Origin of the sequence: Nereida ignava (assembly GCF_001049735.1) — a bacterium.
GTDB classification, from domain to species: Bacteria; Pseudomonadota; Alphaproteobacteria; order Rhodobacterales; family Rhodobacteraceae; genus Nereida; species Nereida ignava.
In genome coordinates, this window is sequence record NZ_CVPC01000006.1 from 54,316 (window position 1) to 168,601 (window position 114,286).

Sequence of the window (114,286 nt, forward strand, 5' to 3'; positions counted from 1 at the left end):
GACAACTGATACCAGCGGCACGCGTAGCTGAAGGCATTTTTGAGTTGAGCGCGCGATTGCCTCGCTTTGCCCGCGTTCTTCAGCGCCTTTGCCGGGGTAGGCGCCGGGGGTGTCCACAAGCGTGATAACAGGCAGGCCAAATCGATCTGCCATATCCATCAACCGAACCGCCTTACGGTAGCCTTCAGGGCGCGCCATGCCGAAATTACGCTCGAGCCGCGTTTTGGTGTCATAGCCCTTTTCGTGGCCGATCACGACAACTGGCGCGTCGTTGAAACGTGCAAGGCCGCCCATAACGGCATCGTCTTCGCCAAATGCACGGTCACCAGCAAGCGGGGTGTATTCTGTAAAAAGCGCCTCAATGTAATCTTTACAGTGGGGCCGCTCTGGGTGACGCGCGATCTGGCATTTGCGCCACGGCGTCAGGTTGTTTTTGTAAAGATCGACCAGCATATCTGCTGCTTTTTTATCCAGCGCAGCGGCCTCTTTAGAGATGTCCATTTCCTCATTGCCACGTGCCATCGCGCGAAGCTCTTCAGCTTTTCCCTCAATCTCGGCGAGGGGTTTTTCAAAATCGAGGTAATGTGTCATGGTCTACCGCTTTATCTGCCTGTTGCTTGGTTATATGGCGTCAAGGCGCGCATGATGCAACTGCGGATCAGAAAACAGCACAATAGAAACGGGGGCCATCGCGGCCCGCCGTTTAGGTTTTCTCAATGTCGTGGGCGCGCTTATGCGCCGCTGATCATCTCGGATTGCTTTACGATGACTTCGGCTTGTTTGATCGAGGCGATATCGACCAGCCGACCTTTATAGACTGTGGCACCTTCACCGTTGGCTTTGGCTTGTTCCATCGCTGCCAGAATTTCGCGTGCTTCCGCGACTGCCTCGTCTGAGGGGGTGAACACTTGGTTGGCCAGTGCGATTTGCTTGGGGTGGATGGCCCATTTGCCAACCATACCCAAAGTTGCGCTGCGTTTGGCTTGTGCAATATAGCCTGCGTCATCGCTGAAATCGCCAAAAGGGCCGTCCACGGGCAGAACACCGTGCGTGCGGCATGCCGCAACAATCGCTGCTTGCGCCCAGTGCCAAGGGTCTGACCAATGCTGTGTTTCGCCGCGCAACATGTAATAGTTTTCTTGGGTGCCGCCGATGCCAGTTGTTTGCATTCCCATGCTTGCCGCAAAATCAGCCGCACCAAGGCTCATCGCTTCGAGACGGGGGGAGGCGGCAGCGATTTCTTCGACATGTGCAATGCCTGCCGCACTTTCGATGATGACTTCCAATGCGATCCGCTTACTGCGGCCTTTCGCGGCCTCCACTGCTGTGACAAGCGCATCAACTGCGTAGATATCAGCCGCGCAGCCAACTTTTGGGATCATGATTTGGTCAAGGCGGTCGCCGGCTTGTTCAAGCAGATCAACTACATCGCGGTACCAATAAGGGGTATCGAGTGAGTTAATTCGAACGCTCAGTGTCTTTGTGTTCCAATCCACTTCATTGATCGCTTCGATGACGTTTTTGCGGGCAACATCTTTGTCCGTTGGGGCGACTGAGTCCTCAAGATCAAGGTTGATCACGTCTGCTGCAGAGGCCGCCATTTTTTCAAACAGCTTGGTGTTTGAGCCGGGTCCAAACAATTGGCAGCGGTTCGGGCGGGCGGCAGGGCTGGGTTGCAGGGTGAAAGACATATGTCGGCCTCGTGCGTAATGAAGTTGCGTATAATTATCGCAATTCGATACATTGTTGCCTGCGCGTCTGCAAGGACTGTTTTGCATGTGCAGCATTTTCACATTTTTGGGAATTCTTCGAATATTCTTGCGCATTAATGCGGAAATTCGTCGATTTAGGGAGAATATCTTGCGCCAAACCGTGGATATGTGAGGAAAATGGAGATTCTAAAATGATTCAGACACCTTACCTTCTGTTCCTCGGCGATGCCCCTGATCAACTTGCAGCAAAAGTGGCGCGCGGCATTGCTGATTGGCGCCCTGAAAACTCGGTTGGCCAGTTCCGTATGGAAGGCTGCGGTGCGGATGTCGGTCTGCCTGACATGACACTTGAAGAAGGTTTGGCTGCTGGTGCGAAAACACTCGTGATTGGTGTGGCCAACCGTGGCGGTGTGATTTCTGACGCGTGGAAAGAGATCCTCGTGAAAGCGCTGCAGCTTGGCTATGACATCGCGTCTGGCCTGCATAATTTGCTGCGTGACGAAGACGAGTTGATGGCCGCTGCCCGCGTGAATGGCCGCACGTTGTTCGACGTACGTATCCCGTCTGTTGCTTACCCGATTGCTAACGGCAAAAAGCGCACAGGTAAGCGTTGTCTGGCTGTCGGCACAGATTGCTCTGTGGGCAAGATGTACACTGGTCTGTGCATGGATGCGGAAATGCGCAAGCGTGGTATGAAGTCGACGTTCCGCCCCACAGGTCAGACGGGTATTCTGATCACCGGTGGTGGCGTGCCGCTTGATGCTGTGGTTGCTGATTTCATGGCCGGCTCTGTTGAATACCTGACCCCTGACAACGATGCAGATCACTGGGATCACATCGAAGGGCAGGGCAGCTTGTTCCACGTTTCTTATTCCGGCGTGACGATGGCCTTGATCCACGGTGGTCAGCCTGATGCGATTGTGTTGGCCCATGAACCAACACGCGATCACATGCGCGGTTTACCCGAGTATCAGCAGCCCACCCTTGAGGAGCTACGCGACATGGCGTTGCCACTGGCCCGCGTTGCCAACCCCGCGTGTCAGGTCATCGGTGTGTCTGTGAACACCCAGCACATGGGCGAAGATGAAGCCAAAGCGTATCTTGCTAACATTGAAAGCCGCATGGGTTTGCCAGCCACAGATCCGTACCGTTTTGGTGCTGAAAAGTTGGTCGATGCGCTGGAAGCGCTATGATCGAAGTCCACGCTGATACGTTCAAGTTAGCGCAGGTTTTTACCATTAGCCGCGGTTCAAGGACCGCGGCCGAAGTGCTTACGGTCAAGGTGACGCGCAACGGTGTTACCGGTTGGGGTGAATGTGTGCCCTATGCCCGTTATGATGAAACGCTGCAGTCGGTGACCGATCAGATCAATAGCCTTCCCGCAGACATTGACCGTACTGCGCTGCAGTCAGCGCTACCTGCCGGCGCTGCGCGGAACGCGGTTGATTGTGCGTTATGGGACCTTGAGGCAAAGACGAAAGGCCTGCGGGTTTGGGACTTGATCGGCGTCGCCGCGCCTAAGCCCGAGATTACGGCCTACACGCTGTCGCTTGATACACCTGAAAATATGCGTGCGCAGGCCGCCAAAAATGCCGCGCGCCCGCTTTTGAAGATCAAACTTGGGACACCTGATGACATGCCGCGTCTTGAAGCGGTGCGCGCCGGTGCGCCTGATACGCCGATCATCATTGATGCCAACGAAGGCTGGTCTGCCGAGGTATATTCAGAGCTTGCACCGCATTTGATCCGTTTGGGCGTAAAGATGGTTGAGCAGCCACTTCCCGCGGGTGCCGATGACATGTTGGGCGAGATTGACCGCCCGTTGCCGGTGTGTGCGGATGAGGCGTGCCATGACCGCGCCAGCTTGCCAAAATTGGTTGGAAAATACGATATGGTGAACATCAAGCTGGATAAAACCGGTGGTTTAACCGAGGCGCTAGCCCTGAACGCCGCAGCGCGTGAGGCGGGCTTTCAAGTGATGGTTGGCTGCATGGTCGGATCTTCACTTGCGATGGCACCTGCGACAATTGTTGCCCAGGGTGCAGAGTTCACAGACCTTGACGGGCCGCTTTTGTTGGCGGAAGACCGCGATACACCACTGTTATTCGATGCGGCGGGCGTGCACGCTCCTGCAGCACCCCTCTGGGGCTAAGAAAAAAGAGAGAAACTGATATGACACGCACTGTATATGTGAACGGCCAATATCTGCCGGAAAACGAAGCTACTGTTTCGATCTTTGATCGCGGCTTCTTGTTTGCTGATGGGGTCTATGAGGTCACTTCTGTCATTGGCGGCAAGCTGCTTGATTTTGATGGCCACGCTGTGCGTCTTGAGCGGTCACTGAACGAGCTTGAGATGGCGCATCCGGTCACCAAAGACGAGCTGCTGGAAATTCACCGCCAATTGGTTGAGCGCAACGAGATCACAGATGGTTTAGTATATCTTCAGATTACACGCGGTGCAGCCGATCGCGATTTTGCCTATCCAAAAGATGCAGAGCCTACCATTGTTTTGTTCACGCAAAACAAGCCCGGCCTTGCGCAAAGCCCTGTTGCTGACAAAGGCATGAAAGTGATCTCAATCGAGGATCAACGCTGGGGCCGTCGTGACATCAAGACTGTTCAGCTGCTTTATCCTTCAATGGGCAAGATGGCTGCAAAAGCGCAGGGTGCTGATGATGCATGGATGGTAGAAGATGGTTTCGTAACCGAAGGCACCTCAAACAACGCGTATATTATCAAAGACAACGTTCTGATTACGCGTCATTTGGGAAATGAAATTCTTCATGGGATTACACGCAAAGCCGTACTTGAGTTTGCGCGCGTTGCACAAATCACCGTCGAGGAACGTTCATTCACGATGGAAGAAGCTAAGGCGGCGGACGAAGCGTTCATTACGTCTGCGACCACTTTCGTGATGCCCGTGGTGCAAATTGATGACACGCCAATCGGGTCGGGTCAGCCAGGTCCGTTGACCAAGCGCCTTCGTGAGATTTACCTCGAAGAAAGCATCAAAGCCGCAATCTAATGCGCCTCTAGATGTAACGGAAAAGGCAGGCCTAGCGTGGCCTGCCTTTTTTTTAGTTACAAATTGATTGTCGCGTTCAGCCGTGGCTGTCTTTGAATGCCTCTTTGGCGGCATCGCTGGCGTCTGTTTGGTATTTTTCTTTCCACTCCGAGAAGGGCATGCCGTAGAAGCTTTCACGCGCCTTGTCTTTGCTGAGCTCAATGCCTTTCTCTGCAGCAGCTTCTTGGTACCAGCGGCTCAGGCAGTTGCGGCAAAAACCGGCTAAATTCATCATGTCGATGTTTTGAACGTCTTTGCGGTCTTCCATCAGGTGTTTCTGAAGGCGGCGAAAGGCGGCTGCTTCAAGTTCGATTTGTGTCTGTGCGTCCATTATTGGGATCCTTTTGGGAAGGGGGGGCTTCGTGGCTAGGGTTTATTTCAGACTTGGGCATCTGAAAGAGCGGCTTCAAGAATTGGGGCTAAGCGTTGCGCCCATTCTTTTTGCTGTGCATCAGTTTCAATCAGATCATTGCGAATTTCGATCAGCACGTTAGGGCGACCGTGCTGAAGTGCATGAGTATCAATAGCATCACCGCGTAAGTGTCCTGCGTATGGCTCGTTATCGCCAACGCATAGGCCAGCGTTTCGCAAATGGGTGAGCGTGGGCGCGGACAGGCGCGTGTCGCTTGCATAGAGTACACCAACCTCCCACGGGCGTTTTGGCCTGCCGTTAAGTTGCGGTGTGAAACTGTGAATGGCGCAGATCACCGTGTCCTCGCGCCGCGCTGCCAGTTCTGCATATTTGGCGTGGTAGGGGGTATAGCACAGCTCCATCCGCTCGGCTGTATTGGCATCGCGGTTTGCTGGGATCAACGTGCCGTCATAGAGTTTCATCACCAACGTTGGATCATCTGCGCCACGATTTGGATCAATTACCAGCCGCGAAAAGTCGGACCATATCACTGGGCTATCAAGATATTCCCCAAGCGCGCGGCTGACCCCAAGTGCGCCGATATCATATGCGATGTGGCGTTCCATATCTGCGGGCGCCAAGCCTAACGTGCCGCCCTCGATGAGCGGTGGAATTTGGTTGGTTGCGTGATCGCAGGTAACAAGCCAGCGGCCTGCGCGCGTTGCACCTTCGGAATGAACAGGGCTGTAGGGGGTTGATTGTGACATGCGTGTGAAACTCCTTGGCAACCCTCATACGGCAGTTGTGATAGTTTGGGAATTGGGTCATATAGACATCAACTGATAGCGGTAACAGGTCACGACGGCCACCGCGCGCCGAACGAAGGATAACGATATGCGACGTATGCGAAACGTAAAAATTGTAGCGACCCTTGGGCCTGCATCGAATGACTATGAAATGATCCGCAAGCTGCACGAGGCGGGCGCAGACGTGTTCCGCTTGAACATGAGCCACGGCGATCATGATGAAATCCGCGCACGCCACGAGATCATTCGTCAGGTTGAAAAAGACCTCGATAGCCCGATTGCGATTCTGGCTGATCTTCAGGGGCCAAAGTTGCGTGTCGGAACGTTTGCTAATCCAGAAGGCGAAGACCTTGTCGAGGGCGCTCAGTTCCGTCTTGATCTTGACGAGGCTGAGGGTGACGCAAAACGCGTCCGCCTGCCGCACCCAGAGATTTTTGAGGCGCTGCAAGCTGGTGCGCATTTGCTGGTCAATGACGGTAAAATTAAGCTTCGCGTTGATGCGTGTGGCAAAGACTTTGCTGACTGCACCGTGCTTGCGGGCGGTGTGATTTCGAACCGCAAAGGCGTGAACGTACCCGATGTGGTGTTGCCGCTGAAGGCGCTGTCGGAAAAAGACCGCGCTGATCTTGAGTTTGTTTGCCAGCTTGGTGTGGATTGGCTTGCGCTGTCTTTCGTTCAGCGCCCCGAGGATGTGTACGAGGCGCGCGCGCTGGCCAACGGTCGTGCAGCTGTGTTGTCGAAGATTGAAAAACCTGCGGCAGTACAGGCGTTTGATGAAATTTTGCGCGTCAGTGACGGTATCATGGTGGCCCGTGGTGATTTGGGTGTTGAGCTGCCTGTACAGAACGTGCCGCCAATTCAAAAACAGTTGGTGCGTAAGTGCCGTGCAGCGGCCAAGCCGGTTATTGTTGCAACTCAGATGCTTGAGTCGATGATCGAGAGCCCGATGCCCACGCGTGCCGAGGTTAGTGATGTCGCAACGGCAATTTATGAAGGCACTGATGCGATCATGCTGTCAGCGGAATCCGCGGCGGGTAACTTTCCGATCGAAGCGGTGACCACCATGAATAACGTGGCAGTCGAGGTCGAAAATGATCCGACCTACACAGATATTATTGAAAACACGCGTTCAGCTAAACGTACTACTGTGGCTGATGGTATTGTTGCGGCGGCTCGTGAAATTGCAGAGACGACTGATGTGAAAGCGATTTGCTGTTTTACGCAATCCGGCACCACAGCGCTTTTGACAGCCCGTGAGCGCCCGCGCGTGCCGATCATCGCATTGACATCTCAGCGTGAAACAGCGCGGCGTTTGTCGCTTTCATGGGGAACGAACTGCACTATGACGCCGGATGTTGAGCGCTTCAAAATGGCTGTGGTTGCTGCTGCGCGCGCGGCGCGCAAACTGGGTATGGCAACTGAAACGGACCAGATTGTTGTCACCGCAGGCGTGCCTTTCAACCAAGCAGGTACAACCAACATCCTGCGCGTCGCCCCATGTGAAGAAAGGTTGATTTTCCGCACTGACCCTGAATGATACCAAGTGTATTTATTTAAGGGGTAGGGTGTGCAAACCGACTTTTATTTTGTGCTGGGACTGGTGTTTGCGGTTCTGGCCGTTCCGTCGATATTTTCCGCTTATGCAGAGGGGCGCAGTCCGCGCCTTTCTGCTCTTCTTGTTCTGATTTCGGGCGGCCTGTTGGCCTATGCGGTTACCACAAAGCCAGGTGGCTACGAAGTTGCGGAAATTCCGTCTGTGGTGATTGCGGTGATTGGTCAGCTTCTTCCCTAGTTTGCAGGACTTTTGTCTTGCACTTTTTGCCGCCGCAGCCTAATGCAGCGGTTCCACCGACGACAGCGGGCTCATTGGCATGCCTGAGTCGTTTTGAAAACTCTACGATTAGGAGATGAAAATGCCTAAGATGAAGACCAAGTCGAGCTGCAAAAAACGGTTCAAGGTCACGGCTAAAGGCCGTGTCAAAGCAGGTCAGGCCGGCAAACGCCACGGTATGATCAAACGTACAAACAAATTCCTCCGCGATGCTCGCGGGACCACAACGCTCTCGGCACCTGATGAGAAAATCATCAAGTCGATGATGCCCTATTCGCGCTAAGGAGGTCCTGATCAATGGCACGCGTTAAAGGTGGGACCACAACCCACGCCCGTCACAAAAAAGTCACTGATGCAGCGAAAGGCTACTACGGCCGTCGCAAAAATACCTTCAAGGTAGCGCGTCAAGCAGTCGACAAAGCTAACCAATATGCAACACGCGACCGTAAGAACCGTAAGCGCCAATTCCGCGCGCTTTGGATCCAACGGATTAATGCTGCAGTTCGTTTGAACGATGAAGCGCTGACATACAGCAAGTTCATCAACGGTCTGTCCCTTGCGGGTATCGAAGTGGACCGTAAAGTTCTGGCCGATCTGGCCGTGAACGAACCACAAGCGTTTACAGCCATCGTTGAAAAAGCGAAGGCGGCGCTCGCATAAATCACTCCCTTTGGGATTGAGCATTTTAAAGCCGTGCGCCTTTTGGGCGTGCGGCTTTTCTTATTCTAAAGCGGACGACTGACGTGATTGCGCCCTTTTATCTTCACAGGCGCAAAAGCGACATGGTGGCTTAATCTGCTCTACGCGGTTGAAACGAAACTCTTACGCCGCTAACGAATTGAAAACGACGCAACGCATTGCAAACGGAGTATCTCTTGACCGATCTACGTACCAAATACCTTAGCCTGATCGCGGAGGCGCAGGATGCTGCGGTTCTGGAAGATTTGCGTGTGCAAGCCGTTGGCAAAAAAGGCGAAATCAGCCTTCAGATGCGTGAATTGGGTAAAATGACACCGGAGCAGCGGCAAGAAGCTGGACCGATGTTGAACGCACTGAAAAACGAAATTAATTCTGCGTTGGCTGCCAAAAAAGAAGCGCTTGAAGATGCGGTTCTTAATGAACGTTTGCGTACCGAGTGGCTGGACGTGACATTGCCGTCGCGTGGACGTCCTGCAGGTACGTTGCACCCGATCAGTCAGGTCTGGGAAGAAGTCACCGCAATTTTCGCCGACATGGGCTTTTCCGTTGCAGAAGGCCCCCAGATCGAGAGCGATTGGTACAACTTTGATGCGCTCAATATCCCGGGGCACCACCCTGCGCGCGCCGAGATGGACACTTTTTACACTCACCGTGCCGAGGGCGATGATCGCCCGCCGCACGTGTTGCGTACCCACACCAGCCCGGTGCAAATTCGTAGCATGGAAGCCAATGGTGCACCGATCCGCGTAATCTGTCCGGGTCGTGTTTACCGCGCTGATTATGACCAAACCCATACGCCCATGTTCCACCAAGTCGAAGGTTTGGCGCTTGATAAGAACATCTCAATGGCCAACCTCAAGTGGGTTCTTGAAGAGTTCGTGAAGGCATTCTTTGAGGTCGACGACGTTGAGCTTCGGTTCCGCGCGTCCCACTTCCCGTTCACAGAGCCATCCGCAGAAGTGGACATTCGCTGCTCATGGGAGGGTGGCACGCTTAAAGTGGGTGAAGGGGATGATTGGCTCGAAATCCTTGGTTCAGGCATGGTGCACCCCAAGGTAATTGCTGCGGGTGGCATTGATCCGGACGTGTACCAAGGCTTTGCGTTTGGTGTTGGTATAGACCGCATCGCGATGCTGAAATACGGCATTCCAGACCTGCGTGCGTTCTTTGACAGTGATCTGCGTTGGTTGCGTCACTACGGATTTGCATCGCTCGATCAACCAAATCTTGCAGGAGGGCTGACACGATGAAATTCACTCTGTCATGGCTGAAATCGCACCTTCAAACTGACGCGTCTGTTGATGAGATTGCAGATGCGCTGACCGATCTTGGTCTTGAGGTTGAGGGTATTGAGAACCCGATCGAAAAGCTACGCCCCTTTACCATTGGCTACGTCAACTCTGCGGTGAAGCACCCGGATGCAGACAAACTGCGTGTGTGTCAGGTGCAAACCGATGAGGGTGAAAAGCAAATCATTTGTGGTGCGCCAAATGCGCGAGAAGGCATTACCGTCGTCGTGGCCAAACCCGGCGTTTACGTGCCTGGCATTGATACTACTATTGGCGTTGGCAAAATCCGTGGCATCGAAAGCTTCGGCATGATGGCGTCCGAGCGTGAGATGGAACTGTCCGACGAGCACGATGGTATCATTGAATTGCCATCCGGTGAAATTGGCCAGAGTTTTGCGGATTATCTTGCTGAGCATGATCCAGCCAAAGTGGATCCGGTCATCGAAATTGCGATCACACCAAACCGTCCGGACGCATTGGGCGTACGCGGCATTGCGCGTGATTTGGCGGCGCGCGGTCTTGGCACGTTGAAGGCTCGCGATGTCACTGCCGTTCCAGAAAATGGTGCAAGCGCGATTGGTGTGAGTATCGATGACGATACGCTAGATGGGTGCCCTGTGTTCTGTGGTCGCTTGATTAAAGGCGTCAAAAATGGTCCGTCCCCGCAATGGCTACAAGATCAGCTGCGTGCGATTGGCCTGCGCCCGATCAGTTTCTTGGTCGATGTGACCAACTGGTTTACGTATGATCTGAACCGCCCGCTGCACGTTTTTGATGCTGATAAAGTCGCGGGAAATCTACGGGTGCACCGCGCTGTAGGCGGTGAAGAGATCGTTGCCCTTGATGATAAGACCTACACGCTTTCCGCTGGTCAAATGGCAATTTCCGATGACAACGGTGTGCAAAGCATCGCCGGTATCATGGGCGGGCTTGAGACAGGCTGTACGGATGAAACCGTTAACGTCTTTGTCGAAAGCGCTTACTGGAACCCTGTACAAATCGCTTACGCGGGCCGTGCGCTTAAAATCAATTCTGATGCGCGCTACCGGTTTGAGCGTGGCATTGATCCTGCCTTTACACCCGAAGGTCTCGAGCACGCTGTGCGTATGATCGTTGATCATGCAGGCGGTGAAGCGAGCGAAGTTGTAACCGCGGGTGCTGTGCCTGACACGGCGCGTGCCTATAAGCTGGACACTGATCGTGTGGTGTCTCTTGTTGGGATGGAAATTCCAGCGCAGACACAGCGTCAAACCCTAACTGATCTGGGATTTGTGTTGGACGGTGATCAAGCCAATGTGCCGTCATGGCGTCCTGACGTTCAGGGTGAGGCGGATCTAGTCGAGGAAGTTGCGCGGATTGCGTCGCTGACAAAGCTTGTCGGTAAGCCGCTTCCGCGTATGGCGGGCATTGCAAAGCCTGTACTGACACCGATGCAAAAGCGTCTGACAACAGCGCGCCGCACTACCGCTGCTTTGGGGTACAACGAGGCTGTTACCTATAGCTTCATCGACCAAAAGGCGGCTGAGCTTTTTGGTGGTGGTACGGATGCGACAATGCTTGCAAACCCGATCAGCTCTGAAATGAGCCATATGCGTCCCAACTTGCTGCCTGGTCTTCTGCAGGCTGCAGCCCGTAACCAAGCGCGTGGGTTTATGGACGTAAGCCTTTTTGAGGCGGGCCCTGCATGGCACGGTGGTGAGCCGGGCGAGCAGCACGATCAGGTGGCAGGTATTCTTGTTGGGCGAACCGGTCCAAAAGATGTCCACGGTGAAATGCACCCTGTCGATGTTTATGACGTAAAAGCGGATATTGAGGCGGTTCTGGCCTCTATGGGGGCTCCGGCCAAAGTGCAAATCATGCGCGGTGGCTCTGATTGGTGGCACCCTGGGCGGCATGGCCAAATCTGTCTTGGTCCAAAGAAGGTGCTTGGCGTTTTTGGTGAGCTACACCCCAAAATTCTGGCGGCGATGGGCATTAAGGGTCCGGCGATGGCCTTCACGATTTTCCCCGCCGAAATCCCGCTTCCGCGTAAATCATCTGCCACGCGTCCTGCTCTGAAGGCGACAGACTTGCAGGCTGTTGAACGCGATTTTGCGTTTGTCGTGGATGCGGATGTTGAGGCGTTGACCTTGGTAAATGCGGCAGCGGGTGCTGACAAAGCACTGATTTCCGATGTGCGCGTCTTTGACGAGTTTATTGGCGGCAGCCTTGGTGAGGGGCGCAAAAGCCTTGCGATCACTGTCCGCTTACAGCCGAGCGATGCCACGTTGACTGAAAAAGATATTGAAGCCGTGGGCGCCAAGATCATCGAAAAAGTAAGCAAAGCAACAGGTGGTGAGCTGCGGGGTTAAGACTGCTTTGCTTAGAAATGAAAGGCCGCCCTGAACCGCGTCACGGGTCAGAAAGCGATCCAAATATGCTGAAACATTCTTGAAGCCATCAAAACCTAGCAGTTCTTTGGTGCCATAAAAATCAAGTGCCCGAAGCCAAGGCGCAATCGCCATATCGGCGGTTGAGTAATCACCAGCTACCCAATCGCGTCCTTCAAGATGCCCGTCCAAGACAGTTAACAATCGCTTACTTTCATCTAGGTAGCGTTGCTTGGGGCGTGGGTCTTCAATCTCAGAGCCTGCAAATTTGTGGAAAAAACCCATCTGTCCAAACATCGGGCCAAGGCCACCCATTTGCCACATAAGCCACGTCATCACTTCTGCGCGCTCAGCTGCGTTCGTTCCGATAAACTGTCCTGTCTTATCCGCAAGATACACTAGGATCGCACCGCTTTCGAACATCCCAATCGGGCCATCAGGTGCGGTTGGGTCGATAATGGCTGGAATTTTGTTGTTAGGATTTAAAGACAAAAACTCAGGGCTGCGCACATCTGCATCGGCCAAAGTCACTGTGTGCGCCTCGTATGGGATGCCCATTTCTTCCAGCGCGATCGACACTTTAACGCCGTTTGGTGTCGGAAACGAATAAAGCTGCAACACACTTGGGTCTTTGGCGGGCCATTTCTCATTAATCTTGAAATCATCTGGAAACGTCATGGCGTGATCCTTTCATCGCGTTAACCTGTTTTGAACATAGGCGCTAAGTCTGCGGAAAAAAGGAATAGTATTGTGTTCATCACGCGTTAACACTGTGCGTAGGCGCGCCAAGTAGTGTTTGCGGCGTGTGTGTAAGTAACGAGGGAACCAAAATATGTTAAAAGAATTCAAAGACTTCATCGCCAAGGGCAACGTCATGGATATGGCCGTCGGCATCATCATTGGTGCGGCCTTTACGGCCATTGTGGGCAGTCTTGTGTCAGATTTGATCAACCCAATTATCAGCTTGTTTATGGGCGGCGTTGATTTCAGCGGCATGTACGCGTTGCTTGGCGAAGGCGAGTACGCGTCCATGGCTGAGGCGGAAGAGGCAGGTGCGGCGGTCTTCGCTTATGGCCGTTTTATCATGGCGATCATCAATTTCCTGATCATCGCTTTTGTCGTGTTCATGCTGGTTAAATCTGTAAACTCGATGAAAAAGAAAGAAGCACCAGCAGCCCCTCCTGCGCCCAAAGGGCCGACCCAAGAAGAGCTGCTGATGGAAATTCGTGACGCGTTGAAAAAGTAAATTGATTACGCGCCATCGTGTAGTGTGGGGAGGGCCCGCCGGCTTATTGGCGGGCCTTCCTTTTACTTCAGGATGACGGATGTTGACGTGACATCAATGCCAAGAGCCTTGCCCACAGCAAAATAGGTTAGCTTGCCGTCATGTACATTTAGCCCGTTTGCAAGGTGCGGATCATCAATGCAGGCCTGCTTCCACCCCTTGTCCGCAAGTGCCAGTATGAAGGGCATTGTCGCGTTACCAAGGGCAATGGTCGACGTGCGCGCAACAGCGCCAGGCATGTTCGCAACGCAATAGTGCATGATCCCATCCACATCATAGATTGGATCTTGGTGTGTGGTGGCTTTGGATGTTTCAAAACATCCACCTTGGTCAATGGCCACATCCACAAGGGCCGCCCCCGGCTTCATTTCAGAAAGCTGCGCACGGCTGACCAGTTTCGGAGCAGCCGCACCGGGAATTAGGACTGCACCAATGACCATGTCCGCTTGTTGTACCAATTCTGCAGTGTTGCCCGCACTGGCATAGCCGTTTTTGAAGCTGCCGCCAAAGACGTCATCCAAATAACGCAAACGAGGCAGAGAACGGTCCAGAACGGTCACATCTGCGCCCATTCCAGCGGCAATTTTTGCCGCATGTGTGCCGACGACACCGCCGCCAATGACAACTACTTTTGCAGGGCCAACGCCAGGTACGCCGCCCATAAGCACACCGCGCCCACCGTTTGCTTTTTGCAGTGTCCATGCACCTACTTGCGGGGCCAAGCGGCCTGCGACTTCGGACATCGGGGCCAGCAAAGGAAGGCCGCCACGGTCATCTGTTACCGTTTCGTACGCGATGCAGGTCGCGCCGGACGCCAGCAAATCTTTGGTCTGCTCGGGATCGGGCGCAAGGTGCAAGTAAGTGAACAGCAACTGTCCTTCACGCAGCATTTTGCGCTCTGCGGCTTGGGGCTCTTTCACTTTCACGATCATGTCGGCAGTGGCAAAAATCTCTGCCGCGGTGTCCAGCATGGTAGCACCAGCTGTTTCGTAATCGCTGTCGGCAAAGCCTGCACCAAGGCCCGCGCCTTTTTCGATGACAACGCTATGGCCGCGCAAGACCGCTTCGGCGGCGGCATTGGGGGTCATCCCAACGCGGAACTCTTGTGGCTTAATTTCTTTTGGACATCCCAGTTTCATGATGTTCCCTCCTGTTAACTATTTGAAGGGACGTTCGCCTAGAATACGCGCATTTTCTCACTTAATTGACTGGTTGATATGGCGCTTAACGCAAGAATATTCTACTAATTTCAAATTACTGCGGAGGATATTCGAATTGACGCCACTTGATGACACCGATTGCCGTATTCTGAAGGTGCTACAGAAGTCTGGGCGCATGTCCAACGCTGAATTGTCTGATGCGGTGAACCTGTCAGCATCTGCGTGCCATAGGCGTGTGCAACGCTTAGAGAATGACGGCTTTATTCGCAATTACGTAGCGATGGTTGATCCCCGTAAAATCGGTTTGCCGACGACTGTTTTCGTCGAGATTACTCTGTCGACCCAAGCGGATGAGGTGCTTGATGGCTTCGAAAAGGCTGTGGCGCGTATTCCCAATGTTCTTGAGTGTCATTTGATGGCTGGTAGCGCGGATTACCTGCTTAAGGTCGTGGCGTCTGATACGGATGATTTTGCAGCCATTCACCGCCGCTACCTTGCGCGTTTGCCAGGTGTGCAAACCATGCAATCAAGCTTTGCGCTACGCACAGTTTTCAAAACAACAGCGCTTCCCGTTTAACCTGTTTGCGGAATGAGGGCCGTGGTCCTTTCGGGCTGTGCCATACTACGCACGCTGTGGAAATCACCTAAAATAAAACCCCCGCAAATTACTTTGCGAGGGCTTAATTCTTTTGCGTTGCGTGCTGAGCAGCTCTTAGAGCATACCTTCGCGCTGTGCTTTCTTACGTGCCAATTTACGGGCACGACGGATAGCTTCATCATTCTCGCGCGCTTTTTTCACGGAAGGTTTTTCGAAATGTTGCTTTAGCTTCATTTCACGAAAAACACCTTCACGCTGGAGCTTCTTTTTCAGAGCTCGGAGGGCTTGTTCAACATTGTTGTCGCGAACACTAACCTGCATGTGGTTTTCACCACCTTTCTAGTTTGAAGTTGCATGGAATTGCAGGAATTGGCCGTATAGCAACCGGCGCCCTATGTGTCTAGTATACCCCTATTGAGAAGGAGAAGCCTGATGCCTGCCGCCCCTTATGACATTGCAAAGCAAGAACTTCTTGAAGCTGCATTGATGCATGTTGCTTTTGATGGGTGGTCCGATGCCACTTTCAAAGCGGCTGTGCGCGATTCGGGCATGGACATTGGTTTGGCCAAATCTGTGTGTCCACGCGGGGCGATTGATCTGGCGATTGCGTTTCACAAACGCGGTGACGAGGCGATGATCGCAGCCGTCAAAGCAGCAGATCTGACTGAGATGAAGTTCCGCCAGAAAGTCGCGTTTGCGCTGCGTACCCGATTTGAATTGATTATGGATAAAGAGGCGGTACAGCGGGGCACGACTCTTTTTGCACTGCCACATCTGGCCGCTGATGGTGCCAAGTTGATCTGGGGTACTGCAGATGCGATTTGGACTGTGTTGGGTGATACCTCTGAGGACGTAAATTGGTATACAAAGCGGGCGACCTTGTCCGGTGTTTATGCCTCGACGGTGTTGTATTGGCTGGGTGATGACAGCACCGACACGCAGGCCACTTGGGATTTCATCGATCGTCGTATTGAAAACGTGATGCAGTTTGAAAAAGTCAAAGCGCAGATGAACTCAAACCCTGCTTTGTCCAAACTCATGGCGGGGCCGAACTGGTTGATGAGCCAAATCAAAGCGCCAACACAATTCGCCCCGCCTACCGATTTACCGGGTATGTGGCGCGGCGATCAAAGCTAAGCCACAGACAGAACAAATGGATGCGCGGATGATGAAGGCAGTTGAGATTACCCAAGCGGGTGGCCCAGAAGTGTTGCAGCTATGCGAGCGTCCTATGCCGCGCGCGGGGCACGGTGAGGTAGTGATCAAAGTTGCCTATGCGGGGGTAAACCGGCCTGATGCGCTGCAGCGTGCGGGGTCTTATGCGCCACCAAAAGGTGCTAGCGATCTGCCAGGCCTTGAAGCGTCTGGCGAGGTTGTTGAGGTTGGTGCCGGCGTTGTGTGGCCTGCCGTTGGTGAGATGGTCTGCGCTTTGCTGCCCGGTGGTGGCTATGCAGAATTTGTGGCGACACCCGCGGCGCACTGTTTGCCTGTTCCTGCCTGTACTGAGTTAATGCAGGCGGCCTGTCTGCCAGAAAACTACTTTACCGTTTGGTCCAATATGTTCATGCGCGGCGGGCTTAAGGCGGGTGAGCGGGTGCTTGTTCATGGTGGGTCAAGTGGCATTGGTACGACGGCCATTCAGCTTGCCAATGCCGCGGGTGCGCGGGTTTTTGCAACTGCTGGAACGGCCGAAAAATGCGCCGTGTGCGAAGGTCTCGGGGCCGAGCGAGCGATCAATTACCGCGACGAAGACTTCGTGGCCATTCTTAAAGAAAACGGCCGTGCGAATATGATCCTTGATATGGTTGGTGGTGATTACATCCCGCGCAATATCAGTGCCTTGGCAGATGATGGGCGGCTTATTCAGATTGCTTTTTTGCAGGGCCCAAAAGTGGCTCTGAACTTTGCTCACGTGATGATGCGGCGGCTGTCGATCACGGGATCAACGCTGCGCCCACAGTCTGATTTGGCTAAGGCGCAGATCGCAACAGAGCTGTGTGATACGGTGTGGCCCATGCTTGAAGCAGGCCGTGTCAAAGTGGTGATGGACAGTGAGTTCGCACTTGCAGACGCGGCCAAGGCCCACGCACGTATGGAAAGCAGCGAACACATTGGTAAAATTGTTCTGAAAGTGAGTGGCTAGGCCAGCCTTTTGGGTGGCGAGAGCCCCAAGTGTCCGTATCGCGCCCGCAATGGCTTAACGGATTGGGTCCAAAAGGGCATCGTCCAATGTACAGTCACGCCGCACGTCTGAACCGCACGTGACTGGCGTCAGATCCTTTGACAGGCAAACGCGCACTTCTTGGATGCGCGTAGATTTGCAGGTGACTGTGATCATATCGGGCGCCAACGTTGGGTTCGTCTTTATGAAAGCCTCTTCGATCACTTGTGTGGGGACCCCAACAGCACGGTCTAGTTTGCGGAAAACTTCGGGCCGGTTGATCTGCCCGTAGGCTGTACGGGCGGTACCAAAATAGCGCGCCGCAGACAGCCCTGAACAGGTGCCGTGTTTCTTCCATTGATGCCAAGCGGAACCCGCTGTGCCCATGATATCAGCCATTTCGGCAGTTTGCGCGCGGGATGCGGCACGTTCTGGGGTGGGGCAGTAAGACGGCCAGCCTTTGTTGTATTGCGGCCAGAGCCCGTGCAGAACCCACCCAAAATTTGCGTTATCTGCGCATTGCGCTGAGCCTCGCGCGTCACCCTCAAGCGCGCACCACGTAGGCGACCATGACAAGGCCAGCACGTAGTAATTAAAATCACCAGATTTCTCGCCCGCCGCTTGGGCGATTGAGCTTGATATCAGTAGAGCAAATAACCAACGCATGTTTACACTTCCCAAACCGTACTGGTGTCCTTATACGGTCATGCAAGTTCCCCGACAATGTGAACCCGCCCGAACGAGGGCAGACCGATTTAAGGTCGCGGGGAAGGCACGTTTAATGAAAGGAGACATCTTATGTCTGGCAAACCGATTATGGCAAAAGCAACAGCTGTTTGGCTGTGTGACAACACCACGATGACCTTCAAGCAGATCGCAGATTTCTGTGGCCTGCATGAGTTGGAAGTCCAAGGTATTGCTGATGGGGATGTTGCGGCTGGCGTGAAGGGGTTTGACCCCGTCGCCAATAACCAGCTGACAGCCGAAGAGATTGAAGCAGCGGAAAAGAATCCGCTACACTCACTCAAGCTGAAGTTCTATCAGGCTGCTGTGGGTGAAGAAAAGCGCCGCGGCCCGCGCTACACACCACTGTCAAAGCGTCAGGACCGTCCTGCGTCGATCTACTGGTTGGTTAAGTTCCACCCAGAGCTGTCTGATGGTCAGATCGGCAAACTGGTCGGCACAACCAAGCCAACGATCCAAGCTATCCGTGAGCGCACCCACTGGAACATCCAAAACATTCAGCCGATTGATCCAGTAGCGCTTGGTCTGTGTAAGCAGTCTGAATTGGACACAGCTGTTCAAAAGGCAAATGCGAAAAAGGCCAAAGAAGGCGGTGTCATGTCTGATGATGAGCGCCGTAAGTTGGTAAGCACAGAGCAGTCTTTGGGTGTCGAAGAGCCCAAGATGCCAAGCTCTATTGCTGGTCTTGAGGCCTTCACGCTTGGTGACAGCACGCCTGAGCCCGAAGAAGCAGAGCCGCAGTATGACGCAGAGAGTTTGTTCAAGTCACCAGCACCTGATGCAGAAGCTGATGCTGACGAGGACGACAACGCGTAATATACGAGTTTGCTCAGAAGAAATGAAAAACGGCGGCGCCTTGAGGAAAGGCGCCGCCGTTTTTCATTTGTGTCTACCTTAGGGCTTCAGAAAGATTTGCGGGCGTTGAGCGCCGCGCTGATCGTGCCGTCATCCAGATAGTCCAACTCACCGCCAATCGGCACACCTTGGGCCAATGAAGTGACCTCAAGATCAGGCAATTGATCAGCGATATAATGCGCCGTCGTTTGCCCGTCGATTGTGGCGTTCAGGGCCAGAATAACTTCGCTGATTTCTTCGGTTCGGATACGGTCAAGCAAGCGTGGAATGCGCAACTCATCGGGCCCAATGGCGTCAAGCGCGCTGAGTGTGCCGCCCAACACGTGATAGCGGCCTTTAAAAACCCGCGAGCGTTCCATGGCCCACAAATCTGCTACGTCCTCTACCACGCAAATCTGGCCGTTTGCGCGTTTTTCACTCTCGCAAATCTCACACAGATCCGTCGTCCCGACGTTTCCGCAGTTCAGACATTCCCGCGCAGTTGCAGCGACCGTTTGCATGACATCCGCCAGCGGGCTGAGCAGCAGAGACTTCTTCTTGATCATATGCAGAACAGCACGGCGCGCAGAGCGCGGGCCCAACCCCGGAAGTTTGGCCATCATATCGATGAGTGTTTCAAGATCCGCGGAATGGGTCATAGCGGGGTTTAGAACGGCAGCTTCATGTCTGCGGGCAGGCCTAGGCCTTCTGTCAGTTTGCCCATTTCTTCTTGGGACTTCTGCGCGGCTTTTGCCTGTGCGTCTTTGATGGCTGCAAGGATCAGGTCCTCAACCACTTCTTTTTCATCCGGGTGAAAGATGGATGGATCAATGTCGAGGCCTGTCAAAATGCCTTTGGCAGTTGCGGTCGCTTTGACCAAACCCGCACCGCTTTCGCCCGTTACAGTGACGTTTTCAAGGTCGTCTTGCATCTCGGCCATTTTGGATTGCATATCTTTGGCGGCCTTCATCATTTTGGCCATATCGCCCATGCCTTTGAACATCTTTATTTCTCCGTGGTTGGGGGATTTTTGGCCCCGCGTGTTGTGTAAAGGATCGTCGCGACACATAGCGCGATGACCGTGGTGATAAACAGAGAAGAGCTGCCAATGCAGCCTTCCGCCATGGCTTGTAGCGTCAGTGGTGCGGGCGTGCCGAGCGTGAGCGTCGACATCCAAACAGTCCACGCCAACACAACAACCAGTGCGCCCCACTGGTGACGCAACCTGACCACCAATGCTGTCGCCACAAGCAAGATAAGCGAAGGGGGCGTGGACATAAGGGCTACCAACTCATCCACTGCGGTGGCCGTGGTGCCCGCGTCCCAGTTGGGTCGCAAACTGCTGCACACGCTGGTCTGGGCGTAAGCGGCCAGAGGTGCTGTCCCGAGTAAGATTGCAGTGCTGATCAGTCCTCGTCGAAGGGGTCCCATTCGTCCTCAACTTCTGCCAGTGCTTCACCGGCGACGGTGGTTTCGAGATCTTTCATGGTTTTGATGTTAACGATTTTCGCGTCTGGGAATGCATCAAAAACCGCTTGGACAAGCGGGTGCGCTGAGGCTTCTGCTTTCAGTGCAAGGTCCGCAGCGTCACGCTTTTCAGCGATTGTTTCCGTGCCGCCCTCTGCCTCGATTGAGATGGCCCATCTGTTGCCGGTCCACGCCTGCAAACGGCTGCCGAGTTTTTGGGCCAGATCTGTGGGTGCGTTCGGAGTGGGCGCAAAGGTGATGCGCCCCGGTTGATATGAGATCAGGCGCACGCCATTTTCCACATCCACCAGCAACTTAACATCGCGGTGGGTCCGGATCAGTTCAACCACGGTTTCAAACGTCGCAAACCGTGCAAGACCTTGATCAACGGCCAATGCTGTTGCGCCTGCGGTGGTGCCGCCCATTTGTGCGGCCGAGGATGTAGCGTGGCTAACCGCCGATGTATTTGCTCCGCCCGACATCTGCGCACCGCCGCTAGCTGGTCCGTTGCCGCCGCTTTGGGGGGCTGCAGATGGGGGCGTCATATCTTTTAGTTTGCGTACCAAGTCATCCGGCGCCGGAAGGTCTGCCACGTGTGTCAGGCGAATGATTGCCATTTCTGCCGCCATCATCGCGTTTGGCGCCTGCGAAACTTCTTCGATTGCTTTCAGCAGCATCTGCCACATCCGCGTAAGCACCCGCATCGGTAAGGCCGCTGCCATTGCTTGGCCGCGCGCACGCTCATCTGGGCCGATCGTGGGGTCCTCTGCAGCGTCTGGTGTGATCTTAACAACGCTCGTCCAGTGGGTGATTTCCGCTAAATCGCGTAAAACCGCCATGGGGTCTGCGCCGTCTGCGTATTGTGATGAAATTTCGGATAAGGCACCCGCCGCATCACCTTTGAGGATCATGTCAAACAAGTCTAAAACGCGCCCACGGTCCGCAAGGCCAAGCATCGCGCGCACTTGATCGGCGGTGGTTTCGCCGGCGCCGTGGCTGATGGCTTGGTCCAATAGTGATGTGGCGTCCCGTGCAGAGCCTTCAGCCGCCCGGGTGATCAGGGCCAGCGCATCATCGGTAATTTCAGCGCCTTCGCCAGTGGCGATTTTGCGCAGCAGGGCAATTTGCACTTCGGGCTCAATGCGGCGCAGGTCAAACCGCTGGCACCGTGACAACACCGTGACTGGGACTTTGCGGATCTCCGTCGTGGCAAAGATAAATTTGACATGTGCAGGCGGTTCTTCGAGCGTTTTCAGCAGGGCGTTGAACGCTGAGGTACTAAGCATGTGCACCTCATCGATGATGTATATTTTGTAGCGCGCAGAAGCGGCGCGATAGGCGACAGATTCGATGATTTCACGGATGTCATTGACGCCAGTACGTGAGGCGGCGTCCATCTCCATGACGTCAACGTGGCGGCCCTCCATGATCGCTGTGCAGTGCTCGCAAACGCCGCATGGCTCGGTTGTGGGGCCGCTGGTGCCATCAGTGCCGATGCAGTTCATGCCCTTGGCGATAATCCGTGCGGTGGTGGTTTTCCCCGTGCCGCGAATACCCGTCATCACGAAGGCCTGAGCGATCCTGTCAGCCTCAAACGCGTTTTTGAGCGTGCGCACCATCGCGTCTTGGCCAACAAGGTCGGCAAAGGTTTCGGGGCGGTATTTGCGCGCAAGCACCTGATAGGCGGGTTTGTCAGTCATCAAAGCCTCATAGATAGACTGCTTCAGACTAGTGGTGTGGGCTGGCAACGTCCACAGGGGAATCCGCATCATTTGGCCTAAGCCATCAGGGACCAATGCGCAGTGTGAAGGGGATCAGGTGAGAGGTTGGACATCGACCCAAGTGGGGCTCGTTGTGGCTGCTTCCTTCCGGACCTGACCAGGTTGGCGAGACACTTGCCCGCGCCAACCTCTCAAGGCCGATATAGGGGGCAGGGCGATTTTGTGCAAGTGGTGCTTAGAACATCATCTCAAGAGTGGTGAGTTGGGGGTGTGTCCGGCTTTGACAGGCCGTAGGACGGATGTTCGCGGGCAAGGGCGTGTCACGTGGTGCGTTGAACGTGGCGTTTGATCCCTTAGCGGCTTCTAAATGCCATGCCTCAGGCCGCAGAGCGTCGTGCGATGCTTGCGTAGGTGTGGTGTGCGTCAGGTATGCCTCAAGCGTTTGTCTCAACGACATCTCAGGCCCTTCACAAACTGTTCCCGTGATTTGGCCTGTCTGTACGCGGTAGTCATCGGTTGCCACCAAAAGTGGCGTATCATTTGCAAGCGTGATGCCTTGGATTTTGAGCGGGCTCACACGGTTGGTTGCATCTGGCGCGGCATCAAGGTGAATTTGGTAGGTAGCTCCGTGAACAATGTTAGCCGTGAACCGTGGAACGTCTGTGTTGAACAACTGCGTTTGCTGGGTCAGATCGCCGTAGATGCGCGCGCCTTTTCGCAAATCATCGCGCAGGGCTTGCGCGGTTGTCTGCACTAATTGAAGGCTGCTTTGGAACGGATAAGCGGCGATAAGATCGCGCCTGCGCAAAGTGCCTGCTGCGATATGGGTGTAGTTCAGCGCGTTCGTACGACCGCCGGTTCGCAGCATTGGCACTGTTGCTAAAACCGGAAAACCTTTGCCAAATGGTGCCGCAGCAGCGATCAACGCATCCCCCAACAGATTACTAAGCGGTGTGGGCATGGTCAGCGCGAGGGCGCTGTTAAAGCTGATCTCGCTCTGTCCGATGGGTTCATCCAGCCAGTCTTGGGCCTGTTGTCGCGCACTGTTTAGTGCAGGCGTTATGAGCTTTTGCGGCTGCGCTGCTGCGGGTAGGGTCGCGGCGCCTGTCTTACCCACCTGCCAGCTCTTCCCGTCATGGCTCAGATCAAGGGTCAGCTTACCCAGTTCAGCACCGTGGGCAGCAGGTAGTACAGCGGGAATTTTGGCGTTTGCATCTGTTTTGAACGACACATGGGTGTGGCCCAAAATGACAGCATCAAGGGAACTCATCGATAGCACTTCAAAGGTAGTGTCGTTCTTGTTGATGTGTGACCCGTCGGGTCGAACGCAGGGTGTGTCGTCTGCAGTGATACCAATGTGTGCAAGACATATCACTACATCTGCACCGGCGGTGCGCAGTTCTGTGCAACTTCGCTCCAAGGCTGGCATAATCGGTGTGAACTGAACTGTTTCCGGTAGGCGTGCGGCGTTCCATTGGGCGGTTTCCGGTGGGCAAACTCCTGTGATGCCAATGCGTAGTTCCTCGGTCTTACCGCTTGGCAATGTCACATCGCGCTTAAGGATCGTCCAAGGCACAACTTGATCAACACCGGCAATATTGCATGAAACTACCGGCTGCGTGGCCTCACCGATACGCTGGCTTAGTGCGGTCATGCCGTAATCAAACTCGTGGTTGCCAAGGGTGATCGCATCGTATTTCAGCTCGGCAAAAGCGGCTATGACAGGATGCTTGGCACGCAAGCCATCGGGGGTGGCGCACCAATCCATCACATCGCTGCCCTGCAATGCATCGCCATTATCAAGCAATAAAACTTGATCGTCCGATACCGCTACTTTGGCCCGCTCGTATGCAATTACCGATGACAGGTTTGCTAAGCTGCCTTGCGCGCTATCCTTTGGCGTGAGGGCGCCGTGGAGGTCGGACGTTGCAAGGACAACAAGCGTTGTCGAATTTGAGGCTCTGGCGCTCACGATGGCTTCCCATTGGGCGATGTGTGTAGACTAATATGATGTCAGGGTAGGCCAGTCCGGGGACTGACGTAACCTACTATTTTTGGGGAGGGCAGGCCATGCGCCATGCTGAGACAGTGACATTTGGCGGTGGTGGGCTTGAACGGCGCGCAGAATTGCGCCGCAATGCCGAAGTGCTTTCCGAGGCGTTTCAGCAAAGTAATCATGTGCTTTTGATTTGGCGGGGAAAGCCGCTTTTGGGGCCTGAGGGCATTGCTTGGGTAAGTGCTGAGCATCCGTTAATTGCGCTGCAACGCGAAGCGCCGGTTTTTCTTGGGCAAGGTGCTGAGGGTGAGATGTTGTTTGCGGCTGATGTCTCGGGCTGGGAGCCGGAGGATGCGGATTTGAGCACGCTCAACCAGTTTGTTGACCCGTCAGAACAAGTCCCGCCCAACGCGCCAGAGGGTGCCGCATTTTGCGAGTTGCGTGGTGCGATGTTGCGACTATCACCGCTGGATGCTGAGATTACGGCAACTGCACGGGCAGTATTTACGTGGCACGCTTCCCATCAGTTTTGTGCCAAATGCGGACATGCATCCGTGATGGCTTCGGGCGGTTGGCAGCGTAATTGTGACGCTTGCCAAGCGCATCATTTTCCGCGCACCGATCCGGTGGTCATTATGTTGATTACGCGTGGTAACTCGGTACTGCTTGGCCGCTCGCCCCATTGGCCTGAACGAATGTATTCTTTGTTGGCGGGTTTCGTTGAACCCGGTGAAACACTGGAGGCGGCCGTGCGCCGTGAGGTTTTTGAGGAATCTGGGGTTCGCGTTGGTGAGGTTGAGTATTTAGCGTCCCAGCCTTGGCCCTTTCCTGCGTCTTTGATGTTTGGCGCACAGGGCAAAGCAACAAGCATAGACATTACGATTGATCCGGTTGAGATTGAGGCCGCACGTTGGGTGACCCGTGAAGAGATGGCTGAGGTCTTTGCGGGCCGTCACGCTGATATTGACCCCGCGCGCAAAGGGGCAATTGCGCATTTTTTGCTGGAGAATTGGCTGGCGGATACATTAGACTGAGTGCACGAATTGTTAATCAGGCGGTGGCACAAAACACTGCCTGATGATGCTTAAAGAGTAAGGTTTGCGGTGATGTTGAGCACACAAGAAGATATATCTGCGCCCGCGTCTTTTGTATTTGCGCGGCTTACGGATTACGACAATCTTGAGCGGCTCGCCTTACGCCGTGGGGCGAAAGTGACGCGCAGTGGTCAGATCGGCGTTGGCACCACGTGGTCTGCTGAATTTCGTTTGCGGGGCAAAGACCGCAAGCTGAAGGGTACGTTGGTTGAGTATGTGACTGACGAAAAGTTGGGCTATGAAGCGCGCATCAAAGGCATGGAATTTAGCTTCAGTGTGGAGTTGGTCGCGCTGTCACGCAGCCGCACGCGGATGGTGGTCAGCGCAAATGCTAAGGCAAAGACTCTGACCGCCCGGGTTTTGCTGCAATCGTTCAAACTTGCCAGACAGCGGGCGCAAAAGCGGTTTGCCAATCGGGTTTCTGACTGGGCAGAAACCATCGAAGACGCCTACTCTGGTAGCTAAGCCTGCGCTTAGCTGTTGCGGCGGGCGTCGGCGGGATAGACACCAAGTAAGGTGATTTGATCGGTGAAGTGGCCCAACTCATCCATCGCCAGTTGGACGTTCTGATCATCTGGATGGCCTTCAATGTCGGCGTAAAACTGGGTTGCGGTAAATTCGCCGTTTACCATGTAGCTTTCCAGTTTGGTCATGTTGATGCCGTTCGTCGCAAACCCGCCCATGGCTTTGTATAGGGCCGCGGGGATGTTGCGAACGCGGAAAACAAAGCTGGTCATCATAACGCCGTCGCCGCGCCGGCTTTGATCCATCTCGCGGGACATGATCAAAAAGCGGGTCGTGTTTGTGTCTTCGTCCTCAATATCGCGGGCCAGCACGGTAAGGTCATATTGTTCAGCGGCCAGCTCTGATGCCAAAGCACCGATGCCTTGCTCTGGGTTGCGCGCCAGATCAGCCGCCGCACCTGCACTGTCTACTGCGGTTTCATCTGCGATGCCGTTCTGCATAAGAAAAGTGCGACATTGTGGGATCAAAACAGGGTGCGCACGGACAAGTTTGATATCGCTTAGCACGGTGCCCTTTGGGGCCATAAGCGCGATCCGAACGCGCACAAATGCCTCGTCAATGATGTGCAGGCCCGATGCGGGCAGAAGCCGGTGCATGTCTGCAACGCGCCCGTAGGTGGTGTTTTCAACTGGCAGCATCGCCAGATCCGCGCGCCCCTCACGGACAGCTTTGATCACATCCTCAAACGTACGACAGGGAAGTGGGGTATGGTCGGGGCGGGCAACTGCGCAGGCTTCATGAGAGTAGGCGCCCAGTTCTCCCTGAAAGGCGATAATTTTGGGCTTTTGACTGCTCATTTCGCGAAGTCCTTGGTGTAATCCGTAAAAAAGGGCGTTTCGTCGCGGTTGCTACACCTTGCTCTTTTTGCAGGGAAGGGCATATAGGGACCAATTGTAAAGCCAAATGACGGACGCGACAAAATGGACACGATGACATTTACGAAAGTATTGGGCGGGCTGTGCGGCTCCCTATTGGTTTTTTTGCTTGGCTCTTGGGTGGCTGAGGAAATGTACCACACCGGTGGTAAGCACGGCGATGAGCAGCAGGCTTACGCGATTGAAGTCGAATCAGACGAAGCAGAAGTTGAAGTTGTAGAAGTCTCCTTTGACGAAGCATTCGCAGCAGCGGACATCGACAAGGGTAAGAAATTGTGGCGTCAGTGTAGCGCGTGTCACAAGCAAGTAGACGGTGCCAACGGTACTGGCCCGCATTTGTATAATGTAGTTGGTCGCGACAAAGGCTCTGTAGATGGTTTCGGCTACTCAGGCGTATTGGCCAGCATGGAAGGCGACTGGACGCCAGAGAACTTGAGCGGCTTCCTGGAAAGCCCCAAGAACTATGCACCCGGCACAATCATGGGCTATCGCGGTATGTCAAAAATCGAAGACCGCGCATCTTTGATCGCCTACTTGCAGACGAACGGCGAGTAACGCGCCTTCAATCAAGTTTAACAGATACAAAGCGGCGTAGGGATGAACTCTGCGCCGTTTTTATTTATGCGAACGAAACCTCACATATCCGCTAGCTGCGGCATAATTCCCTTGAACATTGGACAAATGCGACCTTAGCTTCACATCTAACCTAAGACGATGATCAGTTTTGAGGGACCCATGGAAACCACATCAAGCCGTAGCCGCGCGATTGCCGTGAACCGTCCGAACCGATTTGCCCAGTTTGTAGCGATATCGGTGCTGAGCGTGGGAACCTTGATAGCTTGTGTGGGAGCGCTTCGGGCCGATGACAACGTTATTGTTGCGCAGACATTCACCACGCTTGGTAGCCCCAAGTATCCCGCTGATTTTGCGCATTTTGATTACGTGAACCCTGATGCGCCAAAGGGCGGTGAAATCTCGTTCGCGGCGGTGGGCACGTTCAACAGTCTGATGCCTTTTTCGCGCAAAGGTGATCCGGCGTCCCTTTCATCGGTAATGGTTGAGCGTTTCATGGAAACGTCGCTTGATGACCCAAACACAGATTACGGCTTGCTCGCGGAGCGGTTGGAATATCCGGAAAGCCAAGACTGGGTGATATTCCACATCCGCCCCGAGGCGCGGTTTTCTGACGGTGAGCCCGTGACAGCGGATGATGCGGTATTTACGTGGAATTTACTAATGGAGCAGGCGTTTCCATCTTACCGCGATGCGCTTGCCCGCATGGTGAGCAGCGTTGAGAAAGTAGGCCCCTTGTCTGTGAAGTATACCTTCAACCCAGAGGTGCCGCGCGAGGGGCTGATCAGTCAAATGGGTACCAACGCCGTGCTACCGCAACATTATTTTGAAGCGGAGAATCTACGGATTGATGAAAGCACGATGACCCCCATTCTGGGCAGCGGTCCCTATATGTTTGAGAGTGCTGACGCCCCGCGCCAAGTGACTTATGTGCGCAATCCTGATTATTGGGGCAACGATCTGCCGCTCAATAAAGGCCGCCACAATTTTGACCGCATCCGTATTGAATATTTCGGTGACGCGGCCGCCGCGTTTGAAGGCTTTAAGTCAGGGGCATTTTCGTTCCGCCAAGAGACCAGCTCAAAAAACTGGGGTACGTCTTATGACTTTCCGGCGCTTGATAAAAACTGGGTTGTAAAAAAGGAACTTCCGAACACGGCGCTGCCGACATCGTCCGGTTTCGTATTTAACCTCGGCAAAGACGCCTTCCAAGACAAGCGTGTACGTCAGGCGATTGCGCTGATGTACAACTTCACCTGGACCAATGAGACGCTGCRATACGGGCTTTTTGCACAGCGCGAGAGCTTTTGGCAAAATACCGATATGGCCGCACGTGGTCTTCCTGAGGGGCGTGAGCTTGAGGTGTTGCAATCACTTGGTGATCTGATTGATCCGTCACTTCTGACAACGCCCGCCTTCCTACCGCACACGTCCAGCGAGCGGCAGCTTGATCGTCGCAACCTCAGAGCGGCATCACAGCTGATGGAGGAGGCGGGTTATACCGTGGATGATAGTGGCATGTTGGTCAAAGACGGCGAGCGTTTGTCCCTCACACTGCTGGAAGGAAATCCCAGCTTTGATCGCATCATGCTGCCCTTCATCGAAAACCTGAAGCGGCTCGGCGTCGATGCTAATTACGAGCGCGTTGACCCTGCACAATTTACGGCGCGCCGTCGTGATCGCGACTATGACATGATCTACGGCAGTTATGCCACGGGCTATGGCCCGGGGTTGGGTTACACTCAGCGTTTTGGGTCCGAAGATGCGGCGGTAAGCCTGTTCAACCCTGCGGGCTTTGCCAATGAGGCGGCTGACGCGATCATGGAGAAGATGTTACTCAGCAAAACCCAAGAGGAATTTGTAGCCACCGCACGTGCCCTTGACCGTGTCATGCGCGATGAATTGTTCATCATTCCTACTTGGTACAACGACAAACATTGGGTGGCTTATTACGATATGTTCGAGCATCCGCCAGAGGATATTTTACCCCCGCTGGCGCTTGGTCATCTGGACTTCTGGTGGTTCAACGCCGAACGTGCGGCGGAACTGGAAGCCGTCGGCGCGTTTCAGAACTAAGACGAAAGCAGACGCAGCAGCATGGGCGCATATATCCTAAGACGATTGCTTTTGATCATCCCCACGTTACTGGGGGTGATGGTGATCAACTTTGCGTTGGTGCAGTTTGTGCCCGGCGGCCCTGTGGAACAAATCATCGCCGAAATTGAAGGTGAGGGGGATGTTCTGGGTGGCATTACTGGTGCCGGTGGCGATAGCGGTGCCTCCGTTGAGGCAGATGACACCTACCAAGGCGCACGGGGCCTTGACCCCAAATTCATCGCGGAGCTGGAGCAGCAGTTTGGCCTAGATAAGCCGCCCGTTGAGCGTTTCATGATCATGATGTGGAACTACATGCGGCTTGATTTTGGCGAGAGTTTCTTCCGATCAATTGGCGTTTTTGAATTGGTGATGGAAAAGCTGCCGGTGTCGATAACCCTTGGGCTTTGGTCAACGCTGATCGCTTATGTAGTCTCGATCCCGTTGGGTATTCGCAAGGCGGTCCGCGACGGAACGCCGTTTGATACATGGACTTCGGGCGCGATCATTGTGGCCTATTCCATCCCCGGCTTTTTATTTGCGATTTTGCTGCTGGTCTTGTTCGCAGGTGGCTCGTACTACCGCATTTTCCCTCTGCGGGGCCTGACTTCCGAAGGGTTTGCCGACATGACGTTGCTGGAGCAAATCAAAGATTACCTATGGCATATCACCTTGCCAGTGATCGCCACCACAATTGCAAGTTTCGCGACCCTGACACTGTTGACCAAAAACAGCTTTATGGATGAGATCAACAAGCAATATGTCACCACTGCAAAAGCCAAAGGTTTGTCAGAGGCGCGCGTCCTTTACGGCCATGTGTTCCGTAATGCGATGCTTATTGTGATCGCAGGTTTCCCCGCTGCGTTCATCAGTATTTTCTTTGGCTCTTCACTTATCATCGAGGTCATTTTCTCGCTCGATGGGCTTGGTCGATTGGGGTTTGAGGCCGCTGTTGCGCGAGACTATCCAGTGATTTTCGGCACGTTGTTTGTCTTTGGTCTTGTGGGCCTTTTGATGGGTATCATTTCGGATTTGATGTATGTGCTTGTTGACCCGCGCATCGATTTTGAAAGCCGCAAGACATGAGCCCGCTGAACAAACGCCGCTGGCGCAATTTCCGTAACAACAGGCGCGCCTTTTATTCGTTAGTTATTTTTACGGTGCTGTTCGTGCTGTCGCTGTTTGCTGAATTCTTTGCAAATGATAAGCCGATTTTGGTTAATTACCGTGGTGATTATTACACGCCCGTTTTCAACTTTTATCCCGAAACCCAGTTTGGTGGGGACTTCAAAACCGAAGCTATTTACCGCGACGATGAGGTGAAATGCCTCATTATTTCTGGTGGCGTCATCGACTGTTTCGACGCGCCAGTTGAGATTATGTCAGAGATTGAAAACGGTACATTCTCTGATCCTGATTTTGAGAAAGGCTGGATGATCTGGCCGGTTATTCCCTACAGCTATGACACGCCAAACACGCTTGACGGCCCTGCGCCGTCTGCCCCTGATGCCAACCATTGGTTGGGCACCGACGAGGGAACCAGAGACGTTCTAGCGCGCACGATCTATGGGTTCCGCCTGTCTATTTTGTTCACAATCGCCGTGGTTAGTGTGGCAAGCGCGATCGGCATTATTGCTGGTGCCGTGCAGGGTTTCTTTGGCGGGTGGCTTGATCTGACATTCCAGCGTGTGCTTGAGATTTGGGGCGCTGCGCCATCGCTTTACGTCATTATTATTATGTTCGCTATTTTTGGCCGCAGCATTGGAATGCTGATTTTCTTGGTAATTTTGTTTGGCTGGCCTGCACTTGTTGGGCTGGTGCGTGCCGAGTTTTTGCGCGCGCGCAACTTTGAATATGTCCGCGCGGCGCAAGCCTTGGGTGTGTCGAACTGGACCATCATGTTCCGGCACATGCTTCCCAACGCGATGATCGCAACGCTCACTATGATGCCTTTTATTATCACAGGCACGATCGGTGGTTTGGCAACGCTCGACTTTTTGGGGTACGGGTTGCCAGCGTCTGCGCCGTCATTGGGCGAGATGACACTGCAGGCAAAGCGTAATCTCTTTGCACCGTGGCTCGCGTTTACCAACTTTTTCACCTTCGCCATCATGTTGTCGTTGCTGGTGTTCATTTTTGAGGGTGTCCGCGATGCCTTCGATCCCAGAAAGACTTTTGCATGAGCGTTTTGAGCGTAGAAAACCTTCGGGTGTCCTTTCAGCAGGATGGTAAATCTGCGCTTGCGGTGCGCGGTGTCAGCTTTGCTGTTGGTAAAGGCGAGACCGTCGCATTGGTGGGGGAATCCGGGTCTGGGAAATCGGTCACGGCGCTTTCTACTGTGAACCTACTCGGGCGCAACGCGCACATCGAAGGCTCCGTTACGTATAACGGTCAGCAAATGGTGGGGGCTGATGAAAAGGCCCTGCGTAAAGTGCGTGGCAATGATATCAGCTTCATTTTTCAAGAGCCGATGACATCGCTAAACCCACTTCATACGCTTGAAAAACAGCTGACGGAGTCAATTGAGCTCCACCAAGGCCTGCGGGGCGTTGCAGCGCGCGCCCGCGTGGTTGAACTGCTGGAGCGTGTTGGTATCCACGACGCGGAAAGCCGATTGTCGAGCTATCCTCACCAATTGTCCGGTGGGCAACGTCAGCGTGTAATGATCGCAATGGCGCTGGCAAATGGGCCGGAGCTTTTGATCGCGGATGAGCCGACCACGGCCCTTGATGTAACGATCCAAGCGCAGGTTCTTGAGCTGTTAGCCGAGCTGAAGCGGGATCTTGGCATGTCGATGCTTTTCATCACGCATGATCTGTCAATTGTGCGGAAATTTGCAGACCGTGTCTGTGTGATGAAAGACGGTGAAATCGTTGAGCATGGGCTGACCGCAGATATTTTTGACGCCCCGCGGCATCCCTATACGCAAACACTACTTAGTGCCGAATCCGTTGGCGTACCTGATCCCGTACCCGCAGATGCGCCAGTGGTTGCGACAACGGACAACCTCAAGATTTGGTTTCCAATCGAACGCGGTTTGCTTCGGCGAACCGTGGGGCATGTCAAAGCTGTGAACGCTGCAACCCTATCGGTTCGCGCAGGCGAGACGGTTGGAATTGTTGGCGAGTCTGGTTCTGGAAAAACGACATTGGCGTTGGCGATGATGCGGCTGATCAAGTCAGAGGGGCGTATCGCCATTTTGGGCCGCGAGATTTCAAAACTACAAAAGCGTCAGCTGCGCGCACTGCGCCGCGATATGCAGATTGTCTTTCAAGACCCCTATGGAAGTTTGAGTCCACGGATGTCTGTTGAACAGATCATCGCGGAGGGCCTTGGGGTTCACGGTGTCGAAGCAGGTCGCAACAAGCGCGACATGGTCGCCGAAATCATGACTGAGGTCGGGCTGGATCCGGCAACCATGGACAGATACCCCCATGAGTTTTCGGGCGGCCAACGCCAGCGAATTGCCATTGCGCGGGCGATGATTTTACGTCCCAAACTTGTTATTCTGGACGAGCCTACATCTGCGCTTGATATGACTGTGCAGGTGCAAATCGTTGAGCTTCTGCGCGGCCTGCAAGCCAAATACGGCTTGGCCTACATCTTCATTTCTCATGATTTGAAAGTTGTGCGTGCGCTATCGCATCAGGTGATGGTCATGAAGCGCGGTGACGTGGTTGAGGCGGGGCCGCGCGATCAGATTTTTGATGACCCACAATCAGAATATACCAAGGCACTTATGGCTGCTGCGTTTGATCTTGAGGCCGCTGCAGGCGCGGGGGTCTAAATCCGCCGCTTTATTCGGTCAGCTTGGGCCGACAATTTCGCAATCTACATTGCGCGCTCTTAGGCGCCGACAGGCAAGTGCCGCGGTTTGTTGGTTAAGCCCGAGGAAATTTGCATCAAACCCATTGCTGCGGCGGATCACTTTGCGCAGAGAGCCGTCAAGCGTGTTCATTTCCATCAACGCGGTGCGCAACAACACTTGTTCCGCTTTGTATTTGGTGCCGAACTTACCGACATTGATGCCGTAGTCACGCGTGCCGCCCGAATTGGAAATGCGCGTCACAACACTCGGCTGTGCCACTGTGGGTCTGACACGCGGTTTGGGTGAGGTCGCAGTCGCCAACAATATGGGCTGTGAGGTTTGCACGTTTACGCTGGCGCTGGTGTCGACGGCTTGGGCAACTGCTTGCTCAACGGTGGTTGCTAAGGCCAGCAACATCTCTTGATCGGGCTTAGCTCCGCCTTTGCGCGCAACGGGACGCAGGCTTTTCTTAACCGCCGTGTGCAGGCGGATCGTCTTGCCCTTTAGCTCCGCGTCATCGTCAGTGAGGCTCGCCACGTAGTTTGGCAGCGCGGGCTTTCGAACAGGCGCATTGGTGGGTGCGCGGCGAAAGCCCATATCCAGCAATTCGGCGACGCGTGCGTTCCGCGTTGCGGTTGAGCGACCGCCAAACACAGTTGCGATGATCCGCTCGTTGCCACGTTCAGCACTTGCCACCAAGTTGAAGCCTGCCGCGCGTGTATAGCCGGTTTTGATGCCATCTGCACCGCGGTAGTTGCCAAGTAGGCGACGGTTGGTGTTTGAGACTTTGCGAATACCAGCGTCTGTCGTGATGCGTGAGAAGAGGTTGTAGTACTGCGGATAGTCATAAAACAGTCGCCGGCCCATTGTGGTCATATCTCGCGCCGTCGACATGTGACCGCTTTCGGTCAACCCGTGCGCGTTTTTGAATGTGGTTTTCGACATGCCCAAGGCTTTGGCTGTGCGTGTCATGCGGCGCGCAAATGCAGCTTCCGAGCCTGAGATAGCCTCGCCGATTGCAGTGGCAGCGTCATTGGCTGACTTTACGGCTGCCGCGCGGATCAGGTAGCGGAATTGAATGCGCTGACCAGACTTAAGGCCGATCTTTGAGGGGGGCTCTGCGGCGGCTTTGCGCGATATTTTTACGCGTGTATCAAGGCTAATCTCACCTTTGCGGACAGCTTCGAACGCCACATAAAGCGTCATCATTTTTGTAAGAGATGCAGGATGAAGGCGGGTGTCAGCGTTGCGGGAGTGGAGGACTTCACCGGACCGTGCGTCAATGACCATTGCCGCATAAGGGGCTGTTACGCCCATTCCGGGGGTTAACATCACACATACCAACGCAAGTGTGAAAGCGAACATACGCGAAATGCGCCCAAAGGTGTAAAACACTGGGAACCTGCCTTGCCAAACTCTGCCTCTGATCGCCGGTTTTCCGACTGATCTTTTTATTATTAACTGGTTACCATTTTTTGGCGAATCCGAAAACCCCCTTATTTTCAATAGGTTTTGCTATCTTTCGATAGGTGGTTCTCAATATTTGGTAGTGTGTTTGACTGCACCGCCTACATGAGCCTTTTGCATGTAGGTCTATTTTGATGGGCAAATTATTGTATATGCCCTGTGCTTTGGATTGCCCCCTTTTCATACGGCGCAGTGGCTTTATATAGTGTGTCGCACCACGGCCCATGGGATTTCAAAGTAATGATGGCGAATTGGCACCTTTCAAACGACGAACCTGACAGCCCTGATAGCGACATCGGGTTGGCAACGAAGCCGCGTGAAAAGACAAAGCGGCCACCGATGTACAAAGTGATGATCCTCAATGATGACTTCACACCAATGGAATTTGTTGTGCACGTGCTTGAACGGTTTTTTGGTCTTAACCACGCACAGGCGTTTGAATTGATGTTGACCGTCCACAAAAAAGGGCTGGCTGTTGTGGGTGTTTTCAGTCACGAGGTGGCGGAAACAAAAGTGACGCATGTGATGGAATTCGCGCAGCGTTACCAACACCCGCTGCAATGCACAATGGAAAAGGAATAGGCTCCGGCCGCACTCTTGATGTCACGACTTTCACTTGCCATAGACGCGGGCTTCGTACCGCTGCCCGATGAGGGCACAATCGCGGTTTGGGGCCCATCCGCGGATGCAGACTTAACTGCGCTGCCTCAGGACCGCGTTTTCATTATTCAGCCGTTCAAGCCCGACCATGATGCTTGGGCTACGCGCGGATACATCGTTAGCCCTCTGCCTGAGGGCAGGTTTGCCCACAGCATTGTATTTCTGCCGCGCGCCAAAGACGCGATCCGCGCGCGGCTCGCCGATGCGGCCGCACGAACTGACGGGGCAGTCAGCGTTGATGGCCTGAAAGTTGAGGGCGTTGAGAGCGTTTTTCGCGATCTTCGCAAGATGTGTGATGTGACGTCGGCATTTTCCAAGCAGCACGGCAAAGCTTTCACAATTTCAGCGGGTGCAGACCTAAGCGCGTGGGCAATAGATGATCCGATGCAGGATGGGCCTGATGGCTTTAAAACCAGTGTCGGTGTATTTTCTGCAGGCGCGGTTGATAAAGGCAGTGCAGCACTTGCCGCAGCTTTACCTGCGAAATTGCCTGCTAAAATTATAGACATGGGTTCTGGCTGGGGGTGGTTGTCGGCGCAGATTTTGAAGCGTGATAACGTTGCCCACCTTGATATGGTTGAGGCAGACCACGCGGCACATTTATGCGCCGCTCATAATGTTACTGATGAGCGCGCGCATTTGCATTGGGCGGATGCAACGCGGTTTAAGCCAGAAAAAGCGCTGTACGATGCAGTTATTTCCAACCCACCGTTTCATACATCACGCACTGCAGATCCGGCAATCGGTCGCGCATTTCTCGCGGCAGGAGCATCGGTGTTGCACCCCGGTGGGCAAATGTGGATCGTTGCGAACAGGCATCTGCCCTATGAAGGGACGCTGTCTGAGCTGTTTGCGGACGTCAAAGAAATTGCAGGCGACGCAAGCTTCAAAGTGCTACACGCCCGCAAGCCGCGCCGCCGCCGGTAAACCAAGTTAGGAAGCATCTGATGTCTTTTTCCATTGCGGGCAAAACTGCTATTGTGACCGGTGCTGCCAACGGGGTTGGCCTTGCGATTGGTCGCCACTTTCTGTCCATGGGCGCTAATGTCGTATTCGCGGATATGAACGAGGAAAAGCTGGTTGCCGAGGTTGGGGCGGACGATAGCGCGGAGCCGAAGTTTATCACGTTCTCGGGTGATCTGCGCGAAAAGCTGACAATTGCGAACCTGTTGTCTGCTACGTTGGATCATTTCGATCAGGTCGATATTTTGGTGAACGGCTCACGTCAGGTCCTTGAGTCTGATCCGTTTGACCCCGCAGCCGATCAAGTTGAAACACTGTTGCAGCAAAACCTGATGACGTCGCTTCGCCTCACGCAGGCTATTTCGAAACGCATGATGAAACAGGCCGAAACTGCGGCGGAAGATGCGCCTGCGGGCTCCATCGTAAACCTAAGCTCAATTGCGGCAAATCGCACCCAGCCCGAATTGCTTGCCTATTCCGTGAGTTCTGCAGCGTTGAACCAAATGACGCGTTCTATGGCGGTTGCATTGGCGCCGCACCGCATTCGCGTTAATGCAGTTGCTTTCGGTTCAGTTATGTCGGCTAGCCTCAAAGACACGCTGAAAGACAATGAAGAATACCGCGAAGACATCAAAGAACACACACCCCTACACCGGATTGCCGGGCCGTCCGAGGTGGCTGACGCGGTGCAATATTTGGCCTCAGATGCTTCAAGCTTTGTGACGGGTGAAGTGATTACGGTTGACGGTGGCCGGTCGCTTGTTGATGCAGCGCGCGCGCCAGCCCACTAGTTTTGCCAAACATATCATAAAACGATGTTGCGAAGAGCGGCCCAAATCTAGGCAAGTCGCAAAACACATGCTAGTAAAGTGTCAACTAAAGAGGACAGTTTGCATGACCGAAGATTTTGACAGCCGCAAGGCGCTCGCCGCAGCGTGGTTTCGTGAGTTACGTGATCAAATCGTTGCAGCGTTTGAAGACCTTGAGGCGTCACACACAACAGGGCCGTTCTCAGATATGGCGCCCGGTTCGTTTGAAGTAACGGAAACAACACGGGCATCCGATGACGGTTCTGATGCAGGTGGCGGCCTGATGAGCGTTATGCGCGGTGGGCGCGTATTTGAAAAAGTGGGCGTCAACGTCAGTACGGTTTTCGGCACGTTGGCTCCACGTGCACAGGCCGCGATGGCTGCGCGCAAAGGTATTCCGGGTATGGCGGATGATCCGCGGTTCTGGGCCAGCGGGATTAGCCTTGTGGCACACATGCGCAACCCCCAAGCACCCGCAGTTCACATGAACACACGGATGTTTTGGACGCCTCATGCGTGGTGGTTTGGGGGCGGGTCTGACCTGAACCCTTGTCTTGAGTTTGATGAAGATACGGCGCATTTTCACGCAACCCAAGAACAGCATTTGGCCCCACATGGTGCGGATTTATATCCGCGCCTAAAGGAGTGGGCTGATGAGTATTTCTACATCCCGCACCGTCATCGTGCCCGCGGCGTTGGCGGCATTTTCATGGATGATCACAACACTGGTGATTGGGAGGCAGATTTTGCTTTGACCCAAGACATCGGTCGTGCCTTTTTGCCCGCTTATGTGCCGCTTGTTGAAAAGCGCCGTACAGCAGATTTTAATGAGGCCGATAAAGACGCGCAACTCATTCACCGTGGACTCTATGCGGAGTACAATCTTGTGTATGATCGCGGCACTAAGTTTGGTCTTGAGACAGGTCACGACGCCAACGCGGTGTTGATGTCCCTGCCGCCTTTGGCGAAGTGGGTCTAGACGTCGGTCCACCGCTTGTAAGTTCACAAAATACAAAAGGCCGCGCAAATGAATGCGCGGCCTTTTTAGTTAATCTGATGAAACTGGTTAGCTGCGTTTTTCGCGAACTGTGTCGATCATCAGTTGTACGTTTTCGGGATCAGCATCCGGTGTGATGCCGTGACCAAGATTGAAAACATGTGGCCCGCCTTTGAAGGCATCAACGATGGCGCGTGTTTCATCAACAAGTGCTTGGCCGCCGGTGACCATATGGCTTGAGGCGAGGTTACCCTGAACGCAGCCATCAATTTGAACATTGCGCGCGGCCCACTCGGCGCTGACGGAGTTGTCGAGGGCGACACAGTCTGCGCCCGTTGCTTTTGCAAAGCCGATGTACCCATCACCTGCTTCGCGAGGGAAGGCGATGATCGGTGTGGTGGGGTGTTTTGCCTTGAGTGCTGTGATGATCTTGATTGCGGGGGCAAGGGCGTACTTCTGGAAGTCGTCACCCTTAAGCGAGCCTGCCCAGCTGTCGAACAGTTTCACGACTTCTGCGCCGGCTTCGATTTGCATCGACAGATACGCGATGGTTGCGTCCGTCAGACGGTCAATCAGCGCTTCAAACAGCGGGCGGTTCTCAGCAATCAGCTGATGTGCTGGCCCTTGGTCAGGAGTGCCGCGACCTGCGATCATATATGTGGCAACGGTCCAAGGTGCGCCCGCAAAGCCGATCAGTGCAGTCTCTTCTGGTAGTTCACGTGCAAGAATCTTTACGGTCTCGTAAATTGGCGCAAGGTGATCGTGAACATCATCTGCGCTTTTGATTTTGGCAAAGTCCGCGTCGGTTGTGATGGTGGAAAGGCGGGGGCCTTCGCCGGTGACAAACCAAAGATCAGCTCCAAGTGCTTCGGGGATTAGCAAAATGTCGGCGAAAAGAATCGCAGCATCAAAGCCGTAACGGCGGATTGGCTGAAGCGTTACTTCCGCGGCCAATTCCGGATTGTAGCAAAGTGATAGAAAATCACCGGCCTGTGCACGGGTGGCGCGATACTCTGGCAGGTAGCGCCCTGCTTGGCGCATCATCCAGATCGGAGGCGTCTCAAGCGTTTCGCCCGCAAGGCTTTGCAGCAATTTCTTTGGCTTTGTCATGGTGATGCTGTCCTTCATCGGAATTTCCTTGCTTCGGGCGCGCCGAACTAGACGCTTGGTATCACGGGACTTTTCTTGCGAAAAGATATTTTGCTTTTTGAATGTGGCCAGTTAAGGTTCTCGGGGTTGAGGAATGGCCACTCAACTTATAGACACCTATTGTGTCAACAAAAGTGGACAATGTAAATTATGACTCTACCTTCTCTCGATGCACCGCTGAAAATCGGCACTCGTGGTTCGCCGCTGGCACTCGCGCAGGCTTATGAAACTCGGCAAAGGTTGATGACGGCCTTTGATCTGCCTGAGGGTGCTTTTGAGATTGTTGTGATCAAAACAACCGGTGACCGCATTTTGGACCGGCCTTTGAAAGAAATCGGCGGTAAGGGTCTTTTTACCCGCGAGATTGAAGACGATCTGCTGTCTGGCGCGATTGATATTGCAGTCCATTCGATGAAAGACATGCCCGTTGCGCAGCCAGACGGGCTTGCGCTGACGACTTATTTGCCCCGCGAAGATGTGCGTGATGCGTTTGTGTCTTTGGATGGCGGCAAGCTTGCTGATCTGCGCGAGGGGGCTGTGGTCGGCACGTCATCCCTGCGACGCAAAGCGCAGCTTTTGAATTATCGTCCTGATCTGGAAATCGTCGAATTTCGCGGAAACGTTCAAACGCGATTGAAAAAGTTGAAAGACGGCGTGGCTGAAGCAACTTTCCTTGCCATGGCCGGGTTGAACAGGTTGGCAATGGACGAGGTGCCACGCACCGCGATTGAGGCTGAAGAAATGCTTCCTGCGGTGGCTCAGGGCTGTATCGGTATTGAGCAACGTTTGGGTGATGACCGCGTCAGCGAGATGCTTAGCGCCATCAACGATACCCTTTCAACCCAACGTCTTGCGGCGGAGCGCGCCTTTTTGGGTGCTCTTGATGGATCTTGCGAAACGCCAATTGGCGGATTGGCCACAATTGATGGCGATACTCTGACCTTGCGCGGTGAAATTCTGCGCGTTGATGGTTCTGAAGTGCTTAGTGATGAGCAAACCTGTTCTGTGGCTGATGGCGCAAAGCTGGGCGTTGAAATGGCCCGTAAGTTGCGCAGTCAAGCGGACGATGACTTCTTCAGCTGGCTGAATTAATCCGCCGGGGCCGGTGGAATCACCTTGCCGGGGTTGAGGATGTTATTTGGGTCGAGCGCCGTTTTCAGGGTGCGCATCATCGCAAGGGCCGCGGGGTCTTTGCGTCGCGACATCGTATCAAGCTTTGAGATCCCAATCCCATGTTCGGCCGAAAAGCTGCCCTGAACTTCAACGACGCAATCCTCAATCGCCTCAATCATGGATTTATGCACGGCCTCATCGTGAGTTGTGGGCCACACTGCATAATGCACATTGCCGTCGCCCAAGTGTGAGACGATCATGGGTTGTGCGCCGGGATCAATCTGCTGCATCCGCGCATCGGCGAGCCTGATAAAGCGGCTGACATCGTCAAGCGCGACGGAAACATCTGTGTTGACCAGTGGTTTGTGGCTTAGAAGAACCTCGCCCGCTGCCTCGCGCCGCTCCCACATTTGGCGGCGTTGCGCCTCGTTTTGTGCAATTACGGCATCCAACACCTGACCGGTTTCCACCATTCGGCCCAATACATCCTCAAGATACGACGTGATCGGAACAGACCCGTCAGGCTGTACGTCTGCATCACGCGGCGCCGTAGCTCCTACTTCGCACAGGATATTGATCTGGTGTGGCGCATCGAATGGCTCACCGCCCCCGTGGTTTTTCATATGCGCCTCAACATACGGGCGCGTCATATATTCAAATGCTTCAACACCGCCGCCTGTTGCCTGCTGAAGGTTGTTCAGAAGGCGCAAAGCATCATCAAGGTCAGGCACCGCTAGCATGGCGGTGGCATAGGCCAACGGTTTCGGGGCCAGCTTCATAACGGCGGCAGTAATAATTCCAAGAGTACCTTCCGCACCGATCATCAAGTGCTTGAGGTTGATACCAGAGTTGTCTTTATGAAGCGCGCCCATCAGGTCCATGATCTCGCCTTGGGGGGTGACAACCTCAAGACCAAGGCAAAGATCACGGGTGTTGCCGTACCGCAAAACGTTTGAGCCGCCTGCGTTGGTCGATAGCATTCCACCGATCATCGCGCTGCCTTTGGCTCCAAATGTCATTGGAAACACAAGGTTCAAGCCGTCGGCTGCATCATGCAGTTGGGACATTATCACGCCAGCCTCAACAACTGCCACGCGTGCGTCGGCCCGCATTTCGCGGATTTTGTTGAGCCGGTCGAGCGATAGCATCACGGCCCCTTCAGCATGGGTTCCACCATTTAGGCCGGTATTGCCACTCACGGGTACGATTGCGGTTTTGTTTTCGTTCGCCCATTTGACCAGTGCCGCAACTTCTGCGGTATTTGCAGGACGGACCAATGCAAGAGGCTCCCAGCTATACCAGCCGACCCAGTCGCTGGAATAGGCGGCCAGATCCTTGCCGGTGGTCACATAATTTTCGCCAACAATGCTTTGCAATTCAGAAATCATGGTCATCCCCTTCGTTGAAGGCAATTTGCACGAGTTTGCGGGTTGACGCCATGGGGTGCCGTCGATAAATCAGCCGCCAGTGGCGCGGTAGCTCAGTTGGTTAGAGCGATCGACTCATAATCGATAGGTCGGGAGTTCAAGTCTCCCCCACGCCACCATTTTTACTCATCATGTTTGGTAATAGTCGCGGTACCAGCGCACGAATTCCTCAACGCCTTGCTCAACGCTTGTTTGAGGTTGGTATCCGGTCAGGTCTTTCAGCAATTGCGCGTTTGCCCATGTCGCCGGCACGTCGCCGGCCTGCATGTCCATCATGTTGAGTTTTGCAGTTTTTCCAGTAGCTTTTTCAATGGCCGCGATGAAATCCATCAGTTTGACTGGCTCCGAGTTGCCTACATTCACCGCCCGCCATGGCGCAACTGGCGACAGGCTGTCAGTTTGGGCAATATCTTTGCTACGTTCAGGGGCTGCTTCAATAAGTAAACGGATAGCTTCGACCAGATCGCTCACATAGGTGAAATCGCGGCTCATTTCGCCGTGGTTGTACACATCAATCGGCTCACCGGCCAAAATGTTGCGTGTGAACTTGTACAACGCCATGTCTGGCCGCCCCCAAGGACCGTAAACGGTGAAAAAGCGGAACATTGTGATGGGCAGGTTAAACAGATGAGCGTAGCTGTGGGCCATCGCTTCGTTTGCCTTTTTAGTGGCCGCATAGAATGACATCTGCGTATCTGCCTTGTCGGTCTCTGAATAAGGCATTTGCGTGTTGGCACCGTAGACGGAACTGGTGGAGGCAAGCAGCATATGTGCGGGCGGAAAGGCGCGGCCCGCTTCCAACAGCTCGTGAGTGCCGATTAGATTGGACTGAACATAACTGCGCGGATTGTCGATTGAATAGCGAACACCTGCTTGAGCCGCGAGATGCACGACCACATCGGGGCGGTACTTTTCAAAAAGGCTATGCAGCACCTGCTGGTCCTCAAGCCTGTCTTCACAGGCCGTGAACCCTTCGCTTTGCAGTAAAATTTGATGTCTGCGCTCTTTCAGGGCAACGTCATAGTAATCAGTCATGGCGTCTAGACCGATCACGCGAAATCCGTCGCGCAGCAGTCTTTGGCACAGGTGAAAGCCGATGAAACCCGCCGAGCCAGTTACCAAAGCGGTTCTTTGTTCAGTCATCGAAGTGCCTCACTCTTGTCATTATCGCTGAGTATCGTGCGCAAATAAGTCAAAAGTTAGAGCGGAACGCGGCCAATTTTGCACCGCTTCCCCGCGCATTGTTTTGACGAGTTAGACCAATGAGCGTCAGGAGTAGTTAATTGCGCATAGCGATGATTGGAACCGGCTATGTCGGGCTTGTTTCGGGGATATGTTTCTCGGATTTTGGGCATGACGTAGTCTGTGTGGATAAGGACCCCGCCAAGATTGAGCAGCTAAATGCGGGTCACGTCCCAATATTTGAGCCTGGCCTTGAAGCGCTGATGACGAAAAATGTTGCGGCTGGTCGGCTGTCTTTCACCCTTGATCTGGCCAGTGCCATGAAGGGTGCCGATGCGGTGTTTATTGCCGTTGGTACACCGACCCGTCGGGGCGACGGACACGCGGATCTGAGATATGTATATGCCGCCGCAGAAGAGGTTGCGCATCTGATCGAAGACTACACGGTGGTGGTGACCAAATCGACAGTCCCCGTTGGTACAAACCGTCAGGTTAAACAGATTATCCGCAAAGCAAATAAAGCCGCGTTGTTCGATGTGGCATCAAACCCAGAGTTCTTGCGTGAGGGGGCGGCAATTGATGATTTTATGCGCCCAGATCGAGTCGTGGTTGGGGTGCAAAACGAACGTGCCGCAGATGTGATGGCTGAAATCTACCGGCCCCTTTTTCTGAGGGATTTTCCAATTGTGACCACGGATTTGGAAAGCGCAGAGATGATCAAATACGCCGCTAACGCCTTTCTCGCCACCAAGATCACATTCATCAATGAGATTGCCGCACTGTGTGAAAAAGTTGGTGCGGATGTGAAAGAGGTCTCGAAGGGTATGGGCCTTGATGGGCGGATCGGCAATAGATTCCTACACGCAGGACCGGGCTATGGCGGATCTTGTTTTCCCAAAGATACCAAGGCGTTGGCGCGTATTGGCCAAGAACATGCTGTGCCAATGCAGATCACGGAAACGGTCATCAAGGTGAATGAAGAGATCAAGCGCGGCATGATTGAGAAGCTTCTCACCCTTTGTGATGGCAGCTTTAACGGTAAAACCATCGCCGTTCTGGGGGTCACGTTCAAACCCAACACAGACGACATGCGTGATGCGCCCAGCCTTACCATTGTGCCTGCCTTAGTGGGCGCAGGGGCCAAAGTGATTGTCACCGATCCGCAAGGCAACCATGAGGGCGAAACGCTTTTGCCGGGTGTGGTGTGGGCCGAGGACGCATATAAGGCCGTGCAGAAAGCTGATTTGTGTGTTTTGTTAACCGAGTGGAATGAATTTCGTGCGCTAGATTTGAACCGGATTGCACGGCGTATGAACACGCCGCGGTTCGCAGATTTGCGCAATGTTTATTCGGAAAAAGATTTGAAACGGGCAGGATTTGAAAGTTATGCGTTCGTGGGTCGCTAAGGCGCTTGTGGCATTGGGTTTGACCGCGCAACCGGCAACGGCGGAATGCGTAGTTCTGTTACATGGGTTGGCGCGCAGCGATACGTCGCTTGCGGTGCTTGAGGGTGTTTTGCGGACGCAGGGCTATCACACAGTTAACCCCGGCTACCCCTCGCGCCAATTACCAATTGAGGAATTGGTCGCCCAAACGCTTGGCCCTGCAGTTGCCGAGTGTGGGGATCGCAAGGTGCATTTTGTCACCCACTCAATGGGTGGAATTCTTGTGCGCGCCTATCTTGAAAAAACACGTCCGGCCAATCTTGGGCGTGTTGTCATGCTTGCGCCCCCAAATCAGGGGTCAGAGTTGGTTGATACCTTTGGCGATCTGGTTCCTTTTGAATGGCTCAATGGTCCTGCTGGTCGTCAACTTGGCACCAATGACGGCAGCGTTCCCAGCCAATTAGGTGGCGTTGATTATCCTGTTGGCATCATTGCGGGCAATGTCCCGCTTGGCGCACTTGGTGCTGTTTTGATCGACGGGCCCCATGATGGTAAAGTGTCTGTAGAAAGCACGAAATTGGCGGGCATGCGTTCTCACATCACATTGCCAGTTAGCCATACGTTTATGATGAATAACCCGATCGTGATCGCCTATACGCTACGGTTCCTGCGCGAAGAAAAGTTTGGCGAAAAGATCGATCTTGCGGCGGCGGTGCAGATGATTGGTGACCCTTTGATCAATTCCCAGAACTGATTTTCTCAAACTGCCAACGCATAACTTGAGTAGTCACACGGTTGGCTTCCAGAGTAACGGATGGATAGTCTGAATTGTTCAGCGCGTCTGGCCACCTTTGCGGCTCAAGCGCCAGAGCAGCGCGCGGCATTGGCCCATCTACATTCAATGAGATACCATCATAGACCTGCAGGCCCACGTCCGTGCTCCATAAGTGCAAGGCTTTGTCGCCGCTACGCAGCACCGCGACTTCGCGCAAGGGGGACGTCTGTTGTGATAAGCAAAAGTTGTTATCGACAGAAGTATCTCCAATCGGCCTTGGCGTGCGAAAATCAAACTCAGTTCCCGCAACTTCTGCAATGCCCGTGGGCAGACTGTTTTCTGAGGTCAGGTATTGATCTGCGCGAACCTCAAGTGAGTGATCATCAATTGTTGGCGCCCCAGTTAGGTTCCAATACCCATGATGCGTTACGGCAACGGGTGTTCGTGCGTCGCTTGTGACCACGATGGCAAGTTCAATACGGTTGCCTGCAATGGCGTAGGTCGCAGTTACGGTTTTGTTGCCGGGAAAACCACCCAAACCGTCAGGGTCTTTCAGCATAAACGTGACGCACCGCTCTGTGCTGTCCACAATATCCCACACACGATTGTGCCAGCCATAAGGGCCGCTGTGCAAAGTGTTCCCGCCGCTTGATGGATCGAACTTCAGGTCCTTTCCGTCGAATATTGCGCGTGCGCCGCCGATGCGGTTTGCCACTGGTCCGATGACGCAACCCACCATGTTGCTGGGGGCCAGATACGAGCCAAGATCATCAAACCCAAGGGTGAGGTTTTGTGCATCGTCGTTCAGGTAGACTGATTGTAGCGTCGCCCCAAAAGTCAGAAAACTTGCAGATAACGCATCATTGGCGAGAGTGATTTTATGGACTTCGGTGCCGTCTGGCATTGTGTCAAAGCTTACAATTTCTGCCATATTACACCTGCTGTGGGTATCTCATTCCCATCAATTGTGACGCTGTGTGGATTGTAGTTGAACCAAAACCGATGGGTATCTGTGTCGCGAACACGCACACCTGCTGGCATTTTATGGGGCGTCACAAACATCTGGATCACACGGTCAAACCCTGCCTCATCAAGCCATGCGCCCAGGTAGAACAGGCCACTGCTTCCGACCAGCACGGGCTGGTTGTCGATCGTTTCAATGTACGTTTCGGCGTCACCTGTGATGTGCTCAAACCAGTGGCGCGCGGTACCGCCGCCTTTCAGGTCAAACTTCGCAGTGGGCGGAATGCTTTCGGTGATCCGCACAGTGACATCAAGTCCCTCAACATTTGGGCCCATCGGTGTTGGGATGGTCAGATTGATGTCCTTGGTATCGGTCCGCGGCCCCAAAATGATGGGCGTTTCGGTGCTTTGCAGTATCTTGCGCAGCCCGTCGGGAATAGTCATCAGACCAGGCGCGAAAACGGCACTGTAGCCATCAAGCGAGGGGGCGTCCGGCGGTAGGATATCTACGTTTTGGCCCGCGCGCCGCAAGGCGCGGTACATGTCGAAGACAAGTCTGAAATAATCAAAATCAGCGCCCTGTGGTTGTGCAAACCACGCCCACGCCGAGGCATAATCAAATATGATCGCCACATCGCCTTTCGCAGTCTTGGGATCAGGCATCGCCTTAATTTCGTTCGCAACTTGGCGTGCCTCACTGAGGGCGGGTGCATCGGTGCTGTCAGGATGCAGCAAGCCTGCATGCATTTGCTCTTGAGCAAAAGGCGCCTGTCGCCAGCGGAAATAGCACACGGTTTCAGCACCATGCGCAAAGGCTTCCCATGCCCATAAACGGGCCATTCCATCAAGAGGGGCAGGGTTGTAGGGGGCCCAATTTACTGGACCAGGTTGTTGTTCCATGATCCACATACGCCCGCGCCCTACCGCGCGGTATAGATCGTGGTGAAAGGCCTGAAAGTCCGGATCACCTTGGCGCAAAAAATGCTGTTTGTGTGCGTCGCTTGCTTCAAGACGGTCTGACAGAAAGCCAATCGGGTAGCTGTCCCATGATGCAATATCGAGGTCCGCCCCCACACCGAAATGATCAAACTCCACAATACGCCCCATGTAATTGTGGATCAGTGGCGCATCTGTATGACCGCGTAAAATATCGGTCTGAACCTTGTTAAAGGCCACAACCATGTCTGAGCTATACCGCATGAAATCGAGCTGGTGGATGTGGCCTGGTTCGGTCACCGTTAGGTTAGGCAGATCGATCTCAGAGAAATCATCATATTCCATCGACCAAAAGACGTTGCCCCATGCCTTATTCAGGGCTGTGATGTCGCCGTAGCGCGCTGCGAGCCAGTTTTGAAAGCCACTTCGCGCCGCATCGGAGTAGGATACGACAGTATCATGACAGCCGTATTCGTTGTCGGTCTGCCATGCGTGGATGAAGTTGTTTGACCCGTAGCGTTCAGCCAAATCGCGGGTGATCCGGCCCGCTTCTGCGCGGTATGGCAAATGCGAAAAGCAGTAGTGCCTGCGCGAGCCAAATTTGCGGGGCTGCCCTTGTGCGTCAATTGCCAGCATGTCGGGATATTTGTTCAGTACCCATTTGGGAGGCGTCGCTGTGGGGGTGCCCAACACAACTTTCAGGCCAGCACGGCCCAAAATCTCAATGGCGTCATCCAACCAGTCCCAGTGAAATTCACTTTCGCGCGGCTCAATCCGTGACCAAGCAAATTCGCCGATCCGGACCCAGCTCAGGCCTGCCTCGACCATCCGTTGTGCATCATCCTCCCAGATGCTGCGGTCCCAGTGTTCGGGATAATAGCAGGTGCCAAGGGTGCGGGGCTGTATAGGGGTCATACTTTTACTTGATGCTCCAACTGGGGCGATACGTTGAGCGGCTTGAAGAAAGTCTTGCCACCGTCGGTCTCTGTCACATCAACGGCAGCGCTGGTCGCAAAGAGCCCTTGATCAGACAACGCAGGGCAGCTGACTTGGCTGGCACTGAACTCATGCGCCTCAATGAAATCTCCCGTTGGATCATAGACGGCGACCCGTGACGCACCCCATTGCGCTACCCACAAATTGCCGTTGGTGTCCGTGACTGCACCATCTGGGTTGAGGCCTTGGGCCGTCAGATCAAGGTGTACGGCAGGCGCGCCATTGGGCCACCCTGCATCATCAAGGGGGACACGCATGATCTGTTTTGTCGCCGTGTCCGTGAAATAGGCGCAGGATTTATCAGGTGCAAAGCAGATGGCGTTGCTGATCGTGATGTCCGTAAACAGGCGGTGCAGCCTGCCTTCGAACAGGCGGTAAATACTACCCGCTTTGGGCTGCGCCTTCTTACCCATCGTGCCAATCCAAAAGCCCCCCCAAGGATCAGCGCGCCCATCGTTTGAACGGTTATCAGGTAAATCGGCTTCCAGTTCGGTGACATTTTCACGCACGTCCGTTTCCAGATCAAACGTGAACAAAGCCGTTTCGGACGCAATCAACAGCTGCGTTTCAGACATCCAACCTGCGACCGAGACGTGCTCACTAAACTGCCATGTCTTGGTGCTCGAGTACAGGGCTTTTCCCAAAATATCGAACCAGAACAGCTCCTGTCGCAACGGGTGCCACAAAGGCCCTTCGCCAAGCGCGCAGGCCCGTTCATCAAAGATCATTTATGACCTCATCATAGGCGGTAACAATCGCCGCTGCGTTTTTCGCGATGGTGTCTGTGCTCATTCCCGGCTTGTAGATGCCAGAACCGATGCCAAACCCGTCAGCGCTTGCTGCGATCCATTCTGCGAAATTATCTGGTCCTGCGCCGCCTACGGCGTAAACCTTTGTGCCTTGGGGCAAAATTGCGCGGATTGCTTTTAGGCCGCCGATCCCCGCCATGTTACCGGGGAAAAGTTTTAATCCGGTGGCCCCTGCTTCAAGGGCCGCAAAACATTCGGTCGGCGTAAAGGCCCCAGGCCAGGATTGTAGCCCAAGTGCGACCGTATGTGCGATGACGTCTGGGTTTGTGTTGGGCGAAACGATGAGCTTTCCACCTACGTCAGCGACCGCGTCCGCTTGTGCTTTGCTTAGAACAGTGCCGGCCCCGATAAGCGCCTGTTGGCCGTGCGCATCCACCATTGCCTTGATCGCCCCGATGGGGTCGGGGCTGTTCATTGGCACCTCAATAGTGGTGATGCCTGCTTCGAGAATAACTGACGCGGCTTCCGCGGCTTGCTCTGTGGGAATGCCCCGCAAAATAGCAATGATAGGACGGCTCATGTGATGCCTTTCAACTTCTTGTAGCCTGCTGTCAGGCCTGCAACGGTCATCGCGACGGGATCTGTTTCCGTCACAGGAACGCCTTGGCCTCGTAGGGCGGTCGTGTAGTGGCTGGCGAGTGGCGCGCTGCCGACGATGGCTACGTTTTGACCTAGCCAATAGGGTTTTGTCGCGGCAAGCTCTGCCCCGATCAGCAGTCCAGAAAGTCGTGCACGGCCTGTGTCTTGTGCGGTGTCCTCAAGAAGCTGGCTGGCGCGAATGTTGAACAAGCGCGCGGCCAATGCTTCAGGCCGCGACATCGCTGTGCTTAGGCCCTCTTCAAATGCTGCATCGCTCCAACCTTCGGAGGTGACGGAGTGCGCCAAAACGCTTTGCTCGCTGATAAGGCCAAATAATTCGCCGGTCATGAGGGTCTGAAAACTGACCACTTCGCCTGCACTCACATGGACCCATTTCGTATGCGTTCCGGGCAAACAAATGACACCATCCCAGTCTTTGTTAAGCGCGAGAAAACCTGCGATTTGCGTTTCTTCACCGCGCATCACATCGGCGGGACTGGTTTGCTTTATGCCCGACAAAATATGCATTTGCAGCCGCGCGTCTTGGGTCGGAACTTTTACGATGCCCTCGCCCAACGGCTCGCAGGGCACGGTGCTATAGGGTGCCTCCATCCAGCCTTGGCGCGCACCGACCATCCCACACGCAATGGCAATTGTGGGTCCGTTCAGCCATGTGCTGACCAGCGCCATCAACGCGTCTTCAAACTGATCGCGGGCAAGCAGGTTCATGCCGTTGGTGCTGGTTGCTTCACGCACTGCACGACCGTTTGCGTTCATCCCCCAAACCCGCAGGTTCGAGGTGCCCCAATCAATTGCGATCCACTCTACGTCGGTCATCCGGTTGTTACCACGCCGCCGTCGATCACCATTGCCTGACCTGTCATCATTTTGGAGGCATCGGAGGCCATAAAGAGGCACGCGCCGGTGATGTCATCCGGGGCGAGGGGGGTTTTTAGGCACTGCCGGTCGATGTGCGCGGCAAGCGCTTCTTCTGTCACCCACAGGTCTTTTTGTTTCTGTGTCAGTACCCAACCTGGCGCCACAGCGTTTACGCGGATGTTGTCGGGGCCAAACTCACGGGCGAGGCTTCTGGTCATGCCATTGATGCCAGAGTTTGCAGTTGTGTAGATCGGGTATCCCGCGTTGCCCATCATGTAACTGATGGAACTGAAGTTGATGATCGATCCACCGTTTTTGGCCATCAGAGCCGCGGCGTGTTGGCACGCAAAGAAATAGGCCTTGAGGTTGACCGAGATCATCCAATCCCAAAAGTCAGGCGTCACTTCGGCTGTGCTGTGACGTTGGTCATTTGCGGCGTTGTTAATCAAACAGCGTAGTGGCCCATGTGCCGCAACTGCCTGATCCATCGTAGCCTTCAGGTGGTCCGTATCTGTGATGTCACCTTGCAAAAACAATGGGCGTGTTCCGTGCTTTTGCTCCATCGCGTCGCAAAACGCGCTTGCGTCTTCGCGGCCAATAAAGGCCACTTTTGCACCTTGGGACAGGAACGCATCCGTGAGTGCCGCACCGATGCCAGATCCGCCGCCTGTGACATAAACGCTGGCGTCTTTTAGGTCATGAAATGTGGGGTGCATTAGTGGCTCTCCCTTGTGACGAGGCGAGTGTCCTTGCCGACCAAGAAGTCAAGGTCAGCGCCTTTGTCCGCCTGTAAAACAGTATCGATATAAAGTTTGGCATACCCGCGTGTATAGTGAGGTTCCTCTGGTTGCCAATCTGCACGGCGGGCTGCCAGTTCGTCTTCACTGACCAGCAACTCTAACACACCGCCACTTGCACTTACGCGAATACGGTCGCCTGTTTTTACCAGCGCCAAAGTCCCGCCCGCATTCGCTTCGGGACTAACGTGCAAAATAACAGTGCCGTAAGCAGTGCCTGACATACGCGCATCGCTAACACGGATCATATCGCGCACGCCTTGTTGAACGAGCACTTTTGGAATTGGCATGTTGCCGACCTCAGGCATCCCCGGATAGCCCTTCGGACCACAGCCCTTTAGCACCAAGATAGTATCCGGCGTGACAGGCAAATCATCGCGGTCAATATTTGCTTTCAAGTCTTCGATATTTTCAAAAACATACGCTTCGCCTTCGTGTTCAAGCAATGCATCGGTGGCTGCTGAAGGCTTCACGATTGCTCCGTTGGGCGCCAGATTGCCGCGCAACACTCGCAGGCCCGCAGCTGGCTTCACGGGGTCGTCGAAGGTTTTGATAACGTCTGTGTTGTAGTTTTCTGCGCCCTGCGCATAGGCCGAAATGTCCCCGCCAAGCACCGTTTTGGCAGATCGTATGTGAGAGCCGAGTTCAGACAGAACCGCAGGCATTCCGCCCGCGTAACAGAAGTCTTCCATCAAGTATTTGCCAGACGGCATGCAGTTGACCAACAGGGGAATTTCACCACCGATCTCAAAATCATCCAAGCTTAGATCAACGCCCACACGCCCCGCAATTGCCAGAAGGTGCACGACTGCGTTTGTGGAACCACCCACTGCGGCATTGGCAAGGATCGCATTTTCAAACGCTTCTTTGGTCAAAATATCGGACGGCTTTAGGTCTTCATCGACCATCTCCACAATTCGTTTGCCCGTCATATGCGCCAGCGCCATGCGGCGCGCGTCCACAGCAGGCAGGGCTGCGTTGGTCGGAAGGGACATGCCCATCGCCTCAACAAGTGATGCCATCGTGCTGGCTGTGCCCATGGTCATGCACACGCCTTTGCTGCGCGACATACCAGACTCGGCGTTCATGAAGTCTTGCAAAGTCATATCACCTGCGCGCACGGCTTCCGAGAATTTCCACACATCCGTTCCAGAGCCGATGTCGGAGCCTTTGTATTTCCCGTTCAGCATCGGCCCCGAGGACACGACAATTGAGGGGAGGTCCACAGATGCCGCACCCATCAACTGGCCCGGTGTTGTCTTGTCACAGCCGCCCAGCAATACGACACCGTCGATGCCGTAAGCGCGGATGGATTCCTCTACGTCCATGGCAAGAAGGTTGCGGAACAGCATTGCAGTGGGCTTCATCTGTGTCTCGCCGAGACTCATCACTGGAAACTCGACAGGAAAACCACCCGCTTCCCAAACGCCGCGCTTTACGCCCTCAGCCAAGTCGCGAAGGCCCGAGTTACATGGTGTGAGCTCTGACCATGTGTTGCAAATCCCGATGATTGGACGGCCATCAAATGCGTGGTCTGGAAACCCCTGATTTTTCATCCACGACCGGTGAATGAAGCCGTCTTTGTCGAGTTTGCCGTACCAATGGGACGAGCGGCGGGGCTTTTTGTCAGTCATAGTTTTGTTCCTTCCAGTACCCACATGGTCTCTGGGAAATTCCATGGCAAGGTGACGCCGTAGTTCATTAGGTAGGCTCCGGAAAATTCCATAGGTTCGGTTTTGATGCGCTGATCCCCGCGCGATAGTGCAGGTGCTGTGGGGCCATTCATCAGTTGGATGCGGTAGCGTGCCGTTGGGTCAAGACGTGTCAGGCGAAGTGGGCGCGGGGCAATTTGCGCGCTTGTGTCTGCTTTGCCGGCAAACACAACAAAGCGGCTATGATCTTCGGCAAGTTGCTGTTCTGCGATGACCGCCGGATCGGCGCTGTCGAGGCGCAAAATATCTGCGCGTTGCATCCAGTCGCGGTTCGCTTTCCACCAGCTTGTGACTTCGCGCAGAACCCGCTCTTCACGATCGTCCAGTTCACGGGGGTCCATTTCAAAGCCCATGTGGCGCTGTGCGGCGACCCACGCGCGCATCGAGATATCAATGCTGCGACCTGACGTGTGACATTTGCGCGGACCAACGTGACTTCCTGTTACGGACAGTGGCAGGAAAAGGGCGGCGTTATGCTGAATTTTGAGCCGCTCAAGCGCATCGTTGCTGTCTGACAGCCAGACACGCTGGGTGCGCTTTAGGATACCCATGTCTATACGGCCCCCACCTGAGGCGCAGCTCTCAATCTCGACCTGCGGGAAATCGTGGCGCAAGCGGTCAATCAGGGCATATGAGCCGCGTGTTTGTGCGGCGTCAGGGGCGGGGAGTACACGGTTATGGTCCCATTTGATGTAGTCCACATCGTGGTCACGCAAGATTGCGGACATGCGGTCATAAAGGAAATCGCGCACTTCGGGCAGCGCCATGTTGAGGGCTTTTTGCTGCCTGCCAAGGGTCTGATCCTCGCTGCCCAACGCCCAGTGTGGATTGGCGCGGTGGATATCGCTGTCGGGGTTAATCATCTCAGGTTCAAACCAGATGCCGAACGTCATTCCTTCGGCGTGCACATGATCTATTAGCGGGCCTAAACCATCGGGGTATTTGCGCGGATCGACTTGCCAATCGGACAGGGACGTCGTGTCGTCGTCGCGCCGACCAAACCAACCGTCATCCAACACGAAACGCTCTGCGCCCAGATTGGCCGCCTTGGAAGCGATGTCTTTGAGGACGTCCAATTTGTGATCAAAGTAGACAGCTTCCCAACAGTTGTAATGCACAGGCCGCGCGATTTGACCCTTTGGCCACGTCACAATCTGATCGCGGGTATGGCGTTGAAATGCTGTGGCGCATCCGTTCAATCCGTGGCCTGAAAACGTTGCATAAAGTGTTGCGGTCTCAAAGCGGGTGGCGGCTTCTGTTTCCATTCGCGCCGCGTGGCCGAACTGGATTTGACGCCGCCCATCGGGCAGTTCCTCGGCGATCATTTTGTGTCCGCCGGACCAGCCATAGTGAAAGCCATACGCCTCGCCGTTGGTATTTGTGGCACCTTCGCAGGGCACGATTAGACCCGGGAAGTGTTCGTGACCTGTGCGGCCCGTCCGGTTCTCACGGTAGCGCATACCGGCAGACCATGCCGTACGGTTAAGCTGGAATTCACCGCACCAACGGCCTGCAAAATCGATCATCTCACTGGCGTTTTGTGGGGCGGGAAAGACTGGCGCGGACAGCCAATGCAAATGGATCGAGCGATCCGCTTCAAGAATGTGCTTGGCGGTGATGATATGCGTTTGAGGGTTGATCGCGTAAATGGCGGTCAGGGTGAGGCGGTTCTCATCATCGCGAAAACTTAGGGTTAGCCCGCCATCAGTCTCCGCTTTTTCAAAGCAGAACTTTGGTAATAAAGGTGTACCGTCTGTATCACGACAAATCAGGCCGGGCTGGCCGGGAAATGTGCGCGATGCTTCGGGGCAAATTGACAAATCCGGGTTCTCATCCAGCATGCCGCCCGTCACATCAAGCTGATAGGCCGCTTGGAGCGTTTCCAGATCCTCATCCGCAGGCAGAGGCGCGCCCCAATAGATCACTTGGGGCAGCCGCGCGCCCTTGGTTGCCAGAACCAATGTCTGACGTGCATCGTCTAGTCGCCAATGGTGCATGCTATTTGACAGCTCCGAGAGTTAGCCCCGCGATGAAGTGCTTTTGCATCAAGAAAAACATCGCGACAGGAGGTAGTGCAGCAACAATAGAGCCGGCGCTCATCAGGTGGTATGCCGCACGATATTGAGAGTTAAAGCTGGTGATCCCCGCAGTGACAGGTTGTGCGTCTGGACCTTGTGTCAACACAACTGCCCAGAAGTAATCATTCCAGATGAAGGTAAAAATCAACACAGACAAAGCCGCCAAGGCGGGCTTCATTAAGGGCAAAACAACAAACCAGAAAATACGCCACTCTGCAATCCCCTCAACGCGGGCGGCTTCGATTAACTCATATGGCAGGGCTTTGATGAAGTTGCGCATAAACAAAGTGCAAAAGCCTGTTTGGAACGCGATGTGAAAAAGGACCAAACCGACTTTGGTGTCATAAAGCCCAAGGTTCACGGAAATGTCGCGCACCGGCACCATCAAGATTTGGAACGGTACAAAGTTGCCTGCGATGAACAAAAAGAAGATCGCGAGGTTGCCTTTGAAACGGTACACCCCAAGCGCAAACCCAGTCATGCTTGAAAGAGCAACCGCGCCAATCACGGTAGGAACAGTGATCAACACAGAGTTGATCATGTAGCGAGGCATATCGCTTTCGAAGAAAACTTTGCCGTAGTTCGTGAATAGCTCAAAGGATGTTGGCAGCCCCCAGTAGTTGCCGTTTGTAAAGTCGGCAGACGGTTTGATAGAAAACGTCGCCACCGCGATCAGCGGCAAAAGCCAGATTAGCAGAACGATTGGCAGAAGGCCTTGGTACGTCAATTGCCACGTACGCGATGTCTTTTCGATTGGGGTCGGAAACATTAGCGGCCTCCTCTTTCATCTTGGTACATCGACCACAAAAAGTAGACGATAAAGAACAGCATGATGAAGAAAAGGACCACGGCAATTGCCGCGCCGTATCCCATGCGGAAGCCGAACTCCGACAGAGATTCCTCGTACATGTAAAAACTCAAGACGCGGGTTGAACCGAAAGGGCCGCCGTTGGTCATAACACTGATCAAATCAAATGAACGCAGCGCGCCGATGATGGTTACAACAAAGGCGATGAACGTCGCGGGTTTCAGCTGGGGCAACACCACGTGCCACAGCATGCGGTGACCCTTTGCGCCATCAAGTCGCGCGGCTTCAATCTGTTCGGGGTCTACCGCGTTCAGGCCAGTAAGATACAAAATCATGCAATAGGCAGTCTGCGGCCATAAACCGGCAGCGATAATACCATAAGTGGCTGTTGATGGATCACCCAAGATATTGACAGGGCCTGCGCCGACCACGGCGAGAATTGCGTTCAGTAATCCTTCGCGGGGAAGGTAGAACCACGAAAAGACAAGACCGACAACCACTTGGCTCAACACGAACGGAAAGAAAAAGAGTGATTTATAAAGCCTTATGCCGCGTACTTTTTGGTTGAGCAGCAAGGCGATCGACAGACCTGCGGGAATAGCTAGCAAGTACAAAAAGAGCCATTTCAAGTTGTTCCAAAAGGAGGTCTCAAACTTGCGGTCACCACCCAGAAGGCGCTCGTAGTTAGCCGTACCTACCCATACTTTTTCGCCCAATCCGTCCCACTCATGAAATGAAATCCAGAACGACTGAAAGATTGGGTAGATGACGTAGAATGCAAAGAAAAACATCCCCGGCAGCAAAAACAGCCATGGGGTTACTGCGATCTCGTTACGCTTGTACCAGCTGCGTTGTGGTTGCGATGTGGGGTCGGGCAAGGCCGTCATGTTGGTCGCCTCCGGGCTGGGTCGGTCACCTTATACGAAAAGCCGATTGTGTCTTTGTAAGCGGGTTTTCGAAAAAGCTGATCTTGGGTGCGTTGTTAGAAGTCGGAGGGCAGCGCTGGGCCGCCCTCCGACATTTAGTTTACTTGTAGATACGCTGACGCGCGTCTTCGAGGCGCTCAAGGATATCGTCAAGGTTATCTGGGAAGACCATGAACTCTTGCAGACCTTCCATGCCAACGCTTGCCATCTCTGCGGGGAAGTCACGGTCGAAGAATTGCGCCACGCCGCCTTTGGCATTGCCGGACAGCATTGCAAAACCCTGCTCAAGGAACTCGTCCGCGTCTACGCTTGAGGCTGCGTTAACCGGAAGCTGACCAAGTGCGTCGCCAGAGTTGATTTTTGTTTGCACATCAGCGGATGTAACGAACTGCAGGAACGCGCGCGCGTTGTCTTTGTTCGACGCATTGGCTGGGATGTGGAACGTATCAGTTGGCGCATCTTCGCCTTGTGGCAGGGACGCATCAATCAGTGGGAACTGATAGAAATCAATCTGATCATCGCTAAGGCCCGCATCACGCATTGGTGCCACAGCGAAGTTACCGATCAAATATGACGCGGCTTCACCGTCTGTCATGAACTTAAGCGCTTCTTGCCAGCTGTATGACTGATGGTCGTCAATGTAGCCGCCCATGTCGATGATTTTGCGCCAGTTTGCAAAAGTCTCGCGGACACGTGCATCGGTCCATTCAACTTCGCCGCGTGCAAGCTGCATGTGGAAATCAAAGCCGTTTGTCCGCATGTTCAGGTAGTCAAACCAGCCGCCAGCAGTCCAAAGGAACTTAGTGCCGATTGCATAACATTTCTTACCTGAATCGACGATTTTTTGGCAGTTGGCGAGCTCTTCTTCAAAAGTTGTTGGCTCAGTTAGGCCCAACTCTTTGAACATATCTTCACGGTAGTACATACCCCACTGGTAGTATGTATAGGGCACGCCCCATTGCTTACCATCAAGGGTCATTGCGCCTTTTACGGCATCAAGGCCGGGCAGGTCACCGTTTTCGTACATATCGGAGATATCTTCAAAAAGGCCCGCGTTCACGTAAGGGCCCATCCGGTTTGCCGCATACCAGTTCACAACATCAGGTGCGTTGGCTGTCAGGGCGTTGCGGATCTGTGTTTTCCAGGCTTCGCGGTCAACGATTTCCAGATCAATGTTCAGGTCTGGGTGCTTCTCGCCAAATTCTTTGGCAAGACCTTCCATCACTGCGCGAGGCGCAGGGTTTGACATGTCAGAGATAATTCGCAGATCGCCTGACAATTTTTTACCGTGACCGTCAGCGACGGCGCCGGTTGCAAGTGCAGCAAATCCAAGCGCCGCTACAGACGCTTTCAAAATGGAACGCATGGTATCCTCCCTAGGTGCTTCCAACTATGTACTAGGTTTCATTATTTGAAACCACGTTTTACATATTGAAATGATAACGCCGACTCGCATAGGCTTGTCAACAGGGCTGTCGCAAGTTGTAGGCCCGCTTGGGAGGAAAGTGATTATGAACGTGGACGCGAGTGGCGGAACAGTTGGCAAAGCGCTTGATGTGCTCGACCGCGTGGCCGAGTTCAATCGACCCGTTCGGTTTGCAGAGCTGCTTGCCGCATCGCCCTATCCCAAGGGGACGTTGTACCGTCTTATGCAAACTTTGACCCGCGAGGGGATGTTGGTGTTCGATCCTGATCGACAAAGCTATTCGCTTGGTGTGCGGCTTGTTCGGTTGGCCCATGCGGCGTGGCGGACGTCATCACTGGCGCCAATTGCACGCCCGCATTTGGATGCGCTTGCCGCTGAAACAGGTGAAACCGTTCACCTTGCGCAGCTGGATCAGGCACAAGTGTTATACGTGGATAAGCGCAACACGGCCGAACCGGTGGAGATGTATTCATCCGCTGGCAAAGTGGGGCCTGCGTATTGCACAGGCGTCGGCAAAGCCATGCTTGCGCATCTACCCGAAGAAACGCTGAGCCAGATCATGCCGCTGCAATTGTTTCACAAATTCACGGAGCACACCCTGACGGATGAGGCCGCGTTGCGAGCCCAACTGGCAGAAATCCGCGCCCATGGATACGGATTTGACCGCGAAGAACACGAGCCAACCATCATTTGTGTGGCGTGCCCAATTTTGAGCGAACGTGGTCGCGTGCTTGGTGCGCTGTCTGTTACATCGACCACTGCTCGCACAAATCTGGCAGCGCTTGAGCAGCTCGTGCCGCGCATACAACAAACAACAACAGCGATTGCAGCTGAAGTGCAAGACTGGCGCTTCCCTGACACAGTTGCCCAATAGGTAGAGGATTAAGTCATGTCTGGTGTTAAGCTAAACAACGTCATCAAGCGCTACGGCGAAACTCAGGTCATTCACGGGATTGATCTGGATATCCAAGATGGCGAATTCTGCGTTTTTGTTGGCCCCTCTGGCTGCGGTAAATCTACGTTACTTCGGATGGTGGCAGGTCTTGAGGAAACTACTGAAGGGCAGATCAGCATTGGGCCCCGTGATGTGACGCGTCTTGATCCATCGCTTCGTGGTGTCTCGATGGTATTTCAGACCTACGCGCTTTACCCGCACATGACTGTCAAAGAAAACATGGGCTTCGGCCTAAAAATGAACGGCCACCCTAAAGCCGAGATTGAACAAAAGGTTGCTGAGGCGTCGCGCATTTTGAAGCTGGATGAGTACCTTGCTCGCAAGCCAGCCGCGCTATCAGGGGGGCAACGTCAGCGGGTGTCGATTGGCCGTGCGATTGTACGCGGGCCTGAAGTATTTCTTTTCGATGAGCCGCTTTCGAATTTGGACGCAGAATTGCGCGTTGAAATGCGCGTGGAAATCGCACGTCTTCACGAAGAAATAGGCGCAACCATGATTTACGTGACCCACGATCAGGTCGAGGCGATGACGCTTGCAGATAAGATCGTTGTGCTGCGTTCAGGTCGGATTGAGCAAGTGGGCGCGCCCATGGATCTTTACCGCGATCCTGACAATAAATTTGTGGCTGGCTTTATCGGCTCGCCTGCAATGAACTTTGTGAATGGTACGGCAACCAAGGACGGATTCGACGTGCCTGCGTTTGGCACGACTATGAAGCTATCTGTTGAGCAACCTGCAAACGGCACCGCGGTTAGCCTTGGGCTGCGCCCCGAGCACGCGCAGATTGTCGATGGTGATACATTTGCGGTTGAGTTGACCGAAGCACTCGGTGGCGTGTCATACGCCTACTTGTCCTCGCAAACGGGCGAAAAAATTGTTGTTGAGGAGCGCGGTGATTACCGGTCTGCCAAGGGCGATTTGGTCGGCCTGTCGTTCGATGCGGATCGCGTCATGGTGTTTGACGGCCTATCGGAAGAGCGTATCCGCTAAAGAAAGCTGCCCCAAAATCAAAGCGCCGCGGTCCGTTTGGCTTGGTGGCGCTTTGTTGTTTGCACTTAGTCGCGCAGTGCGTTTGCCTCGGCGATCAGATCACGACCCATCTGCGCAAACAGGTCTCCGTAGTCTAATGTTACCCAGTTTTCCTTGATGCGGTTATCTGCGACGCGGTAAAAATCCATCACGCGCAGGGTAAGGGCGCGGCCATCGGCGGGTTGGCCAAGATAGTCGCCCTGAAACGTCATGGTCATAGATGGCCAGCCGCTGACGGCAGCATAGTTTGCATCCCCGATGCGGCAGTAGTGGTTGCCGCCTTTGCGGTCAGGAAACGCATCAAGGAAGGGCACGCGGTGATCTTTGCTAAAACCCTCCCAGCGGTAGTTTGACCCGATTCCCGCAGGTCCGTACCACATCATATCGTCGGCCCATGTGCCGTCTTCACCTGTCTGGCTCGCGCTCGTTTTGGTGACGGGATCAAACACATGAAGCGCGCCCAACATCCGCTGCACAACATTTAAGGATGCCTCGCCGCCTTCGGTTTGCGGGCAAAGGCCATCCTGTGTGGCGGGGGCAGGAAATGTAATTTCGGTTCCCAGTGAAGGCAGGGGAAGGCAGCCCGCTTGGTGCATAACATCGGGCAAATCAAAGATGATTTTGGCTTCCATAATCTGACCGTTTTCAACGCGGTAGAATTCACCTGCGCGCAAAAACACCAAAGAATCGGAAGGCAGCAATCCGAATAAATGCTTGGTGAAGTTGCCAACGTAATGAGTGACCGCCGCACACCAGTACCCGCCTTGTTCGCGAATATTGTCACCGCCAATAAAAATCAGATCGCGCCGATGAACATCGGCAAGCGCATTGCGGATGGGCGTGATGAAGTTTTCAACAATTGCGTCGCGCCCCACCAACTCGTTCACAGGCCAAGCTACTGAAAATACGGCATCTTCGGCGATAACATCTGCTCCGTCGCCTGTTGTCCACAACGTTTGCAGAGCGTTTCTTAGGGTGTTTCTTGGATCAACGGTCATCGGCGCATCTCGCGTTTTTTGCTGTTTGTGTAAAAAGCGAATTGCAAATAGAGCATCTCGAGTCTAGCCTTTTTGCAAACGTGTGCAAAAATGGCGCACGGGTCACGACGCAGGGGGAAGTGATGGCTGAAATTCAGCTTAAGAATGTTGGTAAGCGGTGGGGTAGTTTTGTTGGGGTTCAGAATTTCGACCTAACGATCGCTGATCAGGAGTTTCTTGTCCTCCTCGGGCCATCTGGCTGCGGCAAGACGACAACAATGCGTATGATCGCTGGCCTCGAAGACGTCACTGAAGGTGACATTATCATCGACGGCGAGCGCGTGAATGATCTTGAACCGAAAGACCGTGACATCTCGATGGTGTTTCAGTCTTATGGCCTTTACCCGAACATGAATGTTTACGACAACATTCGCTTCCCGTTGAAAGTGCGCAAAGTCCCAACGGCCGAGCATGACGAGCGTGTGATGCGCGCAGCGGCAATGGTTGAGTTGGAGCCTTTCCTGCACCGTAAGCCTGCGGAACTTTCTGGCGGTCAACGACAGCGTGTGGCACTGGCGCGCGCGATTGTGCGTGAACCAAACGTGTTCTTGATGGACGAGCCGCTGTCTAACCTTGACGCAAAACTGCGCGTCTCGACCCGTGCGCAGATCAAAAACCTTAGCCACGAGCTTAAGGTCACGACCATTTACGTCACGCACGATCAGATCGAGGCGATGACACTTGCTGACCGCGTTGTTGTTATGAAGCAGGGTGTTGTTCAGCAAGTGGGCACGCCAACTGACATTTATGACGCGCCAGCAAACACATTTGTAGCCAGCTTCATTGGCTCACCTGCGATGAACCTTGTTGAAGGTGAGATGAAGGGTGGCGTCTTTAATGCCGATGGTATTTCGGTGGGCGGACTTACAGCACCTGATGGGCCGATTACTTTGGGCTTCCGTGCTGAAGATGCGTCTGTTGTGGTCAGCAAAGGCGATGCTAACGCGCCTGCTTACACGATGGAGTTGTTGGGTGACGCAACAATGGTTGCTATCCGTATTGGTGGTGCGTTGGTTAATGTGAAGGCCAGTAAAGACTACCGGACGGAGATTGGCGCGCCGGTTGCGGTGTCGATACCTGCAGAAATTTGTCACCTGTTCCGTTCGGATACTGGTGAGCGATTGGAGGCGTAAGCCTTCTAATAAATGTCTCCGCAGTCAACTGTGGGGCGTCAATTGGGTGGCTCGCTGCCCTTTTAAAGCAAACAGGGAGAGACTTATGTTTCTGAAAAAAATCACAACTGCGGTGGCAATTTCCATCGCTGCTACGGCTGCGGCACAAGCTGCTGGCCACTCGAACTGCGGCATTGACGCGGGTCGTGTAAACATTGTTGGCAACGAATTCCCAGCGATCCAGACTGTTGGTGCAGGTGCTGTGGCATGTGCAAACGACAATGTTGAGGTGAAAACAAACCTCACTGCGGACCACCAAAAGATCAACGTTGCGGGTATGACATCCAACCCTGCTGAGTACACATCAGCGATCGTTGCCAACTCATCCATCGTGGCATTGATGAACGAAGACGTCATCCGCCCGCTTGATGACCTGGTTGCCAAGTACGGCCAAGACCTCAAGAAAAATCAGCTGATCACCGTGAACGGCAAGGTTATGGCTGTTGCCTTCATGGCAAACGCGCAGCACCTCGTGTACCGCGCGGACGTTCTTGAAGAAGCTGGCGTTGAGGTGCCAACAACCTACGAAGAAATGCTTGCTGGTGCGAAAAAGATCCGCGACATGGGCATCCTGGAAAACCCACTTGGCGGTTCATACAAAGCTGGTTGGAACCTCGCACAAGAGTTCAACAACATGTACATCGGCCATGGCGGCGAGTTCTTTAAGCCGGGTTCAGCCGAAGTAGACATCAACAACGAAAAAGGCGTTGCGACGCTGACCATGTTGAAGTCACTTTCAGAGTACATGTCACCTGATTTCCTCACACATGATTCAAACGCAACAAACGCCGAATACCGTGCGGGTAACGTTGCAATGATGAACATGTGGGGCAGCCGTGCGGCTGGTTTGGTTACCGAAGAAGGTGTGCCACAAGAAGTGGTTGACGGTTTTGCAATTGCGGGCCCAATGACTGTTGCTGGCGGTGATACACCTGCAACAACACTGTGGTGGGATGGTTGGACAGTGGCCAAAAACATCTCTGACGAAGATGCAACAGCAACATTCAAAGCGCTTACAAAAGCGATTGAGCCAGCGATCCTCGACGATGCAGAAGTTGCGACACAAGCTGTTTGGTTGATTGACGGCTATGAGCCGACTGAAGCGGCCAAAGGCGTATTCGCAGCTGCTGCAGCTAACTCAGTGCCATACCCAATGGTGCCTTACCAAGGTCTGTTGCATTCCGCACTTGGTGCAGAGCTTTCAGACTTCATGCAGGGTAAAGAAAGCGCAGAGCAAGCGTTGGCAGACGTTGAAGCAGCCTACACAGCTGCTGCCAAAGAGCAGGGCTTCTTGAACTAAGAGCCATGACTTTCGGGCGGGGCCAATCGCGGTCCCGCCCCTTTTTATTGACGATACTGACGGCCGTTGAGGACCTTAATCGATGAAGCATAAAACGTTCTTTTGGTTTTTCCTGCCGACAGCATTAGCGATGCTTTTGTTTATCGCGTTTCCAATTATCTCAGTTGTGATCCAGTCTTTATTCACGCCTCATGAGGCGGTCCTTTTGACTGTTGAGAATTGTGGTCCCTTTGGCTGTAAGACTGAAACATCGATCGACCAAGAGGCGACCGCTGCCCTAAAATTGGCCGAGCCTTTGGGCCGGTTTGCGGGCCTCTCTATTTATCTTGATCGTGGGCATCTTGCCGTGGATGAAGTGGCCGCCTTGTGGTCTGGGCGCGAAAGCCTTGGGGGCTTTTTCGACGGGCTGAAGAACCTGCCGTTCTACCGCGCGATGTACTTCACGCTTACCTATACATTTGTTGTGACGCCGCTTTTGATCGTTCTTGGCTTTGCCATCGCGGTTGGGGTCAACTCGCTGCACCGTCATCTTAAGGGCCTTGTGATTTTCTTTTCACTGCTGCCAATGATTGTGACGCCGTTGATTGGCTCACTCATTCTGTTTTGGATGATCGATAGCCGCGGTGTGCTTGGTAGTGCCATCCAATTCCTTGCCGATGATCCAGACCTTTCATTGAAGGCCAGCACAGCACTCACATGGATCACGCTGATGGTCTATGGCGTCTGGCACTCAGCACCTTTCGCTTTTGTTGTGTTCTACGCAGGCCTGCAAACATTGCCCCAAGACACTTTGGAATCTGCCATGATTGATGGTGCGAGCCGCTGGCAGCAAATTCGCTACGTTGTGATCCCGCATTTGATGCCGCTTGTGACGTTCGTGGCCTTGATCCAATTGATGGATAACTTCCGCGTTTTTGAACCAATTGTAGGCTTCAACGCGGAAGCGCATGCGACTTCGCTCAGTTGGATCATCTTTAACGACTTGGGCGGTGAGACGCGCTTGCTGTCTTCTGCTGCCGCAACGTCCGTACTGACGATTATCGGCGTCGCAATTTTGTTGTCACCTGTATTGGTCCGCACTTGGCGCGACTTCAACGCCAAGACCTAAGGAAAGGGATCAGATATGAGCTCGAAAGCGACACAACAGCCCCTTGGCCTTCGCATCGTCATTTATGCCTTTATCGGCATCTGGTTAGTGATGGCGGCGTTTCCATTTCTTTGGACGCTTTGGGGGTCATTCAAAGTTGAATTAGACTTCTTTTCGATCACCAATTGGAAAGACGCGTTGTTTGGTCCGCGCACACAAGCCACATATGGCAGTTCGCTTACTGGCGCGGGCTATGAAGGTGCGTGGATACAAGAAGAGTTCTGGCGCGCTGTTTTGAACACGTTCATCGTTTGCTTTTTCGTAGTCTGCACCTCGCTGACCATCGGGACGCTTGGTGGTTACGCGTTGTCGCGGTCCGGCTTTAAGTACACGTTTTGGTTGCTAATCATTGCGCTGATTTTCCGCGCTATGCCGCCCATTACGTTGGTGTCAGGTTATCTGCTTCCGTTTTTTGAATGGAACCTCTGGGGGATCCTACCCACATCAATCATCGTGTTGGTCGCGATCAACCAGCCGTTTACGTTGTGGATGCTTCATAGCTTTTTCCAGAAAATTCCGAAGGAATTGGACGAAAGCGCTAAGGTTGATGGCTGCACCCAGTTTCAAGCGTTCCGCCATGTGATCATTCCTGTGATGTGGCCGGGCGTTATTACAACGGGTCTGTTCAGCTTCCTGTTGGCCTACAATGACTTTGCAGTTACCGCGATGTTGCTCAGTAAAGAGAACCAGACAATGGTGCCGAAAATCGCATCGTTCCTTGGGACCACCCAGACCGAAGGTAACGTGATGTTCGCAGTTGCCGCTGTTGTTTCAGCCACCGTACCGCTGTTCATTTTGGTGATGTTCTTCCAGCGCCAGATCGTGAGTGGCCTGACAGCCGGTGCCGTAAAGGGCTAATCTCGCAGCCAACGAAATTCATGAAGACTACAAAAGCAGGTGGGGTAATTCGGCCTGCTTTTTTGTTTGTGGTGTGGGGGAGGTGGGCGATGTGTTGCAGAGCTTTGTAGCGTTCTATCTCTTACTGTCTTCGTCTTGTCTGCCATGTCAGGGGCACAGCAAAAAGGCGGCCCTATAACAGGCCGCCTGATGTGGTTTCCGTAAAGTGTTTGAAGCTACAGTCCCGCTTAACGCTTGTCGTAGTACAACCCGACAACGTGCTCTGCTTGTGCAAAAAACAACCAGCGCGCAACGATGACACCGGCGACGTGCGCCAACACCGCGACCAGCGCAAGAGCGTGACTAAAGGGCAAAAGCAAAAGCAACACAGGTGTGAACAACAGAACAACCGAGATGATCTGTAGCTTCAGCGCATGTTTGCGCCCCACGACGTGTATCATTTCTTTCATGAGGTAGTTGCTGCCGGTGTGGGGCGGTTCAAACTGGCGGACTGACCCGATGTTGCCCAATTGTGTTGCGGACGCGATTGTGCTGCCCGCGGCGCCAAAACGGCCATCTGCGGTCAAGAAGATGAAAAGCTGCAACAGGGCCGCAGCAGGCAAAAACCAAACTGCCAAGCTGACTTGGCCAGCAAGCAGTGCACCGCCTGAAACAGCGTAAGCGATGAACATGACTGAGGTGGTAGGGTGGTTCCAACGGGGTACAGTCTTGAGCTGTGCATAGATCATGGACGTGCCGTAAACGGTTGCTAACGCAAGCGCTGATCCGACGTAGCCAAGTAAAGGAATGCGCATGTTCAAAAAGACCAACGCGGCTCCGTAAACACCCATGACAAGCAGTGTCGCCACCGCAAGGCATCCCTCGCGTGAGAGCCAGCTTGTGCGCCACTGGCTGAAGGATTTGAGAATATTCTTCGGGTTCCCGAGGTGGAATGTCGAAGAGATGATCCCACCAACGGCCAGAATATAGGCGATAGCGAACCAGATGAACGCCGAAAGACCCGTGGGGGATGGCATGCCAAGCCCCAAGAAAATCATCAGGCCAAAGCCCAGGCCCGAAAGGACTGTGAATAGAATAATGGATGGTGCTGGATGCATCAGAGTTTCTCCAGTGCTTTATCAAGCCAGCCCAGAATACCTTTGGCATCCGGCGCGACAGGCTCAAGAAGGGGGGCGAGGATGTCGATATCACCGGTGTTGGTGTAGTCGTCCTTCAACCGAGGAGGCAGGTATTTGTTAACAGGTTTAGTGCCTTGCTCTGGCATCAAATCAACGCCACCACGTTCAGCGACAAGCTTTGAGACATCTGAGTTCTCATCGCCCAAATCGCCAAAGTGACGGGCACCTGCAGGACATGTCCGAACACAGGCAGGCTGGCGGTCTTCTTCGGGCAGGTTTTCATTGTAAATCCGGTCAACGCAAAGGGTGCATTTCTTCATGACGCCTTCTTGTTGGTCCAGCTCCCGCGCCCCGTAGGGACAGGCCCAAGCGCACAGACCACAACCGATACAATCTGCTTCATTTACCAGAACAATGCCGTCTTCAACACGCTTGTAGCTGGCGCCTGTCGGGCAGACGGTGACACACGGCGCGTCGTCACAGTGCAGGCATGATTTAGGGAAGTGGATCAGTTGGGCAGGGCCTGCCTCGGGCTGTACTTCGTAGCTGTGAACACGGTTCAGAAACGTACCTGACGGGTTGGCGCCGTACGCATCCTGATCGGACAGGGGCGCGCCGTAGTTTTCAGTGTTCCAGCCTTTGCACGACACCACGCAGGCATGGCAGCCCACGCAGGTATCGAGATCAATGACCAGTCCCAGTTTCTTTTCCGTATGGGTTGGCAGAGTTGTCATGCGAGCCCCCTCAGAGTTGTGTGTGATATATAGGTGATGGGTTCTTCTTTGCTGGCATCCCACGTGGCAACGAACCAGATGAAAGACCCAACCATCACGGCGATGGCGGCAGCAACGCCCAAGAGTGTCAGTTTTACAGGGCTCATTTACCAAGCTTCCATGCAAGGTCTTTGGGGCCTTTGCCTACAGGCGATTTTTGCGGGGCAAAATCAGGTAGGGTTTGGCCCGCAACGTCGGACTTTTCGATGCGCACTTTAAGATCGAACCACGCGGCCTGACCGGTGATCGGATCAGAGTTTGCCCAACGCATGCCGTCGCCGTTTGCAGGCAGCAGTTCGTGGATGAGGTGGTTCAGCAAAAAGCCTTTGGTCGTTTCTGGTGCGTTCTCTTCAAGAGCCCACGCGCCTTTACGCTTACCAATCGCATTCCATGTCCAAACGGTGTTGTCGTTGAGTGCCGCCATGTGTGCTACCGGAACAACGATCTCGCCGTGGGGCGACACAACCTTGGCCCAATCGCCCTCTTCAAAACTGTTCTCTTCCCAGATTTTGGTTGGAACATAGAGGGGGTTGTGGCCATGGATTTGGCGCAACCAAGCGTTCTGGCTGCCCCACGAGTGGTACATTGCCATAGGGCGCTGTGTCAGTGCCGTGACAGGGTATTGATCCGCAAGGTTCTCAGGCTCGTTGGAATACCAGATCGGAAGCGGGTCGAGAGTGTGTTTGATCCGCTCACGCAGGTGCTCTGGTGGTTGGCGCTCCCCGTGGCCTTCGGCGGCCAGCTGGAATTTACGCATTGGCTCCACATAAAGCTGGAAGATATAGGGCTGGACTGCATCAAAGAAGCCCATCTTCACGGCCCAATCTTGGTAGCCCATGTTGAACGGTTTGTAGTAAGCGGCATCCTCTGGGACATGCTCCATCCAAAAGCCGCCGTTTTCGATATAGGCATCAAGCTGTGCTTCGTTTACGTCGCCGCGGCCACCTTGCAGACCGTCTTCGCCAACGCGCCAGCCCGCCAGCGGGCCAACACCGGGACGGCGGATGTGGTTGGTGATGTAGTCGGCGTAGTCTTCGTATTTTTGGCTGCCGTCTTCATTTACGAAACCAGGCAATCCAAGACGTGCGCCAAGATCACAAAGGGCTGACTGGAAACCCTTTACGTCGCGGTCAGGCTCAACAACTGGCCAGCGAATAGCGTCCGCCACGGCGTCGGCTTCGCAGATTGGCCGGTCCAAAAGCGAGATACAGTCGTGGCGCTCAAGATAGGTAGTATCGGGCAGTATCAGATCGGAATAAGCGACCATCTCAGATGAGTACGCATCAGAATAGATGATGTTCGGAATGACATAATTTCCGTCCTCATCTTTATCTGTGAGCATCTCAATGACACCGGATGTGTTCATGGATGAGTTCCAAGACATGTTCGCCATATACATAAATAGCGTATCAATCTTGTAAGGATCGCCCGCATGGGCGTTGGAAATCACCATGTGCATCATGCCGTGCGAGGACATGGGGTTTTCCCATGTAAACGCTTTATCGATACGTGCCGCAGTGCCGTCTTCGCGCAAGCAAAGGTCATCTGGCCCGTGGGTGAAGCCCAAGTGTGGCCCGTCAAGCGCAGCGCCCGGAGTGACTTTGCAGTGTGGTTTGGGGTGCGCAGTTGCGGGCTTGGGGTAGGGTGGTTTGAACCGCATGCCGCCCGGCGTTTCAACAGAGCCGAGCATGATTTGCAGAACGTGTAGCGCGCGGCAGGTTTGAAAGCCGTTAGCATGTGCTGAAATTCCGCGCATCGAGTGGAACGAAACGGGCCGCCCCACCATTTTATCATGCTTCTTGCCGCGGAAATCTGTCCAAGGACGATCCAGCTCAATCGCTTGGTTGAACGCCACATCAGCTAACTCGGCGGCAAGCTTGCGGATGCGTTTTGCTGAAATACCGCAACGCTCTGCAACTGCTTCGGGCGCGTATTCCTCGGACATGTACCGCTCGATCATGTGGTGGAATACGGTGCGGTGCGTGACACCTGCCTTGCGGTGTGTCCCGGCAAGATCAGGGTAGACGCCCTTGCCATCAAAAGGTGCAAGCTTGCCAGTATTGCGGTCGATGACCAGCGCTTTGCCGTCTTTGTCTTTCAGGAACAGACCTTCTTCGGCGCTTCCGTCGGTTTCATCCAAAAGAACCGGCGCGTTGGTGAATTGTGAAAGATAATCAAGATCAATTTTACCTGCTTTGATCAAGCAGTGCAGCATCGACAGAATGAACAAGCCATCGGTGCCCGGTGTAATGCCGACCCACTCATCTGCAACAGCGTTATACCCCGAGCGGATTGGATTGACGCCAACAACTTTGGCGCCGCGAGCTTTGATTTTGCCCAGACCCATCTTGATTGGATTGCTATCATGGTCTTCGGCAACGCCGAAAATCATCAGCATTTTGGTGTGGTCCCAATCTGGTTGCCCAAATTCCCAAAAAGCACCGCCCATGGTGTAGATACCGGCTGCAGCCATATTGACCGAGCAAAATCCACCGTGGGCTGCGTAGTTTGGCGTGCCGAAACCTTGGGCCCAAAGCGACGTGAAGCTTTGTGACTGATCACGGCCCGTAAAGAATGCCAGTTTTGAAGGGTCTTCGTCGCGGATGGGTTTCAGCTTGGACACAGCAATGTCGTAGGCCTCTTCCCATGTGATTTCTTCAAACTCACCAGAGCCACGCTCGCCGACCCGTTTCATGGGGGCGCGCAGACGTGAGGGCGCATTGACCTGCATAATACCGGCCGAGCCTTTGGCGCAGAGCACACCTTGGTTCACAGGGTGGTCTTTGTTGCCTTCGATATAGGCAACTTTGCCTTCCTTCATGTGCACATTGATGCCGCAACGGCAGGCGCACATGTAGCAGGTGGTTTTACGGACTTCGTCGCTAACTTTCGGGGACGTGTCCACGACTGGCTGATTAAATCCCATAATTCCTCCTCAGGGTCGGTTTTGGATGTGCAGCGCGGTGCTGCGGTCCATGGGTCATTTGTTGGCGGCGGTTACAATTGCGGCAAGGGCAGCGGATGCCATGCGCGCGGCAGGTGGATCGGCACGCGAGGTCAGCAAGATAGGAACGGCCGCCCCCATCACGATGCCCGCAGCACACCCACCGGCCATGTAAACGGCAGATTTGAAGACGGCGTTTCCTGAAACAATATCAGGGACGATGATCGCGTCGGCTTGCCCCGCGACCGGATCATCTATCAGCTTTTTGGTCGCAACCGCCTCAGGTGACAGGATCAGATCCATAGCAAGTGGTCCGGAGAAATCAGCATCCGCAATCTCGGCTTTCGCCCATGCGGCAAGCTCGGAGGCTTCAACGGATGAAGGGACGGAAGGGATGACGCTTTCAGTCGCGCTTAAGAACGCAACTTTGGGACGATCATTGCCGAGTAAATGCAACAGGCGCACCACCTCGCGCGTGGCGTCTTGGCGGGTTTCCATGTTCGGGCTGACGTTTACGGCTGCATCCGAGATGGTCAGCACACCGCCGCTTGGGTGACCGATGTGAAAAATATGAACCAATCGCTTGCCCGCGCGCAGGCCGGCATCACGGTTCAGGGCAGATTTCATAAACACATCTGTGTGCAGGTGTCCCTTCATCAAAACATCCGCGCGGCCCTCGCCACAGGCAAATGCCGCAGCCTTTCCAGATTCTTCTTCACCTTCCGCCTCAATCAATTCAAACGCAGAAATGTCCCAATCCAGTTTATCCGCTTCGGCTTCGATCAAAGCGCGCTCGCCCGTAAACACAGGCTCCATTATGCCAGCCTGTGTGGCGTCGCGGGCGGCTTCCATCGGCAGTGCTGCACCGGCGCGGGCAATGGCAACGCGCGGTGTGGGGGCGGCTTGGGCTTGGCGCAGCAATTCTGGTGGGCAAACGACAGTGTTTGTGCTCAGAAAATTGTTCATCTTTGCCATAGCGCGTTTGTTCCCGTTGCTCCGCATGGTCGAAGGCATCTGTGCATGCACAATCTCTTCCCCATGTCTTTTCACCTCAAAACCCGCCTCAGTTTCCTGAGACGGGTAATGTTGCTTAGCGATGTGGTGGAGTGCTTATTCAGCAGCCATGTCAGATGCTGAGACGCCCGCTACTGCAACCGGCTTTTTCATCGCGTCGCGACGGAAAGGCTCGCCCAGTTCTTGGTTCAGCATGACTTCGATCAGTGTCGTAACACCGTCTTCCATCTGCTCTTTGATCGCTGTGTTCAGCACATCTGTGAGCTCTTCCATTGTGCGCGCTGCAACACCTTTGAGGCCACATGCGTTGGCGATGCCTGCATATGAAACTTCGGTGTCCAGCTCGGTGCCGACGAAGTTATCGTCGAACCACAGGGTTGAGTTGCGCTTTTCAGCACCCCACTGGTAGTTGCGGAATACGATCTGTGTAACTGCGGGCCAGTCGCCACGGCCGATAGCAGTCAATTCGTTCACTGCGATACCGAACGCACCGTCACCTGCGAAGCCAACGACCGGAACATCCGGTTGGCCGATTTTGGCGCCAACGATTGCAGGCAAACCGTATCCGCATGGACCAAACAAGCCGGGTGCAAGGTACTTACGGCCTTCGTCGAAATCTGGGTAGGCGTTACCGATTGCACAGTTGTTGCCGATGTCGGAAGAGATGATCGCTTCGCGTGGCAGTGCAGCTTGGATAGCACGCCATGCCATACGGGGGGACATCCAGTCAGGCTTTGCATCACGTGCGCGCTGGTTCCAAGTTGTGCCTGGATCGTCGTCTTCGTGATCCATTGATGCCAGTTGCTGTGCCCATGCTGATTTGGTTTGCGCGATTTTTGCTTTGCGCTCTTCGCGGCCTGCGTCGCCTGCAGATGCGTCCAGCTGGCCCAAGATACCTTTGGCAACTTTGGCTGCGTCACCGACGATGCCTACAGTTACTTTCTTGGTCAAACCAATGCGGTCTGGGTTGATGTCGACCTGAATGATTTTCGCGTCTGCTGGCCAGTAATCAATGCCGTAACCAGGCAGTGTGGAGAACGGGTTCAGGCGTGTGCCGAGGCACAAAACAACATCGGCTTCGGAAATCAGCTCCATGCCTGCTTTTGAACCGTTGTAGCCCAATGGACCTGCAAACAGTGGGTGCGAGCCTGGGAATGCATCGTTGTGCTGGTAGCCCACACAAACTGGTGCGTCGAGGCGTTCAGCCAGCGCGATCGATGCATCGATGCCGCCTTTTGACAGAACAACGCCAGCACCGTTCAGGATAACTGGGTTTTTCGCGTTTGAGATAATCTCAGCAGCTTTTGCAACTGATGTCTCGCCGCCTGGTGAAACTTCAAAATCAATTGGCTCGGGGATTTCGATGTCAACAATCTGTGTCCAGTAGTCACGTGGGATGTTGATTTGTGCAGGGCCTGAAAGACGCTTTGCTTTCGAAATGACGCGAGCAAGTACTTCGGCAACGCGGCTCGGATCACGTACTTCTTCTTGGTAAGCAACCATGTCTTCGAACAGTTTCATCTGCTCAACTTCTTGGAAACCACCTTGGCCAATTGTTTTGTTCGCTGCCTGCGGTGTAACCAAAAGCAACGGTGTGTGGTTCCAATATGCGGTTTTCACAGCGGTCACGAAGTTCGTGATGCCTGGGCCGTTCTGCGCGATCATCATGGAGACTTCGCCAGTGACGCGTGTGTAGCCGTCAGACATGAAACCTGCGCTGCCTTCGTGCGCACAGTCCCAAAACTTAATACCAGATTTAGGGAACAAATCTGAGATGGGCATCATGGCTGAACCGATGATACCAAATGCGTGGCGGATGCCGTGCGATTGCAGCGTTTTGACGAACGCTTCTTCTGTAGTCATTTTCATGAGGCAGTCTCCTTTTGAATTGGAGACAACATACTCGGATTCGTGAGCCGCTGAGTAGGTCCAGTTTTGCGCTCAATTAAGTCCAGTCATATTGCTGCAGCCAGTATTTCAATGCCTTTTGCGATCCGTTCCTCGGGAATTGAAGAATACGCGAGCCGATAATGACAAACGCGGTCCTCTTTTTGCAAAAAGAACGGACCGCCGGGTTCAATCAAAACGCCTTGGAGTTTTAGGGCGCGGGCTAATTCCATTGTATTGTGCCGGTTTTCAGCCTTCATCCAAATGCTGGATCCGCCAAATGCACCGCGGCCTGCAACAGTTAAACCGTTATGATCAATTGCTTTTTCCATTTCCATGCGGCGGCGGTAAAATGCCTTGGACATACGTTTGATCAGTGCGTCGTAGTGCCCGAGGGACAAAAAGTACGCAGCAGTGCGCTGAATTTGCCCGGGGGGGTGACGCAGAACCGATGCGCGCAGCTTGCGAGCCTGTTTGATGAATGGCGCGGGACCGACCATGTAGCCAAGCCGCAAACCTGGCGCCAGCGATTTCGAGAATGAGCCGATGTAAATTACCCGCCCGTCCTGATCGAGTGATTTTAGCGCAGGAGAGGGGGCCTTCAGGAACGACATCTCAAATTCGTAGTCGTCCTCTACGATCAAAAAGTCGTCTGATGCTGCACGATTAAGCAGTTCTGTTTTACGTTCGAGCGGCATTGAGGCTGTTGTTGGGCATTGATGTGAGGGGGTGCAAAAAACTACATCAATGTCTTTGGGAAGTAAATCTGGGGGCAGCCCGTCCTCATCAACTGGGATGTGGTGAAGGTTGCACCGGCTTTGCATCAAGATGTCCCTCAGGCCCGGATAACAAGGCTCTTCCATCACCGCGTTTCGACGCTGCGTCAGCAACAGTTGCGCGGACAGCCATAGCGCGTTTTGAGCACCCATTGTGACCAGAATTTCATCTGGGCGCGCTTTGATACCCCTGCGTGGGAGAGTGTGACGGGCGATGAATTCGATCAACTTTGGATCGTCTTGATCAACGTAATCTGTTGTTAATGCGTCAAAATCCCGCTTGCCGAGTGCCTGTAAGGCACACAGCCGCCAGTTGGCGCGATCAAATAGCGTAGGATCCGCTTGTCCGTAAATGAACGGGTATTGGTAGCGTTGCCAATCGGCTGGCTTGGCCAATTGTGGCACGTCGCTGTTGCGGTGCGCCAAGACGCGTGACCATTCGACCGCATCGTTTGTGGGTCTGAGCGATGGCATCTCCGGTGGTTGCGGCGCGTTTTCCGAAACGTAATATCCCGACCTGCCGCGCGCGACGATATAATCATCAGCCAGCAGGTCTGTGTAGGCAAGGGTTACCGTAATTCGGCTGACCCCAAGGTGTGTGGCGAGTTTGCGTGACGAGGGTAGTTTTTCACCTGGTTTAAAGCGCCCAGACAGAATGCCTTCGGCAACCATCTGCTGGATTTGCGCCTTAAGCGTGCCTTGGGTGCTGCTGTTCAGAAAAAATGTTTCGACGGGCAATGCCATGTAATCTGGCCTTATCGCAGGAATAATCTGGCGTTATTTTAGGGCCAAGAGGTGATCTGGGCAACCGTAGTCAAACAGGCGCCTGAAAATTGCTGAATAGTGCTGAGCGCGCGGGATGTGCATGCTTGGCGTCAGCGAAATCAAAATAACAGATATGGCCAGTTTGCAAAATGATGAGACACTTTGCCAGATAACTGGACTGGTTATCAGAGCGGCACAGCCTGCGCCGCTCTGATGATGTGTGGTTTAGGCAGTTGCCCGTGTAATCGCCGCATCGACTGCGTTCGTAATGTTGTCGATATCGTCTTTTGTGGCGATCAGCGCAGGTGAGAAGCAAAGCGTGTTGTTCTTGCCTGGAAGTGATCTGTTTGTTGCGCCAATGATAACGCCTTGTTGCATACAGTCACCAACGATTGCCTGAGCGATCTTCTCGTTTGCTGGTTCGCGAGTTGTGCGGTCAGCAACCAACTCACAGCCCAGGAACAGACCTTTGCCGCGCACTTGGCCGATAATCGGGTGCTTGTCTGCAAGCGCATGCAAGTTGTCGAGCATGTACTCACCCATCGCCGTCGTATTCTCAAGAAGGTTCTCATCCTCGATGATACGCATGTTTTCCAGCGCCGCTGCGGGGCCAGCGGTACAACCACCAAAAGTTGAGATGTCGCGGAAATAACTCATTGGATCGGACGGGTCATCTTTGAACATGTCAAAGACTTCCTCAGTTGTGACAAGGCATGAGATCGCGGCATAGCCGGAGGCGACACCCTTCGCCATCGTCACCATGTCAGGTTTGATGCCATAGTGTTGGTACCCAAACCACGTGCCCGTGCGGCCTACGCCACAGACAACTTCGTCGATATGAAGTAGAATGTCATATTTCGTGCAGATTTCTTGCACCCGCTCCCAATATCCATCGGGGGGAGTGATGACGCCGCCGCCTGCTGTGATTGGCTCAAGGCAGAGCGCGCCAACAGTCTCTGGTCCTTCGCGCAGGATGACTTCTTCGATCTGGTTAGCGGCCCATTCACCGTAGTTTTCCGCAGGCGCGCCATCTTGCTCGTGCTTTCGGTACTCAAGGCAGTGCGGCACGCGCACAAACCCGGGCGTAAATGGCCCATACTGTGCGGCGCGCTCATCTTGACCAGTTGCGGAAAGCGCAGTGATCGTTGTGCCGTGATAATCGCGGTCGCGGTACAAAATTTTATGCTTCTTACCACCGTATCTTTTGGCTGCAATTTGGCGTACAAGTTTGAATGCTTTTTCGTTCGCCTCAGAGCCGGAGTTTGCGTAGTAGCAGCGTGTCATTCCAGGCATTTTGCTGAGCAGTTTTTCTGCAAACAAAGCGCCAGGAATTGAGCCTGCTGAACCGGCGAAATAATTCAGTTTTGCAAGCTGGTCACGCACGACATCTGCGATGCTTTCGCGGCCGTATCCAACGTTGACGGTCCATACGCCGCCTGACACTGCATCAAGGTGCTCTTTGCCATTTTGGTCCCACACCAACATGCCTTTTCCCTCGACAATAATTCGGGGTTCGCCGGTCTCAAAGGGCTTGTGCTGAATCAGGTGGTGCCAGACGTGCTTGCGGTCGGCGTCGACTACAGCACTGATATCATTCGAAGAAAAGTTACCGTCCATGAGTCGGACCTCGCGTTAAATTGCATAATATACACAAGCATTGCCCTAAATTTAGACTTTGCAAATAGGGCCAGTTTTACACCACATTTATAGCCAGTTGGTTGTGGTTTGTCGCGTTCTAAACAACCGTAAATTTACCAGATTTTGGGAAAGCTTCAAAAAATTATGTAGTTTCAATTCCTTGCTGCGTCTGCAAACGCGCTCAAAATTTTGGCACCCGCAGCGATAATGTCGCTTTTGTGCTCTCGAGGCGCCAACTTTAGGGTTTCTTAAATTCGATATGTATGTTTGCTTTAATGCGATTGCTCTGTGGGCCAACCACGGCATCCGCGTTATCAACGCGTCAGAGCCTCAAATATGAGGTTCCAAGTAAGACGCTCAACATAAGAGCCAAAAATGAACATGGGAGTTCAAAATATGACACTTAAGTCCAAATTGATGGGTGCTGTCGCTGGCGTAGCTATGCTGACAGGTGCGCAAGCTGCTGTCGCTGCTGGCCACGAAGAAATCACAGTTGCTTACTTCCTTGAATGGCCGATGCCATTCCAGTTTGCCAAAGTAGAAGGCATGTATGAAGAAGCACTCGGCAAGAAAATTAACTGGGTCTCTTTTGACACAGGCACCGCAATGTCAGCTGCTATGGCATCCGGCGACGTGCAGATTTCTGTAAGCCAAGGTATCCCACCGTTCGTTGTGGCCGCGTCTGCGGGTCAAGACATCCAAGTTGTTGACGTGGCTGTAAGCTACTCAGAAAACGACAACTGCGTTGTGGCCTCTGGCCTTGAGATCGACAAAACATCTGCAGCTGAGCTTGCTGGCAAAAAAGTTGCTGTGCCACTCGGTACTGCTGCGCACTACGGCTTCCTGAGCCAAATGAACCACTTCGGCGTGGACACGGCCGGCATGGAAGTTGTTGACATGGCGCCTGCTGAAGGTGCTGCTGCACTTGCTCAAGGCTCAATCGATATGGCTTGTGGCTGGGGCGGCGCGCTGCGTCGCATGAAAGAGCACGGTAACGTGTTGCTGACAGGCGCAGAAAAAGAAGCACTCGGTATTCTTGTTTTTGACGCGACAACTGCACCAGCCTCGTTCATCGCAGAAGAAAGCGACACACTTGCAGCGTTCTTGAAAGTCACAGCAGATGCGAACGCAATGTGGGCAGACAGCGCGAACCACGCCAAAATGCTCCCAGTAATTGCAAAAGACGCGGGTATGTCTGAAGAAGATACAGCTTCAACACTGTCAACATTCAGCTTCCCTACAGTTGAGCAACAGCTTTCAGCGGCATGGTTGGGCGGCAACGCGCAAAACTTCATGAAGGGTGTTGCGGACGTTTTCGTTAACGCGGGTTCAATCCCATCCGCACTCGAAAGCTATGACGCAACAGTGAACACCGCTGGCCTCAAAGCAGCGATGAACTAAACACTTCACGACCTTGGGCAGCGCGATTTTTTGTGCCGCGCTGCCCGTTTTTTGAGACGTACATTTTCAACGACAACATCCAACAAATGATCGGAGAGGCGCAATGAGTGGCCTTGAGATAGATAATATATCTATGCGCTTCGAGCTGCCTAATGGTGGCGCAGTGCAAGCTTTAAAAGACGTGAGCCTTGACCTGAAAAAGGGTGAGTTGCTGAGCGTTTTGGGGCCTTCGGGCTGTGGTAAAACAACCCTTTTGAACATCGTCGCAGGTTTCCTTGCGCCAACGGGTGGCGAAATTCGCCTTAACGGTGGCACTGTTTCCGGCCCGTCTGCTGACCGTGGTATGGTATTTCAGCAAGGTGCTCTGTTCGAGTGGATGTCCGTGCGCGACAACGTTGGCTTTGGTCCTTCGATGAAGGGCATGCCAGCAGCTGAAAAGCGCGAAAAAGTTGATCATTTGTTGGACGTCGTCGGCCTTCAAGATTTTAAGGAAAAGGCAGTTTACGAATTGTCTGGCGGTATGCAGCAGCGCGTTTCGCTTGCACGCTGTTTGTGCAACGAACCTGACGTCATCTTGATGGATGAGCCGCTCGGCGCGCTTGATGCGCTGACCCGCGAGAAAATGCAGGGGCTGGTTCTGAAGCTTTGGAAAGAGACCGGCAAAACAATTATCCTGATCACGCACTCTGTTGAAGAAGCGCTTTTGTTGGGTGAACGTCTGCTGGTTATGGCGCCGCGTCCGGGGCGTATCCATAGAGAATACCGTTTGCCGTTTGCGGAACTGGGTGTTGGCGCGGACCTTCGCGAAGTCAAAAAGCATCCTGACTACGCAAAAACACGTGAAGAAATTCTGACAATGATCTGGGACATGGAAGAAGAAATCATGGGCCGCAGTGAGGAGAGCGCGTAATGGGACAGATTTTATCTGATCTGGGCGGCGAACTGTTCGTCCTGTTTGTATCTATCGCCCAAGCGCTTCCTGCACTTGTTGGCTATATCGCGATTATCTTGCTGGCGATGACTGTTTGGCGGTTCATTCGCCGTCAGATGACACCCAAGGCTGATTATACATCGCTCAAAACCGTTACTTTTGGTGACGAAAGCGCAGTGGTATCGGACAAAGCCGCGTCGTTCATTTCAATCGCGCTGATTTTTGTGATTTGGGGCGCTTTCACAGGCTCCAACTGGTTGCCCGGTATGTTCCACGCACCCGGTCCATTTGTTGGCGACAGCAGCTTTGTCTACACAGTTGAAGATGCCAACGGATACCAAGATGAGGCAACTGTTTTCGTTTCCGTCTTTGAAAAAGGCGCAGAAGTTCCAAGCCAGGAAGTGGCGGCGGGCACTGGCTTTGCCAAGGACGACTTTTTGGCTGTTCAGGCGTATCGTTCTAAGCTGATCCTTTGGGACAAGAATGACGAAACAAACCGCTCTGAAGGGGCGAAAATCGTTTCTGTGGATGGCCGCGCAATTAGCAAAGACAACGCCGTTGATGTGGGCTTTGGCCGTGTTGCGTTGACCGATAAGGGCACGTTGAACTTTGAACCAGGCAAGGGCTGGCAGATGGAAAACATCTGGCTTCCAGCACCTGACTCTGTGGCATCGCGCCTCGTTTCTGTCTGGGCTGAGGGTTATCAAAACGTTACCTTGGCTGAGCACCTGTCGTTCTCTCTTTTCCGTGTGATCGTCGGCTTTTTCCTTGGTGCGTTGGTCGGTATTCCGCTTGGCTACGCGATGGGTTTGTCTGACTGGTTCCGTGGTTGGTTCGATCCAATTGTTGAATTCATGCGTCCCGTGCCACCTCTGGCGCTGATCCCGCTGGTCATTATCTGGGCGGGCATTGGCGAGCAGGGTAAAATCATTCTGCTTTTCTTGGCAGCTCTTTGGATTATGGCGATCGGCGCACGGTCAGGTGTGTCTGGTGTGAAAATCTCCAAGGTGCACGCGGCTTACTCTTTGGGTGCGTCCAAGGTCCAGATTTTGCGCCACGTGATCATTCCAAACTCACTGCCGGAAATCTTCACCGCAGCACGGGTTGCGATGGGGGTTTGCTGGGGCACAGTGGTTGCAGCAGAATTGGTCGCGGCTGAAAAGGGCGTGGGCAAAATGATTGTGGCCGCTTCTAAATTCCAAGACACTGACATTGTTTTGATGGGGATCATTCTGATCGGCATCATTGGCTTTGGCATCGACGTTCTGATGCGTTTGGCTGAAAAATGGTTGGTCCCTTGGAAGGGTAAAGGTTGATTTGTAAAAGGAGGCTTTCTTGGAAGCTGACTATGTAATTATTGGATCCGGCTCAGCCGGGTCAGCGATTGCGGCCCGTCTCGGTGAGGCGGGCTGCGATGTTTTGGTTCTTGAGGCAGGTGGTTCCGATTGGGGCCCGCTTATCAACATGCCCGGTGCGCTATCGTTCCCGCTCAATATGAAGCAATACACATGGCTCTATGAGACAGAGCCAGAGCCGCATTTAGGTGGCCGCAAGATCATTGCACCGCGCGGCAAAGTGACGGGCGGCTCTTCTTCAATTAACGGTATGATCTATGTCCGTGGCCATGCAATGGACTACGATGGCTGGGTTGAGGCCGGCGCAGATGGCTGGGGCTACGCCGATGTGCTGCCTTACTTTCAGCGCATGGAAAACTGGAACGGCAGTCCTTCAGACTTCCGCGGCGGGGATGGGCCGCTGCATGTCAGCAAAATGCCCCAAGAAAACCCGCTTTATCATGCATTTGTCGAAGCTGGCGCGCAGGCCGGTTTTGAAGTGACAGAAGACTACAACGGCACCAAGCAAGAAGGCTTTGGGGCGTTCGACGCCACAATCCACAAAGGCTCGCGTTGGTCTGCGGCCAAGGCATATTTGAAGCCTGCACTGGCTAAGGGCAAAGTGCGGTTGAAGAAATGCGAGGCCCACAAGCTGCGCTTTGATGGTAAACGCTGTGTCGGCGTGGAAACGTCAACAGGTTTTGTGAAGGCGCATAAAGAGGTGATCGTAAGCGCATCAGCTTTCAATTCCCCCAAACTTTTGATGCTGTCAGGCATCGGGCCAGCAGCGCACCTCCAAGAGCATGGCATTGAGGTGATCGCGGACAGGCCGGGGGTCGGGCAGAACCTTCAAGATCATCTTGAACTCTATATTCAGCAAGCCTGTACTCAACCGATCACGCTGTTCAAACATTGGTCGCTATGGGGCAAATTCAAAGTTGGCTTGGAGTGGGTTTTGAACCGCTCGGGGGCGGGGGCCAGTAACGGCTTTGAAAGCTGCGCGTTTGTGCGCTCAAAAGCGGGTGTTAAGTACCCCGACATTCAATATCACTTTTTGCCAATTGCCGTGAAATACAACGGTGAGGCCGCAGCCGAAGGGCACGGCTGGCAGGCGCATGTGGGGCCAATGCGGTCAAAATCGCGTGGTCAAGTTACGCTGCAATCTGCGGACCCCGCAGCCGAGCCCAAGATTTTGTTCAACTACATGAGCCACCCAGATGATTGGAAGGACTTCCGCCACTGCATTCGCCTTACGCGTGAAATCTTTGGTCAGGCGGCTTTTGATCCATATCGCGGTAAAGAAATCCAGCCCGGCGCAGATGTGCAAACGGATGCAGAGCTTGATGCATTTATCGCCGAGCACGTTGAAAGCGCATATCATCCATGTGGCACCTGCAAGATAGGCCGGACGGATGACCCAATGGCCGTGGTTGATCCTGAATGTCGCGTTATTGGCGTTGACGGCCTGCGGGTTGCGGACAGCTCGATTTTCCCGAACGTGACCAATGGCAATCTCAACGCGCCGTCGATCATGACAGGCGAAAAAGCGGCTGACCATATTTTGGGCCGCACGCCATTGCCACCCAGCAACCTTGAGCCGTGGATCAATCCAAACTGGGAAACCTCTGATCGCTAGACGCCCGCGCGGTTGTTTGGCATCAAGAGGGCGGGCGATGTGCGCCCACGAGGTGAACTTCAGATGACGCGACACACTATTTTGCTGACGGGCGGGCTTGGCTACATTGGCTCGCATACGGCTGTCGCATTGGTTGAGGCGGGCTACCAAGTGGTGATCCTTGATAATCTGTCAAATTCCGAGCGGTCCGTGTTTGATGCACTTGGCACGTTGGTGGGGCCCAATCATCTGACTTTCATCGAGGGCGATGTCACGGATGCGGCTACTCTGGAGCGGGTATTTTCAGATCATTCATTCTTTGGTGTGGTGCATTTTGCTGCCCTCAAATCTGTGGCCGAGAGCGAGGCGCAGCCGCTGGCATATCTGGAAACAAATATCGGCGGTCTTTTGACGCTGCTGCGCGCAATGGAGCAGGCCGAGGTTTTCAATCTGGTTTTCTCGTCATCCGCAACGGTTTACGGTGATCAGGAGATTTTCCCCATCCCCGAAACGGCCGAGCGTTCTGCCGTCAACACATATGGATTTACCAAACTTAGCTCAGAACAAATGCTTGAGCGCGTTGGCAGCAATGATGATCGATGGTCGTTTGGGGTGTTGCGCTATTTTAACCCCATTGGTGCCCACGAAAGTGCGGCGATCGGCGAGCGCCCCAATGGCATACCTGCCAATTTGCTCCCCTATATTGATCGCGTGGCCACCGGTAGTCTGCCGGAATTGGTTGTGTACGGTGATGATTACCCTACCCCTGATGGCACCGGCGTGCGCGACTACATCCACGTCATGGATTTGGCCGAAGGGCACGTTCGCTCGCTTGATGCCATTGAGGCCACGGGCGAAGGTCACACCGTCAACATTGGGACTGGGCAGGGCTATTCCGTTCTTGAGGTTATCCGTGCCTATGAGGCGGTGTCGGGCATCAAGATACCCTATCGCGCCGTGCAGGGGACGTTGCTGTTTATTTAGCGGATGCAACTTTGGCCCGCGAGGTGCTGGGGTTCGAGACCAAGCGCGATCTGTTTGATATGTGCCGATCGAACTGGGCATGGATACAGAAAGACGCGTAACGGCATTCAAAATGCGGCGGCAGGCCTAGGGCTACGCTGCGTTTTGTAAAGGGTGCATATGCAACTGCCCCTATACAAACGGCTCACAACACTCTAGTGGCGCACTCAACCAAGTGAATCGTTGATCATATCGTCCCCCGTATATCCTTCAGGGGCCAACGACCTTATTGAAAGACCCTGACGTGAAAAAAACCATCGCTGACGCTCTGGCCGCCAAAGGCTACGACAAACTTACTCCGGTCCAAGAGGCGGTCTCTGATCCGGTTCTTACTGGTGCTGATATGCTGGTTTCAGCGCAGACAGGATCGGGCAAAACGGTCGGCTTCGGGCTTGCGATTGCGCCGACGCTTTTGGGCGATGGTGATGGTTTTGAGCGGGCAAGCACTCCTCTGGCGTTGATCATTGCACCAACTCGCGAACTTGCGATGCAGGTAAAGCGCGAACTGGCGTGGCTCTATGGCCCAGCCGGTGCAGTGATGGCGTCTTGCGTTGGTGGGATGGACATGCGTGACGAGCGTCGTGCGCTTGACCGTGGTGCGCATATTGTCGTGGCAACGCCGGGCCGCCTGCGCGATCATATTATGCGTGGTTCAATCGATCTAAGCCAGACACGCGCGGTTGTTCTGGATGAAGCTGACGAAATGCTTGATCTGGGCTTTCGCGAAGACCTTGAATTTATCTTAGGCGAAGCGCCGGATGAGCGGCAAACATTGCTGTTCTCGGCCACTGTGCCAAAGGCCATCGCGAACCTTGCGAAAAGCTACCAAAAAGATGCGGTGCGGGTCTCGACCAAAGCTGAAACATCGCAACACGCTGACATTGAATATCATGCAATGGCTGTATCGCCTCGCGATGGTGAGAACGCCATTATCAACGTGCTTCGCTACTATGAGGCGCCAAACGCGATTGTTTTCTGCAACACCCGCGCGATGGTGAACCGCATCACGACACGCCTGTCGAACCGTGGTTTTTCGGTTGTGGCGTTGTCTGGTGAGTTGTCCCAAAACGAGCGGACACACGCGCTGCAAGCCATGCGCGACGGTCGTGCCCGCGTTTGTGTTGCGACAGATGTTGCTGCGCGCGGCATTGATTTGCCGAACCTTGATCTTGTTGTGCATGCTGAATTGCCGGGTAGCCATGAGACGATGTTGCACCGTTCTGGCCGTACGGGTCGTGCGGGTCGCAAGGGTGTGTCTGCGCTGATCGTCACGCCAAAAGTGCGCAAAAAAGCTGAACGTATTCTGGGTATGGCAAAGGTTCAGGCAGTCTGGGGCCAAGCGCCTTCTGCCGATGCGGTGAACGCCCGTGATGATGAGCGGATGTTGGCGGACCCTGCATGGTCTGAGGCAATCGCTGAAGGTGAGATGGAAGCCGTAAACGGCCTTGCTGCCCAATTCACGCCCGAGCAATTGGCCGCTGCTTATTTGCGTTTGTATAAAGCCAACCGCTCTGCACCAGAAGAGTTGGGTGCGGCTGACGCTGCACCAAAACCGCGCGAAGAATTTGGCGCTAGCACATGGTTCTCTGTGGCGGGTGGCCGTAAGGATGGTGCTGAGCCGCGCCGTTTGCTGCCTATGCTCTGCAAAGCTGGTGGTCTTGATAAAGACGACATCGGTGCAATCCGAATTCAGCAAGACGAGAGCTATGTTCAAATTCGTGATGAATCTGTCGAACGCTTTTTGGCCGAGATTGGTTCTGACATGAATGTGGAAGGCGCCAAGCTGACGAAGCTGGACCGCGCTCCCAACCTTGGTGCATCTAGTCCCCGCGGCGGCGGTGCGCCGCGGGGTGGCAAGCCTGCTTACAAAGGCTCCAAACCCAAGGGTGATTGGCATCCTGCTGGTCCAAAAGGCGAGGGCAAAGGAGCTGCGCGCCGTGAGGATGCGCCGCGCAAACCGCGCACCAAGAAACCCCGCAGTGATGAGCAAGCTGCAGCACCGTATCGTGCGCCACGTGAAAACCTGACTGAAACCCACGAAGGTGCGGTTAAGCCGCGTAGCCCTAAAGGTGCAGGGAAACCAAGTGGGAAGCCCGGTGGAAAACCTTCTGGCAAGCCATACGGTAAATCTGGCCACAAAGGCCCACCGCCCCCTAAAGGCAAATCAAATAGCAAAAAGAACCAAGCGCGCAATGCTGCCGCAAAAGCCGAAGCTGGGCCGCGTAAGCCGCGCACCAAGTCCAACGGTCCAAAGCGTTAGATTGGTATATTTACCCTTCTTGGGATTACGTGTTTAACAAGCGCCAGCACCTTATGTGCTGGCGCTTTTGCGTTGTCCCTATGTTGGAACTGCTCTGCGATGCTTCATGATACCACCACGACGCCACAGCTGTTTGAGCTTTATGTCGGTCATGGCTTTTGTGATTATGAAGCGTCTGCAGTGACGCACACCCTGAACATTGCCAATGAAGTTCTTGCACGTACCGCTTTTGACTGGCGTTTTGTGGCGGAAACACCAGGCGTGGTACAGGGCCTGACAGGCGGGCTGTTGCGGGCCGAGCCTTTGATCGATGATCACAACGTAGCAGATGTTCTGATCGTGGTTGGTGGTAAATCAGGGGCTGCAGCGGGCTGGCAGCGCCGCGCGCGTCAAATGCAGCGTTTGGGGCGGCCTGCAGTTTTGCTGTCTGATGCTGCAACTGCCTATATTGAGCTTACGAAAAATCCTCCCGGTCATGTGACGACCCATTGGCGCGACGCGGTCGCCCTTAATGAAACCGGGTATTACCCCAACCTTACTGCACGTTTTTCTGAAAACAGCGGGGGCATTATTACTGCTGCGGGCATGGGCGCGACAGCGGAGCTTGTCATCGGTTTGATTTCAAGCAGTCTTGAGGCCGCACAAGTTGCCGAGTTGGGAAACCGCCTTTTGTTACATACCCTGCGCAAAAGCGATGCAGAGCAACCAAAGGACATTGCCGATAATCAGGGCCTTTTTGATGCGCAGGTCACCGAAGCGATCCGTCTGATGGAAGAGACCATTGCGGACCCAATTTCTATGGCTGATCTGACCGACCAGTTGGGTCTGTCGACGCGCAGCCTTGAACGGACGTTTCGCAAGGTATTCGATGACACGCCTGCGCGGTTCTATAAGCGCCTTCGCACGAAACGCGCTCGTAACATGATTGAAGAAACCCTGTTGCCGATTGTTGATGTGGCGGTTGCCACGGGATTTGGCTCTGTTGATACAATGTCGAAGGCAGTGCGCGAGGAATACGGGCTAAGCCCCGCAAAAATGCGCGCCCGCAAAAAGATTAAGCTTTTGAAATATGACTAACGTACACTGCTGCGTTTATATGCGGCTCTTTTGATACGTTTGCCAAATTCCGCCGCGCAGTGCGTTGCCAAAGCCGCGGCATGCATTTCATACTGTTCATATTCATGAGTGAATTTCGAGTAACCAGTAAGGTTTGGCAAATTGGTACAGATCGTCAAAATCGGTCGGCGTGCGGCACTATTCGGGGGCGGAGCCGCTGTGGGTGTTGCGGTTACCAAAGGGTTCTCAGCGTCGAACCCCACGCTTGCGGGCACCCGTATGGTCAAACCGCTTGGGGCGGGCAAAACCTTAAACGACGCTAGTGAGTTGAATGAGACACCAATCTTCAAGCACATAACCCTGCGCGAGGACCAAGGTGAGAAACTGGTTGCGGCCCTTAGAACCGAACTTGCAGATGCGAGCGCAAATAACCGCGCCGTAAACGTGGGTGCTGCGCGTCACTCCATGGGGGGACAGGCAATTCCACGTGGCGGTCACGCCATTACGTTTGAGAATGCGTCTATAGAGCTTGATACGGAAAACAGTGTGATGCGCCTTCATGCGGGTGCGCGCTGGCGGGACGTGATCAATGCCATGGATCCTGTTGGGCTTGGCCCACGTGTCATGCAATCCAACAATGATTTTGGGGTTGCGGCGACCTTTTGTGTGAATGCCCACGGGTGGCCTGTGAAAGAGGGGCCAATGGGCAGCACTGTTCGCGCCTTTGAAATGTTGCTGCCAGAGGGCGAATTGATGCGATGCTCGCGATCGGAAAATAGTGATTTATTTAACATGACGATGGGTGGCTATGGCCTAACAGGCATTGTCACACAGATGGACGTGGACCTCGCAAAAAATGTGCGCCTTGAGCCTACATTTGAAGAAGTGCCCGCAGAGAGTTTGGGTAAACGTTTTATTGAGGTGCTGAAGGACCGCACCGTCAACATGGCCTACGGGCGGCTTAATGTGGGGCGTGATGATTTTATGATGCGTGGTTTACTTGTGTCGTACCGGCCAAGTGCTGATCAAAGTGCGCTTCCTGCGGCGCAAGGCTCGGGTGTGGCGGCGAAAATTGCGAGCCGCATTTACCGTGCCCAGCTTGGTAACGAACGGATGAAAAAGCTGCGGTGGTGGTTTGAGGCGGATGTAGCGACGAAGCTGGCGGGTGGGCCTACAACGCGTAACAGTTTGATCAATGAGCCCGTGCATACGCTTGATGATCGCGACCCTAAGCGAACGGATATCTTGCACGAGTACTTTGTCGCACCAGAACGTTTTGCGGAATTTGTGATCATTTGCAGAACCGTCATTCCTGCCTCGTATCAAGAATTTCTCAACGTCACCTTGCGGTTTGTCGATACCGATGAAGAAAGCTTGCTGAGTTACAGTACAACACCGCGGATCGCTGCGGTGATGTCATTCAGTCAAGAAATGACTGCCCGCGCAGAGGCTGACATGCAGCGGATGACCCAAGAATTGATAGACGGGATCGTTTCGATCGGGGGCACATATTATTTGCCGTACCGCCCTCACGCGCGATTGGATCAGCTGACAGCGGCCTATCCACGCGCTTCTGAGTTTGCCGCTGCGAAGCGCAAGATGGACCCAAAGCTGATCCTGCGGAATAACTTTTGGGACAGGTATTTGGGGGTATTATGAGTTTGCTACAAAAGATTTCGGTTGGGTATTTTGTGGTGCTTTTAGCGGCCGCAGCATTGAACTACGTGCCCGGTATCACAGACGATCAAGGCTTGGCCTTTGGTATTTTTGCGCTCGATCTGTTCGATGATACGCTGCATCTGGCGTCCGCGCTATGGGCATTGATCGCTGCTTTTATGGGGGCTCGGGCAAGCAAGGTGTTCCTTGTGGTATTTGGTGCGCTTTATCTGGGCGATGGGCTGTTAGGCTTTGCTACGGGCTGGGGATATTTGGACTTTGGCATCTTCACAAATACCTCTGATGGGATTTCTTTCACGGTGTTCCGGGTGCTTGCCAATCTTCCGCATATTGCACTTGGGGGCGTGGCCTTGTTTGCGGGGCTGCGTTTTGGTCGCGTGCAATGATTTGGTTACTCAAGCGCGGCGCGGCTGTAGTTGCGCTATTGTTCGCGCTTGTTGCCAGCCCTGTTGCCTATGTTGAGTTGGCGTGTCGTCCGAGCATTGTGCCATCGAGCGATGTGCCAATTCTACCACCGGAACATCACCGCCCAGAAGGGCGTACTTTGCTGACCTATCCCGAGTGGCACATCGTTCACGCCTATGATGATTACGCGCAGGTCATCGCCAATGGCGCACCGCACGATTACGCGTATTTCAAATCGGTCGCGGGGTTTTGGCAGTCATTATGTAGTGTTTCCAAAGCCTCCGGCCCTGTGGGTGGTTTTCCAAACCAGTTCAAATCAACGATCTACACGATCGGGATTAGCTTCACTTTTGAGATGCTCGCAAAAGCACTTTATGAGGAAACCTTGGGTCGCTTCGCAGTTGTTATGCGCGGTGATGAGCCCGCGTCACTTGATATATTGAGCGCACAGCAGGCCGCCCAATATGCACAGTTTTTGCAACAAGTCCCTTGGTATCAATGGGATTTTGAGCGTGATGCCGTTGCTCTGAAAAATGCGGAAACAGATGTATGGCGGGACCGTGAAAGGCGGTTTGCGCTTGGAATAGAATATGGGCTCAAGGCCCGCTATGCGCGCGTAATCAAGGCCGCTGTCGCGAACCTAGAACCAGATGCGTTGCGCTTACGCCTAATCGTTCGCGATTTGCAGCCTAACCGCTTAGCGGCTGAGGAGGGTGTGGAGGTTATATCAATGCGGCCAGAGGGTATTGAGGTTGAGGCACCTCGGTACCGCGCTTTGACAAAACTGTTAGATCAGTGGGCGGCAGAGGGGGCGGACTTTGTTGAGATTGCTGGTAACGACGACATTATGCTGACGGTTACGTCCAGCAATCCGCGGCTTGATCAAGCGCTCTATAGTTTTGATCGGCAGGGTTATGGTGACACGCGCCACCTTGTTTTGGTTCCTGTTCTGACTTAGCAGCGACGCTGCGCGGGTTTCAGGCGGGTGTTGTGCGCCTTGAGCATATTCATGACTATTAGCGCCTGGATCGGATGCTTTCTGGGCGCCATGATATCAGTTGTTCTGTTGCAAATGGGCGTAATGCTTTTCAGCAATACTGCCCCAAGTGCGATGGTTCTGCTGCCGGACGCAGGCTTCATTTCCCGCCTGCCTTCTGACGTGGCTGTCTTGGGCATCGGGCAAAATTGGGTGACCGTCGCATCAAGTGAAAGTGGGCTAGCAAAAACGCTTTACGGTGTAGGTGCGCTTGTCGTCTTGCCTGCGGGACTGCCGCGTTGTGTGCCGCGGCGGTAGTGAAGACCATCCTAAGATGGCAAGGTCGAGGTCTGCTAACGGCCTTGGGAGTTTGATAGACGTTGTGTTTTCTAAGCTTCTGTCACAGAATAAAGTGTCTGATTTAACGAGTGGGTTTTTTGTAATGGTACCGAAGTCTTTGTGTATTGCGCCGTTTGTGAACACTCATATTTCTGTGTCTGGCGGTCTAAAGCCTTGTTGTGAATATGCGGACGAACACGGAAATGTCGAAACATCCACAGTTTCAGCAGCTTGGCGATCCGAGCGTATGGACAAGATTCGAAAAATGTTTGCCGAGGGCAAAACACCGGCTGGATGCGCGAGATGCACTGAGCGGGAAAAGAGCGGAGCGCGTAGCCTGCGTGATGATTATAACAGTGCCTATCAGTATCATTTAAAGCAGTTGTCTTTGACAGATGTGGAAAAAACAGTCGGGGATTTTCCTATTTCATTAGACTTGAGGTTTTCAAATTTATGCAACCTTAAGTGTCGAATTTGCTATCACGGTTTCAGCTCAAAGTGGTTTGGGGACGCCAAGAAAATGGGTCTGACTGTTGGTGATAAAGCGGTTATCTCAAGCTTTAAGTCGCCAGAAGATTTTGCGGCTCAAATTGCGCCCGGTATGCAAACAATTCAAACCATTTACTTCGCTGGTGGCGAGCCTTTGATGTTAGATGAGCATTACAATCTTTTGTCTGACCTCATCAAAAACGACCGAACAGATATCAATCTGGCGTATAATTCGAACATGTCATTCCTGTCCCTGCGGGATAAATCCATTGTTGAGCTCTGGAAGCATTTTCCGTCCGTTGCTCTTGAAGCCAGCATCGACGCTGTTGGAGAGCTTGGCGCGCTGGTCCGCAATGGGTTTAACTGGGAAACGTTTCAGCAGAATATCGCCACGGTCCGCGAAGAATGCCCCCATGTGAGGATTACGTTTGGAGTGACTGTATCGGTAATGACGATCGCCGCGCTTCCAAGTCTTTGTGACGGATTGGTGAGTGAGTGTAAGGCTAAGTTGAGCGATATTGCGATGCGCCCTTTGCAAGATCCCAGCTTTTACAGGATGCAAGTGATGCCAGCTGACATGAAGCAAACTGTTGAGAGAAAGCTGAGAGATCATCTTGCTCAATTACGTATGTCTCATGTGGGTGACGAGTGCCTCCGCGGCTATATTCAGCAGATCGAAGGCATGATTAGCTTCATGTATGATAGCGACTATAGTGCTGAGTTACCCGAATTTGTAAGGATGGCCAGCACGCTGGATCAGTTGCGAAGAGAGGATACAGAGGCACTGGTTGAAGGGTTTTCAGACATGAAGCGGGTTGCCGAGACCTTGACGCCGTAGTTTTGCGCGGTCGTACCGACAGCTACAGCGGCCAACGCCAGTTTTCTAGGATGAGCTTGCCTGCAAGGACACTCTCGCTTTCAAATGTGAGCTGACGCGCGAAGTTTTGTCCGTTAGCAGCAATTTCCTCCGCTTTTTTCGGATTGCTAAGCGCCCATTCTATTTGCTCCGATATATCGCTTAGGTCCGCCTTAACGGGGATGTAATGCTCAAACGGGGTTAGGTAATGATAGTACCACTGCCGGTAGCCAAACTGTGAGTCTACTTTAAAGACGCAACAACCAAGGTGAAGTCTGATCAGGAAGTTACTCCACGTGTTTGTGAAGCCATCAACATCGAGGGCGTATTTGCGGGTTGCCCAAGACCCTTCTTCAACCCGCTCGCCGGATAATCCAGCACGCTCAATCAGAGGCCAGACATCGTTCGTCACACTCGTCGGAACAAATTTGAAATCTATGCCTACTGATTTTGCGAGGTGCGCCAGCCGGATCCTTTGAATGATCGCTGGATTTTCTGCGTGGCAGGGGGCTGGGTTGATCATTCCGGTCCCAACTGGTGCGCCGCGCCAAATTAGCTCATCGCTTCTGTCATGCCATGGGATGTCAGTTTCGTAGGAGTGCTGTCGCATAGCGATGAAACCATGAGAGGCGAAGAAGTACTGATCTGGCATAGGAATGGCGAAGTCAAAGCAACTTGACGGTGTGAAGCGTGCGAAGGATGGCGCCTCACCGTCCGATAAATTGACGGTAATTTGCTCTGCTTCCGGCCCAGCTTTCATAAGCCAAACGACCATCGTGAACAGTTGGTCTACTCGGCTGTGATGTAAGTGGACAGCGTATGAGAATGATATTGATAGAACAATGTCTTTGCCTTCCCAAAAGACGTTCACATCTTGCGGCCCACCAATCCCCTCATCGAACCGCACCCAGAAATAACGTTGCTTCGTCATCTTGAAGTGTGGATATCGCTGTAAAAAATCGTGCAATCGTTCGTGCAACATTCGTGAAAGTTTAGTCGCGACCGGACTGGACCGGATGAAATACCGAAGTTCGTTAAGCATTTACGTTCCTTGGTTCTTCGTTGAGCCTTACATTCGCAATCAGAGGGGGCATTTATAATTGCCGCCACTTAAAGGCGGCTGTTACTGCCCCAAGGCATTTGAAGTGGCAAACTGATGTTCCGAATAGCTTCTTGGCCCTTTGTGGCTGGTCCAATGCGTACAAAGCTGCAGCGATAAAATGATAAAATGCGTAAAAGGCATGTTTGAGTGTAGTTTGTCTTATTTCACTTAGCGCAACCGGTAGTGTTTTTTGCGTTTTCTGGTGTGCGAGAACTATTGAAAAATATGCTGCCTGATTTCTAGCGTTTCGTTCACTTATGAATTTTAACGTGTCTCGTTTACCTAGGCGGTCTTCAAAAGCTCGGGCTTCAGGAACCCAACCAAGTTTGCCGCCATACAGGTTTTCAAGGATGAAAAAAAATGCGGTGTCTTCGCTACCGATCTTGTTGAACCGTTCATCAAACCTGAGGCCGAGACCAGATTGCTTTGAGAAAACTGCTTTCCTTAGTGCGTAATTCATTGTCGCGGGTACATATGGTCTTTGTCCGAAAGCCCGTTTCAAGGGCTGGGTCCTCTCGATCCAATGCCCTGCTGACTGAACAATCGAAGATGGCTCGTCCCCGTTGGCATATCGTAAATTTGTTGGCCCCATCATCACGTCGCAGTCAGGCAGGAGTTCCGACGCGGCCTCATATGCGATCACCCAATTCTCGCAGACTTCTTCGTCGTCATCGACGCCCAGCAAAATATCAGCGCCCATTTCATCTGCCATGTCGAGTACGCGATTTCGCACGCTGGAATATCCAATTTTTGGCTCAGCCGCCAAATGTACGGGCATCGTAAGATCAAGTTCTTCGATGATACTTTCGATCGAAAGAGTTTCGGCGTTTTCCACGATGATCAATTCGGTGCGGTACCGTTTTGGTAGTGTCGTATTTTTCAACGAGATCAGGCATCTATGCAGCAGCTCATGCCGGTCACGCGTGCAAATACCTATGGCCATCAATGGCTTTACGTCAGCTGGCTGTGTTTTGCTCATGCGCATGTACTCAATAAAAAATTACTTATAATTCTGTGCGAATATTACTGTTTGAAGTAAAGCATCGCATGTTGTGTGCCGCAAGTAGGTGTCAAATATAATCAATTGGTTGCTGGCGGTTGGGATGTGCGCGCGCTATTCATATAGAGCAGGTGTTAAGTCGTTTGTGAGAGTGATGAGTTATGGTGCGACATGCGATCATTGCGGGTGGAGCGGGTTTTTTGGGCTCGCACTTAGTCGCTAGGTTATTGAGCGAAGGGTATCACGTCGTCTGCGTTGATGATCTGTCGACGGGCTCAGAAGAAAATATTTTCGAGCATTTAGAAAACCCAAACTTCGAGTTTGTGGAGCATGATATTGCCACGCCAATTAGCGTTGAATGCGATAAAATTTACAATTTGGCGTGCCCTGCTTCGCCAAAACAATACATGACAAACCCAATCAAGACTTTCAAAACGTCAATCTTTGGAACGATAAATCTGTTGGACCTTGCTCATCAGCAGAAGTGCAAAATGCTGCAGGTCTCTACTTCTGAGGTCTATGGAGACCCAACAGTGCACCCGCAGCCGGAAACTTATCTGGGCAACGTGAACACGACGGGTCCGCGGGCATGCTATGATGAGGGCAAGCGCGCTGCTGAGGCCGTTTGCTTTGATTACCAAAGGCAACTGGGCGTTGATGTGCGGGTTGTAAGGGTCTTCAACACGTATGGTCCCAAAATGGATCCTGACGACGGTAGAGTTGTATCAAACTTCATCACGCAGGCCTTTAAAGGCGAAGACATTACCGTCTACGGGGATGGTAGCCAGACGCGATCTTTTTGCTACGTTGACGATCTTATTGAGGGTTTTTGCAGAACGATGGCGCGCGAAACGCAATTCGCAGGCCCTATAAATCTTGGCAACCCCGAGGAATATTCGGTCAAAGACTTGGCCCATAAAGTTCTATCGATTGTGCACAGTAGCTCTCAGTTGGTTTACAAACAACTGCCACAAGATGATCCGAAAAGGCGCCGCCCTGACATAACAAAGGCTCAAGATATTCTCGATTGGTCGCCAAAAGTGTCTGTGGATGACGGTCTAGCCCGTACGGTTGATTGGTTCAGAGACACAAGAAAGAACTGACGGCCTATTCTTCATGCGAGATGATGCATCGTGTTGGCCCAACGGTGGCGAAGTGCTCCTGACAGGCTTTCGCAAAGTCTTGTACAATCCGGCGTGGGCGCATTCGATCATAGCCAAGGGCCAGTGTTAACGGTGGTAAACTGTCTGAAATTGGCCGCGCGATTACGGGCGCACCTACGTAAGTCTCTGACGTAAGCGGCAGCATATTGAGAATTGCGCACCCCCTCCCTGCGGCTACAAGGCTGCGTACCATTTCGGTCGAATTCGCATAGGCTGCGACGGGGGCTTTTCGGGTCTCGGATTGAAACAGGCCTTCGTAATATGACGCGGCAATCGGACGGTTCAAAACAATTAACGGTTCCGTTGCAATTTGCGCCATGGTGACTGTCCGCTGGTCTTTCAAAGGGTGGGAACTGGGCATCAAGAAATAGGGTGGGGCGGTAACCAACGTGTCATATTCGATAGAGGGTCGAACACCTTCGGCTACAAATAAAATGGCGTCATACGTTCCAGCCAGAAGCCCATCTTGTGCTTCATCATTGTTGCATTCCTCTAATTCCAGCGTGACGTCTGATGTGTTTGGTAGGAATGCTTCAAAAACTTGCGGCAAGAATGCGGGGGCGATAGGGGCGTAATATCCAATCCGCAGAGTCCCCTTATGTGATTTTTTCAGCTCTGCTCCCTCAATCAGTAAGGATCGATATTCGTCAAGTAGATGCTCGCATTTGCGTGCCACATCGCGTCCGGCTGCGTTTGGCTGAATGCCCCGCGCGCGTTGGCGGATCACGAGGGTCAGATCAAACTCCGCTTCGACTTGGTCAATTGCGCTGGATACGGCCGATGCTGCGATGTTCAGTTCTGCAGCCGCTTTGACAATGCTGCCATGATGCAGAGCAGTCGTGAAATACTCCATTGCTTTAAGGGTTAGCGCCATGCTTATCTCGGAATTTGTGATGTTATTGTTCGTTTAATACTGTTTTTCCGCAGAGGTAAATCGTGGCAACCTAGATGCGCGGTTTTCTGGGAGGCTATCGATGTCTGACGCACCACTCAAAGGTTGGAACCATACGCCGAATGTTCCGTTGCAAGTGTCACCATTTTTCAGTTGGCCGCCGCGTCCGATGGCGATGCTGGCGTGGTTCTGGAACTCTTGGTTTTTCATCACAGAACGACTGTTGATTGTCGCTATCGCCTACATTTCATTTTACTGGTTTCAACCACCGCTAGAAGAGACCCGTGTGTTCGCATTCGGCTGGGTTGCCGAGATGTTCATACGAAACGTCGCGTTAATGACGCTCGTCGCGGGCGGGTTACACCTTTATTTCTATACTTTCACCAAACAAGGGCAGCAGCTTAAATATGACCCTCGTCCGCTAATGAAAAACGGGCGGCAATTTACGCTTGGTGGGCAGATCCGTGACAATATGTTCTGGACGATCGCCAGCGGCGTCACAGTCTGGACGTTCTATGAAGTGCTGATGTTTTGGGCGATTGCTAACGGGTATGCACCGATATTGACTTGGGCCGCGAACCCCATTTGGTTCATTGCGTTGTTCTTACTGATCCCAGTTTGGGAGAGCTTCTATTTCTACTGGATACATCGCTTTCTTCATATCCCGTTTTTCTACAAACACGTCCACGCGCTGCATCACCGTAACATCAATGTTGGTCCATGGTCGGGTATGGCGATGCACCCCGTTGAGCACCTCATCTTTCTTGGGTCGGTCTTGATCCATTTTGTCATTGCGGCTCATCCGCTGCATATCCTGTTTCATCTCCAGTATTATGCGCTGACCGCTGCAACCACGCATACTGGCTTTGAGGGTATGGTCATCAAGGACAAGAACCGCCTGAAGCTGGGGACATTTCATCACCAGATGCATCACCGGTATTTCGAATGTAACTATGGCTCGCTCGAATTGCCGTGGGATAAATGGTTCGGATCATTTCATGACGGCACTGTCGAATCTGACGCGAAAATTCGTGAGCGCCGCAAGAAATTTACGAACGGCATCAAATGATGGTGCGCCGGTGCGACCGTAAACAGGATGCTGAGGTAGGATAGGGCTAACACCTTTGTCTTCCTCAAAGGCAAGTGTGGGTAGTCGCCTGTCTAACCGATGAATGCTGCTCCATAGCTGCCAGCAACGACCCGAATATGATCTTCATTGAAAGCTGTTCCAGTTGCTTGGCGCACGTGGCACACTGCACTTGTGTTTTTGAGTTTGTTGTTAACGTGTAAATCCGACCGATGGTCTGGCCTAGCTGCCATTTTGCAACGAACTTGCTTCACAACCCATACTGAAGGCTGACGCCATCGTTGGGCAGTACCGCCTGTATGTTTACTAGTTTCCTGTAAGGATTAAGAAAAATGGCCACTATCATAGTCACGCAAGCAAACAACCTTGGTGTTTTCGAAGTGTCCGCAGGCGATATTTTCGTGATCGATCCGAGCTTGATGAGCGATATCCAATTTATCCTAGCTGCAGGTGAGGTAGCTCCGGCCAGCTTCGAAATCATCATCAACGAATCGCTTCCAAACCAGTTTGCTATTTTTGTTGGAAACAGTACGGCAGAAAATGGAACACTGTATCCGGTACTTACGGTTGCGGACAGTGTTGTGGCAGGCGACGCCGCCATTGATTTTAGCTTCTCTGCTGATGCCCGTTACAACCTGGGATCGAATGTCGCGCTGAACATAATTACAGGTGATGGCAGCAGTCCAGTTGTGGAAAGCTTGAACACTGGATCCGACGGTATCATCACGGGCGACGCGACTGATGATTTGATCGATGCAAGTTTTGTGGATGAAGACGGCGATGTAATCGATGGTGGCGATGCGAACCTGCCGGGCGAGGCCCCAGACGATGATATTATCACCGCCGGCGCAGGGAACGACACCGTCATCGCTGGCGCAGGCGATGATGAGGTATTCGGAGAAGCTGGTAACGATAGCCTTTCGGGGGGCGCGGGCAACGATGTGTTGGTTGGTGACGCCGTATCCTCTTTTGCAGTTCCGTTAACAGCATATTTTATTGCGACAGGCGATAACAACCCGATCCGTCAGACGAATGCGGAGACAGGCGATATTGACGGTGACGGGCTTGCGGACTTTTTTGGTAACAGCGGTAATGGTCTGTTTGGCCTGCTACCCGCATCACAGTTTGCTGCGGCTGACGCGCTTGATGGCACGATTGACGGACTGATTTCTTTTGGCGCAGAAATTGGATCTCTTGATGGGGCCTATTTCTTCATTAATGGCGTTGATCGGAGTGATGGTGGTATCGACCTGGCCAGTAACGGGGACTATGACGGAGACGGTGTTACTGATTTTATCTTTGCGGATGATGGCTCAACGTCCTCTATCGTTGAGGACAACATCACAATGTTGTCGGGTGCTGAACTTGAGGCGGCAGACTTTTTGGATGGGGTCGTTGATCTTGACCTAGTGCCTCAGTTGGCAAACAGCTACCGAATTATTGGTGATCCCGCTCAGTCAAATGCGACCCGCGTTGGTGATAAGATTAAGCTCGACGGTGATTTTAGCGGTGATGGCATTTCTGATCTATTTTTCAGTGAAAGCCGGAACACGGACGAGGGCACCAGTGCTGGAAAGGTCTTTGGCCTTGCCTCATCGGATCTTGCAGCTGCAGATGCGGCTGACGGTACCGTTGATGTGATCATCAGCACGGTCAATATTTCTGATCAGGCATCTTCGTTTTCAGCCGTCGCGCGCGGGGCGGCGCTAGCGGGCACGGAGTTGTCATATGCGGGTGACATGGATGGCGACGGGGCGGATGAAATTGTGTTCGGTACGGTCGGCGGTCAAGGTGGCGCGGCTTTTGTCCTGTCTTCCCAAGATATCGCTGACGCGGACGCGGCTGACGGCACAGTTGACGGGCAAATCCGCACTGACGATGCTATCACGTCTCAAGCCAACTCGTTTGAAATCTATCAAAACGCAAGCATTGGGTCTCTTACCCGCTCGGATATTTCCGCAAGTGAAGATTTCAACAACGATGGTATTAATGACATTGTCCTCGTAAACGAGGGTTCTGCACAGATTTTGAACGCAGTCAAAGTGATTGATGGTGCGACTTTTGCGGCAGCTGATGGGCTTGATGGCGCGGTAGACGGTGAGGTCGATGTGAACCTCGCTGTTGGCACGGGTGAGAGCTATTCGATTGAAGCATCCGCTAACAACGAGTTGTTCTATGAGGCTACATTCGTCGGTGATACGGACGGGGGTGGGCAAGCAGACCTCGTATTTACAGCATCCCGGACCGGATTAAGTCGCACCGAACGGGGACACTATTTGATCGCGTCCGAGGACTTTGCCGCAATTGATGCAGCGGATGGCACCACCGACGGCGATATATTGGCAGAGAACTTCGCGGTCAGTGGCAACAGTTACTTCTTCTCGGACAGCGAGCGCCTCAATGGTGGTGCCACAGACTACGAGGCTATTGGTGATTTCAACGGTGACGGGTTGGCTGACCTCGTCTTGCGTGTGCCGAATATCATTGGTGGCGCTGGACATGCACTCATTCCGACCAACCAGATGGAGGTCTTCGACCTTCTCGATGGGGTAGATGACAACATTATCGACACAACCTTAATCCCCGGTACGGCAAGTGCTGAAGCCATTGGTGACGACATACTTGACGGTGGCGAAGGAGATGATGATCTGTCGGGTAACGCCGGTGACGATAGCCTGTCTGGCGGTAATGGTGATGATACCCTTTCGGGCGGGACAGGGACGGACCTTATCGACGGGGGTGACGGCGCGGACACATTGGTCGATGATACAGCCGGTACGATTACCGTGTCTGTGGATACTGCCGGTGACGGAACTGTGTTGGAAAGCGACGGCAATACCACTGACACCGTAACCTCGGTAGAGACATTTATCGCACAAGAGAATGTTGGTGATGACGTTATCACCATTGCCAACGACGATCCTGTCACGGGCATTGCGTTTACCGCCGCGGACGTTCAGGGGCTTGATGATACTTCCGCAGGCACCATCACTTCGGCGGACGGTGCGATAGTCTCGTTTGGTCCGGCTGAGACGTTGCAACTGTCGGATATCCTTGCGGACCCACCTTTTGTTGGAACGATCCAGATCACGGCTGGTGACGAGACAGGGCAAGTGGGGAACATCTCGTTTGAGAACTTTGAAGAAATTAACTTCGCCTTCGTCTGCTTTACCCCAGGCACCGGTATTGCCACACCAAATGGGCTGAAGGCGGTTGAGACGCTTCGCGAAGGCGACCGCGTTGTCACGCGTGATAACGGGATTAAGCGGGTCACGTGGGCCGGATCCAAGGTGCTGACAGCTGAAAATCTGCGGGAACATGATGAATGGTGTCCAATCATAATTCGGCGCGGCGCCCTTGGCGATGGCTTGCCTGAACGTGACATGAAGGTAAGCCCCAATCACCGGATGCTTTGGACGGGTGGCAAACTAGAACGCGTCAGTGGAGAAAGCGAAGCCTTGATGCCCGCAAAATTTCTCGTTGGGTTGCCAGGTATCGAAAGAGCCGCACCTACGTCAGTGGCCTATCATCACTTTATGTTCGAGCAGCATGAGATCGTGCTTGGAGACGGTGCGTGGTCCGAGAGCTTTCAGCCGGGGGAATACTCGCTTGCTGGTATTGATCGCGATCAGCGCGAGGAAGTTCTTGATCTCTTTCCTACGCTGCGCAGTCATCGGGGTCTGAACGACTATGCCGCCGCACGTTATGCCCTTGCCCGTTGGGAGGCTGCGGTCGTTGTGAAGTGAGCTGTTGATGGGGTTGGCAGGGGTATTGAGGTGAGACGCTTTGACTAACGCAGGTGAGGTATGCGTCCCTTGAGTTCTAGCGACATCAGGTGGCGCAATATGGCGTCGAGCTGCCCCAATTCCTTTCCAAGAAGACAGTTTGTGGAAAGGCCACTATCGCTTCCAAGCAGAAATCGTACTGTGCAGTGAAGTCCGGCGCGCAGATCCAACAAACATTTTCGCCTGAAACTTCTGTTAGGAAAGGCCGCCCTTATTTCGTGACCAAACTTAGTTACGGTCTTACGATGTCTTCGAACCGCTTAACGCTTTGCAAACTCGTCAAAAGTAAGAGTGTATTTCACTCAATTCGATGAGGGCAGGGCGATGCCAATTTTCAACGCAAACCAGATTTATTTCGGTAATTTCGCCGATATGGACCCGACCGAGGCGTCTTCATCCGACATCAACAACACCGTGAATGAATTTCAGACGGTTAGCGGTTTTGGTACGGGCGTCACGTTTAACAAGACAACTTTGAGCATCATTGCGGTGGCGCAGAACGACACAGTTCGGGAAGGCAACATCAACAAGCTAGAGAGCAACGACTTTCAGGCCCGCCCCTCAAATCCGCTTAACGCAGACACGTACACCTATGATTTGGGTGCGGGCACCACGACATCTGAGATTGACTCATTTTTCATTTGGAATGTCGCTGTAACGCTTGGTGACAACACGAGCTCGCAAATGACGTTGGTTTTTGTGCAGCTTACAAACGGTGATGTATTCAGTCACGATGCAACCCAACTGGATGGCCTGAACATTCAAAGCATTCGGCTGGTGAGTTATGTTGGCGGGGATTATTACGGAGCGGGCGGTAGTCGCAGTATTGATGGGTCACGCATTGTTTGTTTTGCCGAAGGGACGATGATCGCGACACCGGGTGGTGACATTCCTATCGAAAAGCTCCGCGTCGGTGATCTGATAACGACCGCTGATAATGGATCACAGCCTATCGCGTGGATTGGGTCTCGTAAGGTGACTACGATTGAACTGGCGCATTCGCCGAAGCTACGCCCGATTTGTATTCAAGCGGGTGCGCTTTGCGAAAACACTCCACGTCAAAACTTGATCGTGTCCCCGCAACACCGGATTTTAGCGAATGCGGCTCTGACGAAGCGCATGTTCGCGCAGGATGAGGTTCTTTTACCAGCCAAACATTTGCTCGAGTTGGGGGGGATTGCGGTGCTGAATGACCTAGAGCCCGTAACTTATTGGCACTTCGCATGTCATGCGCATCAGGTTATTTTTGCGAACGATACAGCTACTGAAAGTATGTTAATTGGGTCCGAAAGTCTAAAGGCGATGTCGCAGGAAGCGCGGGAGGAAATTCATACCATTTTCTCTGCACTCTATGGCGGGCCAAAGGAGGCTATGCCGTCGGCCCGAGTGATTGCAAAAGGCTCAAAGGCCAAACATTTCGTTGCTCGGCTTCACAAAAATCGCAAGTCGTTGGTAGTTCACTAGAAGCCAAAACTTAGATTGGCGTTTCACAAAGCAGAGTAATTTTTGGTTCCCACACGCCGTAGAATTAGCGCCTAGCCCGTATACAGATCGATGCCTTAGATGTGCGTAAGCGCTGTCAGGAGAAGACGATGGCTTTGGCGTCTATTTAAAATTTTTATAAACCAACCCGCAGCCTACCATGAGCATGCATAGGTCAGACCTATATCCAGGTGTTAAACCTAGAGTAAATCGTTGCTCAAAAGTGAAGTTGGCTGGGATGGTAGGATTCGAACCTACGGTACACTGTACCAAAAACAGTTGCCTTACCACTTGGCTACATCCCAACGCTGAGCGGTTATCTACTTCGATGGTTTGACTGGTTCAAGGGGGGAAATGACAAATTACTATCTAAATTTAGAGATAGACTTTAGATCGTCTGGTCATATGCCCCTACGCTTGGTTCTGTACGGATGATTGCATCGATGTCTGCAAAGATATTACGCATCTCTGCTTCTGATTCCGGACTTTCGCAGACGACTACAAGGTTGGGTGTGTTTGAACTTGCCCGTACCAAGCCCCAAGCGCCGTTATCCAAGATGATGCGTGCGCCGTTGACGGTTACAACATCTTTGATTGCCCGTCCGCCGATTGTGCCACCTTGCTCAAAATGTGCGGTAATCTTCGCAACGATCCGGTCGAGGGCCGCGTATTTCTCGGTATCCGCACAGTAGGGGGACATTGTCGGTGTGGCCCATGTCCGCGGCAGTGCTTTTCGGAGGTCAGACATTTTGGCGTTAGGATTGCGGTCCATGAGTTTACAGATTTCAACGGCCACTCGCATCCCGCAGTCGTAGCCACGCCCGATTGGTTCAGCGAGGAAGTAGTGACCGGATTTTTCAAAACCTGCCAACGCGCCCAGTTCTTTTACACGGCGCTTCATGTGGCTGTGGCCGGTTTTCCAATAGTCAGCCTTAGCGCCATTCTTCTGAAGTACTGGGTCTGACGCAAAAAGGCCGGTTGATTTCACATCCGCTACAAACAGCGCATCTTTGTGTAATTTGGACAGATCGCGCGCCATGATGACGCCGACTTTGTCCGCAAATATTTCCTCACCCTCATCATCGACAACACCGCATCTATCACCGTCCCCATCAAAGCCGAGCGCTAAGTCCGCCCCTGTTGCCAGCACGGTTTTGGACATATCGTGCAGCATTTCCATGGCTTCTGGGTTCGGGTTGTAATGGGGGAAGCTGTAGTCAAGTTCAGTATGGCTATGAACCACCTCAACGCCGATACGTTCAAACAGATCGGGTGCAAAGGCCGCTGCTGTGCCGTTGCCGGTGGCGCATACCACTTTAAGCGGTCTGCTCATTTTGAAATCACCCACAAGGTCATCAAGATAAGCCTCGCGTACCCCGTCCACAAATTCATATTGCCCACCGGCGCGTGGCACACCTTCACCGTTTAGGACGATGTCGCGGAGCTCACTCATTTCATCAGGGCCATGGGTGAGGGGGCGTTCAAACCCCATTTTGACCCCTGTCCAGCCGTTTGGATTATGGCTTGCAGTAACCATTGCGACTGCTGGTGCATCAAGGTGGAACTGAGCAAAATAGGCCATTGGCGAGACCGCGGGACCGATGTCTTTGACGTGAATGCCAGCTTGCATAAGCCCAAGCATGAGCGCGTTTTTGATCGAAAGCGAATAATCCCGATAGTCGTTGCCCACTGCAATCACGGGCTCAATCCCGCGGCGATGCATTTGGGTGCCAAGCCCCAATCCCAACGCGGTTATGCCCGGCAGGTTGATGTCATCCGGGTATTTCCAACGTGCGTCATATTCGCGAAACCCCGTCGGGGTGATCATTGCATCACGTAGGAACGACCAAGTGTTTGGCGCGACGGTTGGGTGTGGTTTGACCATGAGGATGCTGTCCGATCAGAGGCGTATAAGGTTTGACTTTGCCAATTGGTCGAACGCGGCCCAGCTTTCGATCAACGCAGGCATGTCGCGCAAATAGATCATGTTAGGCCCGTCGCATGGCGCGTTGTCTGGGTCTTCGTGAGTTTCGGTAAAGAGGGCCGCAATGCCAAGCGAAACGGCGGCACGTGCCAATACAGGGGCCAACTCACGCTGCCCGCCAGACGCAGAGCCCAAGCCACCGGGTTTGGCGACTGCATGGGTGGCATCCATCACAACCGGATAGCCTGTTTTGGCCATTTCAGGCAGCGAACACATGTCGACCACAAGGTTGTTGTAACCAAAAGATGCGCCGCGTTCTGTCAACAACAGTTTGTTGTTTCCTGTGCTTTCTACTTTGGCGACCACGTTCGCCATGTCCCAAGGTGCCAAAAACTGACCCTTCTTGATGTTGATCGCGGCACCTGAGCGGCCTGCTGCCAGCAAAAGTGCGGTTTGGCGGCACAAGAATGCAGGGATTTGCATGACATCGACAACGCTTGCCACAGGCTCACATTGGTCTTCGCTATGAATGTCTGTGATCACGGGGCATCCGATTGCGTTGCGAACCCCCTCAAGAACGGCCAGCCCTTTATCAAGCCCAAGCGGGGCAGGCGCATTTAAAGACGTGCGGTTGGCTTTATCGTAGCTTCCTTTGAACACATATTGCACACCCGCTGTGGCGCACGCTTCGGCAAGGGTGCCCGCGATCATTTGCGCATGGTCAGCACTTTCAAGTTGGCATGGCCCTGCAATCAAGGTGAGGGGGGCGTCGTTAGAAACGGACAGTGCCCCTACGTTTACGGTTTTCATTAGCTTGTCACCTGTTCTCTGAGGATGGACGCAGTTAGCGAAATCATCAGATAGATACCAGCAAAAATCAGGAATGCCAGAATGGTGTTCTCAAACTTGCGCGGATAGCTCGCCTCGTCCGGGGGAACAGGGGCCACGGCAATTGACAGATAGCGGACCTGCCGTTCGGCCTCGACCCGCGCCGTTTCGAGTGATTGCAGTGATTGTTGCAACAGGGCCGTGCGGGTTTGGTAGTCTTCTTCAGCGGCGCGCAACTCTGCATTCTTGCGTGCTTGGTTGTTCGCATCGCCCCCCGTGGATGTCATTTGCGCCTGCACGTCAGCGATTTTTTCTTCAAGGCGTCGGATTTCGGCGCGGGTGCCATCGACGCGGGCTTGGTTGGGGCGGCGATTATCAAGCAGACTGGCCAGCGTGAGCTCTTTTTCCAAAAGCAGCGATTGCAGTTGTTGCATCTCGCTTTGCAACAGCGCGTTAGCCGCAGCAGGGTCTAGAACACCAAGACTTTCTTGCAGGCGCGTCACACGAGATAGCGCCTCAACCCGTTCGGCTTCCGCAGCCTCATAGCTTTCACGTGCGCCTTTCATGGCGTCTTCACGCACACGCAGCGAGATATTGTCGACGCGCTCCTCAGCATAGGCCACGAGCCGTTCTGCGAACAGCGCACTGGTTTCAGGATCTGCTGCGATAACCTCCATGCGCACAATCCCTTCGGTGGGATCATAACCGATCTTCACTTTCTTTTTGTACAGCTTATAGGCCGCAGAATTAGTGGTATCAGGTGCAAGGCGCTTTAGGGTATCAATATTCTCTTGTGAGAAATGCTCCTTAAACCCAAGGTCTTCATCAAGCCGGAGCATCGCCTCGGGCGATTGTAGATACCCTTGTACGGCGATGCTGTCTTGGGACGTGGCGATGGGCGAGCCCCCGAAAAGGCTTGCGGCACCGGACGCGCCTGGTGGCTCTGCTTGCTGGATTAGGAACTCGGATTTGGTGGCGTACATTGGTGTCGCGAGAACATAGAAATAATACCCCGCGATCAATGTGGGCAAAAAGACAAAGGCGCTTAGTCGCGAGATCAAAAGCAGTAGTTTGCGACGGCGGCGTTTTGCGATGTCTTGTTGGATGCGCCTAATTTCGAGGGCGCGATCGTCCGGCGACGCCATCTCGGTTGCGGGTAGCTGTGCTTTGCCGTTTTGGGTGGTTTGGGGCAATTGAATACGCCCAAGGGCTTGGCGCACCGCTTCTTCATCGCGGACCGTGTTGCCTCTCTGGGCCACGTTTGAAGCTGCGGCGGCTTCGTGGCTACCGCTCTCAGGCATGACCAAATCAAGCGTGTTGGCCCGTTGAAACGGATCAATCCCCTTTTCGCGCAGCAACCTGATTGCATCAAAATCGGATGTGGGTGCAAGCCCGTGTTTTTGTGCTACGCGTCGCGCCATGCGCAGCTGACGGCCGGTCAGCCCCTCTTGGCGGATCGCATCAAGCGGCCCCTCAACGGCCTTGAGCGGAGTAGTACCTTGCGGTGTCGGTGTTTCGGCCGCTGCCTGATCTGGTGCGGGCGTTGCGCCTTGAACGGGGCGGCGGATCCTAAACTTTTGCGCCTTGGGTTTGGTAGTCATAAAGTTGCTTAGCCTCTTCCAAGGTTTCAAACATATTCAATTGGCCGTTCATCAAAACGGCGGCTTGTTTGGCGTGTTTTTCCAAAGTCTCTGCTTGGTGCGACACGATGATAACGGTCGTTGTCCTGAACCGCTCTTTCAAGATTTCTGCGGCTTTGCGGTTAAAGTTCACATCCGTGGTTGACGGCATTCCCTCATCAATGAGGTAGACATCAAAATCGAGCGCAAGCATTAGCGCAAAAGTAAAACGCGCCCGCATGCCTGACGAAAAGGTGCCGACAGGCATGTCGAAATATTCGTCGATGTCACACATCCAGCGGCAAAATGCTTCGACATAATCGGGGTCCAGCCCGTAAAGCCGTGCGATATACCGTGAGTTGTCCATGGCCGTGTGTCTGTTGGTCACGCCGCCCATAAAGCCCAAAGGAAACGAGATGCGGCAACTGCGCCTGATCTCGCCCTCATCTGGTTTTTCGAGCCCCGCCATCATGTTGATCAGGGTTGTCTTGCCGGTGCCATTAGGCGCAAGGATGCCCAAGGATTTGCCAAGCTCGACCCGAAAGCTCACCCGATCCAGGATCACTTTACGCTGTGTCCCCGTCCAGAATGATTTGCTGACATTTTCAAACTCGAGCATTGGCTCCGGTTCCTGACACTACACCTCGCGCTCGGTAACGGTACAAAGCGGGTTTCTTCCGCCAATCAATAGGAACGCAATTGGGCATTATTATGTCTGTTTTTGAAAACAATTGCCACGTTTCGGGCGGACTGGTTAAACGAAAAAGGGCCCCAGCGGTGACTGGAGCCCTTCAAATTGTGCGAAAATCCGCTGGTGGTCCGGTTAGGCTTGCTGTTTCTCAACCCGCAACAATTTACCTGCGATGAATGACGCCACGGCAGCAAAGAAGCTAAAGAGTGCCCCCATTTTCGCAGCGTCTTGAACGGGCCCAGCGTCAAAGGCCACTGAGGCCACAAAAAGCGAAACCGTAAAGCCGATAGCCGCCACAAAACCAATCACGATCAGATCAACAAGGCGCATCCCTTGGGGCAGCCCAAGTCCCAGAGGGCGTGCTGCGATCCATCCGAAGATAAAGATACCAACAGGCTTACCAATCAGCAGACCCGCAAGAACAAGCCATGTCGCATCGCCAATAGAGCTAAACTCAACACCGGCATTCAGCAGACCAAAGAAGAACAAAATAATCTCAACGGGGTGCTTCAACGCGTGCTCGATTTTGTTGAGCAAGTCCGTCAAATACTGTTCGGCCTCGCTGAAAATACCAAAAGCGCGGTCAGCGTGCGGAATGGTTGGCACGATCGGCAAAAGGCCCAATGCAGGGTGAAGGCCCGACCGCATGAAGCCGTACCAGCTGATGCAGGCAGCAATGGCATAGGGCAGGAAATGCAGCTTAGTGCGTACCCATGTGCTGACAGGGCGCATTTGGTTTCCTCTGTCCATTTTGCGCGGCAGCCAGTTGGCCAAGAGAAACACACCGATGGCAGCGCCAAATGAGGCCAGCAGCCAAACCGGAGCCAATTCGCCAGATGGGTAGAAAATCGCCAAAATGATAAGGCCAGCAGCATCATCTGCGATTGCCAGCAACAACAAAAAGCGTACCGCAGGGTGGCCTGCGCCAAACACAAGGCGTCCAACGAGGTAGCTGAATGCGATGTCTGTTGCCGTTGGAATTGCCCACCCGTTAGCGACTGCGCTGAACTTGTCTTCACCAAGCAAAAACGCCAACCCAAGGTACACAGAAATCGGGCCGACCATACCGCCGAGTGTGGCAAACAAAGGTGTTGCCGCTTTTTTGCCACGCAGTGAGCCTTCCTTGAGGATCACGGCCTCCCAGACCTCTTTTGCGGCGATTGCAAAGAACAGTGCCATCAAAATATCGTTCACCAGATAGTGAAGGGTGAGGGTGCGATGCCCATCATGAAGGTGCCCGATCGGCGCATGATCCCAAATAGTGAACTCTACGAAATGGTGGTAGCTTTCGGCGTTAATGTTTGCCCAAATCAGCGCGATCAATGCTCCGGCAATGAGCAAAAGCGAGTAGTTGGTGACGAAATTCCAGACGCGGTACATGGTGTCTTCCCGTATTATTGTGCCAGCTGCCTACGCCAACTGGTTCAACGGTTCAACGCCCATTGCGTCAGGCGATCGCCTGCCAGACCAACCCTGCGCTGACGGAACCGACGAATGCCAGTCCAAGATATGCTGCGAAAACTTTGCGTTTCACGAGCGCGTAGACTGCAATCGCTGCGGGGATACAGCTTACGCCACCGGCCATCATAAATGACAGCGCTGCCCCTTGTGACATGCCTCGATCCACCAAGCCTGCAACAAGTGGGACCGCTGCGTAGCCGTTGAGATAGGCAGGACCGCCCAGGATTGCACCAAGAATGACTGGCTGCACGCCTTCACCGCCCAAAAAGCCCGCGACAAATTCGGCCGGGACATAGCGCGTCATCATAGCCTCAAAAATATACGCGATGAGCAGCCATTTGAACAAGAACGCCCCGTTAGTGAGGGTGGTTTCACGGAAAGTAGCAGTGCGGTCAGCTTCGCCCCAGAATTTCCATTGCGGCTTTTGATCAAACCCCGAAGGACCAGATGATTTTGAGCAGCAAGACTTCACAGGCGCAATCTTCAGTGGGTCGCTGAAGACGGCTGTGCCAGATAGCAGCTGCGTGACCAGACCGCCGCCGATGCCGACACTGATTGCCGCAACGGTTTTTGCGATTGCAAAGTCAAAGCCAAGGGCGGATCCGGTGATTGCGAATTGGGCAGGGTCCATCAATGGCGATGCTAACCACAGTGCCATGACCGCCCCAAGTGGCGCCCCAAGCGCCAAAAGCGCGGAAACAAACGGAATAACCTCGCACGAACAAAACGGCGCCACCCCCCCGACAATTGCGGCGAATATAATCATGCGAACCGGTGGGCCGGTGAAAGCTTTGGCCACCAGCCCTTCGGCGCCAGTGGCCTTGAGGTAAGCTACGGAAAAGATTGCAAATAAGATAAATGGCGCTGTGTGTGCCAAGCTGCCAAAACCGCTGGCGATTACGGGGCCAAGGGCGTTCAGATCGAAGAAGGCAAGAACTGCAAGTGCTGCCAAAGTGACAAGAATTGCTTTGTCCGCCCCGCGCCAAAGTGCTGCAGGTTTGATCGCGCTCGACCGTGTTTGGGATGCGTCGCTCATGATGTAGCCTTTGTATTGTTTGGTACTGCTTGGCCTTGGATGTCGGAACAGCATTCGCCGTCGCTACATTTACAATCTGGACCACACTGACATGCGGGGCCACAGGCACAGCAATTGGCCATCAAAAACCCGCAGAGCGCCTCTATATCGTCGTAGGCGGCCCCAACCGAAATAATTGAACGCCCGTGTTTTTGCTGTTGGATTAGACCCGCTGCCGCAAGAATTTTCATGTGATGTGTGAGTGTTGAGCCCGAGACGTCCGACCGCTCTGCCAGCTCTCCAATGCTGAGCCCTTTTGGTCCGGCTTGCACCAGAACACGGAGCACACCCAAGCGTTGTTCGCTGCCTAACGCGGCAAACGTGGATGCAGCTACTGTTAGGCTGAGACCAGTGGAGGTGGCGGGGTGCAGGGCGCTTTCATGTTTCATGCCCTAAATTTCGAAGATATTCGAAATAATAGCAAGCGTTATTTCGAGAAATTTCGAAATGACTTACCTGCGCGCATCTTTCACCTTGTTTGATCGTGGTGAAATCACTACCCCGATGACCGAGCTATACCTTCCAAACATGAGGCCCCCATGTCCAAGACGCCCGTTGATATCGCTTTTGAAAATATGGATGCCTCTGATGCGGCGCGTTTACGGTTTTATGAGCGGTTAGCGGATGCAGAGTTGTTTATGCTGTTGCTTCAAGAGGCAGACGGTGAAGACGTTGAGCCAGACGTGTTCGATGTTGAGGGCGGACAGTTCGTATTGGTATTTGATCGCATTGAACGGCTGACTGCATTTGCGGAAAGGCCTGTGCCTTATGTTGCTGTGTCGGGACGCATATTGGCTGCGATGTTAAGCGGACAAGGCATTGGGATGGGTGTCAATTTGGGGCAGTCGTCCGAAATATTGATACCAAGCGATGCGGTTGAATGGTTGCATGCGACACTTGGAAATCTGCCAACAGAAGTCACCGCGACGCCGAAAGAGATTACACCGCCCAAGGGGCTGCCAGAAGATTTGATCGCGGCACTTGATGCAAAGCTGGCAACTGCCACGGGGCTTGCGCAAAAGGCTGTGTTAGTTGGTGTCACTTATGATGACGGATCACGTGGGCATATGCTGGCATTTATTGATGTGGCGGCGGGTGCCGAGAATGCGCTGGCGCGCGCTGTTGGTGAAGCGCTGACGTTCTCGGGGCTTGAGGCGGGTGTCTTGGATGTAGCGTTTCTTGCCTCCCGCGATCCAAGTGTGTCTGCGCTTCTGGCCGAGGGGCTGCAATTTGATCTGCCAGAGTTGTTGATGCCTGAGGCGCCAAAAGCACCCGGGATGGACCCTGCAAATCCGCCGAAACTGCGCTAAGTGGTTGGATGCTGGTGCGAGACGCTGTCTCGCGCTCTGGGATATTTTGAACAGAAGAAGATGAGAGGCCGTTCGTGATGAGCCAACCGATGATCGAGATGATGTGGGTAGAGGGGGCGGATACGTCGCTTGGGTTGCCGGCGTATGAGACGACGTTGGCAGCCGGTGCTGATCTGCGGGCCAACTTGCCAGACCGCGGTGCGCTGGTGCTTGAGCCTGCGGCGCGCGCGCTTGTTCCGACAGGGCTGTGCATGGCAATTCCTGCGGGTTTTGAGGTGCAGATACGGCCGCGCAGTGGTTTGGCGCTTAAGCACGGGATTACGCTACTAAACAGCCCCGGCACTATTGATGCTGATTACCGCGGTGAAGTAGGGGTCATCGTGCTGAACACATCGTCTGAGCCTTTTGTGATTAGGCACGCTGATCGCATCGCGCAAATGGTTGTGGCGCCAGTTGTTCAGGGTGAATTCAAAGTGGTAAGCGCACTTGGGCAAACGGCGCGTGGTAGTGGTGGCTTTGGTTCGACGGGGCGCAGCTGATGTTAGTTGTCTTTTCAATGGCCGCGTTTTTGTGGGTGTTCGGCATCATCACCCAAACGCCGAAACAAGCACGCTGGATCATGATCGGTTTGTTGTTTGTTGCTGTTTTAGCGGTGCACATCATTTTGCCAAATGGTCACCCGCTGCGCGAGGGCACCGGTGGCGATGCGCGGCTGTGGATATTGCTGGCGGCTTTCGTGGGGCTTGTTCTGGCTTACCGCCGTGGTTTGTTGTGGATCAGAGCGCGCACAAATCCCGTCAGTTTTGAAGTTCCTGAAACTGGCCAGCTATTTGCGGACGTAGAGTTGGAACGCGCCGCACGTCACATCGTGTTGCGAGAGATCGGTGGCGTTGGTCAGAAGTCTCTAAAAGAGGCGAAAGTTTTGGTGATTGGGGCTGGCGGCCTTGGGGCGCCCGCTTTGATGTATCTGGGTGCTGCGGGCGTTGGTACGCTTGGAATTATTGATGATGATATTGTCGAAAACACCAACCTACAGCGCCAAATCATACACAATGATGCGGCAATCGGCATGCCCAAAGTGTTCAGCGCTGCGGCGCGCTTAAAGGCGCAAAACCCTTTTGTCACGGTGCGCCCGTATAACCGCCGCCTGACTGCTGATATGGCGGAAGACTTAATTGCGGATTACGATCTGGTGCTTGATGGCAGCGACAATTTTGACACTCGTTATTTAGTGAACGAGACCTGCCAGAAGCTCGGTAAGCCGTTGATTGCCGCAGCGCTGACCCAATGGGAAGGGCAGATCAGCACGTATGTTCAGGGTGGGCCGTGTTACGCTTGCGTGTTCCCTAAAGCACCTGACAGCAAGCTTGCGCCAAGCTGTGCAGAAGCTGGCGTGGCGGGGCCTTTACCCGGCGTTATCGGGGCGATGATGGCTGTTGAAGCGGTGAAAGAGATAACTGGCGCGGGCGAGGGGTTGTCGGGATCAATGCTGATCTACGATGCGCTTTATGCGCAAACGCGCCACATCAAAATTACACGCAATAAGAATTGTACCGTGTGCTGCAGCGCGACGTAGCCGCTTACATCGCGGCGCGTGCGTGCCTACATAAAACTAAAGCGTAGTTTACCGGAGAGATATTATGACCGCATTGACCACATGGACCGAACCTTTTGACATGCCGGCTTTCTCGAAGGTGCGCGATGACATGTTTGCGCCGGCTTTCGAGGCGGCATTGGCCGAGGCGCGTGCGGGTGTGGCAGCAATTGCAGCTGACCCCGCACCTGCTACGTTTGAAAACACGATTGAGGCAATGGCCCGCGCGGGTGAAGATCTCGATAAGGTCTTATCAATCTTCTACACGATTTCTGGCGCTGTCTCTAACGATACCCGAGAGGCACTGAGCCGCGATTTCTCACCTGCTTTGGCAGATTACAGTTCTGAGATTTCTTTGAATGCGGACCTTTTCGCGCGGTACCAAGCGCTTTGGGATCAGCGTGCCAATTTAGATTTAACCGCCGAACAAGCCCGCGTTTTGGAGCTGAGCTACAAAAACTATGTGCGGGCAGGGGCGCCCTTGGAGGGGGACGACCGTGCGCGCTACGCAAAGATCAAATCACGCCTTGCCAGCCTTGGAACCGCGTTTGGTCAGAACCTTCTGTCTGATGAGCGGACTTGGTTTATGGAGCTTACCCAAGCTGATCTGAACGGCCTGCCGGAATTTGCGGTCGATGCAATGCGCGCAGCGGGACAGGAAAAAGGCGTAGACGGCCCCGTTGTCACCCTTGCTCGCTCAATCATCACACCGTTTTTGCAGTTTTGTCCGAACCGTGATTTGCGCAAAGCGGCTTATGAAGCTTACGTGGCGCGCGGTGCAAATGGGGGCGAAACGGATAACCGCGCACTGGCAAATGAAATGCTTTCGTTGCGCCATGAACTGGCACAAATGTTGGGCTATAAAGACTATGCGGCCTACAAGCTGGAAGTTGAGATGGCGGGCGATGCTGATGTAGTTCGTTCGTTATTGATGGATGTGTGGGCCCCTGCAAAGGCGGCGGCGGACGCAGATGCGATTGTTCTTGAGCAGATGCTTGTCGCAGATGGTCACGCAGGACCAATTCAGGCGTGGGACTGGCATTATTATGCAGAGGCTCGTCGCAAGGCAGAGCATGATTTGGATGAGGCTGAATTAAAGCCCTACCTACAGCTTGACCGTATGATCGAGGCTGCGTTTTCTTGCGCATCCCGGCTGTTCAATCTGTCTTTTGAGCCTGTCGAGCTGGATTTGTATCACGAAGATTGCCGTGCGTGGAATGTGACGCGCAACGGTAAGCATATCGCGGTGTTCGTGGGGGATTATTTTGCGCGCGGGTCAAAGCGTTCTGGTGCATGGTGCTCTGCGATGCGGGCGCAAAACCGGATGGACAAAGAAGTCCGCCCAGTTGTGTTAAACGTGTGTAATTTTGCCAAACCTTCGGGTGGACCTGCGCTTTTGTCTTATGATGACGCGCGCACGTTGTTTCATGAATTTGGACATGCGCTGCATCAGATGCTGTCAGATGTGACGTATGAAATGGTAAGTGGCACATCAGTGCCGCGCGATTTTGTGGAGCTACCGAGCCAACTCTACGAGCACTGGATGGAGGTGCCCGAAGTCTTTGAGACATTCGCTACCCACGCCATTACGGGCGCGGCGATGCCTGCGGATTTGCGGGAGCGCCTTCTTGGGGCATCGACCTACAATATGGGGTTCCAAACGGTTGAATACGTCGCCTCTGCGTTGGTTGATCTGGATTTCCACGACGGTCCACCACCTGCTGATGCGATGCAGGCTCAAGCCGAAACGCTTGACCGGATCGGGATGCCCGCCGCCATCTGCATGCGCCACGCCACGCCGCATTTCGCCCATGTGTTTGCAGGCGGTTACTATGCGGCCAGCTACTATAGTTACATGTGGTCCGAGGTTATGGATGCTGATGCGTTTGAAGCCTTTGAAGACGCGGGAAGCGCATTTGATAGCAAAACTGCCAAGGCTCTTGAGGAGCACATCTTATCAAAAGGTGGCAGTGTTGATCCGAAAGACCTGTATATTGCCTTCCGCGGCAGATTGCCTGGTGTGCAAGCCCTTCTTAAGGGGCGCGGACTGGCCGCCTAAGGGCCCATGCGCGAGCGACCTATTGGTCCGCTTGCGCCTCAGCTTCTGTTGTAGCTGTATCGTCAGCGCCTTCGATTGAGGCTGTCTCTTCGCGCAGTGCGCCATTGTCCCACTCACCGCTTGCTGTTTCGCCTGTGGCGTAGGTCATTGTGCCCGCGCCTTGGCGTTTGCCTTGAACGAACAAACCCTCATAGATGTCGCCGTTTGCGTAAGTGGCCTTGCCCTGACCGCTGATTTCGCCGCGGGTCCATTCACCCTCATAGATAAAACCATCAGGCATGGTGATTTTGCCTGTGCCTGACCGCTGCCCTGCGCTGAACGTGCCCACATAGACAGTGCCGTCTGCGTAGGTTGCGGTACCTTGCCCGTTGCGTTGCCCGTTTTCCCACGCGCCTTCATAGCGGTAGCCATCAGGGTACGTCATCACGCCTTGGCCATGGTTGCGCGCGTTTTTGAACCCGCCTTCGTAAATCAAACCATTGGTGTAGGTGGCACGCCCTTCGCCAGAAATAACGCCTGCGTCCCACTCACCCGAATAGGTGTT

At 53.6% G+C, this 114,286-nt stretch carries 103 protein-coding genes, 2 tRNA genes and 1 other RNA gene (2 of these 106 running past the window's edge); 55 read left to right on the forward strand and 51 right to left on the reverse strand.

Going from position 1 to position 114,286, the window contains the following annotated elements; genetic code table 11:
* Both NIG5292_RS07270 and NIG5292_RS07275 read right to left on the reverse strand, forming a co-directional pair.
* Positions 1-591, reverse strand: partial view of an acetyl-CoA carboxylase carboxyltransferase subunit alpha gene (locus NIG5292_RS07270; RefSeq protein ID WP_048598864.1) — the 5' portion only. 375 nt of this gene lie to the left of the window's left edge; 591 of the gene's 966 nt are visible here — the first part of the coding sequence; the start codon lies at positions 589-591; its stop codon lies beyond the left edge, outside the window.
* Between the two features lie 140 nt (positions 592-731).
* Positions 732-1,691: an L-malyl-CoA/beta-methylmalyl-CoA lyase gene (locus NIG5292_RS07275; RefSeq protein WP_048598865.1), complete on the reverse strand. Its 960-nt coding sequence runs from the start codon at positions 1,689-1,691 to the stop codon at positions 732-734.
* A 212-nt stretch (positions 1,692-1,903) separates the two neighbouring features.
* Between NIG5292_RS07275 and dgcN the strand changes: the two genes are divergently transcribed.
* Genes dgcN through NIG5292_RS07290 form a run of 3 tightly spaced genes read left to right on the forward strand, consistent with a single transcriptional unit; the run spans position 1,904 to position 4,739 of the window.
* Complete coding sequence (gene dgcN, locus NIG5292_RS07280) at positions 1,904-2,905, forward strand: N-acetyltransferase DgcN (protein WP_048598866.1); 1,002 nt, start codon at positions 1,904-1,906, stop codon at positions 2,903-2,905.
* The gene (gene dgcA / locus NIG5292_RS07285) at positions 2,902-3,864 is read left to right on the forward strand and encodes an N-acetyl-D-Glu racemase DgcA (protein ID WP_048598867.1); all 963 of its coding nucleotides are present in this window, start codon (positions 2,902-2,904) and stop codon (positions 3,862-3,864) included. The genes dgcN and dgcA overlap by 4 nt, the downstream gene beginning before the upstream one ends.
* Positions 3,865-3,884: 20 nt before the next feature.
* A complete protein-coding gene (locus NIG5292_RS07290; RefSeq protein WP_048598868.1) occupies positions 3,885-4,739 on the forward strand; it encodes a D-amino-acid transaminase in 855 nt (284 codons plus the stop codon).
* Positions 4,740-4,815: 76 nt separating this feature from the next.
* Here NIG5292_RS07290 and NIG5292_RS07295 read toward each other — a convergent pair whose 3' ends face one another.
* Entirely contained in the window at positions 4,816-5,109 is a 294-nt protein-coding gene (locus tag NIG5292_RS07295) for a DUF1244 domain-containing protein (protein ID WP_048598869.1), read from the reverse strand.
* Between the two features lie 47 nt (positions 5,110-5,156).
* Positions 5,157-5,897 carry an N-formylglutamate amidohydrolase gene (locus NIG5292_RS07300; protein WP_048598870.1) on the reverse strand — a complete coding sequence of 247 codons (741 nt, stop codon included), beginning with the start codon at positions 5,895-5,897 and terminating at the stop codon, positions 5,157-5,159.
* 127 nt (positions 5,898-6,024) lie between these two features.
* Here NIG5292_RS07300 and pyk point away from each other — a divergent pair, with 127 nt between their 5' ends.
* From pyk to pheT, 6 genes are all read left to right on the forward strand, one after another.
* Positions 6,025-7,473, forward strand: coding sequence for a pyruvate kinase (gene pyk / locus NIG5292_RS07305; RefSeq protein ID WP_048598871.1), 1,449 nt, complete (start codon positions 6,025-6,027; stop codon positions 7,471-7,473).
* Positions 7,474-7,503: 30 nt separating this feature from the next.
* Positions 7,504-7,728, forward strand: a complete 225-nt coding sequence (locus NIG5292_RS07310; protein WP_048598872.1) for a hypothetical protein — start codon at positions 7,504-7,506, stop codon at positions 7,726-7,728.
* Between the two features lie 121 nt (positions 7,729-7,849).
* Entirely contained in the window at positions 7,850-8,050 is a 201-nt protein-coding gene (rpmI, locus tag NIG5292_RS07315) for a 50S ribosomal protein L35 (protein WP_048598873.1), read from the forward strand.
* A gap of 14 nt (positions 8,051-8,064) precedes the next feature.
* Positions 8,065-8,427, forward strand: a complete 363-nt coding sequence (gene rplT, locus NIG5292_RS07320; RefSeq protein WP_048598874.1) for a 50S ribosomal protein L20 — start codon at positions 8,065-8,067, stop codon at positions 8,425-8,427.
* Between the two features lie 215 nt (positions 8,428-8,642).
* Positions 8,643-9,716 carry a phenylalanine--tRNA ligase subunit alpha gene (gene pheS, locus NIG5292_RS07325; RefSeq protein WP_048598875.1) on the forward strand — a complete coding sequence of 358 codons (1,074 nt, stop codon included), beginning with the start codon at positions 8,643-8,645 and terminating at the stop codon, positions 9,714-9,716.
* A complete protein-coding gene (pheT, locus tag NIG5292_RS07330; protein WP_048598876.1) occupies positions 9,713-12,106 on the forward strand; it encodes a phenylalanine--tRNA ligase subunit beta in 2,394 nt (797 codons plus the stop codon). The genes pheS and pheT overlap by 4 nt, the downstream gene beginning before the upstream one ends.
* Here the strand turns inward: pheT and NIG5292_RS07335 are convergent.
* Positions 12,002-12,802 carry a glutathione S-transferase family protein gene (locus NIG5292_RS07335; protein WP_082136657.1) on the reverse strand — a complete coding sequence of 267 codons (801 nt, stop codon included), beginning with the start codon at positions 12,800-12,802 and terminating at the stop codon, positions 12,002-12,004. The two genes, pheT and NIG5292_RS07335, sit on opposite strands and share 105 nt — an antisense overlap.
* Before the next feature lie 154 nt (positions 12,803-12,956).
* Between NIG5292_RS07335 and mscL the strand changes: the two genes are divergently transcribed.
* Positions 12,957-13,370, forward strand: coding sequence for a large conductance mechanosensitive channel protein MscL (gene mscL / locus NIG5292_RS07340; protein ID WP_048598877.1), 414 nt, complete (start codon positions 12,957-12,959; stop codon positions 13,368-13,370).
* A 62-nt stretch (positions 13,371-13,432) separates the two neighbouring features.
* On the opposite strand, the gene ald is transcribed toward mscL, so the two are convergent.
* The gene (gene ald, locus NIG5292_RS07345) at positions 13,433-14,548 is read right to left on the reverse strand and encodes an alanine dehydrogenase (RefSeq protein ID WP_048598878.1); all 1,116 of its coding nucleotides are present in this window, start codon (positions 14,546-14,548) and stop codon (positions 13,433-13,435) included.
* A gap of 136 nt (positions 14,549-14,684) precedes the next feature.
* Here ald and NIG5292_RS07350 point away from each other — a divergent pair, with 136 nt between their 5' ends.
* Positions 14,685-15,146, forward strand: coding sequence for an Lrp/AsnC family transcriptional regulator (locus tag NIG5292_RS07350; protein ID WP_267884463.1), 462 nt, complete (start codon positions 14,685-14,687; stop codon positions 15,144-15,146).
* A 135-nt stretch (positions 15,147-15,281) separates the two neighbouring features.
* On the opposite strand, the gene rpsU is transcribed toward NIG5292_RS07350, so the two are convergent.
* Complete coding sequence (gene rpsU / locus NIG5292_RS07355; RefSeq protein WP_048598879.1) at positions 15,282-15,488, reverse strand: 30S ribosomal protein S21; 207 nt, start codon at positions 15,486-15,488, stop codon at positions 15,282-15,284.
* Between the two features lie 111 nt (positions 15,489-15,599).
* Between rpsU and NIG5292_RS07360 the strand changes: the two genes are divergently transcribed.
* Together NIG5292_RS07360 and NIG5292_RS07365 are read left to right on the forward strand one after the other, a co-directional pair.
* Positions 15,600-16,304 (forward strand): COQ9 family protein, encoded by a 705-nt coding sequence (locus tag NIG5292_RS07360; protein WP_048598880.1) that lies wholly within the window; start codon positions 15,600-15,602, stop codon positions 16,302-16,304.
* 31 nt (positions 16,305-16,335) lie between these two features.
* On the forward strand, positions 16,336-17,310 hold the full coding sequence (locus tag NIG5292_RS07365; RefSeq protein ID WP_082136662.1) for an NAD(P)H-quinone oxidoreductase: 975 nt from the start codon (positions 16,336-16,338) through the stop codon (positions 17,308-17,310).
* Positions 17,311-17,364: 54 nt separating this feature from the next.
* Here NIG5292_RS07365 and NIG5292_RS07370 read toward each other — a convergent pair whose 3' ends face one another.
* Complete coding sequence (locus NIG5292_RS07370; RefSeq protein WP_048598881.1) at positions 17,365-17,994, reverse strand: ribonuclease T2 family protein; 630 nt, start codon at positions 17,992-17,994, stop codon at positions 17,365-17,367.
* 132 nt (positions 17,995-18,126) lie between these two features.
* Here NIG5292_RS07370 and NIG5292_RS07375 point away from each other — a divergent pair, with 132 nt between their 5' ends.
* A complete protein-coding gene (locus NIG5292_RS07375) occupies positions 18,127-18,888 on the forward strand; it encodes a DUF1013 domain-containing protein (protein ID WP_048598882.1) in 762 nt (253 codons plus the stop codon).
* 86 nt (positions 18,889-18,974) lie between these two features.
* Here the strand turns inward: NIG5292_RS07375 and recR are convergent, their stop codons facing one another.
* From recR to NIG5292_RS07400, 6 genes are all read right to left on the reverse strand, one after another.
* Positions 18,975-19,565: a recombination mediator RecR gene (gene recR, locus NIG5292_RS07380; protein WP_048598883.1), complete on the reverse strand. Its 591-nt coding sequence runs from the start codon at positions 19,563-19,565 to the stop codon at positions 18,975-18,977.
* Positions 19,566-19,573: 8 nt separating this feature from the next.
* Positions 19,574-19,909 (reverse strand): YbaB/EbfC family nucleoid-associated protein, encoded by a 336-nt coding sequence (locus NIG5292_RS07385; RefSeq protein ID WP_048598884.1) that lies wholly within the window; start codon positions 19,907-19,909, stop codon positions 19,574-19,576.
* A gap of 2 nt (positions 19,910-19,911) precedes the next feature.
* Positions 19,912-20,337 carry a hypothetical protein gene (locus tag NIG5292_RS14810; protein ID WP_143081964.1) on the reverse strand — a complete coding sequence of 142 codons (426 nt, stop codon included), beginning with the start codon at positions 20,335-20,337 and terminating at the stop codon, positions 19,912-19,914.
* The gene (locus NIG5292_RS07395) at positions 20,313-22,073 is read right to left on the reverse strand and encodes a DNA polymerase III subunit gamma/tau (RefSeq protein ID WP_048598886.1); all 1,761 of its coding nucleotides are present in this window, start codon (positions 22,071-22,073) and stop codon (positions 20,313-20,315) included. Before NIG5292_RS07395 ends, NIG5292_RS14810 begins: the two co-directional genes overlap by 25 nt.
* A 116-nt stretch (positions 22,074-22,189) precedes the next feature.
* An RNA gene (ffs, locus tag NIG5292_RS14615) (signal recognition particle sRNA small type) lies at positions 22,190-22,288 on the reverse strand.
* Between the two features lie 41 nt (positions 22,289-22,329).
* Positions 22,330-24,066, reverse strand: coding sequence for a bifunctional metallophosphatase/5'-nucleotidase (locus NIG5292_RS07400; RefSeq protein ID WP_048598887.1), 1,737 nt, complete (start codon positions 24,064-24,066; stop codon positions 22,330-22,332).
* 98 nt (positions 24,067-24,164) lie between these two features.
* On the opposite strand from NIG5292_RS07400, the gene nudC reads away from it, so the two are divergent.
* Together nudC and NIG5292_RS07410 are read left to right on the forward strand one after the other, a co-directional pair.
* Complete coding sequence (gene nudC, locus NIG5292_RS07405) at positions 24,165-25,124, forward strand: NAD(+) diphosphatase (RefSeq protein ID WP_048598888.1); 960 nt, start codon at positions 24,165-24,167, stop codon at positions 25,122-25,124.
* Between the two features lie 72 nt (positions 25,125-25,196).
* The gene (locus NIG5292_RS07410; protein ID WP_048598889.1) at positions 25,197-25,649 is read left to right on the forward strand and encodes an SRPBCC family protein; all 453 of its coding nucleotides are present in this window, start codon (positions 25,197-25,199) and stop codon (positions 25,647-25,649) included.
* Positions 25,650-25,657: 8 nt separating this feature from the next.
* Here the strand turns inward: NIG5292_RS07410 and NIG5292_RS07415 are convergent, their stop codons facing one another.
* Positions 25,658-26,506: a prephenate dehydratase gene (locus tag NIG5292_RS07415; RefSeq protein ID WP_048598890.1), complete on the reverse strand. Its 849-nt coding sequence runs from the start codon at positions 26,504-26,506 to the stop codon at positions 25,658-25,660.
* 123 nt (positions 26,507-26,629) lie between these two features.
* Here NIG5292_RS07415 and NIG5292_RS07420 point away from each other — a divergent pair, with 123 nt between their 5' ends.
* The 5 genes from NIG5292_RS07420 to NIG5292_RS07440 all read left to right on the forward strand — a co-directional run bounded on the left by NIG5292_RS07420 (position 26,630) and on the right by NIG5292_RS07440 (position 33,038).
* Positions 26,630-27,139 (forward strand): c-type cytochrome, encoded by a 510-nt coding sequence (locus NIG5292_RS07420; protein ID WP_048598891.1) that lies wholly within the window; start codon positions 26,630-26,632, stop codon positions 27,137-27,139.
* A 180-nt stretch (positions 27,140-27,319) separates the two neighbouring features.
* On the forward strand, positions 27,320-29,233 hold the full coding sequence (locus NIG5292_RS07425) for an extracellular solute-binding protein (RefSeq protein WP_144412753.1): 1,914 nt from the start codon (positions 27,320-27,322) through the stop codon (positions 29,231-29,233).
* A gap of 21 nt (positions 29,234-29,254) precedes the next feature.
* Positions 29,255-30,337, forward strand: coding sequence for a microcin C ABC transporter permease YejB (locus NIG5292_RS07430; protein WP_048598893.1), 1,083 nt, complete (start codon positions 29,255-29,257; stop codon positions 30,335-30,337).
* Positions 30,334-31,434: an ABC transporter permease gene (locus NIG5292_RS07435; protein WP_048598894.1), complete on the forward strand. Its 1,101-nt coding sequence runs from the start codon at positions 30,334-30,336 to the stop codon at positions 31,432-31,434. Before NIG5292_RS07430 ends, NIG5292_RS07435 begins: the two co-directional genes overlap by 4 nt.
* Entirely contained in the window at positions 31,431-33,038 is a 1,608-nt protein-coding gene (locus NIG5292_RS07440) for an ABC transporter ATP-binding protein (protein WP_048598895.1), read from the forward strand. The genes NIG5292_RS07435 and NIG5292_RS07440 overlap by 4 nt, the downstream gene beginning before the upstream one ends.
* An 18-nt stretch (positions 33,039-33,056) precedes the next feature.
* Here NIG5292_RS07440 and NIG5292_RS07445 read toward each other — a convergent pair whose 3' ends face one another.
* Positions 33,057-34,391: a D-alanyl-D-alanine carboxypeptidase family protein gene (locus tag NIG5292_RS07445; protein WP_074842101.1), complete on the reverse strand. Its 1,335-nt coding sequence runs from the start codon at positions 34,389-34,391 to the stop codon at positions 33,057-33,059.
* A 375-nt stretch (positions 34,392-34,766) separates the two neighbouring features.
* Here NIG5292_RS07445 and clpS point away from each other — a divergent pair, with 375 nt between their 5' ends.
* The 4 genes from clpS (at position 34,767) to hemF (ending at position 37,937) form a co-directional block, all read left to right on the forward strand.
* A complete protein-coding gene (gene clpS / locus NIG5292_RS07450; RefSeq protein ID WP_048598896.1) occupies positions 34,767-35,108 on the forward strand; it encodes an ATP-dependent Clp protease adapter ClpS in 342 nt (113 codons plus the stop codon).
* An 18-nt stretch (positions 35,109-35,126) separates the two neighbouring features.
* A complete protein-coding gene (locus NIG5292_RS07455; protein WP_048598897.1) occupies positions 35,127-36,113 on the forward strand; it encodes a class I SAM-dependent methyltransferase in 987 nt (328 codons plus the stop codon).
* Between the two features lie 20 nt (positions 36,114-36,133).
* Entirely contained in the window at positions 36,134-36,940 is an 807-nt protein-coding gene (locus NIG5292_RS07460) for an SDR family NAD(P)-dependent oxidoreductase (RefSeq protein WP_048598898.1), read from the forward strand.
* Between the two features lie 103 nt (positions 36,941-37,043).
* Positions 37,044-37,937 (forward strand): oxygen-dependent coproporphyrinogen oxidase, encoded by an 894-nt coding sequence (gene hemF, locus NIG5292_RS07465; protein WP_048598899.1) that lies wholly within the window; start codon positions 37,044-37,046, stop codon positions 37,935-37,937.
* 87 nt (positions 37,938-38,024) lie between these two features.
* Here the strand turns inward: hemF and hemE are convergent, their stop codons facing one another.
* Positions 38,025-39,065 (reverse strand): uroporphyrinogen decarboxylase, encoded by a 1,041-nt coding sequence (gene hemE, locus NIG5292_RS07470; RefSeq protein ID WP_048598981.1) that lies wholly within the window; start codon positions 39,063-39,065, stop codon positions 38,025-38,027.
* 189 nt (positions 39,066-39,254) lie between these two features.
* Between hemE and hemC the strand changes: the two genes are divergently transcribed.
* Positions 39,255-40,196: a hydroxymethylbilane synthase gene (hemC, locus tag NIG5292_RS07475; RefSeq protein ID WP_048598900.1), complete on the forward strand. Its 942-nt coding sequence runs from the start codon at positions 39,255-39,257 to the stop codon at positions 40,194-40,196.
* Here the strand turns inward: hemC and NIG5292_RS07480 are convergent.
* Positions 40,193-41,611, reverse strand: a complete 1,419-nt coding sequence (locus NIG5292_RS07480) for an FAD-binding oxidoreductase (protein WP_048598901.1) — start codon at positions 41,609-41,611, stop codon at positions 40,193-40,195. The genes hemC and NIG5292_RS07480 overlap by 4 nt on opposite strands.
* Positions 41,612-41,686: 75 nt before the next feature.
* Here NIG5292_RS07480 and NIG5292_RS07485 point away from each other — a divergent pair.
* A tRNA-Met gene (locus NIG5292_RS07485) sits at positions 41,687-41,763 on the forward strand.
* Positions 41,764-41,773: 10 nt separating this feature from the next.
* Here NIG5292_RS07485 and NIG5292_RS07490 read toward each other — a convergent pair.
* Complete coding sequence (locus NIG5292_RS07490; protein WP_048598902.1) at positions 41,774-42,787, reverse strand: GDP-mannose 4,6-dehydratase; 1,014 nt, start codon at positions 42,785-42,787, stop codon at positions 41,774-41,776.
* A gap of 140 nt (positions 42,788-42,927) precedes the next feature.
* Here NIG5292_RS07490 and NIG5292_RS07495 point away from each other — a divergent pair, with 140 nt between their 5' ends.
* Positions 42,928-44,232, forward strand: a complete 1,305-nt coding sequence (locus NIG5292_RS07495; RefSeq protein WP_048598903.1) for a UDP-glucose dehydrogenase family protein — start codon at positions 42,928-42,930, stop codon at positions 44,230-44,232.
* Positions 44,213-44,965 carry an alpha/beta fold hydrolase gene (locus tag NIG5292_RS07500; RefSeq protein WP_048598904.1) on the forward strand — a complete coding sequence of 251 codons (753 nt, stop codon included), beginning with the start codon at positions 44,213-44,215 and terminating at the stop codon, positions 44,963-44,965. The genes NIG5292_RS07495 and NIG5292_RS07500 overlap by 20 nt, the downstream gene beginning before the upstream one ends.
* Here NIG5292_RS07500 and NIG5292_RS07505 read toward each other — a convergent pair.
* From NIG5292_RS07505 to NIG5292_RS07555, 11 genes are all read right to left on the reverse strand, one after another.
* Entirely contained in the window at positions 44,949-45,917 is a 969-nt protein-coding gene (locus NIG5292_RS07505; RefSeq protein WP_048598905.1) for an aldose epimerase family protein, read from the reverse strand. The two genes, NIG5292_RS07500 and NIG5292_RS07505, sit on opposite strands and share 17 nt — an antisense overlap.
* On the reverse strand, positions 45,902-47,800 hold the full coding sequence (locus NIG5292_RS07510; protein WP_048598906.1) for a beta-galactosidase: 1,899 nt from the start codon (positions 47,798-47,800) through the stop codon (positions 45,902-45,904). The genes NIG5292_RS07505 and NIG5292_RS07510 overlap by 16 nt, the downstream gene beginning before the upstream one ends.
* On the reverse strand, positions 47,797-48,609 hold the full coding sequence (locus tag NIG5292_RS07515; RefSeq protein WP_048598907.1) for an SMP-30/gluconolactonase/LRE family protein: 813 nt from the start codon (positions 48,607-48,609) through the stop codon (positions 47,797-47,799). Before NIG5292_RS07515 ends, NIG5292_RS07510 begins: the two co-directional genes overlap by 4 nt.
* Positions 48,599-49,210, reverse strand: coding sequence for a 2-dehydro-3-deoxy-6-phosphogalactonate aldolase (locus tag NIG5292_RS07520; protein WP_048598908.1), 612 nt, complete (start codon positions 49,208-49,210; stop codon positions 48,599-48,601). Before NIG5292_RS07520 ends, NIG5292_RS07515 begins: the two co-directional genes overlap by 11 nt.
* Positions 49,207-50,106: a 2-dehydro-3-deoxygalactonokinase gene (locus NIG5292_RS07525; RefSeq protein WP_048598909.1), complete on the reverse strand. Its 900-nt coding sequence runs from the start codon at positions 50,104-50,106 to the stop codon at positions 49,207-49,209. Before NIG5292_RS07525 ends, NIG5292_RS07520 begins: the two co-directional genes overlap by 4 nt.
* Entirely contained in the window at positions 50,103-50,864 is a 762-nt protein-coding gene (locus NIG5292_RS07530) for an SDR family NAD(P)-dependent oxidoreductase (protein ID WP_048598910.1), read from the reverse strand. The genes NIG5292_RS07525 and NIG5292_RS07530 overlap by 4 nt, the downstream gene beginning before the upstream one ends.
* Positions 50,864-52,579 (reverse strand): IlvD/Edd family dehydratase, encoded by a 1,716-nt coding sequence (locus NIG5292_RS07535; protein WP_048598911.1) that lies wholly within the window; start codon positions 52,577-52,579, stop codon positions 50,864-50,866. The genes NIG5292_RS07530 and NIG5292_RS07535 overlap by 1 nt, the downstream gene beginning before the upstream one ends.
* Positions 52,576-54,654, reverse strand: coding sequence for an alpha-galactosidase (locus NIG5292_RS07540; protein WP_048598912.1), 2,079 nt, complete (start codon positions 54,652-54,654; stop codon positions 52,576-52,578). Before NIG5292_RS07540 ends, NIG5292_RS07535 begins: the two co-directional genes overlap by 4 nt.
* A gap of 1 nt (position 54,655) precedes the next feature.
* On the reverse strand, positions 54,656-55,504 hold the full coding sequence (locus tag NIG5292_RS07545) for a carbohydrate ABC transporter permease (RefSeq protein WP_048598913.1): 849 nt from the start codon (positions 55,502-55,504) through the stop codon (positions 54,656-54,658).
* Positions 55,504-56,430, reverse strand: a complete 927-nt coding sequence (locus tag NIG5292_RS07550) for a carbohydrate ABC transporter permease (protein WP_048598914.1) — start codon at positions 56,428-56,430, stop codon at positions 55,504-55,506. Before NIG5292_RS07550 ends, NIG5292_RS07545 begins: the two co-directional genes overlap by 1 nt.
* A gap of 139 nt (positions 56,431-56,569) precedes the next feature.
* Complete coding sequence (locus NIG5292_RS07555; protein WP_177193427.1) at positions 56,570-57,835, reverse strand: ABC transporter substrate-binding protein; 1,266 nt, start codon at positions 57,833-57,835, stop codon at positions 56,570-56,572.
* A 145-nt stretch (positions 57,836-57,980) separates the two neighbouring features.
* Here NIG5292_RS07555 and NIG5292_RS07560 point away from each other — a divergent pair, with 145 nt between their 5' ends.
* Together NIG5292_RS07560 and NIG5292_RS07565 are read left to right on the forward strand one after the other, a co-directional pair.
* Complete coding sequence (locus NIG5292_RS07560; RefSeq protein ID WP_048598915.1) at positions 57,981-58,769, forward strand: IclR family transcriptional regulator; 789 nt, start codon at positions 57,981-57,983, stop codon at positions 58,767-58,769.
* 15 nt (positions 58,770-58,784) lie between these two features.
* Entirely contained in the window at positions 58,785-59,840 is a 1,056-nt protein-coding gene (locus NIG5292_RS07565; protein ID WP_048598916.1) for an ABC transporter ATP-binding protein, read from the forward strand.
* Positions 59,841-59,905: 65 nt separating this feature from the next.
* Here NIG5292_RS07565 and NIG5292_RS07570 read toward each other — a convergent pair whose 3' ends face one another.
* Positions 59,906-60,877 (reverse strand): nuclear transport factor 2 family protein, encoded by a 972-nt coding sequence (locus NIG5292_RS07570; RefSeq protein WP_053084848.1) that lies wholly within the window; start codon positions 60,875-60,877, stop codon positions 59,906-59,908.
* A 122-nt stretch (positions 60,878-60,999) separates the two neighbouring features.
* On the opposite strand from NIG5292_RS07570, the gene NIG5292_RS07575 reads away from it, so the two are divergent.
* From NIG5292_RS07575 to NIG5292_RS07590, 4 genes are all read left to right on the forward strand, one after another.
* On the forward strand, positions 61,000-62,049 hold the full coding sequence (locus NIG5292_RS07575; protein ID WP_048598917.1) for an ABC transporter ATP-binding protein: 1,050 nt from the start codon (positions 61,000-61,002) through the stop codon (positions 62,047-62,049).
* 85 nt (positions 62,050-62,134) lie between these two features.
* Positions 62,135-63,388, forward strand: a complete 1,254-nt coding sequence (locus NIG5292_RS07580) for an ABC transporter substrate-binding protein (RefSeq protein WP_048598918.1) — start codon at positions 62,135-62,137, stop codon at positions 63,386-63,388.
* An 82-nt stretch (positions 63,389-63,470) separates the two neighbouring features.
* A complete protein-coding gene (locus tag NIG5292_RS07585; RefSeq protein ID WP_048598919.1) occupies positions 63,471-64,496 on the forward strand; it encodes a carbohydrate ABC transporter permease in 1,026 nt (341 codons plus the stop codon).
* 15 nt (positions 64,497-64,511) lie between these two features.
* On the forward strand, positions 64,512-65,393 hold the full coding sequence (locus tag NIG5292_RS07590; protein ID WP_048598920.1) for a carbohydrate ABC transporter permease: 882 nt from the start codon (positions 64,512-64,514) through the stop codon (positions 65,391-65,393).
* A 227-nt stretch (positions 65,394-65,620) separates the two neighbouring features.
* Here NIG5292_RS07590 and NIG5292_RS07595 read toward each other — a convergent pair whose 3' ends face one another.
* The 8 genes from NIG5292_RS07595 to NIG5292_RS07625 form a co-directional block, all read right to left on the reverse strand.
* The gene (locus tag NIG5292_RS07595) at positions 65,621-66,490 is read right to left on the reverse strand and encodes a dimethyl sulfoxide reductase anchor subunit family protein (RefSeq protein ID WP_048598921.1); all 870 of its coding nucleotides are present in this window, start codon (positions 66,488-66,490) and stop codon (positions 65,621-65,623) included.
* Positions 66,490-67,245 carry a 4Fe-4S dicluster domain-containing protein gene (locus tag NIG5292_RS07600; RefSeq protein WP_048598922.1) on the reverse strand — a complete coding sequence of 252 codons (756 nt, stop codon included), beginning with the start codon at positions 67,243-67,245 and terminating at the stop codon, positions 66,490-66,492. The genes NIG5292_RS07595 and NIG5292_RS07600 overlap by 1 nt, the downstream gene beginning before the upstream one ends.
* Positions 67,242-67,391 carry a hypothetical protein gene (locus tag NIG5292_RS15045; protein ID WP_177193426.1) on the reverse strand — a complete coding sequence of 50 codons (150 nt, stop codon included), beginning with the start codon at positions 67,389-67,391 and terminating at the stop codon, positions 67,242-67,244. The genes NIG5292_RS07600 and NIG5292_RS15045 overlap by 4 nt, the downstream gene beginning before the upstream one ends.
* Positions 67,388-70,210 carry a molybdopterin oxidoreductase family protein gene (locus NIG5292_RS07605; protein WP_048598923.1) on the reverse strand — a complete coding sequence of 941 codons (2,823 nt, stop codon included), beginning with the start codon at positions 70,208-70,210 and terminating at the stop codon, positions 67,388-67,390. The genes NIG5292_RS15045 and NIG5292_RS07605 overlap by 4 nt, the downstream gene beginning before the upstream one ends.
* Before the next feature lie 54 nt (positions 70,211-70,264).
* The gene (locus tag NIG5292_RS07610) at positions 70,265-71,203 is read right to left on the reverse strand and encodes a phosphate acyltransferase (RefSeq protein ID WP_048598984.1); all 939 of its coding nucleotides are present in this window, start codon (positions 71,201-71,203) and stop codon (positions 70,265-70,267) included.
* Between the two features lie 135 nt (positions 71,204-71,338).
* Positions 71,339-73,111, reverse strand: a complete 1,773-nt coding sequence (gene xsc, locus NIG5292_RS07615; RefSeq protein ID WP_048598924.1) for a sulfoacetaldehyde acetyltransferase — start codon at positions 73,109-73,111, stop codon at positions 71,339-71,341.
* Positions 73,112-73,197: 86 nt separating this feature from the next.
* Positions 73,198-74,649, reverse strand: coding sequence for a MocR-like pyridoxine biosynthesis transcription factor PdxR (gene pdxR / locus NIG5292_RS07620; protein WP_048598925.1), 1,452 nt, complete (start codon positions 74,647-74,649; stop codon positions 73,198-73,200).
* A gap of 246 nt (positions 74,650-74,895) precedes the next feature.
* Positions 74,896-76,287 (reverse strand): aminotransferase family protein, encoded by a 1,392-nt coding sequence (locus NIG5292_RS07625; RefSeq protein ID WP_048598926.1) that lies wholly within the window; start codon positions 76,285-76,287, stop codon positions 74,896-74,898.
* Between the two features lie 417 nt (positions 76,288-76,704).
* Here NIG5292_RS07625 and NIG5292_RS07630 point away from each other — a divergent pair, with 417 nt between their 5' ends.
* The 12 genes from NIG5292_RS07630 to NIG5292_RS07685 all read left to right on the forward strand — a co-directional run bounded on the left by NIG5292_RS07630 (position 76,705) and on the right by NIG5292_RS07685 (position 90,652).
* Complete coding sequence (locus tag NIG5292_RS07630; protein ID WP_048598985.1) at positions 76,705-77,709, forward strand: taurine ABC transporter substrate-binding protein; 1,005 nt, start codon at positions 76,705-76,707, stop codon at positions 77,707-77,709.
* Between the two features lie 103 nt (positions 77,710-77,812).
* The gene (locus tag NIG5292_RS07635) at positions 77,813-78,619 is read left to right on the forward strand and encodes a taurine ABC transporter ATP-binding protein (RefSeq protein ID WP_048598927.1); all 807 of its coding nucleotides are present in this window, start codon (positions 77,813-77,815) and stop codon (positions 78,617-78,619) included.
* A 107-nt stretch (positions 78,620-78,726) separates the two neighbouring features.
* Positions 78,727-79,956: an ABC transporter permease gene (locus NIG5292_RS07640; RefSeq protein ID WP_048598986.1), complete on the forward strand. Its 1,230-nt coding sequence runs from the start codon at positions 78,727-78,729 to the stop codon at positions 79,954-79,956.
* A gap of 19 nt (positions 79,957-79,975) precedes the next feature.
* Positions 79,976-81,610 carry a choline dehydrogenase gene (gene betA, locus NIG5292_RS07645; protein WP_048598928.1) on the forward strand — a complete coding sequence of 545 codons (1,635 nt, stop codon included), beginning with the start codon at positions 79,976-79,978 and terminating at the stop codon, positions 81,608-81,610.
* Positions 81,611-81,673: 63 nt separating this feature from the next.
* On the forward strand, positions 81,674-82,573 hold the full coding sequence (gene galE, locus NIG5292_RS07650) for a UDP-glucose 4-epimerase GalE (protein ID WP_233488194.1): 900 nt from the start codon (positions 81,674-81,676) through the stop codon (positions 82,571-82,573).
* 283 nt (positions 82,574-82,856) lie between these two features.
* Positions 82,857-84,872, forward strand: coding sequence for a DEAD/DEAH box helicase (locus NIG5292_RS07655; protein WP_048598929.1), 2,016 nt, complete (start codon positions 82,857-82,859; stop codon positions 84,870-84,872).
* 99 nt (positions 84,873-84,971) lie between these two features.
* Positions 84,972-85,949, forward strand: a complete 978-nt coding sequence (locus tag NIG5292_RS07660) for a GlxA family transcriptional regulator (protein WP_048598930.1) — start codon at positions 84,972-84,974, stop codon at positions 85,947-85,949.
* 141 nt (positions 85,950-86,090) lie between these two features.
* Positions 86,091-87,587: an FAD-binding oxidoreductase gene (locus NIG5292_RS07665; RefSeq protein WP_233488195.1), complete on the forward strand. Its 1,497-nt coding sequence runs from the start codon at positions 86,091-86,093 to the stop codon at positions 87,585-87,587.
* Positions 87,584-87,991, forward strand: a complete 408-nt coding sequence (locus tag NIG5292_RS07670; protein WP_048598931.1) for a membrane protein — start codon at positions 87,584-87,586, stop codon at positions 87,989-87,991. Before NIG5292_RS07665 ends, NIG5292_RS07670 begins: the two co-directional genes overlap by 4 nt.
* Positions 87,988-88,968, forward strand: a complete 981-nt coding sequence (locus NIG5292_RS07675) for a hypothetical protein (protein WP_233488196.1) — start codon at positions 87,988-87,990, stop codon at positions 88,966-88,968. Before NIG5292_RS07670 ends, NIG5292_RS07675 begins: the two co-directional genes overlap by 4 nt.
* Positions 88,969-89,019: 51 nt before the next feature.
* Positions 89,020-89,304 (forward strand): hypothetical protein, encoded by a 285-nt coding sequence (locus NIG5292_RS07680; protein WP_048598932.1) that lies wholly within the window; start codon positions 89,020-89,022, stop codon positions 89,302-89,304.
* 52 nt (positions 89,305-89,356) lie between these two features.
* Positions 89,357-90,652, forward strand: a complete 1,296-nt coding sequence (locus NIG5292_RS07685; protein ID WP_158441652.1) for a twitch domain-containing radical SAM protein — start codon at positions 89,357-89,359, stop codon at positions 90,650-90,652.
* A gap of 22 nt (positions 90,653-90,674) precedes the next feature.
* Here the strand turns inward: NIG5292_RS07685 and NIG5292_RS07690 are convergent, their stop codons facing one another.
* Together NIG5292_RS07690 and NIG5292_RS07695 are read right to left on the reverse strand one after the other, a co-directional pair.
* On the reverse strand, positions 90,675-91,601 hold the full coding sequence (locus NIG5292_RS07690; RefSeq protein ID WP_158441653.1) for a glycosyl transferase family 90: 927 nt from the start codon (positions 91,599-91,601) through the stop codon (positions 90,675-90,677).
* A 163-nt stretch (positions 91,602-91,764) separates the two neighbouring features.
* Positions 91,765-92,757, reverse strand: coding sequence for a glycosyltransferase family 2 protein (locus NIG5292_RS07695; RefSeq protein ID WP_143081961.1), 993 nt, complete (start codon positions 92,755-92,757; stop codon positions 91,765-91,767).
* 176 nt (positions 92,758-92,933) lie between these two features.
* Between NIG5292_RS07695 and NIG5292_RS07700 the strand changes: the two genes are divergently transcribed.
* A complete protein-coding gene (locus NIG5292_RS07700; protein WP_048598936.1) occupies positions 92,934-93,875 on the forward strand; it encodes a UDP-glucuronic acid decarboxylase family protein in 942 nt (313 codons plus the stop codon).
* Positions 93,876-93,879: 4 nt separating this feature from the next.
* Here the strand turns inward: NIG5292_RS07700 and NIG5292_RS07705 are convergent, their stop codons facing one another.
* Positions 93,880-94,809 carry a LysR family transcriptional regulator gene (locus tag NIG5292_RS07705; protein WP_048598937.1) on the reverse strand — a complete coding sequence of 310 codons (930 nt, stop codon included), beginning with the start codon at positions 94,807-94,809 and terminating at the stop codon, positions 93,880-93,882.
* 100 nt (positions 94,810-94,909) lie between these two features.
* Here NIG5292_RS07705 and NIG5292_RS07710 point away from each other — a divergent pair, with 100 nt between their 5' ends.
* From NIG5292_RS07710 to NIG5292_RS07720, 3 genes are all read left to right on the forward strand, one after another.
* Positions 94,910-95,896, forward strand: a complete 987-nt coding sequence (locus NIG5292_RS07710; protein WP_048598938.1) for a sterol desaturase family protein — start codon at positions 94,910-94,912, stop codon at positions 95,894-95,896.
* Between the two features lie 350 nt (positions 95,897-96,246).
* Complete coding sequence (locus tag NIG5292_RS07715; protein ID WP_048598939.1) at positions 96,247-99,660, forward strand: Hint domain-containing protein; 3,414 nt, start codon at positions 96,247-96,249, stop codon at positions 99,658-99,660.
* Between the two features lie 363 nt (positions 99,661-100,023).
* The gene (locus NIG5292_RS07720; RefSeq protein ID WP_048598940.1) at positions 100,024-101,163 is read left to right on the forward strand and encodes a Hint domain-containing protein; all 1,140 of its coding nucleotides are present in this window, start codon (positions 100,024-100,026) and stop codon (positions 101,161-101,163) included.
* 248 nt (positions 101,164-101,411) lie between these two features.
* Here NIG5292_RS07720 and NIG5292_RS07725 read toward each other — a convergent pair.
* The 8 genes from NIG5292_RS07725 to NIG5292_RS07760 form a co-directional block, all read right to left on the reverse strand.
* Positions 101,412-101,486 (reverse strand) — tRNA-Gln (locus NIG5292_RS07725).
* 83 nt (positions 101,487-101,569) lie between these two features.
* Positions 101,570-103,066, reverse strand: a complete 1,497-nt coding sequence (locus NIG5292_RS07730; RefSeq protein WP_048598941.1) for a phosphomannomutase/phosphoglucomutase — start codon at positions 103,064-103,066, stop codon at positions 101,570-101,572.
* A 15-nt stretch (positions 103,067-103,081) separates the two neighbouring features.
* Positions 103,082-103,915 carry a 3-deoxy-8-phosphooctulonate synthase gene (kdsA, locus tag NIG5292_RS07735; RefSeq protein WP_048598942.1) on the reverse strand — a complete coding sequence of 278 codons (834 nt, stop codon included), beginning with the start codon at positions 103,913-103,915 and terminating at the stop codon, positions 103,082-103,084.
* On the reverse strand, positions 103,915-105,534 hold the full coding sequence (locus NIG5292_RS07740; RefSeq protein ID WP_048598943.1) for a KpsE/RkpR family capsule polysaccharide export protein: 1,620 nt from the start codon (positions 105,532-105,534) through the stop codon (positions 103,915-103,917). Before NIG5292_RS07740 ends, kdsA begins: the two co-directional genes overlap by 1 nt.
* The gene (locus NIG5292_RS07745; protein ID WP_048598944.1) at positions 105,503-106,171 is read right to left on the reverse strand and encodes an ABC transporter ATP-binding protein; all 669 of its coding nucleotides are present in this window, start codon (positions 106,169-106,171) and stop codon (positions 105,503-105,505) included. Before NIG5292_RS07745 ends, NIG5292_RS07740 begins: the two co-directional genes overlap by 32 nt.
* 204 nt (positions 106,172-106,375) lie before the next feature.
* On the reverse strand, positions 106,376-107,623 hold the full coding sequence (locus NIG5292_RS07750; RefSeq protein WP_048598945.1) for a Na+/H+ antiporter NhaA: 1,248 nt from the start codon (positions 107,621-107,623) through the stop codon (positions 106,376-106,378).
* A gap of 67 nt (positions 107,624-107,690) precedes the next feature.
* Positions 107,691-108,740 carry a permease gene (locus NIG5292_RS07755; RefSeq protein ID WP_048598946.1) on the reverse strand — a complete coding sequence of 350 codons (1,050 nt, stop codon included), beginning with the start codon at positions 108,738-108,740 and terminating at the stop codon, positions 107,691-107,693.
* Positions 108,737-109,168, reverse strand: coding sequence for an ArsR/SmtB family transcription factor (locus NIG5292_RS07760; RefSeq protein WP_048598947.1), 432 nt, complete (start codon positions 109,166-109,168; stop codon positions 108,737-108,739). Before NIG5292_RS07760 ends, NIG5292_RS07755 begins: the two co-directional genes overlap by 4 nt.
* A 150-nt stretch (positions 109,169-109,318) precedes the next feature.
* Here NIG5292_RS07760 and NIG5292_RS07765 point away from each other — a divergent pair, with 150 nt between their 5' ends.
* The 4 genes from NIG5292_RS07765 to NIG5292_RS07780 all read left to right on the forward strand — a co-directional run bounded on the left by NIG5292_RS07765 (position 109,319) and on the right by NIG5292_RS07780 (position 113,742).
* Positions 109,319-110,089: an SseB family protein gene (locus NIG5292_RS07765; RefSeq protein WP_048598948.1), complete on the forward strand. Its 771-nt coding sequence runs from the start codon at positions 109,319-109,321 to the stop codon at positions 110,087-110,089.
* A 77-nt stretch (positions 110,090-110,166) separates the two neighbouring features.
* Positions 110,167-110,628, forward strand: coding sequence for a dUTP diphosphatase (gene dut, locus NIG5292_RS07770; RefSeq protein ID WP_048598949.1), 462 nt, complete (start codon positions 110,167-110,169; stop codon positions 110,626-110,628).
* Positions 110,628-111,665 carry a HesA/MoeB/ThiF family protein gene (locus NIG5292_RS07775; protein WP_048598950.1) on the forward strand — a complete coding sequence of 346 codons (1,038 nt, stop codon included), beginning with the start codon at positions 110,628-110,630 and terminating at the stop codon, positions 111,663-111,665. The genes dut and NIG5292_RS07775 overlap by 1 nt, the downstream gene beginning before the upstream one ends.
* 64 nt (positions 111,666-111,729) lie before the next feature.
* The gene (locus tag NIG5292_RS07780) at positions 111,730-113,742 is read left to right on the forward strand and encodes a M3 family metallopeptidase (protein WP_048598951.1); all 2,013 of its coding nucleotides are present in this window, start codon (positions 111,730-111,732) and stop codon (positions 113,740-113,742) included.
* A 19-nt stretch (positions 113,743-113,761) separates the two neighbouring features.
* Here NIG5292_RS07780 and NIG5292_RS07785 read toward each other — a convergent pair whose 3' ends face one another.
* Positions 113,762-114,286: the 3' portion of an MORN repeat-containing protein gene (locus tag NIG5292_RS07785; protein WP_053084849.1), read on the reverse strand. It continues 936 nt past the right edge of the window; 525 of the gene's 1,461 nt are visible here — the last part of the coding sequence; its start codon lies beyond the right edge, outside the window; it ends in the stop codon at positions 113,762-113,764.

Excerpts from the sequence above, each read along its gene's own strand:
- NIG5292_RS07410 (WP_048598889.1), top strand. The coding sequence starts at position 25,197 with ATGTTGAGCACACAAGAAGATATATCTGCGCCCGCGTCTTTTGTATTT.
- NIG5292_RS07640 (WP_048598986.1), top strand. The coding sequence starts at position 78,727 with ATGACTGTTTGGCGGTTCATTCGCCGTCAGATGACACCCAAGGCTGAT.
- NIG5292_RS07730 (WP_048598941.1), bottom strand. The coding sequence starts at position 103,066 with ATGGTCAAACCACACCCAACCGTCGCGCCAAACACTTGGTCGTTCCTA.
- NIG5292_RS07715 (WP_048598939.1), top strand. The coding sequence starts at position 96,247 with ATGGCCACTATCATAGTCACGCAAGCAAACAACCTTGGTGTTTTCGAA.
- dgcN (WP_048598866.1), top strand. The coding sequence starts at position 1,904 with ATGATTCAGACACCTTACCTTCTGTTCCTCGGCGATGCCCCTGATCAA.
- NIG5292_RS07520 (WP_048598908.1), bottom strand. The coding sequence starts at position 49,210 with ATGAGCCGTCCTATCATTGCTATTTTGCGGGGCATTCCCACAGAGCAA.
- NIG5292_RS07705 (WP_048598937.1), bottom strand. The coding sequence starts at position 94,809 with ATGGCGCTAACCCTTAAAGCAATGGAGTATTTCACGACTGCTCTGCAT.
- ald (WP_048598878.1), bottom strand. The coding sequence starts at position 14,548 with ATGAAACTGGGATGTCCAAAAGAAATTAAGCCACAAGAGTTCCGCGTT.
- NIG5292_RS07635 (WP_048598927.1), top strand. The coding sequence starts at position 77,813 with ATGAGTGGCCTTGAGATAGATAATATATCTATGCGCTTCGAGCTGCCT.
- NIG5292_RS07395 (WP_048598886.1), bottom strand. The coding sequence starts at position 22,073 with ATGACTGACAAACCCGCCTATCAGGTGCTTGCGCGCAAATACCGCCCC.
- NIG5292_RS07600 (WP_048598922.1), bottom strand. The coding sequence starts at position 67,245 with ATGACAACTCTGCCAACCCATACGGAAAAGAAACTGGGACTGGTCATT.
- rplT (WP_048598874.1), top strand. The coding sequence starts at position 8,065 with ATGGCACGCGTTAAAGGTGGGACCACAACCCACGCCCGTCACAAAAAA.
- NIG5292_RS07710 (WP_048598938.1), top strand. The coding sequence starts at position 94,910 with ATGTCTGACGCACCACTCAAAGGTTGGAACCATACGCCGAATGTTCCG.
- NIG5292_RS07760 (WP_048598947.1), bottom strand. The coding sequence starts at position 109,168 with ATGAAACATGAAAGCGCCCTGCACCCCGCCACCTCCACTGGTCTCAGC.
- NIG5292_RS07515 (WP_048598907.1), bottom strand. The coding sequence starts at position 48,609 with ATGATCTTTGATGAACGGGCCTGCGCGCTTGGCGAAGGGCCTTTGTGG.
- clpS (WP_048598896.1), top strand. The coding sequence starts at position 34,767 with ATGATGGCGAATTGGCACCTTTCAAACGACGAACCTGACAGCCCTGAT.
- NIG5292_RS07555 (WP_177193427.1), bottom strand. The coding sequence starts at position 57,835 with ATGCGTTCCATTTTGAAAGCGTCTGTAGCGGCGCTTGGATTTGCTGCA.
- hemF (WP_048598899.1), top strand. The coding sequence starts at position 37,044 with ATGACCGAAGATTTTGACAGCCGCAAGGCGCTCGCCGCAGCGTGGTTT.
- NIG5292_RS07480 (WP_048598901.1), bottom strand. The coding sequence starts at position 41,611 with ATGACCATGATTTCTGAATTGCAAAGCATTGTTGGCGAAAATTATGTG.
- NIG5292_RS15045 (WP_177193426.1), bottom strand. The coding sequence starts at position 67,391 with ATGAGCCCTGTAAAACTGACACTCTTGGGCGTTGCTGCCGCCATCGCC.
- NIG5292_RS07360 (WP_048598880.1), top strand. The coding sequence starts at position 15,600 with ATGCCTGCCGCCCCTTATGACATTGCAAAGCAAGAACTTCTTGAAGCT.
- NIG5292_RS07440 (WP_048598895.1), top strand. The coding sequence starts at position 31,431 with ATGAGCGTTTTGAGCGTAGAAAACCTTCGGGTGTCCTTTCAGCAGGAT.
- NIG5292_RS07295 (WP_048598869.1), bottom strand. The coding sequence starts at position 5,109 with ATGGACGCACAGACACAAATCGAACTTGAAGCAGCCGCCTTTCGCCGC.
- NIG5292_RS07585 (WP_048598919.1), top strand. The coding sequence starts at position 63,471 with ATGAAGCATAAAACGTTCTTTTGGTTTTTCCTGCCGACAGCATTAGCG.
- NIG5292_RS07365 (WP_082136662.1), top strand. The coding sequence starts at position 16,336 with ATGAAGGCAGTTGAGATTACCCAAGCGGGTGGCCCAGAAGTGTTGCAG.
- NIG5292_RS07510 (WP_048598906.1), bottom strand. The coding sequence starts at position 47,800 with ATGACCCCTATACAGCCCCGCACCCTTGGCACCTGCTATTATCCCGAA.
- hemC (WP_048598900.1), top strand. The coding sequence starts at position 39,255 with ATGACTCTACCTTCTCTCGATGCACCGCTGAAAATCGGCACTCGTGGT.
- NIG5292_RS07720 (WP_048598940.1), top strand. The coding sequence starts at position 100,024 with ATGCCAATTTTCAACGCAAACCAGATTTATTTCGGTAATTTCGCCGAT.
- NIG5292_RS07745 (WP_048598944.1), bottom strand. The coding sequence starts at position 106,171 with ATGCTCGAGTTTGAAAATGTCAGCAAATCATTCTGGACGGGGACACAG.
- pyk (WP_048598871.1), top strand. The coding sequence starts at position 6,025 with ATGCGACGTATGCGAAACGTAAAAATTGTAGCGACCCTTGGGCCTGCA.
- rpmI (WP_048598873.1), top strand. The coding sequence starts at position 7,850 with ATGCCTAAGATGAAGACCAAGTCGAGCTGCAAAAAACGGTTCAAGGTC.
- NIG5292_RS07660 (WP_048598930.1), top strand. The coding sequence starts at position 84,972 with ATGCTTCATGATACCACCACGACGCCACAGCTGTTTGAGCTTTATGTC.
- NIG5292_RS07740 (WP_048598943.1), bottom strand. The coding sequence starts at position 105,534 with ATGACTACCAAACCCAAGGCGCAAAAGTTTAGGATCCGCCGCCCCGTT.
- pheT (WP_048598876.1), top strand. The coding sequence starts at position 9,713 with ATGAAATTCACTCTGTCATGGCTGAAATCGCACCTTCAAACTGACGCG.
- NIG5292_RS07300 (WP_048598870.1), bottom strand. The coding sequence starts at position 5,897 with ATGTCACAATCAACCCCCTACAGCCCTGTTCATTCCGAAGGTGCAACG.
- NIG5292_RS07750 (WP_048598945.1), bottom strand. The coding sequence starts at position 107,623 with ATGTACCGCGTCTGGAATTTCGTCACCAACTACTCGCTTTTGCTCATT.
- NIG5292_RS07335 (WP_082136657.1), bottom strand. The coding sequence starts at position 12,802 with ATGACGTTTCCAGATGATTTCAAGATTAATGAGAAATGGCCCGCCAAA.
- NIG5292_RS07575 (WP_048598917.1), top strand. The coding sequence starts at position 61,000 with ATGGCTGAAATTCAGCTTAAGAATGTTGGTAAGCGGTGGGGTAGTTTT.
- NIG5292_RS07530 (WP_048598910.1), bottom strand. The coding sequence starts at position 50,864 with ATGCACCCCACATTTCATGACCTAAAAGACGCCAGCGTTTATGTCACA.
- NIG5292_RS07455 (WP_048598897.1), top strand. The coding sequence starts at position 35,127 with ATGTCACGACTTTCACTTGCCATAGACGCGGGCTTCGTACCGCTGCCC.
- NIG5292_RS07460 (WP_048598898.1), top strand. The coding sequence starts at position 36,134 with ATGTCTTTTTCCATTGCGGGCAAAACTGCTATTGTGACCGGTGCTGCC.
- NIG5292_RS07445 (WP_074842101.1), bottom strand. The coding sequence starts at position 34,391 with ATGTTAACCCCCGGAATGGGCGTAACAGCCCCTTATGCGGCAATGGTC.
- NIG5292_RS07525 (WP_048598909.1), bottom strand. The coding sequence starts at position 50,106 with ATGACCGACGTAGAGTGGATCGCAATTGATTGGGGCACCTCGAACCTG.
- NIG5292_RS07780 (WP_048598951.1), top strand. The coding sequence starts at position 111,730 with ATGACCGCATTGACCACATGGACCGAACCTTTTGACATGCCGGCTTTC.
- galE (WP_233488194.1), top strand. The coding sequence starts at position 81,674 with ATGACGCGACACACTATTTTGCTGACGGGCGGGCTTGGCTACATTGGC.
- mscL (WP_048598877.1), top strand. The coding sequence starts at position 12,957 with ATGTTAAAAGAATTCAAAGACTTCATCGCCAAGGGCAACGTCATGGAT.
- NIG5292_RS07490 (WP_048598902.1), bottom strand. The coding sequence starts at position 42,787 with ATGACTGAACAAAGAACCGCTTTGGTAACTGGCTCGGCGGGTTTCATC.
- NIG5292_RS07545 (WP_048598913.1), bottom strand. The coding sequence starts at position 55,504 with ATGTTTCCGACCCCAATCGAAAAGACATCGCGTACGTGGCAATTGACG.
- NIG5292_RS07420 (WP_048598891.1), top strand. The coding sequence starts at position 26,630 with ATGGACACGATGACATTTACGAAAGTATTGGGCGGGCTGTGCGGCTCC.
- NIG5292_RS07775 (WP_048598950.1), top strand. The coding sequence starts at position 110,628 with ATGTTAGTTGTCTTTTCAATGGCCGCGTTTTTGTGGGTGTTCGGCATC.
- NIG5292_RS07375 (WP_048598882.1), top strand. The coding sequence starts at position 18,127 with ATGTCTGGCAAACCGATTATGGCAAAAGCAACAGCTGTTTGGCTGTGT.
- nudC (WP_048598888.1), top strand. The coding sequence starts at position 24,165 with ATGCGCCATGCTGAGACAGTGACATTTGGCGGTGGTGGGCTTGAACGG.
- kdsA (WP_048598942.1), bottom strand. The coding sequence starts at position 103,915 with ATGAAAACCGTAAACGTAGGGGCACTGTCCGTTTCTAACGACGCCCCC.
- dgcA (WP_048598867.1), top strand. The coding sequence starts at position 2,902 with ATGATCGAAGTCCACGCTGATACGTTCAAGTTAGCGCAGGTTTTTACC.
- NIG5292_RS07765 (WP_048598948.1), top strand. The coding sequence starts at position 109,319 with ATGTCCAAGACGCCCGTTGATATCGCTTTTGAAAATATGGATGCCTCT.
- NIG5292_RS07385 (WP_048598884.1), bottom strand. The coding sequence starts at position 19,909 with ATGTTCAAAGGCATGGGCGATATGGCCAAAATGATGAAGGCCGCCAAA.
- rpsU (WP_048598879.1), bottom strand. The coding sequence starts at position 15,488 with ATGCAGGTTAGTGTTCGCGACAACAATGTTGAACAAGCCCTCCGAGCT.
- NIG5292_RS07500 (WP_048598904.1), top strand. The coding sequence starts at position 44,213 with ATGCGTTCGTGGGTCGCTAAGGCGCTTGTGGCATTGGGTTTGACCGCG.
- NIG5292_RS07435 (WP_048598894.1), top strand. The coding sequence starts at position 30,334 with ATGAGCCCGCTGAACAAACGCCGCTGGCGCAATTTCCGTAACAACAGG.
- xsc (WP_048598924.1), bottom strand. The coding sequence starts at position 73,111 with ATGAAAATGACTACAGAAGAAGCGTTCGTCAAAACGCTGCAATCGCAC.
- NIG5292_RS07670 (WP_048598931.1), top strand. The coding sequence starts at position 87,584 with ATGAGTTTGCTACAAAAGATTTCGGTTGGGTATTTTGTGGTGCTTTTA.
- NIG5292_RS07570 (WP_053084848.1), bottom strand. The coding sequence starts at position 60,877 with ATGACCGTTGATCCAAGAAACACCCTAAGAAACGCTCTGCAAACGTTG.
- NIG5292_RS07625 (WP_048598926.1), bottom strand. The coding sequence starts at position 76,287 with ATGGACGGTAACTTTTCTTCGAATGATATCAGTGCTGTAGTCGACGCC.
- NIG5292_RS07560 (WP_048598915.1), top strand. The coding sequence starts at position 57,981 with ATGAACGTGGACGCGAGTGGCGGAACAGTTGGCAAAGCGCTTGATGTG.
- NIG5292_RS07680 (WP_048598932.1), top strand. The coding sequence starts at position 89,020 with ATGACTATTAGCGCCTGGATCGGATGCTTTCTGGGCGCCATGATATCA.
- NIG5292_RS14810 (WP_143081964.1), bottom strand. The coding sequence starts at position 20,337 with ATGGGACCCCTTCGACGAGGACTGATCAGCACTGCAATCTTACTCGGG.
- NIG5292_RS07695 (WP_143081961.1), bottom strand. The coding sequence starts at position 92,757 with ATGCGCATGAGCAAAACACAGCCAGCTGACGTAAAGCCATTGATGGCC.
- hemE (WP_048598981.1), bottom strand. The coding sequence starts at position 39,065 with ATGACAAAGCCAAAGAAATTGCTGCAAAGCCTTGCGGGCGAAACGCTT.
- NIG5292_RS07605 (WP_048598923.1), bottom strand. The coding sequence starts at position 70,210 with ATGGGATTTAATCAGCCAGTCGTGGACACGTCCCCGAAAGTTAGCGAC.
- NIG5292_RS07415 (WP_048598890.1), bottom strand. The coding sequence starts at position 26,506 with ATGAGCAGTCAAAAGCCCAAAATTATCGCCTTTCAGGGAGAACTGGGC.
- NIG5292_RS07565 (WP_048598916.1), top strand. The coding sequence starts at position 58,785 with ATGTCTGGTGTTAAGCTAAACAACGTCATCAAGCGCTACGGCGAAACT.
- NIG5292_RS07540 (WP_048598912.1), bottom strand. The coding sequence starts at position 54,654 with ATGCACCATTGGCGACTAGACGATGCACGTCAGACATTGGTTCTGGCA.
- NIG5292_RS07370 (WP_048598881.1), bottom strand. The coding sequence starts at position 17,994 with ATGCGTTGGTTATTTGCTCTACTGATATCAAGCTCAATCGCCCAAGCG.
- NIG5292_RS07630 (WP_048598985.1), top strand. The coding sequence starts at position 76,705 with ATGACACTTAAGTCCAAATTGATGGGTGCTGTCGCTGGCGTAGCTATG.
- NIG5292_RS07535 (WP_048598911.1), bottom strand. The coding sequence starts at position 52,579 with ATGACTGACAAAAAGCCCCGCCGCTCGTCCCATTGGTACGGCAAACTC.
- recR (WP_048598883.1), bottom strand. The coding sequence starts at position 19,565 with ATGACCCATTCCGCGGATCTTGAAACACTCATCGATATGATGGCCAAA.
- NIG5292_RS07550 (WP_048598914.1), bottom strand. The coding sequence starts at position 56,430 with ATGACGGCCTTGCCCGACCCCACATCGCAACCACAACGCAGCTGGTAC.
- NIG5292_RS07590 (WP_048598920.1), top strand. The coding sequence starts at position 64,512 with ATGAGCTCGAAAGCGACACAACAGCCCCTTGGCCTTCGCATCGTCATT.
- NIG5292_RS07690 (WP_158441653.1), bottom strand. The coding sequence starts at position 91,601 with ATGACGAAGCAACGTTATTTCTGGGTGCGGTTCGATGAGGGGATTGGT.
- NIG5292_RS07505 (WP_048598905.1), bottom strand. The coding sequence starts at position 45,917 with ATGGCAGAAATTGTAAGCTTTGACACAATGCCAGACGGCACCGAAGTC.
- pdxR (WP_048598925.1), bottom strand. The coding sequence starts at position 74,649 with ATGGCATTGCCCGTCGAAACATTTTTTCTGAACAGCAGCACCCAAGGC.
- NIG5292_RS07430 (WP_048598893.1), top strand. The coding sequence starts at position 29,255 with ATGGGCGCATATATCCTAAGACGATTGCTTTTGATCATCCCCACGTTA.
- NIG5292_RS07700 (WP_048598936.1), top strand. The coding sequence starts at position 92,934 with ATGGTGCGACATGCGATCATTGCGGGTGGAGCGGGTTTTTTGGGCTCG.
- NIG5292_RS07290 (WP_048598868.1), top strand. The coding sequence starts at position 3,885 with ATGACACGCACTGTATATGTGAACGGCCAATATCTGCCGGAAAACGAA.
- NIG5292_RS07580 (WP_048598918.1), top strand. The coding sequence starts at position 62,135 with ATGTTTCTGAAAAAAATCACAACTGCGGTGGCAATTTCCATCGCTGCT.
- NIG5292_RS07275 (WP_048598865.1), bottom strand. The coding sequence starts at position 1,691 with ATGTCTTTCACCCTGCAACCCAGCCCTGCCGCCCGCCCGAACCGCTGC.
- dut (WP_048598949.1), top strand. The coding sequence starts at position 110,167 with ATGAGCCAACCGATGATCGAGATGATGTGGGTAGAGGGGGCGGATACG.
- NIG5292_RS07595 (WP_048598921.1), bottom strand. The coding sequence starts at position 66,490 with ATGCATCCAGCACCATCCATTATTCTATTCACAGTCCTTTCGGGCCTG.
- NIG5292_RS07755 (WP_048598946.1), bottom strand. The coding sequence starts at position 108,740 with ATGAGCGACGCATCCCAAACACGGTCGAGCGCGATCAAACCTGCAGCA.
- NIG5292_RS07675 (WP_233488196.1), top strand. The coding sequence starts at position 87,988 with ATGATTTGGTTACTCAAGCGCGGCGCGGCTGTAGTTGCGCTATTGTTC.
- NIG5292_RS07610 (WP_048598984.1), bottom strand. The coding sequence starts at position 71,203 with ATGGCAAAGATGAACAATTTTCTGAGCACAAACACTGTCGTTTGCCCA.